General features: G+C 68.9%; 110 protein-coding genes, 1 other RNA gene, 2 pseudogenes and 1 riboswitch (2 of these 114 cut by a window edge). Of the genes and pseudogenes, 55 read left to right on the top strand and 58 right to left on the bottom strand.

All coding sequences use genetic code 11. The features are described from left to right. The 6 genes from AC07NS_RS08795 to AC07NS_RS08770 all read left to right on the top strand — a co-directional run. Nucleotides 1-240, top strand: the 3' portion of a protein-coding gene (locus AC07NS_RS08795; protein ID WP_494602751.1) for a YraN family protein. 165 nt of this gene lie to the left of the window's left edge; the window shows 240 of its 405 coding nt (coding positions 166-405); its start codon lies beyond the left edge, outside the window; it ends in the stop codon at nt 238-240. After that, nucleotides 237-1,052, top strand: a complete 816-nt coding sequence (locus AC07NS_RS08790; RefSeq protein WP_494602750.1) for a SirB1 family protein — start codon at nt 237-239, stop codon at nt 1,050-1,052. Before AC07NS_RS08795 ends, AC07NS_RS08790 begins: the two co-directional genes overlap by 4 nt. Nucleotides 1,053-1,316: 264 nt before the next feature. After that, on the top strand, nt 1,317-2,270 hold the full coding sequence (gene gshB / locus AC07NS_RS08785; RefSeq protein WP_494602749.1) for a glutathione synthase: 954 nt from the start codon (nt 1,317-1,319) through the stop codon (nt 2,268-2,270). A 121-nt stretch (nt 2,271-2,391) separates the two neighbouring features. After that, on the top strand, nt 2,392-3,927 hold the full coding sequence (locus AC07NS_RS08780) for a YifB family Mg chelatase-like AAA ATPase (protein ID WP_494602748.1): 1,536 nt from the start codon (nt 2,392-2,394) through the stop codon (nt 3,925-3,927). Nucleotides 3,928-4,948: 1,021 nt separating this feature from the next. Next, entirely contained in the window at nt 4,949-6,487 is a 1,539-nt protein-coding gene (locus tag AC07NS_RS08775) for a response regulator (protein ID WP_494602747.1), read from the top strand. Between the two features lie 35 nt (nt 6,488-6,522). Next, nucleotides 6,523-8,238: an AmpG family muropeptide MFS transporter gene (locus AC07NS_RS08770; RefSeq protein WP_494602746.1), complete on the top strand. Its 1,716-nt coding sequence runs from the start codon at nt 6,523-6,525 to the stop codon at nt 8,236-8,238. Nucleotides 8,239-8,249: 11 nt separating this feature from the next. On the opposite strand, the gene AC07NS_RS08765 is transcribed toward AC07NS_RS08770, so the two are convergent. Then, nucleotides 8,250-9,992, bottom strand: a complete 1,743-nt coding sequence (locus AC07NS_RS08765) for a flavin monoamine oxidase family protein (protein WP_494602745.1) — start codon at nt 9,990-9,992, stop codon at nt 8,250-8,252. 154 nt (nt 9,993-10,146) lie between these two features. Further along, nucleotides 10,147-12,048, bottom strand: a complete 1,902-nt coding sequence (locus AC07NS_RS08760; RefSeq protein WP_494602744.1) for a peptide MFS transporter — start codon at nt 12,046-12,048, stop codon at nt 10,147-10,149. A 200-nt stretch (nt 12,049-12,248) separates the two neighbouring features. On the opposite strand from AC07NS_RS08760, the gene AC07NS_RS08755 reads away from it, so the two are divergent. From AC07NS_RS08755 to AC07NS_RS08740, 4 genes are all read left to right on the top strand, one after another. Beyond that, entirely contained in the window at nt 12,249-12,815 is a 567-nt protein-coding gene (locus AC07NS_RS08755) for a DUF427 domain-containing protein (RefSeq protein WP_494602743.1), read from the top strand. A gap of 161 nt (nt 12,816-12,976) precedes the next feature. Further along, nucleotides 12,977-13,114: a hypothetical protein gene (locus AC07NS_RS08750; RefSeq protein ID WP_487292125.1), complete on the top strand. Its 138-nt coding sequence runs from the start codon at nt 12,977-12,979 to the stop codon at nt 13,112-13,114. Nucleotides 13,115-13,160: 46 nt separating this feature from the next. After that, the gene (locus AC07NS_RS08745; RefSeq protein ID WP_494602742.1) at nt 13,161-13,565 is read left to right on the top strand and encodes an SRPBCC family protein; all 405 of its coding nucleotides are present in this window, start codon (nt 13,161-13,163) and stop codon (nt 13,563-13,565) included. 92 nt (nt 13,566-13,657) lie between these two features. Beyond that, nucleotides 13,658-15,757 carry a catalase gene (locus AC07NS_RS08740; RefSeq protein ID WP_494602741.1) on the top strand — a complete coding sequence of 700 codons (2,100 nt, stop codon included), beginning with the start codon at nt 13,658-13,660 and terminating at the stop codon, nt 15,755-15,757. A 168-nt stretch (nt 15,758-15,925) separates the two neighbouring features. Here the strand turns inward: AC07NS_RS08740 and AC07NS_RS08735 are convergent, their stop codons facing one another. The 9 genes from AC07NS_RS08735 to trmD form a co-directional block, all read right to left on the bottom strand. Next, nucleotides 15,926-17,854: a methyl-accepting chemotaxis protein gene (locus AC07NS_RS08735; RefSeq protein WP_494602740.1), complete on the bottom strand. Its 1,929-nt coding sequence runs from the start codon at nt 17,852-17,854 to the stop codon at nt 15,926-15,928. A 101-nt stretch (nt 17,855-17,955) separates the two neighbouring features. Continuing rightward, nucleotides 17,956-19,008, bottom strand: a complete 1,053-nt coding sequence (leuB, locus tag AC07NS_RS08730) for a 3-isopropylmalate dehydrogenase (RefSeq protein ID WP_494602739.1) — start codon at nt 19,006-19,008, stop codon at nt 17,956-17,958. Between the two features lie 16 nt (nt 19,009-19,024). Next, nucleotides 19,025-19,327, bottom strand: coding sequence for a putative quinol monooxygenase (locus AC07NS_RS08725; RefSeq protein ID WP_494602738.1), 303 nt, complete (start codon nt 19,325-19,327; stop codon nt 19,025-19,027). 140 nt (nt 19,328-19,467) lie between these two features. After that, on the bottom strand, nt 19,468-20,073 hold the full coding sequence (gene leuD, locus AC07NS_RS08720) for a 3-isopropylmalate dehydratase small subunit (protein ID WP_494602737.1): 606 nt from the start codon (nt 20,071-20,073) through the stop codon (nt 19,468-19,470). Between the two features lie 12 nt (nt 20,074-20,085). Continuing rightward, nucleotides 20,086-20,262: a hypothetical protein gene (locus AC07NS_RS08715; RefSeq protein ID WP_494602736.1), complete on the bottom strand. Its 177-nt coding sequence runs from the start codon at nt 20,260-20,262 to the stop codon at nt 20,086-20,088. Further along, nucleotides 20,247-21,011, bottom strand: coding sequence for a hypothetical protein (locus AC07NS_RS08710; protein WP_494602735.1), 765 nt, complete (start codon nt 21,009-21,011; stop codon nt 20,247-20,249). The genes AC07NS_RS08715 and AC07NS_RS08710 overlap by 16 nt, the downstream gene beginning before the upstream one ends. Further along, the gene (gene leuC, locus AC07NS_RS08705) at nt 21,008-22,441 is read right to left on the bottom strand and encodes a 3-isopropylmalate dehydratase large subunit (protein WP_494602734.1); all 1,434 of its coding nucleotides are present in this window, start codon (nt 22,439-22,441) and stop codon (nt 21,008-21,010) included. Before leuC ends, AC07NS_RS08710 begins: the two co-directional genes overlap by 4 nt. Nucleotides 22,442-23,146: 705 nt before the next feature. Continuing rightward, entirely contained in the window at nt 23,147-23,530 is a 384-nt protein-coding gene (rplS, locus tag AC07NS_RS08700) for a 50S ribosomal protein L19 (RefSeq protein ID WP_487292134.1), read from the bottom strand. A gap of 3 nt (nt 23,531-23,533) precedes the next feature. Next, the gene (trmD, locus tag AC07NS_RS08695) at nt 23,534-24,271 is read right to left on the bottom strand and encodes a tRNA (guanosine(37)-N1)-methyltransferase TrmD (protein WP_494602733.1); all 738 of its coding nucleotides are present in this window, start codon (nt 24,269-24,271) and stop codon (nt 23,534-23,536) included. 303 nt (nt 24,272-24,574) lie between these two features. On the opposite strand from trmD, the gene rlmN reads away from it, so the two are divergent. The 4 genes from rlmN to AC07NS_RS08675 all read left to right on the top strand — a co-directional run bounded on the left by rlmN (nt 24,575) and on the right by AC07NS_RS08675 (nt 27,534). Further along, nucleotides 24,575-25,774: a dual-specificity RNA methyltransferase RlmN gene (gene rlmN, locus AC07NS_RS08690; RefSeq protein ID WP_494602732.1), complete on the top strand. Its 1,200-nt coding sequence runs from the start codon at nt 24,575-24,577 to the stop codon at nt 25,772-25,774. Then, nucleotides 25,771-26,145, top strand: a complete 375-nt coding sequence (locus tag AC07NS_RS08685) for a hypothetical protein (protein ID WP_494602731.1) — start codon at nt 25,771-25,773, stop codon at nt 26,143-26,145. Before rlmN ends, AC07NS_RS08685 begins: the two co-directional genes overlap by 4 nt. A 92-nt stretch (nt 26,146-26,237) precedes the next feature. Beyond that, nucleotides 26,238-26,663, top strand: coding sequence for a DUF350 domain-containing protein (locus AC07NS_RS08680; RefSeq protein WP_110120014.1), 426 nt, complete (start codon nt 26,238-26,240; stop codon nt 26,661-26,663). 28 nt (nt 26,664-26,691) lie between these two features. Further along, nucleotides 26,692-27,534, top strand: coding sequence for a S1 family peptidase (locus AC07NS_RS08675; protein ID WP_494602730.1), 843 nt, complete (start codon nt 26,692-26,694; stop codon nt 27,532-27,534). Between the two features lie 144 nt (nt 27,535-27,678). Here the strand turns inward: AC07NS_RS08675 and hemF are convergent, their stop codons facing one another. The 3 genes from hemF to AC07NS_RS08660 all read right to left on the bottom strand — a co-directional run bounded on the left by hemF (nt 27,679) and on the right by AC07NS_RS08660 (nt 30,542). Beyond that, the gene (gene hemF / locus AC07NS_RS08670) at nt 27,679-28,563 is read right to left on the bottom strand and encodes an oxygen-dependent coproporphyrinogen oxidase (RefSeq protein ID WP_494602729.1); all 885 of its coding nucleotides are present in this window, start codon (nt 28,561-28,563) and stop codon (nt 27,679-27,681) included. 291 nt (nt 28,564-28,854) lie between these two features. Beyond that, complete coding sequence (locus AC07NS_RS08665; protein WP_494602728.1) at nt 28,855-29,796, bottom strand: electron transfer flavoprotein subunit alpha/FixB family protein; 942 nt, start codon at nt 29,794-29,796, stop codon at nt 28,855-28,857. After that, nucleotides 29,796-30,542, bottom strand: a complete 747-nt coding sequence (locus tag AC07NS_RS08660; protein WP_487292142.1) for an electron transfer flavoprotein subunit beta/FixA family protein — start codon at nt 30,540-30,542, stop codon at nt 29,796-29,798. The genes AC07NS_RS08665 and AC07NS_RS08660 overlap by 1 nt, the downstream gene beginning before the upstream one ends. Before the next feature lie 229 nt (nt 30,543-30,771). Here AC07NS_RS08660 and AC07NS_RS08655 point away from each other — a divergent pair, with 229 nt between their 5' ends. After that, nucleotides 30,772-31,038, top strand: coding sequence for a hypothetical protein (locus AC07NS_RS08655; RefSeq protein WP_487292143.1), 267 nt, complete (start codon nt 30,772-30,774; stop codon nt 31,036-31,038). A 29-nt stretch (nt 31,039-31,067) separates the two neighbouring features. Here AC07NS_RS08655 and AC07NS_RS08650 read toward each other — a convergent pair whose 3' ends face one another. Genes AC07NS_RS08650 through AC07NS_RS08640 form a run of 3 tightly spaced genes read right to left on the bottom strand, consistent with a single transcriptional unit; the run spans nt 31,068 to nt 31,877 of the window. Next, nucleotides 31,068-31,217: a hypothetical protein gene (locus AC07NS_RS08650; protein ID WP_199228462.1), complete on the bottom strand. Its 150-nt coding sequence runs from the start codon at nt 31,215-31,217 to the stop codon at nt 31,068-31,070. A gap of 31 nt (nt 31,218-31,248) precedes the next feature. Next, complete coding sequence (locus AC07NS_RS08645; RefSeq protein ID WP_494602727.1) at nt 31,249-31,608, bottom strand: DUF6481 family protein; 360 nt, start codon at nt 31,606-31,608, stop codon at nt 31,249-31,251. 59 nt (nt 31,609-31,667) lie between these two features. Continuing rightward, nucleotides 31,668-31,877, bottom strand: coding sequence for a cold-shock protein (locus AC07NS_RS08640; protein ID WP_110120022.1), 210 nt, complete (start codon nt 31,875-31,877; stop codon nt 31,668-31,670). Nucleotides 31,878-32,192: 315 nt separating this feature from the next. Here AC07NS_RS08640 and AC07NS_RS08635 point away from each other — a divergent pair, with 315 nt between their 5' ends. After that, nucleotides 32,193-32,462, top strand: a complete 270-nt coding sequence (locus tag AC07NS_RS08635; protein ID WP_494602726.1) for a hypothetical protein — start codon at nt 32,193-32,195, stop codon at nt 32,460-32,462. A gap of 4 nt (nt 32,463-32,466) precedes the next feature. On the opposite strand, the gene AC07NS_RS08630 is transcribed toward AC07NS_RS08635, so the two are convergent. Next, the gene (locus AC07NS_RS08630; protein ID WP_494602725.1) at nt 32,467-34,251 is read right to left on the bottom strand and encodes an SLC13 family permease; all 1,785 of its coding nucleotides are present in this window, start codon (nt 34,249-34,251) and stop codon (nt 32,467-32,469) included. Between the two features lie 284 nt (nt 34,252-34,535). Here AC07NS_RS08630 and AC07NS_RS08625 point away from each other — a divergent pair, with 284 nt between their 5' ends. After that, the gene (locus tag AC07NS_RS08625) at nt 34,536-36,335 is read left to right on the top strand and encodes a galactose-binding domain-containing protein (protein ID WP_494602724.1); all 1,800 of its coding nucleotides are present in this window, start codon (nt 34,536-34,538) and stop codon (nt 36,333-36,335) included. Between the two features lie 187 nt (nt 36,336-36,522). On the opposite strand, the gene AC07NS_RS08620 is transcribed toward AC07NS_RS08625, so the two are convergent. The 4 genes from AC07NS_RS08620 to AC07NS_RS08605 all read right to left on the bottom strand — a co-directional run bounded on the left by AC07NS_RS08620 (nt 36,523) and on the right by AC07NS_RS08605 (nt 39,738). After that, on the bottom strand, nt 36,523-37,743 hold the full coding sequence (locus AC07NS_RS08620) for a CCA tRNA nucleotidyltransferase (RefSeq protein WP_494602843.1): 1,221 nt from the start codon (nt 37,741-37,743) through the stop codon (nt 36,523-36,525). A gap of 221 nt (nt 37,744-37,964) precedes the next feature. Next, on the bottom strand, nt 37,965-38,600 hold the full coding sequence (locus tag AC07NS_RS08615) for an NUDIX hydrolase (RefSeq protein WP_494602723.1): 636 nt from the start codon (nt 38,598-38,600) through the stop codon (nt 37,965-37,967). After that, nucleotides 38,597-39,160 (bottom strand): DUF1285 domain-containing protein, encoded by a 564-nt coding sequence (locus AC07NS_RS08610; RefSeq protein ID WP_494602842.1) that lies wholly within the window; start codon nt 39,158-39,160, stop codon nt 38,597-38,599. Before AC07NS_RS08610 ends, AC07NS_RS08615 begins: the two co-directional genes overlap by 4 nt. A 47-nt stretch (nt 39,161-39,207) precedes the next feature. Further along, nucleotides 39,208-39,738 (bottom strand): GNAT family N-acetyltransferase, encoded by a 531-nt coding sequence (locus AC07NS_RS08605; protein ID WP_494602722.1) that lies wholly within the window; start codon nt 39,736-39,738, stop codon nt 39,208-39,210. 261 nt (nt 39,739-39,999) lie between these two features. Here AC07NS_RS08605 and AC07NS_RS08600 point away from each other — a divergent pair, with 261 nt between their 5' ends. Then, nucleotides 40,000-41,268, top strand: coding sequence for an MFS transporter (locus AC07NS_RS08600; RefSeq protein WP_494602721.1), 1,269 nt, complete (start codon nt 40,000-40,002; stop codon nt 41,266-41,268). Nucleotides 41,269-41,271: 3 nt separating this feature from the next. Here the strand turns inward: AC07NS_RS08600 and AC07NS_RS08595 are convergent, their stop codons facing one another. After that, a complete protein-coding gene (locus tag AC07NS_RS08595) occupies nt 41,272-41,754 on the bottom strand; it encodes a hypothetical protein (protein WP_494602720.1) in 483 nt (160 codons plus the stop codon). Between the two features lie 128 nt (nt 41,755-41,882). Further along, nucleotides 41,883-42,371 (bottom strand): GNAT family N-acetyltransferase, encoded by a 489-nt coding sequence (locus AC07NS_RS08590; protein ID WP_494602719.1) that lies wholly within the window; start codon nt 42,369-42,371, stop codon nt 41,883-41,885. On the opposite strand from AC07NS_RS08590, the gene AC07NS_RS08585 reads away from it, so the two are divergent. Continuing rightward, entirely contained in the window at nt 42,370-42,696 is a 327-nt protein-coding gene (locus tag AC07NS_RS08585) for a TfoX/Sxy family protein (protein ID WP_494602718.1), read from the top strand. The two genes, AC07NS_RS08590 and AC07NS_RS08585, sit on opposite strands and share 2 nt — an antisense overlap. A 4-nt stretch (nt 42,697-42,700) precedes the next feature. Here the strand turns inward: AC07NS_RS08585 and AC07NS_RS08580 are convergent, their stop codons facing one another. Beyond that, complete coding sequence (locus tag AC07NS_RS08580; protein ID WP_494602717.1) at nt 42,701-43,792, bottom strand: Fic family protein; 1,092 nt, start codon at nt 43,790-43,792, stop codon at nt 42,701-42,703. 75 nt (nt 43,793-43,867) lie between these two features. Continuing rightward, a complete protein-coding gene (locus tag AC07NS_RS08575; RefSeq protein WP_494602716.1) occupies nt 43,868-44,725 on the bottom strand; it encodes an SDR family oxidoreductase in 858 nt (285 codons plus the stop codon). A gap of 134 nt (nt 44,726-44,859) precedes the next feature. Between AC07NS_RS08575 and AC07NS_RS08570 the strand changes: the two genes are divergently transcribed. After that, nucleotides 44,860-45,915, top strand: a complete 1,056-nt coding sequence (locus AC07NS_RS08570; RefSeq protein ID WP_494602715.1) for a DUF2855 family protein — start codon at nt 44,860-44,862, stop codon at nt 45,913-45,915. Between the two features lie 74 nt (nt 45,916-45,989). Here the strand turns inward: AC07NS_RS08570 and AC07NS_RS08565 are convergent, their stop codons facing one another. After that, nucleotides 45,990-48,467 (bottom strand): TonB-dependent receptor, encoded by a 2,478-nt coding sequence (locus AC07NS_RS08565; protein WP_494602714.1) that lies wholly within the window; start codon nt 48,465-48,467, stop codon nt 45,990-45,992. 196 nt (nt 48,468-48,663) lie between these two features. Then, on the bottom strand, nt 48,664-49,248 hold the full coding sequence (locus AC07NS_RS08560; RefSeq protein ID WP_494602713.1) for a dihydrofolate reductase family protein: 585 nt from the start codon (nt 49,246-49,248) through the stop codon (nt 48,664-48,666). Nucleotides 49,249-49,444: 196 nt separating this feature from the next. On the opposite strand from AC07NS_RS08560, the gene AC07NS_RS08555 reads away from it, so the two are divergent. From AC07NS_RS08555 to AC07NS_RS08510, 10 genes and pseudogenes are all read left to right on the top strand, one after another. Then, on the top strand, nt 49,445-50,527 hold the full coding sequence (locus AC07NS_RS08555; RefSeq protein WP_494602712.1) for a site-specific DNA-methyltransferase: 1,083 nt from the start codon (nt 49,445-49,447) through the stop codon (nt 50,525-50,527). 11 nt (nt 50,528-50,538) lie between these two features. Then, complete coding sequence (locus AC07NS_RS08550; RefSeq protein ID WP_494602711.1) at nt 50,539-50,943, top strand: hypothetical protein; 405 nt, start codon at nt 50,539-50,541, stop codon at nt 50,941-50,943. 185 nt (nt 50,944-51,128) lie between these two features. Next, nucleotides 51,129-51,995 (top strand): I78 family peptidase inhibitor, encoded by an 867-nt coding sequence (locus AC07NS_RS08545; RefSeq protein WP_494602710.1) that lies wholly within the window; start codon nt 51,129-51,131, stop codon nt 51,993-51,995. Between the two features lie 172 nt (nt 51,996-52,167). Continuing rightward, nucleotides 52,168-52,258, top strand: a riboswitch (glycine riboswitch). 174 nt (nt 52,259-52,432) lie between these two features. Then, complete coding sequence (gcvT, locus tag AC07NS_RS08540; RefSeq protein ID WP_494602709.1) at nt 52,433-53,545, top strand: glycine cleavage system aminomethyltransferase GcvT; 1,113 nt, start codon at nt 52,433-52,435, stop codon at nt 53,543-53,545. A gap of 18 nt (nt 53,546-53,563) precedes the next feature. Beyond that, nucleotides 53,564-53,929 carry a glycine cleavage system protein GcvH gene (gene gcvH / locus AC07NS_RS08535; protein ID WP_494602708.1) on the top strand — a complete coding sequence of 122 codons (366 nt, stop codon included), beginning with the start codon at nt 53,564-53,566 and terminating at the stop codon, nt 53,927-53,929. A 13-nt stretch (nt 53,930-53,942) separates the two neighbouring features. After that, nucleotides 53,943-54,040, top strand: a pseudogene (locus AC07NS_RS08530) (hypothetical protein); the annotation flags it as partial. An 18-nt stretch (nt 54,041-54,058) separates the two neighbouring features. Beyond that, a complete protein-coding gene (gcvPA, locus tag AC07NS_RS08525) occupies nt 54,059-55,402 on the top strand; it encodes an aminomethyl-transferring glycine dehydrogenase subunit GcvPA (protein WP_494602707.1) in 1,344 nt (447 codons plus the stop codon). Beyond that, nucleotides 55,399-56,970, top strand: a complete 1,572-nt coding sequence (gcvPB, locus tag AC07NS_RS08520) for an aminomethyl-transferring glycine dehydrogenase subunit GcvPB (RefSeq protein WP_494602706.1) — start codon at nt 55,399-55,401, stop codon at nt 56,968-56,970. Before gcvPA ends, gcvPB begins: the two co-directional genes overlap by 4 nt. A gap of 132 nt (nt 56,971-57,102) precedes the next feature. Beyond that, nucleotides 57,103-57,525, top strand: a complete 423-nt coding sequence (locus AC07NS_RS08515) for a hypothetical protein (protein ID WP_110120041.1) — start codon at nt 57,103-57,105, stop codon at nt 57,523-57,525. Next, the gene (locus AC07NS_RS08510) at nt 57,522-57,959 is read left to right on the top strand and encodes a hypothetical protein (RefSeq protein ID WP_494602705.1); all 438 of its coding nucleotides are present in this window, start codon (nt 57,522-57,524) and stop codon (nt 57,957-57,959) included. The genes AC07NS_RS08515 and AC07NS_RS08510 overlap by 4 nt, the downstream gene beginning before the upstream one ends. Nucleotides 57,960-58,217: 258 nt before the next feature. Here the strand turns inward: AC07NS_RS08510 and AC07NS_RS08505 are convergent, their stop codons facing one another. From AC07NS_RS08505 to AC07NS_RS08485, 5 genes are all read right to left on the bottom strand, one after another. Further along, nucleotides 58,218-58,724 carry a F0F1 ATP synthase subunit B gene (locus AC07NS_RS08505; RefSeq protein WP_110120042.1) on the bottom strand — a complete coding sequence of 169 codons (507 nt, stop codon included), beginning with the start codon at nt 58,722-58,724 and terminating at the stop codon, nt 58,218-58,220. Between the two features lie 13 nt (nt 58,725-58,737). Continuing rightward, nucleotides 58,738-59,271: a F0F1 ATP synthase subunit B family protein gene (locus AC07NS_RS08500; protein WP_110120043.1), complete on the bottom strand. Its 534-nt coding sequence runs from the start codon at nt 59,269-59,271 to the stop codon at nt 58,738-58,740. Between the two features lie 114 nt (nt 59,272-59,385). Beyond that, complete coding sequence (locus AC07NS_RS08495) at nt 59,386-59,610, bottom strand: F0F1 ATP synthase subunit C (protein WP_108505567.1); 225 nt, start codon at nt 59,608-59,610, stop codon at nt 59,386-59,388. Between the two features lie 48 nt (nt 59,611-59,658). Next, entirely contained in the window at nt 59,659-60,417 is a 759-nt protein-coding gene (locus AC07NS_RS08490; RefSeq protein ID WP_110120044.1) for a F0F1 ATP synthase subunit A, read from the bottom strand. A 5-nt stretch (nt 60,418-60,422) separates the two neighbouring features. Beyond that, nucleotides 60,423-60,794, bottom strand: coding sequence for an AtpZ/AtpI family protein (locus AC07NS_RS08485; RefSeq protein ID WP_494602704.1), 372 nt, complete (start codon nt 60,792-60,794; stop codon nt 60,423-60,425). A gap of 316 nt (nt 60,795-61,110) precedes the next feature. Here AC07NS_RS08485 and AC07NS_RS08480 point away from each other — a divergent pair, with 316 nt between their 5' ends. Next, nucleotides 61,111-61,494 (top strand): DUF6481 family protein, encoded by a 384-nt coding sequence (locus AC07NS_RS08480; RefSeq protein ID WP_494602703.1) that lies wholly within the window; start codon nt 61,111-61,113, stop codon nt 61,492-61,494. Nucleotides 61,495-61,598: 104 nt separating this feature from the next. Beyond that, nucleotides 61,599-62,378 (top strand): TSUP family transporter, encoded by a 780-nt coding sequence (locus AC07NS_RS08475; RefSeq protein WP_494602702.1) that lies wholly within the window; start codon nt 61,599-61,601, stop codon nt 62,376-62,378. A 119-nt stretch (nt 62,379-62,497) separates the two neighbouring features. On the opposite strand, the gene smc is transcribed toward AC07NS_RS08475, so the two are convergent. From smc to AC07NS_RS08455, 4 genes are all read right to left on the bottom strand, one after another. Beyond that, nucleotides 62,498-65,944 carry a chromosome segregation protein SMC gene (gene smc / locus AC07NS_RS08470; protein WP_494602701.1) on the bottom strand — a complete coding sequence of 1,149 codons (3,447 nt, stop codon included), beginning with the start codon at nt 65,942-65,944 and terminating at the stop codon, nt 62,498-62,500. 15 nt (nt 65,945-65,959) lie between these two features. Beyond that, nucleotides 65,960-66,568, bottom strand: a complete 609-nt coding sequence (locus AC07NS_RS08465; protein ID WP_494602700.1) for a thioredoxin domain-containing protein — start codon at nt 66,566-66,568, stop codon at nt 65,960-65,962. A gap of 2 nt (nt 66,569-66,570) precedes the next feature. Continuing rightward, the gene (locus AC07NS_RS08460) at nt 66,571-67,194 is read right to left on the bottom strand and encodes a DsbA family protein (protein ID WP_494602699.1); all 624 of its coding nucleotides are present in this window, start codon (nt 67,192-67,194) and stop codon (nt 66,571-66,573) included. Nucleotides 67,195-67,303: 109 nt separating this feature from the next. Next, the gene (locus AC07NS_RS08455; RefSeq protein ID WP_494602698.1) at nt 67,304-67,855 is read right to left on the bottom strand and encodes a DUF721 domain-containing protein; all 552 of its coding nucleotides are present in this window, start codon (nt 67,853-67,855) and stop codon (nt 67,304-67,306) included. A gap of 62 nt (nt 67,856-67,917) precedes the next feature. Between AC07NS_RS08455 and mutY the strand changes: the two genes are divergently transcribed. The 3 genes and pseudogenes from mutY to AC07NS_RS08440 all read left to right on the top strand — a co-directional run. Continuing rightward, nucleotides 67,918-68,970, top strand: coding sequence for an A/G-specific adenine glycosylase (mutY, locus tag AC07NS_RS08450; RefSeq protein WP_494602697.1), 1,053 nt, complete (start codon nt 67,918-67,920; stop codon nt 68,968-68,970). A 253-nt stretch (nt 68,971-69,223) separates the two neighbouring features. Next, entirely contained in the window at nt 69,224-70,630 is a 1,407-nt protein-coding gene (locus AC07NS_RS08445; RefSeq protein WP_494602696.1) for a glycoside hydrolase family 28 protein, read from the top strand. A 17-nt stretch (nt 70,631-70,647) separates the two neighbouring features. Beyond that, nucleotides 70,648-70,782, top strand: a pseudogene (locus AC07NS_RS08440) (hypothetical protein); the annotation flags it as partial. Here AC07NS_RS08440 and AC07NS_RS08435 read toward each other — a convergent pair. The 3 genes from AC07NS_RS08435 to AC07NS_RS08425 form a co-directional block, all read right to left on the bottom strand. Continuing rightward, the gene (locus AC07NS_RS08435; protein WP_494602695.1) at nt 70,776-71,480 is read right to left on the bottom strand and encodes a DUF899 family protein; all 705 of its coding nucleotides are present in this window, start codon (nt 71,478-71,480) and stop codon (nt 70,776-70,778) included. The pseudogene AC07NS_RS08440 and the gene AC07NS_RS08435 sit on opposite strands and share 7 nt — an antisense overlap. A 243-nt stretch (nt 71,481-71,723) precedes the next feature. Next, nucleotides 71,724-73,565, bottom strand: a complete 1,842-nt coding sequence (argS, locus tag AC07NS_RS08430; protein ID WP_494602694.1) for an arginine--tRNA ligase — start codon at nt 73,563-73,565, stop codon at nt 71,724-71,726. Next, nucleotides 73,562-74,284 carry a Tat pathway signal sequence domain protein gene (locus AC07NS_RS08425; protein WP_494602693.1) on the bottom strand — a complete coding sequence of 241 codons (723 nt, stop codon included), beginning with the start codon at nt 74,282-74,284 and terminating at the stop codon, nt 73,562-73,564. The genes argS and AC07NS_RS08425 overlap by 4 nt, the downstream gene beginning before the upstream one ends. 189 nt (nt 74,285-74,473) lie before the next feature. On the opposite strand from AC07NS_RS08425, the gene ispH reads away from it, so the two are divergent. From ispH to rnhA, 3 genes are all read left to right on the top strand, one after another. Further along, nucleotides 74,474-75,436 (top strand): 4-hydroxy-3-methylbut-2-enyl diphosphate reductase, encoded by a 963-nt coding sequence (gene ispH / locus AC07NS_RS08420; protein WP_494602692.1) that lies wholly within the window; start codon nt 74,474-74,476, stop codon nt 75,434-75,436. A 242-nt stretch (nt 75,437-75,678) separates the two neighbouring features. Next, nucleotides 75,679-76,641 carry a homoserine kinase gene (gene thrB, locus AC07NS_RS08415; protein WP_494602691.1) on the top strand — a complete coding sequence of 321 codons (963 nt, stop codon included), beginning with the start codon at nt 75,679-75,681 and terminating at the stop codon, nt 76,639-76,641. 10 nt (nt 76,642-76,651) lie between these two features. Next, nucleotides 76,652-77,098 carry a ribonuclease HI gene (rnhA, locus tag AC07NS_RS08410; protein WP_110120061.1) on the top strand — a complete coding sequence of 149 codons (447 nt, stop codon included), beginning with the start codon at nt 76,652-76,654 and terminating at the stop codon, nt 77,096-77,098. 10 nt (nt 77,099-77,108) lie between these two features. On the opposite strand, the gene AC07NS_RS08405 is transcribed toward rnhA, so the two are convergent. Continuing rightward, the gene (locus AC07NS_RS08405) at nt 77,109-77,489 is read right to left on the bottom strand and encodes a hypothetical protein (RefSeq protein WP_494602690.1); all 381 of its coding nucleotides are present in this window, start codon (nt 77,487-77,489) and stop codon (nt 77,109-77,111) included. Between the two features lie 138 nt (nt 77,490-77,627). On the opposite strand from AC07NS_RS08405, the gene AC07NS_RS08400 reads away from it, so the two are divergent. Beyond that, nucleotides 77,628-78,044: an MAPEG family protein gene (locus tag AC07NS_RS08400; RefSeq protein ID WP_494602689.1), complete on the top strand. Its 417-nt coding sequence runs from the start codon at nt 77,628-77,630 to the stop codon at nt 78,042-78,044. A gap of 345 nt (nt 78,045-78,389) precedes the next feature. On the opposite strand, the gene nudC is transcribed toward AC07NS_RS08400, so the two are convergent. Continuing rightward, nucleotides 78,390-79,334 carry an NAD(+) diphosphatase gene (gene nudC, locus AC07NS_RS08395; protein WP_110120064.1) on the bottom strand — a complete coding sequence of 315 codons (945 nt, stop codon included), beginning with the start codon at nt 79,332-79,334 and terminating at the stop codon, nt 78,390-78,392. Between the two features lie 163 nt (nt 79,335-79,497). Here nudC and ffs point away from each other — a divergent pair. The 4 genes from ffs (at nt 79,498) to recR (ending at nt 82,594) form a co-directional block, all read left to right on the top strand. Then, an RNA gene (ffs, locus tag AC07NS_RS08390) (signal recognition particle sRNA small type) lies at nt 79,498-79,590 on the top strand. 85 nt (nt 79,591-79,675) lie between these two features. Beyond that, nucleotides 79,676-81,508 (top strand): DNA polymerase III subunit gamma/tau, encoded by a 1,833-nt coding sequence (locus AC07NS_RS08385; RefSeq protein ID WP_494602688.1) that lies wholly within the window; start codon nt 79,676-79,678, stop codon nt 81,506-81,508. Nucleotides 81,509-81,655: 147 nt separating this feature from the next. Continuing rightward, nucleotides 81,656-81,985, top strand: a complete 330-nt coding sequence (locus AC07NS_RS08380) for a YbaB/EbfC family nucleoid-associated protein (RefSeq protein WP_494602687.1) — start codon at nt 81,656-81,658, stop codon at nt 81,983-81,985. A gap of 6 nt (nt 81,986-81,991) precedes the next feature. Then, nucleotides 81,992-82,594, top strand: coding sequence for a recombination mediator RecR (recR, locus tag AC07NS_RS08375; protein WP_110120067.1), 603 nt, complete (start codon nt 81,992-81,994; stop codon nt 82,592-82,594). Nucleotides 82,595-82,803: 209 nt separating this feature from the next. Here the strand turns inward: recR and AC07NS_RS08370 are convergent, their stop codons facing one another. From AC07NS_RS08370 to AC07NS_RS08350, 5 genes are all read right to left on the bottom strand, one after another. Further along, nucleotides 82,804-83,208: a hypothetical protein gene (locus AC07NS_RS08370; RefSeq protein WP_494602686.1), complete on the bottom strand. Its 405-nt coding sequence runs from the start codon at nt 83,206-83,208 to the stop codon at nt 82,804-82,806. Then, the gene (locus AC07NS_RS08365; RefSeq protein ID WP_494602685.1) at nt 83,205-84,182 is read right to left on the bottom strand and encodes an NADPH:quinone oxidoreductase family protein; all 978 of its coding nucleotides are present in this window, start codon (nt 84,180-84,182) and stop codon (nt 83,205-83,207) included. Before AC07NS_RS08365 ends, AC07NS_RS08370 begins: the two co-directional genes overlap by 4 nt. A gap of 142 nt (nt 84,183-84,324) precedes the next feature. Then, entirely contained in the window at nt 84,325-85,356 is a 1,032-nt protein-coding gene (locus AC07NS_RS08360) for an alpha/beta hydrolase (protein WP_494602684.1), read from the bottom strand. A gap of 44 nt (nt 85,357-85,400) precedes the next feature. After that, a complete protein-coding gene (locus tag AC07NS_RS08355; RefSeq protein WP_110120070.1) occupies nt 85,401-86,042 on the bottom strand; it encodes a TetR/AcrR family transcriptional regulator in 642 nt (213 codons plus the stop codon). Nucleotides 86,043-86,251: 209 nt separating this feature from the next. Next, nucleotides 86,252-86,470: a hypothetical protein gene (locus AC07NS_RS08350; RefSeq protein ID WP_494602683.1), complete on the bottom strand. Its 219-nt coding sequence runs from the start codon at nt 86,468-86,470 to the stop codon at nt 86,252-86,254. A 184-nt stretch (nt 86,471-86,654) separates the two neighbouring features. On the opposite strand from AC07NS_RS08350, the gene AC07NS_RS08345 reads away from it, so the two are divergent. Next, nucleotides 86,655-87,644, top strand: a complete 990-nt coding sequence (locus tag AC07NS_RS08345; protein ID WP_494602682.1) for an alpha/beta hydrolase — start codon at nt 86,655-86,657, stop codon at nt 87,642-87,644. Between the two features lie 165 nt (nt 87,645-87,809). Here AC07NS_RS08345 and proC read toward each other — a convergent pair whose 3' ends face one another. The 3 genes from proC to AC07NS_RS08330 form a co-directional block, all read right to left on the bottom strand. Beyond that, nucleotides 87,810-88,592: a pyrroline-5-carboxylate reductase gene (gene proC, locus AC07NS_RS08340; protein ID WP_494602681.1), complete on the bottom strand. Its 783-nt coding sequence runs from the start codon at nt 88,590-88,592 to the stop codon at nt 87,810-87,812. Between the two features lie 257 nt (nt 88,593-88,849). Continuing rightward, entirely contained in the window at nt 88,850-89,353 is a 504-nt protein-coding gene (locus AC07NS_RS08335) for a type III secretion system chaperone family protein (protein ID WP_110120074.1), read from the bottom strand. A gap of 131 nt (nt 89,354-89,484) precedes the next feature. After that, a complete protein-coding gene (locus tag AC07NS_RS08330; protein ID WP_494602680.1) occupies nt 89,485-89,790 on the bottom strand; it encodes an accessory factor UbiK family protein in 306 nt (101 codons plus the stop codon). A gap of 180 nt (nt 89,791-89,970) precedes the next feature. Here AC07NS_RS08330 and lgt point away from each other — a divergent pair, with 180 nt between their 5' ends. The 7 genes from lgt to pth all read left to right on the top strand — a co-directional run bounded on the left by lgt (nt 89,971) and on the right by pth (nt 96,959). Beyond that, the gene (gene lgt / locus AC07NS_RS08325) at nt 89,971-90,843 is read left to right on the top strand and encodes a prolipoprotein diacylglyceryl transferase (protein WP_494602679.1); all 873 of its coding nucleotides are present in this window, start codon (nt 89,971-89,973) and stop codon (nt 90,841-90,843) included. After that, nucleotides 90,843-92,018: a class I SAM-dependent methyltransferase gene (locus AC07NS_RS08320; protein ID WP_494602841.1), complete on the top strand. Its 1,176-nt coding sequence runs from the start codon at nt 90,843-90,845 to the stop codon at nt 92,016-92,018. The genes lgt and AC07NS_RS08320 overlap by 1 nt, the downstream gene beginning before the upstream one ends. Further along, nucleotides 92,015-92,800 carry a peptidoglycan editing factor PgeF gene (gene pgeF / locus AC07NS_RS08315; protein WP_494602678.1) on the top strand — a complete coding sequence of 262 codons (786 nt, stop codon included), beginning with the start codon at nt 92,015-92,017 and terminating at the stop codon, nt 92,798-92,800. Before AC07NS_RS08320 ends, pgeF begins: the two co-directional genes overlap by 4 nt. Nucleotides 92,801-93,091: 291 nt before the next feature. Then, on the top strand, nt 93,092-94,030 hold the full coding sequence (locus AC07NS_RS08310; protein WP_494602677.1) for a ribose-phosphate pyrophosphokinase: 939 nt from the start codon (nt 93,092-93,094) through the stop codon (nt 94,028-94,030). 329 nt (nt 94,031-94,359) lie between these two features. Continuing rightward, nucleotides 94,360-95,496: a hypothetical protein gene (locus AC07NS_RS08305; protein WP_494602676.1), complete on the top strand. Its 1,137-nt coding sequence runs from the start codon at nt 94,360-94,362 to the stop codon at nt 95,494-95,496. Nucleotides 95,497-95,657: 161 nt separating this feature from the next. Beyond that, a complete protein-coding gene (locus tag AC07NS_RS08300; RefSeq protein ID WP_494602675.1) occupies nt 95,658-96,257 on the top strand; it encodes a 50S ribosomal protein L25/general stress protein Ctc in 600 nt (199 codons plus the stop codon). A gap of 90 nt (nt 96,258-96,347) precedes the next feature. Beyond that, entirely contained in the window at nt 96,348-96,959 is a 612-nt protein-coding gene (pth, locus tag AC07NS_RS08295) for an aminoacyl-tRNA hydrolase (RefSeq protein ID WP_487292050.1), read from the top strand. 238 nt (nt 96,960-97,197) lie between these two features. Here the strand turns inward: pth and AC07NS_RS08290 are convergent, their stop codons facing one another. After that, a complete protein-coding gene (locus tag AC07NS_RS08290) occupies nt 97,198-100,104 on the bottom strand; it encodes a TonB-dependent receptor (RefSeq protein WP_494602674.1) in 2,907 nt (968 codons plus the stop codon). A 318-nt stretch (nt 100,105-100,422) separates the two neighbouring features. On the opposite strand from AC07NS_RS08290, the gene AC07NS_RS08285 reads away from it, so the two are divergent. Further along, nucleotides 100,423-101,160, top strand: a complete 738-nt coding sequence (locus tag AC07NS_RS08285) for a tetratricopeptide repeat protein (protein WP_494602673.1) — start codon at nt 100,423-100,425, stop codon at nt 101,158-101,160. A gap of 163 nt (nt 101,161-101,323) precedes the next feature. Here AC07NS_RS08285 and AC07NS_RS08280 read toward each other — a convergent pair whose 3' ends face one another. The 3 genes from AC07NS_RS08280 to rpsU all read right to left on the bottom strand — a co-directional run bounded on the left by AC07NS_RS08280 (nt 101,324) and on the right by rpsU (nt 102,723). Next, the gene (locus AC07NS_RS08280; protein WP_494602672.1) at nt 101,324-102,121 is read right to left on the bottom strand and encodes a DUF72 domain-containing protein; all 798 of its coding nucleotides are present in this window, start codon (nt 102,119-102,121) and stop codon (nt 101,324-101,326) included. Next, complete coding sequence (locus tag AC07NS_RS08275) at nt 102,118-102,315, bottom strand: hypothetical protein (RefSeq protein ID WP_494602671.1); 198 nt, start codon at nt 102,313-102,315, stop codon at nt 102,118-102,120. The genes AC07NS_RS08280 and AC07NS_RS08275 overlap by 4 nt, the downstream gene beginning before the upstream one ends. A gap of 174 nt (nt 102,316-102,489) precedes the next feature. Further along, nucleotides 102,490-102,723, bottom strand: coding sequence for a 30S ribosomal protein S21 (gene rpsU / locus AC07NS_RS08270; RefSeq protein ID WP_081612876.1), 234 nt, complete (start codon nt 102,721-102,723; stop codon nt 102,490-102,492). A 182-nt stretch (nt 102,724-102,905) separates the two neighbouring features. On the opposite strand from rpsU, the gene AC07NS_RS08265 reads away from it, so the two are divergent. Further along, a complete protein-coding gene (locus AC07NS_RS08265; RefSeq protein ID WP_494602670.1) occupies nt 102,906-103,565 on the top strand; it encodes a COQ9 family protein in 660 nt (219 codons plus the stop codon). A 165-nt stretch (nt 103,566-103,730) separates the two neighbouring features. Here AC07NS_RS08265 and AC07NS_RS08260 read toward each other — a convergent pair whose 3' ends face one another. The 3 genes from AC07NS_RS08260 to purE are packed head-to-tail and all read right to left on the bottom strand — an operon-like array spanning nt 103,731 to nt 106,027. Further along, entirely contained in the window at nt 103,731-104,435 is a 705-nt protein-coding gene (locus tag AC07NS_RS08260) for an aspartate/glutamate racemase family protein (protein ID WP_494602669.1), read from the bottom strand. A gap of 1 nt (nt 104,436) precedes the next feature. After that, nucleotides 104,437-105,531, bottom strand: a complete 1,095-nt coding sequence (locus AC07NS_RS08255; protein WP_494602668.1) for a 5-(carboxyamino)imidazole ribonucleotide synthase — start codon at nt 105,529-105,531, stop codon at nt 104,437-104,439. A 4-nt stretch (nt 105,532-105,535) separates the two neighbouring features. Beyond that, complete coding sequence (gene purE, locus AC07NS_RS08250) at nt 105,536-106,027, bottom strand: 5-(carboxyamino)imidazole ribonucleotide mutase (protein ID WP_110119417.1); 492 nt, start codon at nt 106,025-106,027, stop codon at nt 105,536-105,538. A gap of 261 nt (nt 106,028-106,288) precedes the next feature. Here purE and AC07NS_RS08245 point away from each other — a divergent pair, with 261 nt between their 5' ends. Beyond that, nucleotides 106,289-107,011: a GGDEF domain-containing protein gene (locus tag AC07NS_RS08245; RefSeq protein ID WP_494602667.1), complete on the top strand. Its 723-nt coding sequence runs from the start codon at nt 106,289-106,291 to the stop codon at nt 107,009-107,011. A gap of 154 nt (nt 107,012-107,165) precedes the next feature. After that, complete coding sequence (locus AC07NS_RS08240; RefSeq protein WP_199228406.1) at nt 107,166-107,621, top strand: chemotaxis protein CheW; 456 nt, start codon at nt 107,166-107,168, stop codon at nt 107,619-107,621. 152 nt (nt 107,622-107,773) lie between these two features. Here AC07NS_RS08240 and AC07NS_RS08235 read toward each other — a convergent pair whose 3' ends face one another. Further along, nucleotides 107,774-108,788 carry the 3' portion of a lytic murein transglycosylase gene (locus tag AC07NS_RS08235; RefSeq protein WP_492855831.1) on the bottom strand. Its footprint extends 284 nt past the window's final position, so the window shows 1,015 of its 1,299 coding nt (coding positions 285-1,299); the start codon falls outside the window, past its right edge; its stop codon occupies nt 107,774-107,776.

The raw sequence follows: 108,788 nt of genomic DNA, 5'->3' as shown, positions 1-108,788 counted from the left end.
CAACGCGGACGCGTCTTGATCGTTGTCGAGGTCAAGAGCCGGACGAGCCTGGAGGCGGCGCTGGAAGCGGTGAGCTTCGAACAACGGATGCGCCTGCGTCGCGCGGGCGCGCTGGCCGCGGCCTCGCGCGCCGGGCTGAAGGGCATGGCCGTGCGCCTGGACCTCTTGGCCATGTCGCCCGGCCGCCCGCCTCGCCACGTGCCCGACGCCTGGCCCGATGACGGGAGGGGCTGGGCATGACCCGCGACGAAGCCGAGGAAATCCTCACCCGCGCCGGCGAGCACGACGACGACGGCTTCCCGTTGTTCGAGGCGGCCACGGCCTGCGCCGTGCACGACGATCCCGACCGCGACGAGCAACCGGCCCTCGACCTGGCCCGCTCGGCCGTCGAGCGCCTGAAGAACCGCCTGCAGTTGGAATCGCCCGAAGAGGCCATCGCCGAGACCATGGCCGGCGACCTGCGCCTGACCGGCGACCTGCTGACCTACGACCATCCAGACAACGCCGACGTCATCGCCATCGCCGAGCGCCGCAAGGGCCTGCCCGTGGCCCTGGGTGTGTTCTACATCCACGCCGCGCGGGAGGCGGGGCTGGAGGTGTTCGGCGTCGATTTCCCCGGCCACTTCCTGCTGCGCATCGAGACCGACGAGGGCCCGCTGGCGCTGGATCCGTTCAGCGAAGGCCGGGTGGTGCTGCCGTCGGAGCTGTCGCGCCGGGCCCTGCGCACCGGCCTGATGCCCGACGTCGCCGCGCGCCTCGACCAGCTGATGGCCCCGATCTCCGACCGCGCCGTGCTGATCCGCCTGCAGAACAACATCTTCGCCCGCGCCCAGCAGGCCCGCGACTGGGCTCGCGCCGAGCGCTCGGCCCTGCGCCGCGCTCTGCTCGACCCCACCGACCACCACCCCTGGCTCGACGTCGCCGCCGCCCGCGAAGGCCAGGGCGCCCTGGCCGGGGCGCTGCAGGCCCTGTCGCGCGCGCAGACCCTGGACGGCGGCGCGACGATCGCCGCCCGGGCGGCGCGGGAGCGGGTGCGGCTGCGGCTCAACTGATCCCTCTCCCCTTGCGGGAGAGGGTGGCCTCCGAAGGAGGTCGGGTGAGGGGTCGAAAGCCCGATCCGCCGCGACAAGCAGATCGGCTGGGTGAAAACGGGTCGTTCTGAGAGACCCCTCATCCGACGGCTTCGCCGCCACCTTCTCCCGCAAGGGGAGAAGGATCTCACGAGACCCCTCGCAATCGCGCAGCTTCGACTTAACTAGACACCAGCGCCGCGGAACCGTGTACCTGTGCGGCGTCCAGAAAGCCCCGGAGTCGTCATGTCGCTGAGAGTCGCCGTCCAGATGGATCCCGTCCTGGGGATCAACATCGACACCGACACCACCTTCCTGATGATGATGGAGGCCAAGAACCGCGGTCATAAGCTGTGGTTCTACACGCCAGACAAGCTTTCCCTGGAGGACGGCCGCGTCTTCGCCCGCGCCCAGCCGCTGGAGGTGTTCGCCGACAAGGGCGCGCACGCCAAGCTCGGCGAGACCGTCGTGCTCGACATGAAGGACGACGTCGACGTGGTGCTGATGCGCCAGGATCCGCCGTTCGACATGGCCTACATCACCGCGACCTACTTCCTCGAGAAGGTCCACCCCCACACCTTGGTGGTGAACAATCCGGCCGAGGTGCGCAACGCGCCCGAGAAGCTGTTCGTCACCGACTTCCCGGGCGTGCAGCCGCCGACCCTGATCACCTCCGACCACGAGGCGATCTACGACTTCCGCGCCCGCCACGGCGATATCGTCCTGAAGCCCCTCTACGGCGGCGGCGGCTCGGGCGTGGCCCGTCTGCTGGCGGACGATCCCAATCTCGACGCCCTGCTCGAACTGCACGCCATGATCAGCCGCGAGCAGGTCATCGCCCAGAAATTCGTTCCGGCCGTCAGCAAGGGCGACAAGCGCGTGCTGCTGGTCGACGGCGAGCCGGTCGGCGCCATCAACCGCGTCCCGGCCGCCGGCCAGGTGCGCTCGAACCTGCGCGTCGGCGGCCGCGCCGAGGCCGTCGAACTGACCGCCCGCGACAAGGAACTGTGCGCCATCATCGGCCCGGAACTGAAGAAGCGCGGCCTGCTGTTCGTCGGCATCGACGTGATCGGCGACTACCTGACCGAGATCAACGTCACCTCGCCCACCGGCGCGCAGCAGTTGAAGCGGTTCAGCGGAATCGACGCCGCCGCGATCCTCTGGGATCGGATCGAAGCCATCCGATCAACCTCTGCTTGAACAAGTAGCGCTAGTATACTGAATCGTCACACTTTCTCAAAACGTTCGATTTTTGTTCTTGCTCCGAACCGGTCCCCATGCTGGACTTGTGGATAACTAGGACAAAAACCGGGGGATCGGGATGGCGGCCAAGGTCGTCACGGTGGCGTTCGAGGGCGTCGAGGCGCGTCGCGTCGACGTCGAGGTGCAGCTGACCGGCGGTCAGGTCGCCTTCGCCGTCGTCGGCCTGGCCGACAAGGCCGTGGCCGAAAGCCGCGAGCGCGTGCGGGGCGCCTTCGCCGGTCTCGGGCTGTCGATGCCGGGCAAGCGCATCGTCGCCAACCTGGCCCCCGCCGACCTGCCCAAGGAGGGCACGCACTACGACCTGCCGATCGCCCTGGCGGTGCTGGCGGTGATGGGCGTGGTCCCGGCCGACGCGCTGGATGGCTGGGCGGCGATGGGCGAGCTGTCGCTCGACGGCCGCATCGTCGCCTGCGCCGGCGCCCTGCCCGCGGCCATGGCGGCCGGCGCCATGGACCTGGGCCTCATCTGCCCCGAGGCCTGCGGGCCGGAAGCCGCCTGGGCGGGCGGCACGCGGATCCTGGCCCCGCGCTCGCTGGTGGCCCTGATCAACCACTTCCGGGGCAGCCAGATCCTTTCCGCCCCCGCGCCCGGTCCGGTGGTCGAGGGCGAGCGGGCGAAAGACCTGCGCGACGTGAAGGGCCAGGAGCAGGGCAAGCGGGCGCTGGAGATCGCTGCGGCCGGCGGCCACAACCTGCTGTTCGTCGGCCCGCCCGGCTCGGGCAAGTCGATGCTGGCCCAGCGCCTGCCAGGCCTGCTGCCGCCGCTGACCTCGGGCGAACTGCTGGAAACCTCGATGGTCCATTCGGTGGCCGGGCTGATCGCCAAGGGCACGCTCACCCGCGCCCGGCCCTTCCGCAGCCCCCACCACAGCGCCAGCATGGCCGCCCTCACCGGCGGCGGGCTGAAGGCCAAGCCGGGCGAGGTGTCGCTGGCCCACAACGGCGTGCTGTTCCTCGACGAACTGCCCGAATTCGGCGTCCAGGCGCTCGACAGCCTGCGCGCGCCGCTGGAGACCGGCGAGGTGATGGTCGCCCGCGCCAACGCCCACATCCGCTATCCGGCCCGGGTGCAGCTGGTGGCGGCGATGAACCCCTGCCGCTGCGGCCACGGCGGGGCCGGGCGCGGCGCTTGCGGAAAAGCCCCACGCTGCCAGCGCGACTACCAGGGCCGGGTGTCGGGTCCGCTGATGGACCGCATCGACCTGGCCGTCGACATGCCCGCCGTCACCGCCGCCGACCTGGCCCTGCCGGCCTCCAGCGAAGGCTCGGCCGAGGTCGCCGCCCGCGTGGCCGCCGCGCGCCGGCTGCAAGCCGAGCGCGCCGAAGACGTCATGCCCGGCACGCCGGAGGTTCTGAACGGCCGCGCCGAGGGCGAACTGCTGGAGCGGATCTGCGCCCTCGACGAGCCCGGCCGCACCCTCTTGACCCGCGCCGCCGAAGCCGGCCGCCTCTCCGCCCGCGGCTGGACCCGCACCCTGCGCCTGGCCCGCACCATCGCCGACCTGGAAGGCGCGGCCTCGGTCAAACGCGTCCACATCGCCGAAGCCCTCGCCCACCGGCGGACAAGCACGGTGGGAGAGATGGAAACGATCTGACCCTCCCCCTCTGGGGGAGGTGTCGCGGAGCGACGGAGGGGGGCCGTTTTCAGCTTCCGAACAGCTGGCCGCTCTCCTCCCGATCCCTCTCCCCTTGCGGGAGAGGGTGGCCTCCGAAGGAGGTCGGGTGAGGGGTCTCTCGGAACTCAAAGCCGCGTGGAGCGGCCAGGCTGGGCGGAGCGTCTCCCGTCTGAGAAACCCCTCATCCGTCGGCCTTCGGCCGCCACCTTCTCCCGCAAGGGGAGAAGGATCGGGCTCAACGCACATCACTCACACGGTGAACGCGGAAAAGAGTCCAACCAACTCAACGCCCTACAACTTTATAACCCCAACTTATCCCCACCTTCTCGAGCCGCCCCATAATCAAACCCATCCCAGCCATGGGGAGGGCTCTTGGTACCGGCCCGAGTTAGCGGCTGTGGATCGCATCGAGCGGGGCCGCTTGGGGCGTCATGGGAAGGGCGGGTTTGCAGGATCGCTCAGAAGGCGTGATTGGGCCGCCAAGCCGTTCCGTGACGAAACGAGCGGGTCGACAGGGCCGGGATCGCTAAACCGGCCTAACAGGATCAGCCGAGGCCGCCGCCGGATCACCGCGGGGCTGTTGGTCCTGCCCGTCCGGGGGAAAGGCTGGGCCTTGGGTTGAAACAACACCCGCGCCTCTGGCCCCTCCGAGCCAATGATGCGGCGGAGCGGTCAGACGAAGCCGAAACGCTAAAACACATCACGGTCTCCGGGCTCCGCCCAGCCGCTCCGCGCCTCCCCATCAGCTTTCGTGAGTTTTCACGGGAGATCGCCTCTCCGTGCCCTCTCCCCTTGCGGGAGAGGGTGGCCTCCGAAGGAGGTCGGGTGAGGGGTCTCTCAAAACTCAACACCGCGTGCAGCAGTCAGGCCGGGTGGAGGGGTCTCACATCTGAGAGACCCCTCATCCGACGGCTTCGCCGCCACCTTCTCCCGCAAGGGGAGAAGGATTCCGCGCTCGCCTCCACCGCCCCTTAACACCCGCCCCCTACACTCACGCGCCATGACCAAGACCCGCGACGCCGTCTCCGCCGAACAGCTGGCCACCTTGAGCCACGAGTTCCGCACGCCCCTGAACGGGGTTCTGGGCATGGCGCGTCTGCTGGAGAACACCAGGCTCACCGCCGAGCAGCGCTCCTATGTCGCCGCCCTGCGCGAGAGCGGCGACCATCTGCTTTCGCTGGTCAACGACGTGCTCGACTTCGCGCGCCTGGGCGCCACGGCGCTGGAGCTGCATCTGGCCCCCGTGCACATCGAGGACCTGCTGCGCCAGGTGGCCGAGCTGATGAGCCCGCGCGCCCACGAGAAGAAGATCGAGATCGGCTGGGCGGTCGAGCGCGGCCTGCCGCCGCTGCTGGCCGACGAGGGCCGCCTGCGCCAGGTGCTGCTGAACTTCGCCGGCAACGCCGTGAAGTTCACCGAAAAGGGCGGCGTGCTGATCACCGCCCGCGACGTCGGCGAAGGCCGCGTGCGCTTCTCGGTGGCCGACACCGGGCCGGGCGTCGCCCCCGAGCAGCGCGAAAGCATCTTCGAAGCCTTCGTCCAAACCGATCCCTCGCACCAGGCCCAGCTGGGCGGCGCGGGCCTGGGCCTGGCCATCGTCGCCCGCCTGGCCGCCGCCATGGACGGCGCCGCAGGCGTGGGCGAAGCCGCAGGCGGCGGCGCGGACTTCTGGTTCGAAGCCCCGTTCGAGCGCCAGGCTCCCGCCGACGCCGCTCCTCCCCTGGAAGGCCGGTTCGTCGCCGTGGTCTCGCCCAACCCGGTGGTCCGCGAGGCCGTCGGCGCTCAGGCCATCGCCTCGGGCGCCTGGGTGAAGAACCTTTCCAACCTGGCCCAGGTCGAGACCCTGCCACGCCAGGCCGTGCTGCTGATCGACGCCGCCCTGGCCGGTCCCGACCAGCCGCTGGCCGCGCCCGTCGGCCGCGCCGCCGTGGCCCTGCTGACCCCCGACCAGCGCGACCTGATCCCCAGCCTGTCGAAGGCCGGCTTCAGCGGCTACCTGATCAAGCCCCTGCGCCGCGCCTCGCTGGTCACGCAGGTGCTGGCCGCCAAGCCGATCGACGCCGCCCTGGAGGCCATCGTCGCCCCGGCCGAGGCCCAGGACGACCGCATCGCCCCGGCCGCCGCCCCCGGCGCCCGCGTGCTGCTGGCCGAGGACAATCCGATCAACGCCCTGCTGGCCCGCACCCTGCTGGAGCGCGAGGGCTGCACGGTCGATCGCATCGCCAGCGGCGACGAGGCCGTGGCCGCCCTGTCGCGCGGGACCTACGACCTAGTGTTCATGGACCTGCGCATGCCGGGCCTGAACGGCCTGGAGGCCACCCGCGCCGTTCGCGCCAAGGGCGTCGACACCCCGATCCTGGCCCTGACCGCCGACGCCTTCGACGAGGACCGTCGCCAGTGCCTGCTGGCCGGCATGGACGATTTCCTGGTCAAGCCGCTGACCCCGGCCGCCCTGCGCGAGGCCCTGTCGCGCTGGACCGGCCCCGACCGCCCGCGCCGCTGGACGAACGTCGCGACGCGCGCCAAGGTCGCCCGCTGACGGGACGCGCGCTTTCCCCGTCTTCGGGGAAGATCATGACCGAGCAGACCACGCCGACCGGCGCCCCGCCAAAGAAGAGCCTGCTCGGCGCCCTGTCCGTGTTCGGCGAGCGACGGGCCCTGGCTCTGCTGGGCCTCGGCTTCGCCTCCGGCCTGCCCTACATGCTGATCTTCGACACCCTATCGCTGTGGCTGCGGGACGCTGGCCTGTCGCTGTCGGTGATCGGCTTCTTCAGCCTGGCCACCCTGTCGTTCTCGCTGAAGTTCCTGTGGGCCCCGCTGATCGACCGGACGAAGATCCCGGTGCTCCACGGCCTGCTCGGCCATCGCCGCGCCTGGATGCTGGTCTGCCAGGCCGGGATCATGCTGGGCCTCTGGGCCATCTCGACCCTGAACCCCGCGACCAATCTGGGTCTGCTGGCCGCCCTGGCGGTGCTGACCGGCTTTCTCACCGCCAGCCAGGACATCGTCATCGACGCCTGGCGCATCGAGGTGGCCGACGCCGAGCGCCAGGGCCCGATGGCCGTGGCCGTGCAGTGGGGCTATCGCGGGGCCATGGTCATGGCCGGCGCCGTGCCGCTGCTCCTGGCCGAGCGCTTCGGCTGGAACTTCTCCTACGCCCTGATGGCCCTTGCCGTGCTGATCGGCCTCGGCGCCACCCTGTGGGCGCCGCGCGAGGCCGCCCACACCATCCGCCCGATCCACACCGACGACGTCGCCCAACCCCAGGTCCTGGTCGTCGCCGAATGGCTGCTGCGCCTGGCGATCATCGCCCTAGGGGCCCTGATCCTGGGCTCGGGCCTGGCTGGCGACGCCAGCCTGCTGTCGAAGCTGGTCGGGGGCGAGGCCCTGGCCGACGCCTGGACCGCCAAGCCCAACGGCGTCTGGCTGCAACTCTTCGGCGCCCTGGTCGGCCTGGGCGTCATCGTCATCGCCGCCTGGCCGATCCCGGGGCTGCGCACCAAGCCTGGCGTCTACATGTCCAAGGCCTTCGGCGAGCCGCTGAAGGAGTTCACGACCCGCTTCTCGGGCGTGGCCGGCCTGATCCTGGCGGCCATCTGCGTCTACCGGGTCTCGGACTTCGTGCTCAACATCATGAACCCGTTCTACCGCGACCTCGGTTTCTCGCTCACCGAGATCGCCGAGATCCGCAAGGTGTTCGGCATCATCGCCTCGATGATTGGCGTGTTCCTGGGCGGCGTCATCGTCGCCCGCTTCGGCCTGATGAAGGCCCTGATCATCGGGGCCTTCGCCCAGCCGATCAGCAATCTGGGCTTCGCCGTCCTGGCCGTCAGCGGCCACAGCGTGCCGATGCTGTTCACCAGCATCTGCCTGGACAACATCTGCGGCGGCATCGCCGGCACGGCGCTGATCGCCTACATGTCGAGCCTGACCAGCGCCGGCTTCACGGCCACGCAGTACGCCCTGTTCTCGTCGCTCTACGCCCTGCCGGGCAAGCTGGTGGCCTCGCAGTCGGGCCGCATCGTCGAGGCCTCGGCGGTCGCGGCCGAGCACGGCGGCCTGTTGGGCGCGCTGAAGGGCCTGTTCGTGCGCCTGCCGCCCGAGACCTTCGCCGCCGCCGGCGCCAAGCTGAAAGTCAGCGGCGCGGCCATGGGCGCGGGCTATGTCGCCTTCTTCGTCTACACCGCCCTGATCGGCGTCGTGGCTATCGCCCTGTCGTTCCTGGTGGCCGCCCGGCAACCCAAGGTCCAGGCGCTGAAGGACGCGGCGGCGGCCGAAGCCGCCGCCTAAGCCCCCGCCCCTCAGCAGGCGCAGATCAGCGGATAGTTGGTCGTGTCGGCGATGGTGGTCATGCCGTAGTACTGCACCAGCACCGACTCCGCCGTGCAGAACGCGCCCTCGACCCAGGCCTGGTCGTTGGAATAGGCCTCGCCGATGATGAACAGGTTGGCCGCCGCGGCGCCGGGCACGAGGCCCGTCGGCTGGCGGATGCGTTGCATCACGTCGCAGATGTCGTAGTGCGCGGCCCAGGCGTGATAGCCGGCCCCGAACGGATTGAGCGAGAAGTCGTCGAAGATCGACTCCACCGGCCAGGGGATCTGGTGGGCGGCGTTCGGATCGCCCCAGTGCACCTTGGCCAGCTCCAGCAGCACCATTCGGATCATGGTGTCGGTCGCCTTCCGGGGGCCGAACAGCACCTGGTAGTCCTGGTCGATCGGAACCTTGCGGCGCTCGCCCACGCCGATCTCCAGCTCCTGCCAGAACTGCACGTACTGCATGTCGTCATAGGAGGCGAGCACGCCGTACATGGGGTTGTCGGTCCCCTGGCTGTTGTTTCCGAAGTAGTAGACTTGGCGCAGCGGCAGGTCGGTGATGGTGGGGCCGAAGACGTTGTCCTTGCCCGACAGGTCCGGCGGATAGGGCACGTCGGCGTCGGTCCACCACGGACGGTCGAAGAACAGCATCACCCGCATCGACGGCTGGCGGATCACCCCGTCCATGTAGAGCTGCACGCCCTCGGCGTTGAGGATGTCGAGGGTCCCCGCCGGCATGTCGGCATAGCGCGTGGCCTCGGCCACCAGGTCCAGCGAGGCCGGCGGCATGGCCAGGAAGGCGTTCTGCGTGGTCTGGACGTCGCCGCCCTTGAAGGGGTTCTCCGCGCTGGCCAGGCGGTAGTTGACCACGTCGCCCTCCAGCCACACCGAGTGCAGGCGGGTGCGCTGGGTCAGCACGAGGTTCACCCCCGCTTTCTGCGCCGCCGCCAAGGCCTGCTGGTAGAGCTGGACGAAGACCTGGGAATAGCCGCCGTTGACCGTCTTGAACGCCCCGCCCGGCGCGAATTCGCCGTTATAGACGGCGGCGTTGGCGGCGTTCCAGTTGATGACGTTGGAAGTGTAGCCGCCGGCGTCGGCGGCGTACTCGTAGCCCTCGTTGCCGGCCTGGTCGTAGAAGACGTTCCAGTAGCCGATGTTGCCGGCGATCGAGCCCGGCGGATAGACGAACGAGTTGAAGGTCTCCGGCAGCCGGCCCGAGCCGTAGAAGGCGCACTGCTGGGTCCGGGTCGAGACCGGCGCATTGCCGGTGATCAGGGCCGAGATGTTCGAGAACAGGGTGGCGGCCGGCTGCTCGTTGTTGCCCGGCGTGTTGTAGGGCGCGGGGTGGGTCGCCAGGTCGTTCTGGTAGATATGCTCCTCGCGCAGGAACAGCAGCGGGTTGTCGGTGGTGTTGAAGTCGATGACCTTGTCCGACAGGCCCAGCGCCTGGATGGTCAGGGTGACCAGTTGGTGGCCCTGGGTTCCGTCCCACTCGATGAAGCGCATGCCGCCCGCCTCGATGTAGGACTGCTTGGGATCGTCGAAGCAGAAGTGGGTGACGATGCGCCCAGCCGGCAGGCGCGTGCCCGAGCCCGGCCCGTCGAAGGCGTAGTCGCCCCACTCGTAGAGCTCTATCGTGTCGCCGGAGACGGCCTTGCCGCCGGTGACCAGCCGCCAGGCCGTGTAGAGCCCGGCCGGCCCCGCGCCGAAGATCGTGTAGGTCGTTCCCATCGCCGCCTCCCCGTGGCCGCGCGAAGCGACCTAGAATTGTAGTTGACGAAGTACGCGCAAAGCGGTCGATGACGACTGTGCGAAACCAGACAGCGCGCAAAGAAAAAGGCCCCGGATCGCTCCGGGGCCTTCGTCTTCAGGACTGGCGTCCGCCTCAGTCGGCGGCCGTCGCGGTGTCGACCGGGGCGGCGTGATGCTCGTCCGAGCCGTGCGACCACTTCTTGAGGAAGGGTGACAGCAGCAGGAAGATCACGCCGATGCCGGCGGCGATCAGGCCGATGACGTTGAACACCTGCAGCGAGGTGCGCAGCGCCGCCTCGGGGTCCAGCACCTGGCCGCCGACGGTTTCCACCGTCGTCAGGCCGGCGATGAAGCCGCCGACGTACTGGGCGATGGCCACGGCCATGAACCACACGGCCATGACGAACGACACCATCGAGGCCGGCGACAGCTTGGTCATCTGCGACAGGCCGACGGGCGACATGCACAGCTCGCCGGTGGTGTGCAGCATGTACATCAGCACCAGGAAGAACAGCGGCATGCGGAAGGCGCCGTCGGCGAAGGTCGAGCCCCACTGCAGCACCAGGAAGCCGAGGCCCACCTGCAACAGCGCCAGGCCGAACTTGACGACCGGGTTGGGATCCTTGCCGCGACGGCCCAGGAACGTCCACAGGGCCGCGAACACCGGGGCGAAGATCAGGATCCAGCCGGCGTTCAGCGCCTGGGTCTGGGCGGCGTTGAAGCTGGAGTCGATCCAGAAGGTCGAGGCGGGGTCGAGACCCGCCGCCTTCAGCTGGCCAGGCGTGGCGATGGTCACCGCGCTTCCGAACAGGTGGATCGGCGCCGAGGTCAGGTTCAGGTTGACGTTGGTGGCCGCGAACAGGTTCAGCGACGAGCCTGCCTGCTCGAACAGGGTCCAGAACACCACCGCGCCGAAGATCAGGAACATGGCCAGGGCCAGGCGCTCGCGCTCGATCTTCTCGACCTTGGCGAACATGAACCAGACGATGTAGCCGATCGAGCCGATCATACCCAGGGTCAGGGTCACGCCGACGATGGCGCTGCGCTGGACCAGGAAGAACACCACGCCCACCGCCAGCAGCGACACCAGGTAGATCAGGTGCTCGCGGCTCAGCGGGCCGGCGACGTTCTGCTTCAGCGCCTTGGCGTCGGGCGCCTCACCCTTGCCCATCAGCAGCGGCTTGCCCAGCACGAAGACGACGAAGCCGGCCAGCATGCCGATCCCGGCCAGGCCGAAGCCGGCCCACCAGCCCACCTTGACGCCCAGATAGCCGCACAGCAGCGAGGCCCAGAACGAACCCAGGTTGATGCCGTAGTAGTAGAGGGTGAAGCCCGGATCCCGGCGCGGGTCGCCCTGCGGGTAGAGCTGGCCGACGATGGTCGAGATGTTGGGCTTCAGGAAGCCGACGCCGACGATGATCAGCGACAGGGCCAGCCAGAAGATGTTGAGATAGGTCGGGTCACGACCCTCGACGCCCAGCTTGTACTGGCCCTTGGGCAGCACGGCCGGCAGCGGCGCGTCGGCCGCCAGGTTCTTGATCTCGAAGTCGCCGGCCTTGTTGGCCGAGATGTCGTAGGGCTTGCCCGCCACGATCAGGCGCGCCACGCGGTCGTCGCCGCGGCCTTCGGCCTGGAATTCGTAGGTCTGGCCGGCGAAGGCCAGGGTCTGGGTCGCCGGCTTGCCCTCGACCGCCATGGTCAGGTGGCCGGCCACCAGCAGCAGGGCGCCGAAGGCCACGGCCTTGCGGGTGCCCAGCCACTTGTCGGCCAGGAAGCCGCCGATCAGCGGCAGCAGGTAGACGAGCGAGGTGTAGGACCCATAGTGGGCGTTGGCCACCTTCGGCTCGAACAGGAAATGTTGCGTAAGATAGAAGATCAGGATCGCCCGCATGCCGTAGTAGGAGAAGCGCTCCCACATCTCGGCGAAGAACAGGATGATCAGCCCCTTGGGGTGCTCTTTGATAAGCTGCAGGAATACCGGCAGACCCGTCAATAACGTGACGAGCACGCCAATAACAATGACAATGCTATTCATTCTCGACCTTGACTGTATTCAAGTCAGATAGGGCGACACCAACGGTCGTTTCGCCCTCCCCTCCCCAGTTCGCGGGGAGAAGATCACGCGGCTTTCCGTTTCACAAGCAAAGGCTTGCCGGAAGGGAGCGCTTGCCCCGCCCCGCGCGTTTCATTGGCGACAGGTTCCGCAACGACACCCGCAACGACTGGGGAACGCGCATGCAATCGTCAAATCCCGACCACCCGATCACCTGCGCCCGCGAGAGCGGCCGCGTGCGGGTGCTGTTCGAAGGCCACGAGATCGCCGACAGCGACGATGTCCTGGTGCTCCGCGAGGCCGACTATCCGCCGGTGCGCTACTTCCCGCGAAGCGACGTGGCCATGGCCTTCCTGCGCAAGTCCGACAAGACCACCCGCTGCCCCTACAAGGGCCAAGCGACCTACTACACGATCTATCGCGACCGGCAGATCATCGAGGACGCCGTCTGGTCCTACGAGTCTCCGTTGCAGGGTATGGAGCGCCTGGCCGGGCGGCTGGCCTTCTATCCGCAGCACGTCGACTTCCAGAACGACGCGCTCAGCCCGGCCGAGTCCGCCGCGATCCCCGGCGCGGCCCCGCGCAGCGCCCACGACATCGACGAGATCGTCCGCCACACCGACAGCGGCTCTGGCAGCAGTCAGGCCGAGCACTGGGAGACCAATGTCTCGATGCCCGACGACGAGGCCTGGGAGGGCGACGAAGACCAGGTGATCGGCCGTCCGTACCACGGAACGGGCTCGATCTAGGGGATCGGTCGGCCCGCCGACACAAGCCCATGTATGAAAACACACATTTTTGTCGCTCCACGGCGCCGTTCGCGCTTGCCAAGCGTTGCAACCCAGGAGATCGTCTCAAATGAAACCGTCCGCTCCCTCCCCCGGGGAGAATAGAGACGGAGGAGGAAGCCATGGCCTATATCAGCCTGGAGGCGCGCCACCAGACCGCGTCGCCCCGCCGCCGGATCCGTTGGGAGCGCGTCGCGATCGTCGGCGCCAGCCTCGGCCTCTGGGCCGGCATCATCGCCCTGGCCACAGCCCTCTCCTGACACCCGGCGCGGAAAGCTCGCGCGCCGCTTTGGCCGCGAGATTTCCATGTCCCTGAATCCCTGCCGCCCGATCTCCATCGGCGTCGCCCGAACGGCCGCCGATGTCTATGATTACGCGCGACGGCCCGAAACCATGCCCGAATGGGCCGCGGGTCTGGGCGGCGGCCTACGCGCTTCCGCCGAGCCCGATGTCTGGATCGTCGACACGCCCGGCGGCGAAGCCCGCGTGCGCTTCTCGCCCGAAAACCCCTTCGGCGTCCTCGACCACTGGGTGACCCTGGCCGACGGAACCGAGGTCTCCGTGCCGCTGCGCGTGGTGGCCAATGGCGACGGCGCCGAGGTCACCCTGACCCTCTTTCGCCTGCCCGGCATGGACGACGCCGCCTTCGAACGCGACGCCGAGGCGGTGACCCGAGATCTGGAGACCTTGAAGGCGCGGCTGGAGGGCTGAGACCGCAAGCGTCGCCGGAGGAACCGGCGCGCTCGCCCCAGGGTTTGCCCCTCGGCCCGCGCAACAGGGCCGGGACCAACGAGGGCAGGGCCATGGACGACGGCTTCATCACCAAGCGCGGAACGGGCGACGAAACCCACCAGCAGGTTCCCAAGGACGGCCCGCACAATGCCGAGGGCCACCTGACCACCAACCAGGGCGTCCGGGTCTCCGACAACCAGAACCAGCTGAAGTCGGGTCCGCGCGGCCCGGTGCTGCTGGAAGACTTCGTCCTGCGGGAAAAGATCTTCCACTTCGACCACGAGCGCATCCCCGAGCGCATCGTCCACGCCCGCGGTTCGGCCGCCCACGGGTTCTTCGAGCCCTATCCGGCGGCGGCCAAGCTCAGCAAGGCCGACCTTTTCCAGCGCCCCGGCGAGAAGACCCCGGTGTTCGTGCGCTTCTCCACCGTGGCCGGCGGCGCGGGCAGCGTCGACACGCCCCGCGACGTGCGCGGCTTCGCGGTGAAGTTCTACACCCAGGAAGGCAACTGGGACCTGGTGGGTAACAACATCCCCGTGTTCTTCATCCAGGACGCCATGAAGTTCCCCGACCTCGTCCACTCGGTGAAGATGGAGGCCGACCGCGGCTATCCCCAGGCCGCCAGCGCCCACGACACCTTCTGGGACTTCATCAGCCTGATGCCCGAGGCCACCCACATGATCATGTGGGCGATGAGCGACCGGACCATCCCGCGCAGCTTGCGCACGATCGAGGGCTTCGGCGTCCACACCTTCCGACTGATCGACGCCCGGGGGAAGTCGACCTTCGTCAAGTTCCATTGGAAGCCCAAGCAGGGCGTGGCCTCGACGATCTGGGACGAGGCGGTGAAGATCGCCGGCGCCGATCCCGACTTCCAGCGCCGCGACCTGTTCGAGGCCATCCAGCGCGGCGACTTCCCCGAATGGGAACTGGGCGTCCAGGCCTTCGACCAGGCCTTCGCCGACAGCTTCGAGTTCGACGTCCTCGATCCCACCAAGATCATTCCCGAAGAGGTGCTGCCGATCACCCCGATCGGCCGCATGGTGCTGGACCGCTGGCCCGACAACTTCTTCGCCGAGACCGAGCAGGCGGCCTACTGCCCGGGCAACATCGTGCCGGGCGTCGACTTCACCAACGACCCGCTGCTGCAGGGCCGATTGTTCTCCTATCTCGACACCCAGAAGAGCCGGCTGGGCACGGCCAACTTCCACCAGATCCCGGTCAACGCACCCAAGTGCCCGGTGATGAACTTCCAGCGCGACGGCATGATGCAGATGCTGCAGCCCAAGGGCCGCGCCAACTATGAGCCCAACAGCCTGGCCGAAACCACCGGCGAACCAGGCGGCCCCCGCGAATGCCCGGTCACCGGCTTCCACACCCACGAGGCGGCCGACGGCGACGACGAGCAGGGCGACAAGCTGCGCATCCGCCCCGAGAGCTTCGCCGACCACTACAGCCAGGCCCGACTCTTTTTCCGCTCGCTTGATCCGGCCGAGCAGGCGCACCTGGCCTCGGCCCTGGTGTTCGAGCTGTCGAAGGTGGGGATCGAGGCGGTGCGGACGCGGATGCTGTCCAACCTGGTCAATGTCGATCCGGATCTGGCGGCCCGGGTCGGCGACGGCCTGAACATGCCTGTGCCCAAGGCCTCGAAGACGGCGGTTCCGGTGCGCGACCTGCCGCCCTCGCCCGCCCTGCGGATCGTCAACGGCCCGCGCGCCCCGGCCGACCTGAAGGGCCACGTGATCGGGATTCTCGTTGCCGACGGCTCCGACGCCAAGGCGGTCGACAAGCTGAAAGCGGCGATCGCCAAGGCCGGCGCGACGCCCAAGGTGATCGCCCCGAAGATCGGCGGCGCCAAGGGCGCGGACGGAGCACTGATCCCGGCCGACGGCCAGCTGGCCGGGACGCCGTCGGTGACGGTGGACGCCGTGGCCCTGGCGCTGTCGGACGACGGCTGCGCGGCCCTGCTGAAGGAAGCCGCCGCCGTGCAGTTCGTCATGGACGCCTTCGGTCACCTGAAGGCCATCGGCGCCGACGCCGCCGCCAAGCCCCTGCTGGACAAGGCCGGGGTCGAGCCCGATGAAGGCGTCACCGGCCTGGGCGAGGATTTCCTCGCCGCCGCGGTCAAGCGGTTCTGGGACCGCGAGCCGAAGGTGCGGACCCTGGCCTAAAACCCCTCTGCCCTTGCGGGAGAGGGTGGCCCGCGAAGCGGATCGGGTGAGGGGTCGCACATACAGAAACGCCGCGACAGCGTTACGGCTGTCGCGGCGTCTTGCGTCTGGGAAGCCCCTCATCGGTCGGCTTCGCCGACACCTTCTCCCGCAAGGGGAGAAGGAAACTTAGAACTCTTCCCAGGCGTCGGCTTCCACCTTCAGTGCGGCCGAGCCTTCGCTGGCGAAGGCGGCGGCGCGGGCTTGCGCGGCGCGGGCCGGGCTGGCGGTCGGACGCGAGGCGGGAGAGGCCGCGCGCGGGGCCGAGGCGACCGCGGCGCCGCCGGTGACCTTAAAGCGGCCGACCTGCACGGCCAGTTCGCCGGCCTCGCCCTTCAGCGAGTGGGTGGCGGCGGTGGCCTCTTCCACCATGGCCGCGTTCTGCTGGACGACCTGGTCCATCTGGTTCACGGCGCTGTTGACCTGATGCAGACCGGTGGCCTGCTCCTGGGCGCTGGCGGCGATCTCGCCGACCAGGGCGTCGATGCTGGCCACCTGGCTGACGATGGCGCGCAGGGCCTCGCCGGTCTGGCCGACCAGGGACACGCCCGAACCGACCTGCTGGGTCGAGGTCGAGATCAGGCCCTTGATCTCCTTGGCGGCCTCGGCCGAGCGCTGGGCGAGAGCCCGCACTTCCTGGGCGACAACCGCGAAGCCCTTGCCGGCGTCGCCTGCGCGAGCGGCTTCGACGCCGGCGTTCAGGGCCAGCAGGTTGGTCTGGAACGCGATCTCGTCGATCACCCCGATGATGTTGCCGATCTGGCCCGAGGACTGCTCGATGCCGGCCATGGCGCTGACGGCCTGGTCGACGATCTGGCCCGAACGCTCGGCGCCGGCGCGGGCGTCGGCCACGAGGCCCGAGACCTCCTTGGCGCCGGTCGCGGTCTTGCGGACGGTGGCGGTGATCTGGTCGAGGGCCGCGGCGGTCTCTTCCAGGCTGGCGGCCTGCTGCTCGGTGCGACGCGACAGGTCGTCGGAGGCCTGGGCGATCTCTTCCGAACCGGCGCGGATGCCGCCGGCCGCGCCGTTGATGCCGCGCATGGCCTCTTCCAGGCGGGCGACGGCGGCGTTGAAGTCGGCCTTCAGCTGTTCGGTTTCCGGCGCGAAGCGGGCGGTGATGCGGAAGGTCAGGTCGCCGTTCGACAGGTGATCCAGGGCTTCGGCCAGGGCGGCCACGGCGACGGCGTCTTCCTCGGCCTTGGCGGCCTTCTCGGCCTCGACGCGGGCGCGCTCGCTCTCGGTCAGGCGACGCTGCTCGACCGCCTCGCCTTCCAGGCGCAGCTTGTGGATGGCGGCGTCCTTGAAGCTCAGCACGGCCTGGGCCATCTGGCCGACCTCGTCCTTGCGGCCGACGGCCGGGACTTCGATGCTGTTGTCGCCGCCGGCCAGGCGGCGCATGGCCGCCGTCATCGCCGCCACCGAAGCGCCGATGGTCGCCGACAGCATCCAGCCCATCACCCCGGCGATGGCCAGGGCGACGACGCCGCCGATCACCAGCGACAGGATGGCCGTGTCCATGGCCGACTTCATTTCCTTGGCCCGCAGCGCCACGCGGTCGGCGGCCGCGGCGGTCAGCTCCTGCTGCACGGCGCGGATCTGCGACAGGCTCTTGCGGCCCGTCAGTTCGCCGGCGGTGACGCGGCCCATCACCGGGTCGTTGGCCATGGCCGTCAGGACCGGATCGGCGATCGTCACGCGCCAGTCGGCCATCGCCGCGCGCAGGCGCTGGATGCGCGCCTTCTGCTCGGCGACGGTGGTCTTGGCCTCGAAGGCGTCCAGACCCTTGTCGAACTGGGCGGCGTTATCCTTGTAGGTCTGGGCGAAGTCGGTGTCGCCGAGCAGGGCGTAGGCCCGCAGGGCGTTCTGCTGTTCCAGCACCAGGTTCATGACCGACTGGGCGTCGGTGGCCAGCGACTGGCTGCGCTGGCTGGAGACGGCGGCGTCCTCGATGCGCTGCAGGCTGGTGAACACCACCGCCGACGAGGCGATGAAGGCGATGATCAGCGCGCTGAACGCCACGCCCAGCTTCGTCGAGATCTTCAAGTCGTTGAAACGCATTTCGCCCAGCCCTCAACCTATCATTCGATAAGGCGAGGAACTGGGCGATAAAACTTAAGCACAGATTGCAAAATGCAGGAATAACAACGCTATTCAGCGTTTTAGATGCGACACAATACCGCATCACCCATCTGAACAGTCGTAAGTTCACCTCCGAGATCACGGGTACGCGCACCCGAATCCAGAGCAGCCTTGACCGCCGCCAGAAGACGGTCAGCGGCTTCGACTTCTTTCAGCGACCAGCGCAGGGCCATCTCGAACGACAGGATGGCGGCCAGCGGATTGGCCAGGCCCTTGCCGGCGATGTCGGGGGCCGAGCCGTGGATCGGCTCGTAGAGACCCGGCTTGTTGGGATCGCCGATGGCGGCCGAGGGCAGCATGCCCAGCGAACCGGTCAGCATGGCCGCCGCGTCCGACAGGATGTCGCCGAACAGGTTGTCGGTGACGATGACGTCGAACTGCTTGGGGGCGCGCACCAGCTGCATGGCGCAGTTGTCGGCCAGGATGTGCTCCAGCTCGACGTCCGGATATTCGCGAGCGTGCAGCTCGGTGATCACCTGCTTCCACAGCAGGCCCGACTCCATGACGTTGGACTTCTCGGCCGAGTGGACCTTGTTCTTGCGGCCGCGGGCCAACTCGAAGGCCACGCGCCCGGCGCGTTCGATCTCGCTGGTCGTGTAGAGGGCGGTGTCGTAGCCCTTCTTCTGGCCGTCCGGCAGCACATCGATGCCGCGCGGCTCGCCGAAATAGACGCCGCCGACCAGTTCGCGCACGAACATGATGTCGAGGCCCGAGACCAACTCGGTCTTCAGGCTGGACGCGCCGGCCAGGGCCTCGAAGCAATAGGCCGGGCGCAGGTTGGCGTAGACGTTCATAGCCTTGCGCAGGTTCAGCAGGCCGGCTTCCGGGCGCAGGTGGCGCGGGGCGTCGGCCCACTTGGGACCACCGACCGCGCCCATCAGCACCGCGTCGCTGGCGAGCGCGCGATCACGCACCTCGTCGGTCAGGGGCGTGCCGTGGGCGTCATAGCTGGCGCCGCCGTAGATGGCTTCCTCGACCACCAGGTTCGGCGTGAGCGCGGCCGCGACGCGGCGCACCTCGGCGCAGACTTCCGGACCGATGCCGTCGCCAGGGAGCAGGAGGAGCGTAGCCATTTCAGATCTCGCGGCTTCAAATAGAACGGTGGGTGGAAACGTCAAAAGAAGACATGCGGCGCTCGTGGACGCCGAGCTCGGCGCAGGCCGCACGCCATGCGGCCATATGCGGCGAAGCGCGATGGAAGGCCAGAGCCGCTTCGTCGACGAAGTGCTCGAACACCCGGATCAGGCCGGGATCGAGCGGATCCTCGGAGAGGGCGTAGGCCAGGCATCCCGGCTCGCCGCGCGATCCGGCCACCTGGGCCGCCAGGTGCGGGCGCAGGGCTTCCAGGCGCTCGGGCGCGAAGCGGATGGAGCCGGCGAGGATCAGGGTCATTCGGAAAATCTCCCCCTTCCCCCTGGATGGGGGAAGGGTCGGGGATGGGAGTGGAAGCCTGTCAGGATGTAGCGCGAACCGAGCCGCCGCCGTCACCCCCACCCCAGCCCTCCCCCATCAAGGGGGAGGGAGCAAACGGGCTATTCCAGCCAGGGCTGGCCGATGGCGCGCTTGCTTTCGAAGACGTCGATGTCGGTCGCGTGCTGCAGGGTCTCGCCGATGGCGTCCAGGCCCTTGAGCATCTTCTGCTTGCGCACCGGATCGATCTGGAAGCTGAAGGTCTTGCCCGAGGGCGAGATCACCGTCTGGGCTTCCAGGTCGATGCTGACCATGTGGTTGCCGCCCTTGGCCTCGTCCATCAGGAGCGAGACCTCGTCGGGCGCCAGCACCACCGGCAGCAGGCCGTTGTTGAAGCAGTTGTTGTTGAAGATGTCGGCGAAGCTGGTGGAGATCACGCACAGGATGCCGAAATCCATCAGCGCCCACGGGGCGTGCTCGCGCGAGGAGCCGCAGCCGAAGTTGTCGCCGGCGATCAGCACGGACGAGCCCTTGTACTCCGGCCGGTTCAGCACGAAGTCGGCGATCTCGTTCCCCGCCGCGTCGAAGCGAAAATCGAAGAACAGGCCCTTGCCCAGACCTTCGCGCTCGACGGTCTTGAGGAACTGCTTGGGGATGATCTGGTCGGTGTCGATATTGGCCAGCGACAGGGGCGCCGCGCGGCCGTCGAGACGGGTGAAGGCTTGCATGTCGCGCCTCTCCTAGTTCTTCAGCGTCTGGGTGATGGCCCAGCGCTCGGTGCGGCCGTTCAGCTGGCCGCTGCTCGGATCGGTGAGAACGGTCTTGCTCTCGCAGTCGGCCTTGATCGGCAGGCCGATCTTCAGGTCGATCTCGTAGAGGCAACCGCTGGTGTTCTCGAACTTCATGTTGGCGAACATGGCCTTGACGTCGGGCTTCTGGCGTCGGGGCCCATTTGAGCGGCCATGGCCTCGATCATCTTGGCGATGATCGCCGTGGTCGACTCCGGATCCAGGCTCCGGCTCCAGCGCACCACGCCGACGCCGCGCGCCTCGTCGATCTTCTCGATCGAGACGACGCCCTTGGCCTTGATCACGCCGCCGCCGAACGGGCTGGCGATCTCGTCGTCGTAGGTCAGCGGCTTGCCGACCTCCAGCTCGACGTTCACCGGCACGGTCAGCAGGCTGTCTTCCTTGAGCATGACCGTGGCGGCCTGCTCGGGGCTCATCCTGGCGAACATGCTGGTCACCGCGCCGATGGCCTTGGCGGCGTCGGCGTCGTCGCCGGCCAGGGCGGTCAGCGCCTTGGTCACGTCGGCGACCGTGGCCGGCCAGTCCTCGATCGACACCGGCGAGAGGCTTTCGTCGGCGTCGTAGACATAGGTCCGCGCCAGCATGCCCTCGAGCGCGGCCTGCACCTTGGCCTGCTGCGCGGCCGTGCCGACCTTGGGCAGCTCCGTCGACACCGGCTTCAGCGTCACGCGGTAGCCGTCGCCCTGCGTCTCGATCGTCTTGGCGTAGACCGTCCTGCCGCCGATCGGCGCGCTGGCCTTGCCGTCACGGATGTCCTCGCGGCTCTTGACCACGACCATCTCGACCTGCGCCGTCTTGGGCAGGTCGAGCGGCGCGGCGAAGGTCGAGGCCGCCGCCAGGGCGAGCAACAGGCTCACGACAGCAGGGTCCGCACGTCGACCAGGTGGCCGGCGATCGCCGCCGCCGCCGCCATGGCGGGCGAGACGAGGTGGGTGCGGCCGCCGCGGCCCTGACGGCCTTCGAAGTTGCGGTTGCTGGTCGAGGCGCAGCGTTCGCCCGGCTCGAGACGGTCGGGGTTCATCCCCAGGCACATCGAGCAGCCCGGCTCGCGCCAGTCGAAGCCCGAGGCCTTGAAGATGGCGTCCAGGCCTTCGGCCTCGGCCTGTTCCTTAACGAGGCCCGAGCCCGGTACGACCATCGCCTTCACGTGCGGCGCCACGAGGCGGCCGTGCAGGAAGGCTTCCTGCACCACCGCGGCGGCGGCGCGCATGTCCTCGATCCGGCTGTTGGTGCACGAGCCGATGAAGACGCGGTCGATGCGGGCTTCCGAGATCGGCTGGCCGGCGGTCAGGCCCATATATTCGAGAGCCCGGTGGGCGGCGGCGCGCTTGTCGGCCGTGCCGAAGCTTTCCGGCTCGGGCACGTTGCCGGTCACCGGGATGACGTCCTCGGGGGACGTGCCCCAGGTGACCATCGGCACGAGGGCCGAGCCGTCGATGACGACGGTGCGGTCGAAGACGGCGCCTTCGTCGGAGAAGAAGGTCTTCCAGTGGGCCAGGGCCATCTCCCAGGCCGCGCCCTTGGGCGCGGCGGGCTTGCCCTTGACGTATTCGAAGGTGGTTTCGTCGGGCGCGACCAGGCCGGCCTTGGCGCCGCCCTCGATGGTCAGGTTGCAGAGGGTCATGCGGCCCTCCATCGTCAGGCCGCGCACGGCCTCGCCGGCGTATTCGATGACATAGCCGGTGCCGCCGGCCGTGCCGATCTCGCCGATCACGGCCAGGGCGATGTCCTTGGCCGTGACGCCGGGGCCCAGCTGGCCGTCGACCCGAACCAGCAGGTTCTTGGCCTTCTTCTGGCGCAGGGTCTGGGTGGCCAGCACGTGCTCGACTTCCGACGTGCCGATGCCATGGGCCAGGGCCCCGAAGGCGCCGTGGGTCGAGGTGTGGCTGTCGCCGCAGACGATGGTCATGCCCGGCTGGGTGCGGCCCTGCTCGGGACCCACCACGTGGACGATGCCGTTGCGGATGTCGCCCATCGGGAAATACTCGATCCCGTTGTCGGCGACGTTGCGGCCAAGCGTCTGGAGCTGGAGGCGCGCCTCTTCGTCCTGCACGGCGTCGACGCCGGCGGCCTGGTTCTCGGTCGGCACGTTGTGATCCGCCACGGCGAGCGTGCGGTCGGGCCGGCGCACGGGGCGATGCGCGGCGCGAAGGCCGGCGAAGGCCTGCGGCGTCGTCACCTCGTGGATGAGATGCAGGTCGATGTACAGGATGGCCTCGCCGTCGGCTTCGCTGACGACGTGGGCGTCCCAGATCTTGTCGTAGAGGGTCTTTGTTGCGCGGGTCATAGCGCCTCGCATCTAGGCCCGAAGCGGTGGCGCGTAAAGCGTGGATGCGCCGAAAATCCGCTGTGTGACCGCCGGGCGACGACTGATCTTGCCCCAGACACGCAAGGATCGCCGGACCGGACGCACATTTCTTGCCCGAACCCGCGACATAGCGCCGCCACGACGCCTCCCAGAACGACTAAGGGCGCGCCGGTCGTAGAGACCTGTCGGCGCGCCCTGACATCGTTTTCAACACTCCAGGGGCCGATGGCTCCACCTGAAGAGGGCCGTCCACTAGAAAGGAGACGGTCTGGAAGCCCGTCGACTGAGCGGCGGGGGTGAATTGATCATGCCACAGAACGACGGTCCGTCAAGGTGCGTGCGAACGCACAAAGCTTGACCTTGCGGGCGACGCGGCCGCGATCTTCGTCGCCCCCGGCCGCGAGCGGCAGATCGGCCCGGCGAAGACGTCGATTGAGGGCTGGGTCAAGGACGAGGCGGACGGCTGGGCCGCGCCGCCGGGAGCGATCGCCAGCAACGTCAAAAGACACCCAATCGTCCAGATCCGTCGCATGTCGCCCCCGCTTCATCGACTTAACCTGAGATTGCGCGCAATCTCGCGCTGTGCACAAGCGCACAAGCACAGGGCGCAGGCAAAGGGCGCACAAGCAAAAGGCCCCGGCGTTTCCACCGGGGCCTTCGATCTTCTCGCCGAAGCGGAAGGGCTTATTCGGCGTCGCGACGAACGTTGACGCGCTCGGCGATACGGGCCGACTTACCGCGACGGTCGCGCAGGTAGTACAGCTTGGCGCGACGGACGACGCCGCGGCGCTTGACTTCGATGCTTTCGATGCTCGGCGAGAGCAGCGGGAACAGACGTTCCACGCCTTCGCCGAACGAGATCTTGCGGACGGTGAAGCTCTCGTGGACGCCCGTGCCGGCGCGGGCGATGCAGACGCCCTCATAGGCCTGAACGCGCTCGCGCTCGCCTTCCTTGATCTTCACGTTGACGCGCAGGGTGTCGCCGGGACGGAAGTCCGGGATCGCGCGGACGGCCAGCAGACGGGCCGCTTCTTCTTGCTCGAGCTGAGCGACGATGTTGATCGCCATGGTCTATTCTCCTTTGGGCTTACCCGTTTTCGGGCCGCCTTTTGCCTGTTGATTGGCGAGATGCGCTTCCCAGAGATCTGGACGCCGCTCGCGGGTCGTTTCTTCACGCATACTGCGCCGCCACTGGTCGACCTTCTTGTGGTCGCCCGACAGCAGCACCTCGGGGATGTCGAGCCCTTCGAACGTCCGCGGTCGCGTGTACTGCGGATGTTCGAGGAGACCGTCCTCGAAGCTTTCTTCCAGCGTGCTCTCGATATTCCCCAGAACACCCGGGGCCAGTCGAACGCACGCCTCGATCACCACCATCGCCGCCGCCTCGCCACCGGCGAGAACCGCGTCTCCGACGGAGACCTCCTCGAACCCTCGGGCGTCTAGCACCCGCTGGTCCACCCCCTCGAAGCGGCCGCACAGCACCACGATGCCGGGCGCCTTGGACCACTCTCTTACGCGCGCCTGGGTCAGGGGCCTGCCCCGGGCGCTCATGTACAAAAGCGGCCGCCCATCAAGCTCCACGCTATCGAGCGCAGAGGCGATGACGTCCGCTTTGAGCACGGCTCCCGCGCCGCCACCCGCGGGAGTGTCGTCGAGGAAGCCGCGCTTATCCTTGGAAAAGGCGCGAATGTCCAGTGTTTCCAAACGCCACAGGTCGGCCTCCTTCCAGGCGGTCCCGATCATCGAGACGCCGAGCGGGCCGGGGAAGGCCTCGGGGAACATGGTCATGACGGTGGCGGTGAACGGCATGGGCGCGGTTTAGCGGTATGGCGGACAATTGTCGAAGGGGGCCGAAGTCGCACACCAGAACCCTCCCCCTCCTGGGGGAGGTGGCCCGGAGGGCCGGAGGGGGGACGTTTTCAGCCGCTGAGAAGCTGGCCGATTTTGCACCACTCCCCCTCTCCGTCGGCTTCGCCGACACCTCTCCCACAGGGAGAGGGTCCTTTTGAGCGGCCTCGCCCGCGCGACCAACCGCCCTTTTGGAAAACCGCCCCACATCTGCTATATCCCCGCCTCGACCCCGCACATTCCTCGAATTTCCCGGACCGCCCCTTGAGCGTCACCCTCGACCTGTCCCGCGTTGCGCCTGCTGCCGACGCGGCCAAGCCGCCCGTCAACCTGTCGGGCCTGACTCGCCCGCAGCTGATCGCCGCCCTGACGGAGAGCGGCGTGGTCGAGCACGGCAAGGCCAAGATGCGCGCCACCCAGGTGTTCCGCTGGATCCACCACCGCGGCGTCACCGACTTCGCCCAGATGAGCGACGTGGCCAAGGAAACCCGCGCGCGCCTGGCCGAGACCTTCACGATCGCCCGCCCCGAAGTGGTCGAGCGCCAGGTCTCCAAGGACGGCACCCGCAAGTGGCTGATCCGCATGGCCCCGGGCATCGAGGTCGAGACCGTCTACATTCCGTCGGTGGGCCGGGTCGGCGCGCTGTGCGTCTCCAGCCAGGTCGGCTGCACGCTGAACTGCAGCTTCTGCCACACCGGCACCCAGCCCCTGGTGCGCAACCTGACGGCGGCCGAGATCGTCGCCCAGGTGCAGATCGCCAAGGACGACCTCAATGAGTGGCCGTCCGACAAGGAAGACCGCCTGCTGTCGAACATCGTATTCATGGGCATGGGCGAGCCGCTCTACAATCTGGGCCAGGTTTCGGACGCCATCGAGATCATCAGCGACAACGAAGGCATCGGCATCTCGCGTCGCCGGATCACGGTGTCGACCTCGGGCGTCGTGCCGATGCTGGAAAAGCTGGGAAATACGACCCAAGCCATGCTGGCCATCAGCCTGCACGCCACCAACGACGAACTGCGCGACGTGCTCGTGCCGCTGAACAAGAAGTACCCGATCGCCGAGCTGATGGCCGGCATCCGCGCCTATCCGGGCCTGTCCAACGCTCGCCGGGTGACCTTCGAGTACGTGATGCTGAAGGGCGTCAACGACAGCCCCGACGAGGCCCGCGCGCTGGTCAAGCTGATCAAGGGCATTCCCGCCAAGATCAACCTGATCCCGTTCAACCCGTGGCCGGGCAGCCAGTACGAGTGCTCGGACTGGGGCGCGATCGAGACCTTCGCGGCGATCCTCAACAAGGCCGGCTACTCCTCGCCGATCCGCACCCCGCGCGGCCGCGACATTCTCGCGGCCTGTGGCCAGCTGAAGAGCGAGAGCGAGAAGGTCCGCGCCAGCGCCCTGCGCAAGCTGTCGATGGCGGCCATGGCCGGCATGCTGGAAGACGACGCAGACGACGCGGCGTGAGGCGCGCCCTCGCCGCCCTGTTCCTGACCCTTCTGGCCGCCGCGCCGGCCGGCGCGACCCTGCCGCGCGGCCGGCCCTACTGGACGCCGACCCCGGCCCAGGTGGCCAAGCTGGAATCCCAGACCTCGCGCAAGCCGGGCATGGCCCCGATCTGGCGCTACGGCCGCGACTACGCCGGGGTCACCATTGAAAACCGCAAACTGATCGTCGGCCGCTGGGTGCGCGACGACAGCGGCCGCACCATCGGCGTGCGCATCGGCCCGCTGTCGGCCATCCCCGACATCGCCGACGGCGGCTGCTCGGTGGTCTCGGTGATGTACGACGTCAAGACCGAGCACCTGGTCTCGATGACCTGCAACGGTAACGGCTGACCCGTCCGAACGCGCCTGAGGCGAGCCCCCTACGCAAGACTCGCCGACCCGTGTTAGAGCTTGCCCCTTCAGTCCCCGGGGGTCGCGTAACCATGCCTCAGATCCAGTCGCCCGAGATCCAGGCCTTCGCCAATGGCCTGCTGACGACCCTGACCCATGTGGGCGTGACCATGGTCATGCTGATCGCGGGCGCGGCCATCTACATCCTCCTGACGCCCCATCGCGAGATCAAGCTGATCCGCGAGGGCAATGCGGCGGCGGCCCTGTCGCTGGGCGGGGTGCTGACGGGCCTGGCCATTCCGCTGGCCGCCTCGCTGGCGGCCTCGACCTCGGTGATCGAGATCCTGCTGTGGGGCGTGGCCACCCTGGCGCTGCAGCTGCTGGTCTTCCGCCTGACCGACATGATGCTCAAGGGCCTGCCGGAGCGGATCAACGAGGGCGAGGTCTCGGCCGCCGCCCTGCTGGTCGGCGCCAAGCTGGCCACCGCCATCATCATCGCCGCCGGCGTGGCGGGCTGAGGCGGGGAGGCTCACCGGAGCGGGGCGCGTGCATTTCCCCAAGCTTCCAGACTGGCTGGTCTACGGCGCCGTGGTCGCCGCCCTGCTGGTGGTCGCCGTCGGCCGCCAGGAGCGCGCCGACGCGCCTCCGCCGCCGCCGCCGGTGCCTGGCGAGGAAGGCGTGCCCCTGGGGCCCGCCTCACCCTTCGACCCGTCGATCGTCGTCCAGGTGCCCGACAAGCAGGAGCCCGCATCGGGCACGGCCTTCTCGGTGGGGACGCAGGGGATCTGGCTGACCGCCCGCCACGTGGTCGACGGCTGCAAGTCGGCCGCCATCCTGGTCGCCGACGGACGCGGCGTGGCCGCCAAGGTCACCATCGACCCGCGCTTCGACGCGGCCATCCTGACCACCGAGGGCGGCGCCCCGGCCATGCCGATGAACACCGGCGACCCGCGCAAGGGCATGCGGGCCTTCCATCCCGGCTTCCCGCAGGGCCACGCCGGCGAGGTCGCCTCGCGCCTGATCGGCCGCGAGAACCTGGTGATCCACGGCCGCGGCGCTCGCACCGAGCCGGTGCTAGTCTGGGCCGAGGTCGGCCGCACCGACAATCTGAAAGGCACCCTGGCCGGCCTGTCCGGCGCCCCGGCCCTCGACAGCGCAGGCAGAGTGATCGGCGTGACGGTGGCCGAGTCCCCGCGTCGCGGCCGCATCTACACCACCGCCCCCGAAAGCCTGCGCGCCCTGATCTCCCGCTCGCCCCGCCGCGGCGGCGACACCGGCGTTCCCGAGTTCGCCCCGGGCGAGTCCATCACCACCGACAACTACGGCCGCATCGCCGACGGCCTGCGGCGGGATCTCCGCGTGGCGCAGGTGGTGTGTTTGGCGGTGTAAGAAAGATCCTCCCCCTCTGGGGGAGGTGGCGCGAAGCGCCGGAGGGGGGCCGTTTTCAGCCGCCGCAAAGCCTGCCGATTTCCAGCCACTCCCCTCTCCGTCGGCTTCGCCGACACCTCTCCCACAGGGAGAGGGCCTCTTATTTTACGGCCACTTCACCTCGGGCGGCATGGAGCTGAGGATCGACTCGACGTTGCCGCCGGTCTTCAGGCCGAACATGGTCCCCCGGTCGTAGAGCAGGTTGAACTCCACGTAGCGGCCGCGCTGGACCAGTTGCTGCTCGCGCTCTTCAGGCGTCCAGGCCTCGCCCATCCGACGACGCACCAGGGTCGGGTAGATCTCCAGGAAGGCCCGGCCGACATCCTGGGTGAAGGCGAAGTCGCGCCCCCAGTCGCCGCTGTCGTGGTGGTCGTAGAAGATGCCGCCGATGCCGCGCGGCTCGTTGCGGTGGGGCAGGAAGAAGTACTCGTCGCACCAGGCCTTGTACTTGGCGTACCAGTCAGGATCGTGCTTGTCGCAGGCGCGCTGGTAGGCGGCGTGGAAGTCGATCGCGTCCGGGAAGTCCTGCTGGCGCTGGTAGCCGAGCAGCGGCGTCAGGTCGCCGCCGCCGCCGAACCAGCCCTTGGTCGTGGCGATGAAGCGGGTGTTCATGTGCACGGCCGGCACGCGCGGATTGGTCATGTGCGCGATCAGGCTGATGCCGGTGGCGAAGAACCGAGGGTCCTCGGCCGCGCCGGGCATGGTCTTGGCCATTTCCGGCGGGAAGGTCCCGAACACCGTCGAGACGTGCACCCCGACCTTCTCGAACAGCCGGCCGTGCATCATGCCCATCACCCCGCCGCCGCCGGCCGGACGGTCCCACGGCTTCAGTTCGAAGCGGCCCGGCTTGTCGCCGTAGAGCGCGGCGGGCGCCTCGTCCTCCAGGGCCTCGAAGGCGGCGCAGATCTGGTCGCGCAGGCTCTCGAACCAGGCCTTCGCGCGGGCCTTCTGGGCGTCGAGATCGGAAAGGGTGTCGGCTTGTTGCGTCATGGGATCGGCTTAAGCCCAAGCCCGATCCCGCGCAAATCCGGGGGCGCGCATAAGGGGTTTTGCGGAGGATATGGATCAAAAAGACCAAGCTCCTCCCCCGTGAAACGGGGGAGGTGGCGCGGCGCCATCGGCGCCGTGACGGAGGGGGCGACCGCGCGCTCAGCGCCCAGTCTCGCCCCCTCCACCACTTCGTGGTCCCCCTCCCCCGCAAGCGGGAGAGGAGAAGGCGCTCCAAAAACAAAAGGCCCGGGATCGCTCCCGGGCCTTCCGATCCCGCCGAAGCGAGAAGCCTTACTTGCCGGCGGCGGTGAGCGCGCTCAGCAGTTCCGGCACGGCCGACTTGTAGTCGGCGACCAGGCCGTAGTCGGCGACCTGGAAGATCGGCGCGTCGGCGTCCTTGTTGATCGCGACGATCACCTTGGAGTCCTTCATGCCGGCCAGGTGCTGGATGGCGCCCGAGATGCCCACGGCGATGTAGAGCTGCGGGGCGACGACCTTGCCGGTCTGGCCGACCTGGTAGTCGTTCGGGGCGTAGCCGGCGTCCACGGCCGCACGCGAGGCGCCGACGGCGGCGCCCAGCTTGTCGGCCAGGGGCTCGATGACCGCCTGGAACTCTTCGGCCGAGCCCATGGCGCGGCCGCCCGAGACGACGATCTTGGCCGCGGCCAGTTCCGGACGGTCAGACTTGACCATCTCTTCGCTGACGAAGCGGGTCTTGGCCGCGTCGGCGCCCGAGACGCTTTCGACCGAGGCCGAGCCGCCTTCACCCGCCGCCGGGAAGGCGGTCGGACGGACGGTGATCACCTTCTTGGCGTCGGACGACTGGACGGTCTCCAGCGCGTTGCCGGCGTAGATCGGGCGCACGAAGGTGTCGGCCGACACCACCTCGACGATGTCGCTGATCGGGGCGACGTCGAGCTTGGCGGCGATGCGCGGGGCGAAGTTCTTGCCGCCGGCGGTGGCCGGGACCAGGATCGCGTCGTAGTTGCCCGCGATGGCCAGGGCGGCGTCGGCCTGGGCTTCGGCGATGCCGTGGCCGAGGGCGTCGCTCTCGGCGGTCAGCACCTTGCGGACGCCGGCGATCTTGGCGGCTTCGGCGGCGACAGCCGCGACGCCCGAGCCCAGGACCAGCACGTCCACGTCGCCCGACAGCTTCAGGGCGGCGGTGACGGTCTTGTGGGTGCCGTCGCGCAGGTGCGCGTTGTCGTTGTCGGCGATGACGAGAACGGCCATTACAGCACCCCCGCGGTCGTGAGCTTGGAAACGAGGTCGGCGGCGGACTCGACCTTGACGCCGGCCGAACGCTTGGCGGGCTCGGTGACCTTGACGACGGTCAGGCGCGGAGCGACGTCGACGCCGTAGTCGGCGACGGTCTTCTGCGCGATTTCCTTCTTCTTGGCCTTCATGATGTTGGGCAAGCTGGCGTAGCGCGGCTCATTGAGGCGCAGGTCGGCGGTGACCACGGCCGGCAGGTCGACGTCGAGCGTCTGCAGGCCGCCGTCGACTTCGCGGGTGACCTTGGCGGCCGAGCCCGAGATCTCGATCGCCGAGGCGTAGGTCGCCTGCGGCCAGTCGAGCAGGGCCGACAGCATCTGGCCCACGGCGTTGTTGTCGCCGTCGATGGCCTGCTTGCCCATCAGGACGAGGCCCGGCTGCTCTTCGGCCACGACGGCCTTCAGCAGCTTGGCCACGGCCAGCGGCTCGAGGTCGGCGTCGCTGGTGATCAGGATGCCGCGGTCGCCGCCCATGGCCAGCGCCGTACGGATGGTTTCCTGGGCTTGAGCCGGGCCGATCGAGACGATGACGACTTCCGTCGCCGCGCCCTTTTCCTTGAGGCGCACCGCCTCTTCGACCGCGATCTCGCAGAACGGGTTCATCGACATCTTGACGTTCGCCAGGTCGACGCCCGTCTGGTCGGCTTTCACCCGAGCCTTCACGTTGTAATCGATAACCCGTTTGACCGGGACCAGAACCTTCATCGGTCTACGCCGCCTCCTGGCTGCTCTTTCGAGGTTTCCCCTGCTTGGACAATCGACTTAGCGCGTCCGCACAGGTTTGCAAGTTTCCCCTAACGTAAGCGTAATGCTCTTTTTCAGGGATCATTCAAACAAATGTACGACACCTTCCGCGCGCCGTCAGCGCCGTCCGGCGCTCCGCCTCGCGAAATGGGGCTAGCCACATAGCGCGGCCGGTGCTTAAGACGCCGCCATGAACCGCACGATCAACCGCCTGAAGATCATCTTCATCGGCATCTTCCTCGCCAGCATCGTTGGCGTGTTCGGCTATCATTACCTGTGGGTGTGGCCGAAGGCGAAGTGCGAGGCGCGCGGCGGCGCCTGGGCCGGCAAGTGGCTCAAGTGCGGCACGATCTATCCGATCGAGCAGCTGACCGGCCGGCCGGCCAACCTGCCGCCGATCAACACCGACACCTCCAAGATGGAAGGCCCGTCGGTCCGGAACCCGGAAAAGAAGTAAGCGCCCGCCGACGGGTCAGGATCGGCGGGTCAGGCCGAGGGCTCGCCCTCGCCTTCGCCCGACTCGGCGCGCTTGGCCGCGCGTTCGGCGGCTTTCTCGGCGGCTTTTTCCGCGGCCTTGGCCGCCTTCAGGCGCTCGCGTTCCTGACGTTCGAAATTGTAGTTCGGCTTGCGGGCCATGGCGGCTCCCCTTGTAAGAAAGTCCGCGCAGTCAGGCGCGGGCCTTGCGCGCGGCGTAGCGTGCGTCACGCTTGGCCTTAGCTTCAGCGTTGGTGAGCGCCTTACGTTCCTTACGCGCTCCACGCTTGGCGGCAAGCGCTTCTTCGGCCAAAGCGGCCTGAGCCTGCTCTTGGGCCGCCTGCTGCTCGGCGGCTTGCGCCTTGATGAGCGCCCGCGCGGCGGACCGCTCCTTGCGAACCTCGGTCAGTTCGGCCGCGCGCAGGGCGGCGCGGTCTTCGAATTGGGGATCTGTGACAGCCGCCTTGGGCTTGAACTTGGCCAGCAGGGCCGCCTTGGCCTGCGCCGCGGCCTTGAGGCGATCGGCATGGCCGACGTTTTGGAATGAACTCATGAAACCCTTTCAAGCAAACGCCCGCGGGAGGATCCCGCGGGCGAATTGAGACGTCGAGATCAGGCGGCCTGGAGTTGGCCGGCCGACATCTTGCCGCTGCGCTGGTCGCGCTCGAGTTCGAAGGCGACCTTCTGGCCTTCGTTCAGCGAGCCCAGGGTCGAGCGCTCGACGGCCGAGATGTGGACGAACACGTCCGCGCCGCCGTCGTCGGGTTGGATGAAGCCGAAGCCCTTGGTGGAGTTGAACCACTTCACGGTGCCGGTAGCCATGGGGAAGTATCCTTAAAAACAAGCGCAGCCGCACGGCCGTAATGGTCCGCGCGATCAAATTTTCGGAGAGGTTTTGGGTAGACTCGGGCGCTCGATCCGAAGAACAAGCGTGGAGAGCGGCCGAACCATTTCGATATTCGATCGCCAAATCATGCGCGCCTGTGGATTATTTCACAAGCGATTTCGAATCTTTTTCAGATCCATAAACGGCGCCGGGACATTTTCATTTTTGGAAAATCTCGCGGCCACCGGCTCGACCGGCGCCTTATTTCGATCGACGGGGATCGAACAGCCAAGCTCGGCGTTATCAACGTCATGCGTAAAGTTCCTCCCACTCCCCGCACGGGCGCCGGCGCCCTGACCATTTCCCGCCAGCGGCAGGACATCGACTTCTCGCTGCTAATCACCGGCGGCACGGCCGGGCGACGGGCCGGCAAGGGCAGCCTGACGGGCGAGCCCGCCGCGATGCGCGAAGCCTTCCGGGCCGGCGGCGGCCGCCTGACCCTGGACGACGGCGTCGAACACGACATCGCCATCGTCGCCCACACCGAGGGCGACGGCACGGTCTACTTCGAACTCCGCTAGGTCGTCAGCCGCCCGCCAGCGGCCAGACCAGGGCGATCAGCCCCGGCGCGACCAGCAGGATCAGCACGGTCAGCGGCGCGCCCAGTCGGGCGTAGTCGCCGAACCTGTAACCGCCCGGTCCCAGCACCAGCGTATTGCACTGGTGACCGACGGGGGTGAGGAAGTCGCATCCCGCCCCCACCGCGACAGCCATCAGGAACGGATCGGGGCTCAAGCCGAGCCTTTCGGCCAGTCCAAGACCGATCGGCGCGACGATCAGCACCGTGGCGGCGTTGTTCAGGAAGGGCGTGGCCAGCATCGCCACGGCCATCATCGCCGTCAGGGTCAGCAGCGGCGGCAGGCCGTCGAAGGCGCCTGACAGCCAAGCGGCGATCAGGTCGGTGCCGCCGCTCTTCTGGATCGTGTCGCTGACCGGGATCATCGCGGCGACCAGCACCAGCACGGGCGCCTCCAGCGCCCCATAGGCCTCGCGCATCCGCAAGCCGCCCGTCGCCACCACCAGCACGGCGGCGGCGAAGAAACCCACCGCCACCGGCAGCACGCCAAACGCCACCAATGCCATGGCGCCCGCCAGAATGGCGGCCGGCAGAAGCGCATGGCGCACGCCGCCCAGTCGCACCTCGCGCTCGGCCAGCGGCAGGCAGCCCAGGGCCTGCAGGGCGCCGGGCAGCTGCTGCTCGCCACCCTGCAGCACCAGGATGTCGCCGGCCTTCAGGCGGATCGTCGCCAGCCGCCCGGCCAGCCGATAGCCAGCCCGGCTGACGCCCAGCAGGTTGACGCCGTAGGCTTGGTTCAGGTTCAGCGCCCGGGCGCTCTTGCCGATCAGGTCGGACTCCGCGCCGATCACCGCCTCGACCACCCGGACCTCGTCGGTCGGCTCGTCCATCACCACCGGCCGGTCGGCGTCGGACAGGCGAAGCCTGGCCTTCACGATCAGCTCGTTCAGCGCCTGCTGCTGTCCTTCCAGCAACAGCACGTCGCCGGGCAGGATCTTGCGGTTGGGATGGGGCGTGGCGATCCGGCGACGGCCGCGCAGCAGGGCCAGGACGCTCACCTCGTCGCCGCCGGCGCGCTTCAGGTCGCCCACCCGGTCGTGCTCGAAGGCCCAGCCTTCGGGAACCTCGACCTCGGTGACATAGGCGTTGGCCGCCAGGGCGGCGTCGATATCGACCGCCGCTTCGCGTCCCTTGGGCAGCAGGCGATAGGCAAAGGTCAGGTAGGCGATCGCCAGCACCGTCAGCACCGCCCCGACCGGCATGAAGTCGAACATGGCGAACGGCTTGCCCAGCGCCTCCTGCCGCACTTCGGAAACGATGATGTTGGGCGAGGTGCCGACCAGCACCGCCAGCCCGCCGACCAGCGAGCCGAACGACATCGGCATCAGCAGGCGCGAGGGCGGCACGCCGGTCGCCCGTCCCAGGCGCAGGGCCGACGGCATCATCAGGGCCAGGGCGCCGACGTTCTTGGTAGCCATCGACAGCACCGCGGTGATCGCCGACAGCACGGGGACCTGACTGCGCGCCTGCGTCAGGCGCGGCAGCAGCGGCGCCATCAGGGTGTCGACGATGCCCGAGCGCGACACCGCCGCGCTCAGCACCAGGGCGCTGGCGATGATGATGACGATGTCGTTGGAAAAACCCTCGAAGGCCGACTTCACGGGGATCAGGCCCGTGACCATGCCCACGGCCAGGGCCCCGACGGCGATCAGGTCGTAACGCCAGCGACCCCAGACGAAGAACAGCACGGTCGCGCCCACCAGGCCGAAGGACAGTCCCTGCTGCAACGTCACGCGCGCCCTCCCCCAGGCCCAAGCTTGGCCCTCGGTCAGACAACGGCCGGCCGGCGGATCCGTTCAGAGCGCCCGCGAGCTACGTCCGCGCCTGACGCATAACGAGAACAAAATAAGAACTGTCGAGAGTGTGGGCCAGGTCGAAGGATCAAGCCGCCGCGCTCGGCGCAACCGCCCGCCGGGAATTTTCCACCGGCGGGCTCCTAGACAAACCTATTGAACCAAAAGGCATTTCAGACATGCATAGCTTCCAGCCTCTACGCGGCCGGGCGTCCAAACGCGCGATGGCCGTAGCGGCCGCCTTGTGCCTGACGTCGTCCCTGACCCCGGCCGCGGCATTGGCCGCCAACGGCCCCGGCGCCACCGTCGGCGCCATCCGCTGGGACGCCTGGGTGGGCGACACCAGCACCAACGGCGTCATCGCCGGCTCGCACATCGGCCTCGAGGTCGAGGGCGCCCTCGGCCCCAACCAGTTCCACGACCGGATCCCGTTCTACGGGGTGGAGACCTCGACCAGCAGCGTCCAGGTGCGCCAGCTGACGCAAGGCCAGATGGACGCCGACATCGCCTACGCCAAGCGGGCGGGCATCAACTACTGGGCCTTCTGCTATTACGCCGACGGCAGCGGCATGGACATCGCCCGCAACCTCTACCAGGCCAGCACCCAGCGCGAGGGCCTGAACTTCACCCTGGTGCTCGGCCCGGGCTCGATCCCGACGCCGACCCTGGTGACCGAGATGGCCAAGCCGCACTTCCAGAAGGTGCTGAACGGCCGGCCGCTGCTCTATCTGTTCGGCTTCTCGGCCGACAGCTATGCGGCCAGCTACGTGGCCGAGGTGCGCGCGGCGGCGACCGGGGCGGGCCTGCCCAACCCGTACATCGTGGTGATGAACCCGACCTCGTCCACCGCCGCGAGCATCGCCTCGACGGTCGGGGCCGACGCGGTCAGCGCCTATGCCGACAGCCCGATCAACGGCGCGGCCTATTCGCAGGTGATCAGCCAGAACAGCGCCAACTGGAACAACCACAAGGCCACCGGCCACAAGGTGGTGCCCTGGGTCACCGCCGGCTGGGACAACCGTCCGCGCGCGCTCTATCCGCAGAGCTTCGTCAGCCCCACCCCGCCGACCAACGCCTGGGCCCAGCAGGCCACGGCGGCCGAGGTGGCGACCAACCTGCAGAACGCCCTGACCTGGAACCAGACCAACGCGACCACCGCCGACGCCAACACGGTGATCATGTACGCCTGGAACGAGTTCGACGAAGGCGGCTGGCTGACCCCGACGCTCTCGAAGGGGACCGACCGCGTCGACGCCCTGTCGAACGCGCTGAAATACGCCAGCTCGTCCAACTGGGACGCCGGCCAGACGGCGCGGGGAGCCTTCGACGGCGACCCGTACACCAACTGGCAGGCCGCCTCGGGCACGGCCTTCGCCGGCCAGTGGGTGGAGATCGACTTCGGCAAGGACTCCGCCTTCAGCCAGGCGACGATCAGCGAGTACGGCAATCGCACCACCGGCTACCGGATCGAGTACCTGAACGGCTCGACCTGGAAGACGGCCTATACCGGGAGCGGCATCGGCGCCTCCAGCACCGTGACCTTCCCGGCGGTGACCGGCCGCAAGGCCAGGCTCTACTTCACCTCGGGCATCGACACGCCGATCATCTACGAGGCCAGCCTGAACGCCACGCCGAACGTCTCGGCCAACCTGGCGCTGAACCGCTCCTATGCGGCTTCCTCGCAGTGGGACGCCACCCAGGGCGCGGCCAAGGCCTTCGACAACGATCCGAACACCAACTGGCAGGGCAGCGGCGCCAACATCGCCGGGACCTGGCTGGAGGTCGACTTCGGCGTCCGCAAGCCGTTCAACACGGCCACGATGTCGGAGTTCGGCGACCGCACGGGCGGCTACCGGATCGAGTACTGGACGGGCGGCGCGTGGGCCACGGCCTACACCGGCACGACCATCGGCGCCTCCAAGACGGTGACCTTCCCGACGGTCAACGCCAGCAAGGCCCGCATCTACTGGACCTCGGGGACCTACACCGCGATCATCTACGAGGCCTCGTTCGGCCTGAACTGACCTGAAATCCCTCTCCCCTTGCGGGAGAGGGTGCCCCCCGCGAAAGCGGGGGTCGGGTGAGGGGTCGCACGAACGCCGAACGCCAAACGCCGCGAAAGCCGATCAGCTCTCGCGGCGTTCGGAGCCTGAGAGACCCCTCATCCGTCAGCTTCGCTGACACCTTCTCCCGCAAGGGGAGAAGGACGGATCAAACCGCCATGCCCTGGACCACCGCCTTCAGGCGCTCGATCACCGACAGCTTGTCCTCGATGAAGTCCTGGTCGATCCACCAGATCTCGACCTCACGCATCACCTCGCCGACCAGCGGGCCCTTGCCGACGCCGGCGCGCATCACTTCCTCGCCGGTCAGCGGGAAGGACGGCGGATCCCAGGTCTCGGCCAGGGCCAGCAGGGCGCGCCACTGCGGGGTGGTGGCCGGCCGCGTCGAGGCGGACCAGGCCAGCTTCACCCGGTCGGTGAAGGTGCGCAGGCCCAGGGCGTAGACGGCGCGGCGGGCCTCGCGCGGGCTCATCCACGAGACGATGCGCGGCGAGGTCCCGACCGCCTCGATCAAGCGCTCCTTCAGGGCGTTGGACAGGCGCAGGCGCTCGGCCAGCTCGCGGGCCAGGGCGACGTCGTCGGGGATCAGGGCCGCCAGCCGCAGTTCGACGTCGTTCTCGAACAGCTGCTCGGTCTCGATGGCCACCAGGCCGTCGAGCCGGGCCAGCGACTTCACGAACGGCAGGATGGCGCCCAGCACCCCGGTCGCCGCCATCAGCCGCAGGGACGGACGCGGATCGTCGGCCGCCAGCAGCTTCAGGAGTTCCTTCTGGGTGCGCTCGGCCGCCCGGCCCGAGACCAGGCCCTTCAGCGCCTTGCAGGCGGCCAGGGCCTTGGCGTCCGGCTCGCCCTTGCCGTACCAGGCCTGGAAGCGGAAGAAGCGCAGGATGCGCAGATAGTCCTCGCGGATGCGGGTCATCGGCTCGCCGACGAACACCACCTTGCCGTCCTTGGCGTCCTGCACCCCGTGGCCGGTCGGGTCGTAGAGCCGACCCTCGCCGTCGACATAGAGGGCGTTGAAGCGGAAGTCGCGGCGCTGGGCGTCCTCCTCCCAGGCATGGGTGAAGGCCACCACCGCCCGGCGGCCATCGGTCGAGACGTCGCGGCGCAGGGTGGTGATCTCGAACGGGATCTTCTTGGCCACCGCCGTCACCGTGCCGTGGTCGACGCCGGTGGGGATGGCCTTCAGGCCCGCCTCGCCCAGGGCCTCGATCACCTGGTCGGGCGTCAGGGTGGTGGCGATGTCGATGTCGTCGACCGGCTTGCCCATCAGGGTGTTGCGCACGCAGCCGCCCACGAAGCGGGCGCAGCCCGGCCGGCCCTTGGCCTCGAGCGCGGCGATCACCGCCTTGGTCTCGGGCCATTCCATCCACGGCGCCTTGCCGATGGTCTGGGTCTGCACGCGAAGTCCCCCTTTACGCAACGGCAGGCCGTCTCCCGTTGGCGCGGGCGGTACGTCCTGCTTTCAAACGACTATTTCAGGGAATGGCTCGACCCGCCAAGAGGGGAAACGCCATCGTCCCCAACTGTCGGGACATCCCTTGGCGCGTGGCGAACGCCGAAACCGCCCGCACTTTCGGCTGCCACGCTCTACGGATAAAGGCGCTCGTACAGCGCCCGCAACATTCCCGCCGTCGCGCCCCAGATGAACCGCTCGTTCCACGGCATGGCGTAGAAGTAGCGCGGCCCGGTCGGGGTGTCGCGGTGCTGGCGCTGGTGGTTGGCCGGATCCATCAGGAAGTCGAAAGGCGTCTCGAAGACGTCGGCCACCTCGTCGGGATTGGCGACCATCTCGGCGGCCGGATCGACGAAGCCGACCACCGGCGTCACATAGAACCCCGTCACCGTGGCGTAGCCGTGCAGCAGGCCGGCCACCTCGACGAAGCGCGGATCCAGTCCGACCTCCTCGTCGGCCTCGCGCAGGGCCGTGCCCCACGGCGTCTCGCCCGGATCGCAGCGCCCGCCGGGAAAGGCGATCTGGCCGGTGTGGCTGCGCAGGGCGTCCGAGCGGCGGGTGAGGATGACGTTCAGCGTGTCGCCGCGCTCGACCAGGCCGATCAGCACCGCGGCCGGCCGCAGGGCGTGCGGATTGTCCATCTTCAGGCCCGGATTGAGGTCGTAGTCCGAGCGCCAGACGTTCTCCACGGTGGGATCATAGGCCTCGATCGGATCCAGGCGCTCGCGGATCCAGGCCCGCCGCGCCGCCACGTCCGTATACGGGATCATGCGGCGGGTCCGATCGGAAACCAGGCGCCGTTGGACGAGACACCCAGGCGAGGGCCGTCCGGCGTGTCGCCCTCGGCGGCCATCTCGACCAGCTCGTAGAACACCGGGCGGGCGATCAACGCCTCCAGCCCCCGGCGCACGTGCAGATAGGGCCGGGGCTCGCCGGTGGCGGGATCCTCCTCGACGCGGATGGCGTTGTCGGGTCCCGCCTCGACCTCGTCGCCGACATTGGTCAGGAAGCGCAGGCTCTCGCCGACCCGGTCGACGCGCACGGCGATGAACGGCGCGTCCTCGACCACGATCCTCATCTTCTCGACCGGGGTCACCAGGTGGAAGCCGTCGGGATCGCGCCGCAGGATGGTCGAGAACAGGCGCACCAGGGCCTCGCGGCCGATCGGCGTGCCCTCGTGAAACCAGACCCCGTCCTTGCGGATGCGGATGTCGATGTCGCCGCAGTGGACGGGGTTCCACAGGTGCACCGGCGGCAGACCACGCTCCCCAGCGGCCTTGGCGGCGTCGGCGACGCCTTGAAGTCCGGTGCGGGCTGTGTCGGAGGGCATGGCCCTCAGGTAGGCCATGCGCGCTCCGGGCTCAAGCGATGCTGGCCCTAAGCCACCGCGACGCGGCCTTCGAAGCCTTCGTCGCCGCCGGGAACCAGGGCCTTCAGCAGCACCCGGCGCTGGTCGGCCGGACCCGGCATGACGACCTTGGCGGCCGGCGCGGCCGAAAAGCCGATGCGGGCGAAATAGGGCGCGTCGCCGACCAGCAGCACGGCGCTCCAGCCGGCCTTGGCGGCGGCGGCGCAGGCGGCCTCGACCAGGGCCTGGCCCAGGCCGGCGCTGCGCTGGGTCGCATCCACCGCCAGCGGGCCAAGGAAGGCGACGGGCTTGCCGCCGATGGTCACCGGCCATAGGCGCACGCTGCCGATCACCAGGTCGCCGCGCAAGGCCACGAACGAGCAGTCGTCCAGCTTGCGATTGCTCTCGCGCAGCCGCTCGGACGACTTGGCGAACCGGCCCGGCCCGAAGGCCCGGTCGACCAGCGCCTCGACGGCGGCGGCGTGGCGCGGGGCCTCGACCTCGATGGCGGGGGCGTCTTGCGGAATGGCGGCGACGAAAGAAGCAGAAGAAGCGGTCATGGGGCGACGAAAGATCCGGGTACGTACAGGGGCTTTATCCCCGGTGCGTGACGCGGCCGCGACGGCCGCCTTTCCGGGGCGTTCAGGCGCGGACCGAAGTCGGCGCGGCGCAGGTTCGTCGCAGGCGTCGCATGGGCGGCGCTCCCGGTGGCAGAGGCGGGCGGCATAGGGCCGTATGACCCCCACGTCAACGAAATCGACGGCCTTATGAGACAAACGCGATTGCGACGCTTCGCCTCAAGGGGCAGGGTCCGCGCCGAAATGTCAGACCCCGCCTCCCCCGCTTCGCCGCCCGAACCCGACACCTCGACCCGCGCCCTGCTGCGCGAGCGGGACTATCTCTGCTTCTGGGGGGCGCGCTTCGTCGGCACGCTGGGGGTGCAGATCCAGGCCGTGGCCCTGGGCTGGCAGGTCTACGCCATCGCCCGCCAGACCATGTCGGTCGGCGAGTCGGCCTTCATGGTCAGCATGATCGGCCTGGCGCAGTTCGTGCCGCTGTTCCTGCTGACCCTGCTGGCCGGCGAGACGGCCGACCGTCGCACCCGCAAGCACATCGCCATGATCACCCTGGGGATCGACATCATCAGTGTGCTGATCCTGTTCTTCCTGGCGATCAAAGGCGTCCACGCCCTGTGGCCGATCTTCGTCGTCGCCGTGTTCTTCGGGGCCAGCCGCGCGTTCATGGCCCCGGCCACCGGCGCCATGGGGCCGATGCTGGTGCCGCGGCCGCTTCTGCCCCGGGCGATCGCCTGGAACGCCCTGGCCTGGCAGGCCGGCTCGATCGTCGGCCCGGCCCTGGGCGGCCTCCTGCTGGTGCATTCGGCGGGCCTGGCATTCGGCGGCGCGGCGGCTCTCTATGTCGTCGGCCTGCTGCTGCTGTCGGCCATCCGCCGCCCGACCAAGCCCGAGGCCCAGCCCGGCTCGCGGCTGGAGCTGATCAAGGAGGGGCTGGCCTATGTCTGGAACAACAAGATCGTCTTCGGCTCGATCTCGCTGGACCTGTTCGCGGTGATCCTGGGCGGGGCCACGGCCCTGCTGCCGGTGTTCGCCCGCGACGTGCTGCACATCGGCCCCGGGGGTTTTGGCCTGCTGCGCGCCTCGCCGGCCATCGGCGCGACCCTGGTCGGCCTCTATCTCGCCAGCCAGCCGATCCGCCGCCATGCCGGCCGCATCATGTTCGCCGGGGTGTTCGTGTTCGGCGCGGCCACCGTGGTCTTCGGCCTGTCCAAGCTGGTCTGGTTGTCGGTCGCCTCGCTGGCGGTGCTGGGCGGGGCCGACATGCTGTCGGTCTATGTCCGCCAGACCCTGGTGCAGATCGTCACCCCCGACGCCATGCGCGGCCGTGTCTCGGCCGTCTCGGGCGTGTTCATCAGCGCCTCCAACGAACTGGGCGAGGTCGAGAGCGGCGCGGTCGCCTGGCTGCTCGGCCCGGTCGGCGCGGCGGTGTTCGGGGGCCTGGGCGCGATGGTGGTCACCGGAACCTGGGCCTGGCTGTTCCCGGCCCTGCGCAAGGCCGACCGGCTGGAGTAGGGCTCAGACCAGCGCGTCCAGGATCAGGTCGACGATCTCCTCGGCGATCTCGTCCTGGATCTCCAGCTGTTCGCGAGTGATCAGCTGCTCGGCGCAGACGCCGTCGTCGTCGGTGAAGTCGGCGTTGTTGAAGGTCTGGATCGCCAAGCCGTAACCCAGGATCGACGACAAAAGACCCTTGCCGATCTGTATCGCGGCCGACCCGTTGGCGGGCGTCTCACAGCCGGCGAAAGGCGTCAGGCCGTTGGCCAGCAGGTAGGGCGTCGCGTCGCCAGCGAACAGGACGCCGGCCGCCCACCAGTCGCCTTCCTCGCTCAACTGCGCGGCGGACGAGACCGGCGTGGTGGCGCCGTCAGCCAGGTTGTCGGCCTCGAGCACCTTTACGAACGTGCCCGGCAGCCCGACGCCAGGGGCGTGGTACAGCACCAGCTTGGTGATCGTCTGGCCGGAGCCGTTGGTGACCTTGCATTGGCAGGCTTCACCCATCGGACGCCCTTTCCGTTCCTCGGAACGGGCGGACCATTCCGCCGCGCTCGCGGGCGATAACGCCGGGCCGGCAGGATGGATCTAGCTTGAGTTGAATTATTATTCACAACTCAACCATTGGAAATCAGTCAGTCTGGGCCGGAAGCCGCCAGTCGCTCCAAAGCCTCGCCGGTCATCCGCCGCACGATCCACTCGTCCATCGCCGCCGCACCGAGGCTGTCATAGAAGGCGATCGACGGGGCGTTCCAGTCGAGCACGGCCCATTCCAGCCGCCCCAGGTTCTCGGCCACGCAGCGACGGGCCAGGTTGGCCAGCAGCGCCTTGCCCGCGCCCGCCCCCCGCGCGGCCGGCCGCACGAACAGGTCCTCCAGATAGATCCCGTGCCGGCCGACGAAGGTCGAGAAGTTGTAGAACCACAAGGCGAAACCCACCGGCTCGCCGTCGATCTGCGCAATGTCGCAGAAGGCCTTGGGATGCTCCCCGAACAGCGCCGCCTCGATGTGGGCTTGCGTGGCCTCCACCGCGTGCAGCAGCTTCTCGTACTCCGCCAGGTCGCGGACGAACGACAGGATCAGAGCGGCGTCTTCTGGCGCGGCGGGACGGATGGTGACGGGCATGGCGGTTTCGGATGACTTCCTGGAGTTCGTGCTGGAGCAACTGGCCCCGCTGGGAGCGCTGAAGCCCAAGCGGATGTTCGGCGGCGTCGGTCTTTACGCCAACGGCCTGTTCTTCGCGATCCTCGACGACGACACCCTCTACCTCAAGGGCGACGAGACCCTCAAACCCGAGTTCGAAGCCGCCGGCGGCCACGCCTTCGATCCCTTCGGCGAAGGCAAGCCGATGGCGTACTGGAGCGCCCCGGCCGAGGCGATGGACGATGCGGATTTGCTGGTGAAGTGGGCGCACAAGGCGCTCGCCGTGGCGGGGCGGAAGAAGCGGTGAGGCGTCAGCCGCCGGCCCCCCGTAGCAGCAAATCCACCAGCGGCCGGTTGACGTAATAGTTGCTGCGTCCCTGGCTGTGCTTTTCGATCAGCCCTCCGGCCGCCAGTTCGTCCAGATACTTGGCCGCCGTCTGGCGCACGACGCCCAGTTCGTTCTGCACGAACTCGATCCGCGTATAGGGGTGGCGGAACAGGTTGTTGAGCAGATCCTGCGAGTAGATCTTGGTATGCCCTGTCCGCAGGCGCGCCTTGTAGTCCGCCATCAACGCGGCGACGCCCTGCACCAGAGCCAGCGTCTGGATCGAAGTCTCGGCGACCGCGCGCAGCATGTAGAGCAGCCAGGCCTCCCAGGCGCCGTCGTCGCGGACCTGCTGCAGCAGGCGATAATACTCGGCCTTGTTGGTGATCACGTAGCGGCTGAGATAGAGGATAGGGATCTCCAGTAACCCGGCCTTGGTCAGGTACAGCACGTTGAGGATCCGCCCCAGGCGACCGTTGCCGTCCGGGAACGGGTGGATGCTCTCGAACTGATGGTGGATCAGCGCCATCTTGATGAGCGGATCCAGATCGCTGACCGCATCGTCGTTCACGAAACGCTCCAGCGCCGTCATGTGGGCGACGATCGCGTCGCGATCCTGCGGCGGCACGTAGACGATCTGGCCGGTGACGTCGTTGTAGAGCGCCGTTCCTGGCGTCGAACGGAAGTCGCCGCCGGTGCGCTTGAGCACCTGAAACATCTCGACGAGCATGTTGTTGGTCAGCAGCCCGTCACTCTCGCGCAACCGGTCAAAGCCGCGCTTCAGAGCATCTCTGTAGAGCGCGACCTCCTTGGCCGGACCGGCCTGCCCAGACTCCAACAGGAGAGTCGCCTGAAACATCTCGTCCTGGGTGGTGACGATGTTCTCGATTTCCGAACTGGCGCGCGCTTCCTGCAGTGAGAGGGTGTCGATCAAGATGCCCTGGTTGGGGATCGTGCCGGCGCGCCCCTTGAGCTCGGCCAGATAGCGATGCGCTCGCGCCGCCTCGCGCAGCACCGCCGTCGTCTCCAATTCCATTGCCGGCGGCAACGGCGGAATGACATAGGTCGGCTTCAACACGCCACACCCATCATGTTAAAGAAATCACATTTCGATAACACGTTGAGCGCGACATGTAAAAGAAACCCGCGCCGTCTAACCGATCACCACCCCCGGCGGCGGGACGCTGTCTTCCGGCACGAAGAAGTCCGGCATCAGGGTGGCGGTGGGGTCGACGCGGTACTTGTCGAACTCCCGCACGCCCTCGCCATAGAGGAAGGTGTCGTCGATCAGGAACTGGCCGGTGAACTCGCGCGAGGGCTTCTCGAAGATCGCGTGGGCGGCGTCGGCCATGATCTCCGGGGTGCGGCAGTGGCGCAGGCCCTCCTCGCCGGTCAGGGCGAACTGGATGGCGGCGGTGGCGATGCCGGTGCGCGGCCACAGGGCGTTGAAGGCGATCCCATCGCCCCGGAATTCCTCGGCCATGCCCAGCACGCACATCGACATGCCGAACTTGGCCATGGTGTAGGCCACGTGGCCGCCGAACCAGCGCGGGCTCATGTCGAGCGGCGGCGACAGCATCAGCACGTGCGGATTGGCCGACTTCTTCAGGTGCGGGATACAGGCCTTCGACGTCAGGAACGTGCCGCGCGTATTGACCTGATGCATCAGGTCGTAGCGCTTCATGTCGGTCGACAACGTGCCGGTCAGCGAGATGGCCGAGGCGTTGTTGACCAGGATATCGATGCCGCCGAACCGTTCGACGGCCTGGTCGACGGCCGACTGCACGCTGGCCTCGTCGCGCACGTCGACCACCAGAGGCAGGGCCACGCCGCCGGCCGCGGCGATCTCGTCGGCGGCGGTGTAGATGGTGCCGGGCAGCTTGGGGTGCGGATCGGCGGTCTTGGCGGCGACCACGATATTGGCCCCGTCGCGCGCGGCCCGCAGGGCGATGGCCAGGCCGATGCCCCGGCTGGCCCCGGTGATGAACAGCGTCTTGCCCGCGAGACTCATGGCCGCTTCCTCCTGGCGTTCTGATTGGCGGCGACCATGCGCCCGTGACGCAGCGGACGGCAAGAATTCAAACAATCGTTTGACTTGTATTCCGGCCTGCCGCCTACTTCCCGCGCTCAACCGGGAGGCTCGCCATGGCCTGGGATTTTCTGGTCGCCAAGTCCGACCTGCGCCGCACCGAATTTCGCGAGACCGAGCCGCCGCCACTGCAGGACGGTCAGGTGCGACTGGCGATCGAGAGCTTCGCCCTGACGGCCAACAACATCACCTACGCCGTGTTCGGCGAGGCCATGCGCTACTGGGACTTCTTCCCCGCGCCGGAGGGTTTCGGCCGCGTGCCGGTCTGGGGCCACGCCCATGTCGAGGCCTCGGCCCATCCGGATATCGCGGTCGGCCAGCGGTTCTACGGCTACTGGCCGATGTCGACGCACCTGACGGTGCAGGCCAGGCCGGGGCGCACCGGCTTCACCGACGTCTCGCCCCACCGCGCCCACCTGGCGGCGGTCTACAACCAGTACCAGGCCGTGGGCGAAGACGACGGGCTGGAGGCGCACAAGTCGCTGCTGCAGCCCCTCTTCATCACCTCGTTCCTGATCGAGGACTTTCTCGACGAGAGCGCCCTGTTCGGGGCGAAGTCGGTGATCCTTTCCAGCGCCTCGGCCAAGACGGCGATCGGCCTGGCCCACCTGCTCAAGCGCCGGGGCGCCGCCAAGGTCGTGGGCCTGACCTCGCCGCGTAATGTCGGCTTCGTCGAAGCCTTAAGCGTCTACGACCAGGTCGTGACCTATGCCGACCTGCCGACGGCGCCGATCGAGCGCCCGGCCGTGTTCGTCGATTTCGCCGGCGACGCGGCCGTACTGCGGTCCGTGCACGAGACCTTCGGCCAGGACCTGGCCTTCTCGCTGCTGGTCGGCGGCACGCATTGGGAGACAGAACGCGGCGGCGGAAGCCTGCCCGGCCCCAAGCCGGTGTTCTTCTTCGCCCCCGACCGCATCGCCAAGCGCCGCCAGGACTGGGCGCCCGGCGAGTTCGAGACCCGCTACGGCGCCGCCTGGGGGCCGTTCGTCGCCGACGCCCCGCGCTGGCTGACGGTGAAGCCCGGCGCCGGCAGCGAGGCGATGCAGGCGGCGTTCCTGGCCCAGGTCGACGGCGGAACCTCGCCGAGCGTCGGGGTCGTGCTGGCGCCCTGAGAGCCACAACAAAGGAAAAGGCCCGGCGGTGTTGCCGCCGGGCCTCTCTCTGTTCGCAGTCGTTGGCCTGAAGGCTAGAAGTCCGCCGACAGGGTCACGAAGCCCATGCGCGGGGCCTGGGCGTAGGCGGTGTAGCCGCCCGAGTTGCTGGTCACGCCAGCCGTCGAAACGCCCTTCTTGTCGAAGAGATTGGTGATGTTGGCCGAGACCCGCAGGCCCTTCACCAGGCCGTCGGCCGGCATGTCGAAGGTGTAGCCGGCCTGCAGGTCGACCAGCATGATCCCCTTGACCGACAGGTCGTTGAGGTAGGTCACGTAGCGCTTGCCGACATAGTCGCCGCTGATCTGCGCGTCGAACCGGCCCTGGTTGAAGCGCAGCACGGTCTTGTTCATCCACTTGGGCGTCAGCGGCACGGTCTTGCCGCCGGTCGCCACGGTGACGGGGGTGCTCACGCCGCCCACGACGGTCGTGCCGCTCTGGTAGTCGGAGTCGTACTTGGCCTCGTTGTAGGACAGGGCGTTGTAGAGTTGGACGCTCGTGCCGAACTTCAGCGTGCCGGCCACGTCGACGCCCTTGGAGGTGACGCCGCCGACATTGGCCAGGATGGCCGGGCCGGGGTTGATGAAGCTGTAGGGCGCGATGTTCAGCAGGCGGTTGCTGAACTTGACGTCATAGGCGTTGATCTGGCCCTCGACGCCGGTGATCGGACCCCAGGCCACGTCGTGGCGGCTGCGCAGGCCGATCTCGTAGGTCCATGACGTCTCGGGCTTCACCGTCTGCTTGAACAGGTCGAAGGCCGCCTGAGTGCCCAGGCTCCACGGCGAGAAGCCGTAGAAGTTGCTGCCCGCGCCGTACGGAATGAACTGGCGCATGTTCTGCTGGACGTTGACGAACACCTGCTCGCTGTCGGTGGCCTCCCAAAGCAGGCCGGCCTGCGGCAGGAACCACTTGTTCGACTTGATGCTGCCGGTCGGATAGTGGACCGGCACCGCCACGGTCGGCAGGTTCTGCTGATTGATCGGGAACTTGCCGGTGGCGTCCTGCAGGCTCGACTTGAAGCCCGCCTGCAGCAGCAGCTTCGGCGTCACGCGCCACTGGTCCTGCAGGTGTAGCTGGACGTCGTTGACATAGAACTCGGCGGCGTACTGGGTCAGCACCTTCTTGCCGCGCGGCACGTCGTAGGGCGACAGGTCGTTGTTGTCGGCGCTCATCGGATACCAGGCGCGCTGCTGGGCCGATTCATTGTGCTCGAACCAGACGCCGCCCTTGATCTGGTGGTCGCCCAGGGTCCACTCGGCCGTCGAGGTCAGGCCCGAGCGGTTGATGCGGTACTCGGTGGTGCGCACCGCGTTCCCCGAACCGCCGAACAGGGCGACGATGTTGGCCAGGGTGGCGGCGCTGGTCGAGGAACCGACCACCAGGCTCGGATAATAGGTGGCGAACAGCGCCGGCAGGCCGGCGGTGTTGATCGGCCCGGCCACGATCCCGCGGCCGTAGTTGTAGTGATAGTAGGCCTGGTTGGTCCAGGTGAAGTCCTCGGTCGGCTTCCAGGCGTACTTGACGTAGCTGAGGATGTCCTCGCGCTGGGCGGCGCTGAAGCAGTTGGAGAAGTTGTTGCCCTGGGCCGTCGGCGGGGTGCCCGGCCCGCCCGTCAGGGTGCTCGAGCAGGCCGCCAGGTTCGGGTAGAGGAACGGGCGGGTATAGGGCGTGTAGCCGGCCGCCGCCGTGGTCTGCTGGTTGCCGAAGGCGGTGGCGTCCTCGTTGGGTTCGACCTTCATCTGCCAGTCGGCGTAGAAGGTCAGCACGCCGTGCTCGGCCTCGCGATCGACCTTCAGGTTCACCTGGTGACCGCGCTGGTGGCCGTCGAAGTCCCAGGCCTTGGCGTCCTGGCGGAGGTACGAAATGTAACCCTTGAAGCCGCCGGCGATCTCGCCCGTGTCCAGGCGCAGGAAGGTGCGGCTGGTCTCGTTGCTGCCGACGGTCTGGCGGACGTTGAAGCCGCGCTCGGCCGACGGGTCGCGGCTGAAGGTTTCGATGGCGCCGCCCAGGTTGCTGGTCGAGGCCACGCCCAGCGAGCCGGCGCCCGACGACAGGGTCACGCGGGAAACGTTCTCGCTGGTGATGGCCCGCGACACCGACAGGCCGTTGTAGTTGCCGTACTGCTGGTCGCCCAGCGGCACGCCGTCCAGGGTGAAGCCCAGCTGCTGGGTCGAGAAGCCGTGGACGAACAGCGACAGGTTCTGCTCGTTGTTGCCCCACGGATCGGCGGTCCGGTAGACGACGCCGGGCAGGAACTGGATGGCCTTCAGCGGGCTGGCGCCGGGGAGGACGCGCTGGATCTGCTGGGCTTGCATGGCCACGGCCGAGCGGGTCTCGCTCTGGCTGGTGACGATGACCTGTTCGACGGCGGTCGAGTCCGGATTGTCGGCGGCCGCCGGAACGGGGGCCGCAGAGGCGGCGTCGGCCGCCTGGGCGCTCGTCGCCAGCAGGGCCACCAGGGCCGCGCCGCAGAACATCAGGGCCGACCGGCCCCTCGGCGTATTGAGCTTCATGACTATCCCCACGTGCGCTTGCGATGCGCGTCGCGCTGCGTGGCGGATATGTCGGGGGCGAGACACTGTTACGTCGGTCGCGCGAAGGTTAGGTGACGCCCGCCAGGCGGGTGTCACGGCAGGGACCAGGCGTCCGGGTCGACTATCGGAATGGTCCGTACGCGGCGCCCCTTTCCCCGCGCCGCCCGCCGCGCTCTCAAGCCTCCGCCACGCCCTGCGGCCCCGTCGCCCGGCCCCTGCCCCGTCCCGGCCGGACCGGCGGCAGTTCGTAGTCCAGCCGCACCACGCCCATGGCCAGGGCGGCCGTCCCGCGCAGCACCAGCCCCCGCGGCGCGCCGGTGCGTTCAGGAAAGAGGCGCAGGCCCTCACCCAGCAGCACCGGCGCGATCAGCAGCAACAGGCGGTCCAGCGCGCCTTCCTCGGCGAAGGCGGCCAGCAGGCCCGCGCCGCCCACCACCCAGGCGTCGCCGTCGTCGAGGTCGCGCAGGCGCTCGATCAGGTCCGGCACCCCCTCGCGCCAGAACTTCACCCCGCGCTGCACCGGATCGCCCCGCCGCGAGGTGACGACGAAGCTGCGCTTGCCGGCATAGGGCCAGCCCGTGCCGAGGCTCGGGATCAGGTCGTAGGTGCGCCGGCCCATGACCACGGTGCCGACATCGTCGATGAAGGCGCCATAGCCGGGATCCACCTTGCGAAACGGCGCCAGCCACTGCACCCCGCCGTCCGCGTCAGCCACGCAACCGTCGAGGCTGGCGGCGATGAAACCGCGGATCAGCGCCATGCCCCTTCCCCTCGCCCCCGGTCCCTTCACGCCTCTTCGCGTCTCGGTCGAGTCCACAATACGGAACATTACAGGAACATCAAGCGTCGTTAACCGATTTCGGATTCGCGATTAACCGTCGGCTAACCATGACCGTTCATTCCCGGGTAACCACGGGACTCCATGATTCCCTTGGGTGTTTTTCAGGGAAGCGGACATGTCCTTCGGGCCGGAAACCATCATCCAGGGCGACTGCATCGAGGCGATGAACGCCCTGCCCGAAAAGTCGGTCGACCTGATCTTCGCCGATCCGCCCTACAACCTTCAACTCGGCGGCGACCTGCTGCGTCCGGACAATTCCAAGGTCGACGCGGTCGACGACCACTGGGACCAGTTCGAAAGCTTCGCCGCCTACGACAAGTTCACCCGCGAGTGGCTGAAGGCCGCCCGCCGCGTCCTGAAGGACGACGGCGCGATCTGGGTGATCGGCAGCTACCACAACATCTTCCGCGTCGGCGTGGCGGTGCAGGACCTGGGCTTCTGGATCCTCAACGACGTCATCTGGCGCAAGACCAACCCGATGCCCAACTTCAAGGGCACCCGCTTCGCCAACGCCCACGAGACCCTGATCTGGGCCTCCAAGAGCCAGAACGCCAAGCGCTACACCTTCAACTACGACGCCCTGAAGATGGCCAATGACGAGGTGCAGATGCGCTCGGACTGGACCATCCCGCTGTGCACCGGCGAGGAGCGCATCAAGGGCGCCGACGGGAACAAGGCCCACCCGACCCAGAAGCCCGAAGCCCTGCTCTACCGGGTGATCCTGTCGACCACCAAGCCGGGCGACGTGATCCTGGATCCGTTCTTCGGCGTCGGCACCACCGGCGCGGCCGCCAAGCGCCTGGGCCGCAAGTTCATCGGCATCGAGCGCGAGGCCGAATATGTCGGCCACGCCAAGGAGCGGATCGCCAAGGTGATCCCGATCGCTCCGCAGGACCTGGAAGTGATGGGCAGCAAGCGCGCCGAGCCGCGCGTGCCCTTCGGCACGATCGTCGAGGCCGGCCTGCTGCATCCGGGCGACACCCTCTATTGCTCCAAGGGCGCCCACGTCGCCAAGGTCCGCCCGGACGGCTCGATCGCGGTCGGCGAACTGACCGGTTCGATCCACAAGATCGGCGCCATGGTGCAGTCGGCCCCGGCTTGCAACGGCTGGACCTACTGGCACTTCAAGACCGACGCGGGCCTGGCGCCCATCGACGTCCTGCGCGCCCAGGTGCGCGCCAGCATGCCCCACGCCTGACCGGCTCTGGCATGAAAGAAGGCCCCATCGGCGTCCGCCGCTACTGGACGATCGGCTGCCTGGCCATCGTGCTGACCATGCTTTGTACTTCGGCGGTCCCGGACAAGGCCTCCCCGCCGCTCAACCTGCTGAGCCCGCTCATCGAGGCGGTCGGCTGCGCCATCCTGCTGATCATCGCCCGCCGTCGCCTGGGCGCGCGGGCCAATCTGGCGTTCATCGGCCCCGTCGTCGGCGCGATCCTGGCCTGGGCGTTCTTCGCCTGGGCGCTGAGCACCGGCCCCGACGCGCTCGTACAGTCGGTCATGGGCCCAAGCCTCTATGTCAGCATCACCCTGCTGGGCGTAGCCATGGGCGCGGTGCTGCAATTCCTGGTCGTCGGCTTCATCGGCCAGGGCGGCCGCGCGAAGCAAGGCTGAGGCCTCCATCGCGGGACCAAACATGCCCGCCGTCGCGCATGTGGAAAGTCGTTGCGCCATGCATCGGCGCGAGCACGCTCGGCGCCCATCCTCGAGCGGCGGACCATTTGCGCCACTTCAGATAACAACGTTCTGGACTCCACGCTCGCTTTGAAGTTGAGTTGCATTTCAGGGGGAATGCAACCATGACAAACATCGTCTACACGACCACCTTCACCAAGCCGGCCGCGCCGGTCGCGTTGGCCAACGGTTTGGCTGAACTGACGGTCTTCATACCGATCGCCCAAGTGCTCGATCAGACGATCATCGAGACGGGCGGGCCCCTCAAGGAGGATGAAGGCCGAACGCTCTGCTATCGCCTCACCGACGAGGGCATGGATTTGTTCCGCAACGGCTTGCCGGGACACCCAGGCTTCAAGGAATGGCCTCCGGGCTTCGAAGATCCCGTGGGTTGGGGAACCTATCCCCTCCATGACACCGGACGCCGCAGGCGGTCTTTCTGGGTCTTCACGCCCGCAGCCGCGGCGGACGGGACGGATGTAGACCGGGATAAGGCCGAAGCGCGCCTCGTCGAGGTTCTGGGGCGAGACAATGTTCTCGAGTTCGCCAAGCACTTCATGCCGATACCCCCGGCGACAGGACGCAGCCAGTGGGGCTATTTCTGGCGTCTTTCATCAAAAGGGGAGTTCCTGTTCACGCACGGCTTCGTGGGCCTTCCGGACTTCCACTTTCAGGTAGACCCACCCTGGGCGCGGAATGACGACAGGTTCCTCAGGGGTGGTGATCGTCCGGTTCCGATCCCGTTTGGGCGGATCATCGAAGAGGCCGGAGACGTCGAAGACATCGCGATCGGCGCCATCTACGACGCCAAACTGCCGGCGGCGTTGATCACGCTCCTGGCCACGCCCAAACCTACGCTGATCTCGGAACTCCCCGGGCACACGCTACGCGTGATCGCTCCAGGAGACTCCTACACGATGGATTACCGCCCAGATCGCTTCAACGTCATCCTCGGGCAGGACGGCGCCATCGTACGCACCGGATTCTTCTGACTGGCCGCGGACGGCGTTGTCCCCCCGGCGGGAAGATCGCCGTCCGCCCTTCTGGGACTTTCCCACGCCTCAGCGCCTGCGCGGATGGGTGCGTTTCGAGACAACCGTTCGGGATGCCGGCCGTCTCGCAAGCCACGCTTGACTCCCCGCCGGCCCTCGCTCATTGACCGCCTTGACCCTCGCGGGAGACGTCGGGATTCGTTCCCGAGGCCGAAGGCGCAACCGCCCCGGAAACGCTCAGGCAAAAGGACCGCGCGGGTTTAGGAACGCTGGAAAGAAGCCTCCCGAAAGGGCGGCTCGCCGAAGGAGCAAGGCTTCCCCCGTCCTTTCTCAAGGGAAGGCAGAGGCCGGAATCTCTCAGGCCTAAGGGACAGCGGGGGCGCTATCGCCAGGCGAAAGCCGGGCTTGCAGCGCCGTCCCCGTTTGGAGCCCTCCGCGTGTCCACCGAAGACCTCAAGAAGACCCCGCTCTACGACGCGCACGTCGCCGCCGGCGCCCGCATGGTTCCGTTCGCGGGCTACCACATGCCGGTGCAGTACAAGGACGGCGTGCTCAAGGAGCACCTGTGGACCCGCGAGCATGCGGGCCTGTTCGACGTTTCCCACATGGGCCAGGCCCGGCTGCGCGGCGAAAACCCCGCCAAGAGCTTCGAGAAGGTGGTCTCGGCCGACTACCAGGGCCTGAAGGCCGGCAAGCAGCGCTACGGCGTGCTGCTGAACGCCGAAGGCGGGATCATCGACGACCTGATGACCGCCCGTCCCGACGACGATGGCCTGTTCGTCGTGGTCAACGGCGCCTGCAAGGACAACGACTACGCGATCATCGCCCGCGAACTGGCCGGCGAAGCCACCGTCACCCGCCTGGAAGACCGCGCCCTGCTGGCCCTACAAGGCCCCGAGGCCGCCGCCGTGCTGGCCGCCCACGTGCCGGAAGCCGCCACGATGGTGTTCATGGACGCCCGCGCCCTGACCGCCTTCGGCGTCGACGCCATCATCTCCCGCTCGGGCTACACCGGCGAGGACGGCTATGAGATCTCGGTCCCGGCCGACGCCGCAGAGCGCATCTGGAACACCCTGCTGGCCGACGAGCGCGTCAAGCCGATCGGCCTGGGCGCTCGCGACAGCCTGCGCCTGGAAGCGGGCCTGCCGCTCTACGGCCACGACCTGGACGAGACCGTCTCGCCGATCGAGGCCGGCCTGAACTTCGCCGTCGGCAAGAGCCGCCGCGAGGCCGGCGACTTCCTGGGCGCCGAACGCATCACCAAGGAACTGGTCGGCGAGCTGTCGCGCGTGCGCGTCAATCTGAAGGTGCTGGAAGGCGCCCCGGCCCGCGAAGGCGCCGACATCGCCGACGCCGACGGAAACGTCATCGGCAAGGTCACCAGCGGCGGCTTCGGCCCCAGCTTCGGCGGCGCCATCGCCATCGGTTTCGTGCCCCCGGCCTACGCCGTGCTCGGGTCGCAGTTGAAAGTGATCGTCCGGGGCAAGCCGGCGGCCGCGCAGGTCGTCGCCTCCCCGTTCGTTCCCACCCGTTACGTCCGCAAACTCTAATCCACCAAGGGCCAGACCATGCGCTTCACCAAGGACCATGAATGGGTCGCCGTCGAAGGCGACATCGCCACCGTCGGCATCACCGCCTACGCCGCCGAGCAACTGGGCGACGTGGTGTTCGTCGAGGTGCCGGAAGTCGGCAAGGTCGTCGCCCAGGGCGAAGGCCTGGCCGTCGTCGAGAGCGTCAAGGCCGCCTCGGATGTCTACGCCCCGGTTTCGGGCGAGGTCGTGGAAGCCAACGCCGAACTGGGCGACGCGCCGGAAACCGTCAACGCCGTGCCGGAAGCCGGCGGCTGGTTCGCCAAGCTGAAGCTCTCCAACCCGGCCGAGGTCGACGCCCTGATGGACCGCGACGCCTACGAGGCGTTCCTCAGCACCCTCTGATCTTTTTCCACGTCATCCCGGACGCGCCTTGGCGCGATCCGGGACCCAGGGGCGACCGCACTGCGCCGGCCCCTGGGTCCCGGCTCTCCGCTTCGCTCCGGCCGGGATGACGACCGAGGTTTTCTCCCCATGCGCTACCTCCCCCTGACCCCCGAAGACCGCGCCGACATGCTCGGCGTGATCGGCGCGGGCTCGATCGACGAGCTGTTCGTCGACGTGCCGGCCGTCGCCCGCCGCAGCGAGCCTGTGGACCTGCCCCACCACGCCGGCGAACTGGAAGTCGAGCGCGAGATGCTGCGCCTGTCGCGCCGCAACCGCTCGGCCGCCGAGGGGCCGTTCTTCGTCGGGGCCGGGGCCTATCGCCACCATGTGCCGGCCACGGTCGACCACATCATCCAACGGTCGGAATTCCTGACCAGCTACACGCCCTACCAGCCGGAAATCGCCCAGGGCACGCTGCAAGTGCTGTTCGAGTTCCAGAGCCAGGTCGCCGCCCTGACCGGCATGGAAGTGGCCAACGCCTCGCTCTATGACGGCTCCACCGCCACGGCCGAGGCCGTGATGATGGCCCAGCGCGTCACCCGCAAGACCAAGGCCGTGCTGTCGGGCGGCGTCCACCCTCACTATGTCGGCGCTGTCGAGACCCTGGCCCACGCCGCCGGCGTGACCACCCTGCGCCTGCCGGCCGCCATGGACGCCGAGGACGCGGTGATCGCCGCCATCGACGCCGACACCGCCTGCGTCGTCGTCCAGACCCCCAACGTGTTCGGCACGGCCACCGACGTCAGCAAGATCGCCGAGGCCGCCCACGCGGCCGGCGCCCTGCTGATCGTGGTCACCACCGAGGCCGTCTCGTACGGCCTGCTGAAGTCGCCGGGCGCCATGGGCGCCGACATCGCCGTGGCCGAGGGCCAGTCGATCGGCAACGGCCTGAACTTCGGCGGCCCCTATGTCGGCCTCTTCGCCTGCAAGGAAAAGTTCGTCCGCCAGGCCCCCGGCCGTCTTTGCGGCGAGACGGTGGACGCCGACGGCAAGCGCGGCTTCGTGCTGACCCTGTCGACCCGCGAGCAGCACATCCGCCGCGACAAGGCCACGTCCAACATCTGCACCAACAGCGGCCTGTGCGCCCTGGCCTTCTCGATCCACATGAGCCTGCTGGGCGAGCAGGGCCTGCGCCAACTGGCCTCGCTGAACCACCAGAAGGCGCTGGCCACGGCCAAGGCCCTGGCGGCCATCCCGGGCGTCGAGATCCTGACGCCGCGGTTCTTCAACGAGTTCGCCGTGCGCCTGCCCAAGGACGCCGCCGAGGTCGTCGAGACCCTGGCCGCCCACGGCGTCATCGCCGGCGTGCCCTATTCTCGCCTGGAGCCGGGCTCGGGCCTGGACGACGTGCTGCTGGTCGCCACGACCGAGACCACGCTCGACACCGACATCACCTTCTTCGCCAAGCTGCTGGCCGGAGCCGTCCAATGAGCATGAACAATGTCGGACGTCCCACCCGTCCCGAAGCTTCCAATGACGACGCCGGTTTCGCCTCCCTGTCGGGCGGCCGCGGCCTGCTGCAGGACGAGCCGCTGATCTTCGAACTGGGCGGCTGGACCAAGACCGGCGTCGACCTGCCGGACGCCGTCGCCGCCGACAGCGCCCTGGCCGGCCTGACCCGCGACGACGCCATCGGCCTGCCGGGCCTGTCGGAGCCGGAAGCGGTGCGCCACTACGTGCGCCTGTCCCACAAGAACCACGCCATCGACCTGGCGCTCTATCCGCTGGGCTCGTGCACGATGAAGCACAACCCGCGCCTCAACGAGAAGATGGCGCGCCTGCCGGGCCTGTCGGACATCCACCCGCTGCAGCCGCAGTCGACGGTGCAGGGCGCCATCGAGCTGATGGACAACCTGGCCCACTGGCTGAAGACCCTGACCGGCATGCCGGCGGTCGCGCTCAGCCCCAAGGCCGGCGCCCACGGCGAGCTGTGCGGCCTCCTGGCCATCCGCGCCGCCCACGAGGCGGCCGGCAACGGCCACCGCAAGACCGTGCTGGCCCCGACCAGCGCCCACGGCACCAACCCGGCCACGGCGGCCTTCTGCGGCTATACGGTCGTGGAAATCGCCCAGACCGACGACGGCCGCGTCGACCTCGCCGACCTGGAAGCCAAGCTCGGCGACCACGTGGCGGCGATCATGGTCACCAACCCCAACACCTGCGGCCTGTTCGAGCGCGACGTCGTCGAGATCGCCCGCCTGACCCACGCGGCGGGCGCGTACTTCTACTGCGACGGCGCCAATTTCAACGCCATCGTCGGCCGGGTGCGCCCGGGCGACCTGGGCGTCGACGCCATGCACATCAACCTGCACAAGACCTTCTCGACGCCCCACGGCGGCGGCGGTCCGGGCGCGGGTCCGGTGGTGCTGAGCGAGGCCCTGGCCCCGTTCGCCCCCACCCCGTGGGTGGTGCATGACGACGGCGGCTACAAGCTGGTCGAGGAAGCCGAGGGCGTCGCCGCCCAGGCCTTCGGCCGGATGAGCGCCTTCCACGGCCAGATGGGCATGTACGTGCGCGCCTACGCCTACATGCTCAGCCACGGCGCCGACGGCCTGCGCCAGGTAGCCGAGGACGCCGTGCTGAACGCCAACTACATCAAGGCCCGCCTCAAGGACCTGATGAGCCCGGCCTTCCCCGAAGGTCCGTGCATGCACGAGGCGCTGTTCGACGACGCCTGGCTGGAAGGCACGGGCGTCACCACGCTCGATTTCGCCAAGGCGATGATCGACGAGGGCTTCCACCCGATGACCATGTACTTCCCGCTGGTGGTGCATGGCGCGATGCTGATCGAGCCGACCGAGACCGAATCTAAGGCCGAGCTCGACCGCTTCATCGAGGCCCTCCGTCTGCTCGCGGAATCGGCCAAGGCCGGCGAGGTCGCGCGGTTCAAGAACGCCCCGCACCTGGCGCCGCTGAAGCGCCTGGACGAGACCCTGGCGGCGCGAAAGCCGAAGTTGAAGTGGAAACCTGTTGCCCCCGCGCCACTCGCAGCGGAATAGGCGCAACACAGGCACGAAAGCGGAACGGGGCGCCTTTACGGAAGGGCGCCCCGTTTCCATATGCACCGTGTGGGAAGAGGGGGCCGGCGCTTTGTCGGAAACCGGCGGACCACATACCCCGTTCAGCCCCCCATGAACTTCGCCATCGCCATGACGCCCGTGCGCCTCTCCGCCGCCGACGAACTCGCCCGCGAGCTTCTCGGCCGGATCATTCGCGGCTTGCTGGTGGCCCTGGGCCTGGTGTTCATCGCCGCGGGCTTCCTGATCGCGCCCCTGCCCGGCCCCATGGGCGTGCCGCTGACGGTCATCGGCCTGATGCTGGTGCTGCGGAACTCCTTCAAGGCCCGCAAGCAGTTCGTGCGCTTCCAGCACGCCCACCCCAAGCTGGTCTTCCCGCTGCGCCGCCTGCTGCGCCGCGAGCCGGAAGTGGTGCTGGTGGCCTGGCAGCAGGTGCTGCGCATCGAGAAGCTGGTCGTGCCGCGCCGCTGGCGGGTGGCCAAGCGCTGGCGCAAGTCCTTCAAGCGCCGGGGCCAGGTCAACCCGCGCGGCCAGTGACCGCCCGCGACCCCAGGGTCGTCCGCCGCCTGTCGAGCCTGCGCCGCCGCCGGCTGGCCTTCGTCCTTCGCGAGACCCTGGCCCGCGTCGCGCGGCTCCTGCTGATCGCCCTGGGCTGCCTGATCCTGCTGGCCGGCGCGATCCTCACGCCCCTGCCCGGCCACGTCGGCCTGCCGCTGCTGGTCATCGGGCTGATGGTGGTGCTGCGCAACTCGTTCCAGGCCCGCCGCCGCTTCATCCGCTGGCAGAAGCGCCACCCCAAGCTGATCTTTCCCATCCGCCGCCTGATGCGCCGCGAACCGGAGATCCTGCTGGTCGCCTGGCAGCAGCTGCTGCGGAGCGAGAAGGTGTTCCTGCGCCGGCCGGCCTGGCGGGTGCTGAAGCGGGGCCGGAAGGCTGTGCGGAAGTGGCTGCGCAGGAAAGCGGCCGCCTAGAAACCCTCTCTCTTTGAGAGAGGGAGGGGCCCGCCGCGCAGCGGTGGGAGGGTGAGAGGTTTCGCCGCTCACAGGCAAACCCCAAGCCCTATTCAAACCGCAGCTCTGACCACCGCGCCTCATCCGGAAAGAGTGTAACCTCTCACCCTCCCACGCTCCGCGTGGGCCCCTCCCTCTCTCAAAGAGAGAGGGGTCAAGAACGAAAAAGGCGCGGCCCTTGCGAGCCGCGCCTTTCGATCTTTCAGCCGTCCTGAAGGACTACTGCAGCTTGCTGCCGATCTGGCCGATGGCCGCGTCGAGCAGGGGGTCGGCGCCGGTTCCGACGCGGGCCAGGAGCACCGCCTCGGCCGCCTGGGCGGCGAGGTCGACGGCCGCGGCCTTGACGTCCGCGGCGGCCTGGGCTTCGGCCTGGGCGATCTTGCGCTCGGCCATTTGGGCGCGGCGCGTGATCTGCTCCTCGAGCTTTTCCTTGGCCTCGGCCGCCAGACGGACCGCATCCGCCTTGGCCGCCTCGAGCATGGCCGAAGCCTGGCGCTCGGCTTCCTCGCGCTGGGCCTTGACCTCGGCGAGCAGGGCTTGCGCCTCCTCGCGGAGCTTCTGGGCTTCGTCGAGTTCGGCCTGGATCTTGGCGGCGTAGCCGTCAAGCGCGCCGAACAGGGCGCCCGGCAGGACCTTCAGAACGACCAGAAGGCCGAAGAAGATCACCAGGGCGACCAGAACCCAGAACTCCGGGTTGGAGAAGCTGAACAGGGATTCGTGTTCCATGGTCGGCTACTCCTTAGGCCAGAGCCGTCTTGAGCTCGGCGGCCGAAGCCGCCTTGCCCGTCAGCTTCTCGACGATCGCGCCGGCCGTCTCCTCGGCCACCGTGCGGACGTGGCTCATGGCCTCGTCGCGGGCGGCCTGGATCGAGGCTTCCGCCGCGGCCAGCTTTTCGGCCAGCACGGCTTCTTCCTTGGCCTGACGCTCGGCGGCTTGCGCCGAAGCCTGGGCCTTGGCGTCCGCCGCGGTCTTCTGGGCCTTGGCGCGAGCCTCGGCCACCTCGGCGGCGGCCGCGCGGGCCTGCACCTCGGCTTCGTCCTTCAGACGACGGGCGTCGGCGATGTCGCCGGCGATCTTGGCGCCGCGCTCGTCGATCGCGCCGCTGACGCGGGGCAGCAGCCCCTTCGACAGCACGATGTAGAGAACGGCGAAGATGAGCAGCAGCCAGACGATCTGACCGCCCCAGTGCTGGAACTGGAGCTGCGGAAGACCGCCGCTTTCGTGTCCGGGGGCTTCAGTCGTCGCGACCGTGCCGTGATTTTCCGTCGCCATGGGCGAGGGCGCCTCTCAGCTAGCGCCTGCGGCCCGAAACGGGCGAGCAGGCTCGGTTCTTAAAGATCAAAGCGCGGCGAAGGCCGGGAACCGACCGCCGCCGCGCTCAGAGGATTACGAGAAGAGGATCAGGAAGGCGATGACCAGGGCGAAGATGCCCAGGGCTTCCGTCAGCGCCATGCCGAGGAACAGCATCGGACGCTCTTGAGCGGCGGCGGTCGGGTTACGCAGCGCGCCTTGGAAATAGTTGCCGAACATGACGCCCAGGCCGATGCCCGCGCCGATCATGCCGAGCATGGCCAGGCCAGCGCCGATGTACTTAGCGGCTTCCGCTTCCATTGTGAGGCTCCTTGAGAATTCAGAGATAGGTTGAAGAGAAAAGGGTGATCAGTGGCTGTCGAGGTGCACGACGTCGTTGATATAGACGCAGGCAAGCACCGCGAACACGAAGGCCTGCAGGAAGGCCACCATGAACTCGAGGGCCGTCAGGGCGACGACGGAGGAGAGGGCCAGCAGCGAACCGGCCCAGCCGATCGCGCCGAGACCGCCAAGGGCGATCACGAAACCGGCGAAGATCTTCAGCACCACGTGGCCGCCCAGCATGTTGCCGAAAAGACGAAGACCCAGGGTGATCGGACGGATCAGGAACGACAGGATCTCGATCGGCACCAGCAGGAAGTACAGCGGCCACGGCACGCCCGACGGGGCGAACAGCTTGAAGAACTTCAGGCCGTTCTTGGCGAAGCCGACGGCGACCACGGTCAGGATGACCATCAGGCCCAGGGTCAGGGTCACGGCCAGCTGCGAGGTGGCGGTGAACACCAGGAACATGCCCTGCAGGTTCATGAACAGCACGAATGCGAACAGGGTGAAGATGAAGGGCAGGAACTTCTTACCATCGTGGCCGATGATCGACTCGGCCAAGCCGTCGACCAGTCCATAAAGCATCTCGCCCACGGTCTGCAGGCGACCCGGCACCACGGCGCGGCGGGCGGCGACGGCGTAGAACGCCACGACCAGGGTCGCGGCCAGCAGCATCGCGGCCACCGAATTGGTGATCGACAGATCGATCGGAAGACCGAAGACGTTCACGGTGGGCAGTTCCACGACCTTCTGGATCTGGAACTGGTGCATCGGATCGGCCATCGGCCCTAGTCTCTCTTCTGCTTGGGGGCGGTGGACCCGCCTCCCGTGTGTACATCCTCGGCCGGGGCCTTGGACGCCTGCGCGCTCAGTTTCGTCGCCTTGCGGACGACGGAGAATATCGCGAGACCGGTTCCGATCAGCAGACCGCCGACCATTCCCCAGGGCCCCGTACCGACGTAGTGGTCGAGCAGCCAGCCGAAGCCCAGCCCCACCAGAACGCCCCCGATCAAATCCGCCAGGAGGCGATAGCCGTCCTGGGAAGCCTTCTCGTCCGCCGCCTTGGCGGGCTTTTCCGCCGCCTTCCGCGCCTCGAAAGCGTCGAGCCGAGCGTCCAGGCTCTTGAAAGCCTCGTCGTTCGGTTCGTCGGCCTTGGGCATGGGAAGCGGTCAGGTCCGAAAGCGCCCGCAGACGCGCCTGAAGAAGGCGCTTTTTCGGCCGGCTTGATCGCGGCGGAACCTATAGGGCGCGCTGCGGTGCGTCAAGATTGTGGAGAAACTGCACAAGGCACTGTTTTGACGAGGGAATTTCCGCAGGGTCAGCCAATCCGCGGAATCTGGGTCTCCGGGACGGCCCCGCCGCTGGCGATACCCCCGGCGCGCGACGATCCGTCCGGCGAAGAGCATGGCGGCTCCAATTGCTTTTTTCGTCGTTTTGGGGTTTAGGAGGCGCGCCTCTCCAACAGCACGAAGATTCATGTCCTACCTGAAGAACACCGGATTCGCCGATCGCATCACCGCCCAGCAGGAAGCCAAGAAGGCTATGCTGGCCAAGTTCAAGCCGAAGGCCGCCGTTCAGGATCCTGATTTCGACAAGCGCGATGAACAACGCGCCGCCGAGCTGGAAGCCGTTCGCGTCGCCCGCGCCGAAGCCAAGGAAGTCGCCCGCCTCGAAGCCCTGGCCCGCCAGGAAGAGATCGCGGCCGTCAAGCGCGCCGAGCGCAAGGAACGCAAGGCCGTCGAAGCCGCCGAACAACGCGTCCGCAAGGAAGAAAAGGCCGCGGCCCGCGAAGAGCTGAAGGCCCTGGGCCGCAACAGCAAGGCCTCGCGCGCCCACCAGTGGGCCCACCTGATCGGCTGATCCGAACGATGGGGAGACGTGCTGTCGGCCGCCTCCCCTTCCTTCACCCGCCGCCTGCCGCCGCCCGGCTCCCGGGCGGCTTTTCGCGTTTGTAGGGACCGCCAATGGACCATCTGAGCCTTCAGCTGCTCGTCATCCTGTTCGGTGTGGCCTTCGTGGCCGGAGCCCTGGACGCCATCGCCGGCGGCGGCGGCCTGATCACCCTGCCGGCCCTGCTGCTTTCGGGCCTGCCGCCGGTCGCGGCCCTGGGCACCAACAAGCTGCAGAGCACCTTCGGCTCGGTCTCGGCCACCCGGGCCTTCGCCAAGCGCGGCCTGATCGACTGGAAGACCGCCTGGCCGATCGCCCTGGCGGCGGGCCTGGCGGGACTGGCCGGCGCGCTGTGCGCCAGCCTTCTTTCGCCGCGCGTCCTGGCGGCGCTGGTGCCGGTGCTGCTGATCGTCATCGCCGTCTATTTCGGCCTGTCCAAGGCCCTGAAGGCCGAGGACGGCCCGGCGCGCCTGGCCCTGCCGGTGTTCGCCGGCTTCGTCGCGCCGATCGTCGGCTTCTATGACGGCATCTTCGGCCCGGGCGCGGGGGCCTTCTACATGGTCGCCATCGTCACCCTGCTCGGCTACGGCGTTCTGAAAGCCACGGCCCACACCAAGCTGGCCAACGCCGCCAGCAATGTCGGAGCGCTGGCGCTGTTCATCCTCAAGGGCGCGGTGATCTGGCCCATCGGCCTGGCCATGGCCGTCGGCGCGTTCCTGGGCGCGCAGCTGGGCTCGCGCCTGGCGGTGCGCTTCGGGGCGCGGCTGATCCGGCCGCTGCTGGTGACGATCTCCTGCGCCATGGCGATCAAGCTGCTGGCCGATCCGAGCAACCCGCTGCGGCATCTCTTCTGATCCTCCCCCTGAAGGGGGAGGTGGCCCAAAGGGCCGGAGGGGGAAGCGGCTGCTGGCCCGCCGCTTGAACTTCCCCCTCAGTCGCTCCGCGACAGCTCCCCCTTCAGGGGGAGCATCTTTCATTGCGCCGCCACCAGCTCCTCGGCGGTGCTCAGGTCCACGCTGACCAGCTGGCTGACGCCGCGCTCGGACATGGTCACGCCGAACAGACGGTCCATCCGGCTCATGGTCACCGGGTTGTGGGTGATGGCGATGAAGCGCGTCAGGGTGCGGCGGCGCATCTCGTCGAGCATGTTGCAGTAGCGGTCGACATTGGCGTCGTCGAGCGGCGCGTCGACTTCGTCCAGCACGCAGATCGGGGCTGGGTTTGCCAGGAAGACGCCGAAGATCAGGGCGCTGGCGGTCAAGGCCTGCTCGCCGCCGCTCATCAGGCTCATGCTGGCCAGGCGCTTGCCGGGGGGACAGGCGAAGATCTCCAGGCCGGCTTCCAGCGGATCGTCGCTCTCGATCAGCCGCAGCTCGGCCTGGCCGCCGCCGAACAGGGCCTGGAAGAGGGTCTGGAAGTGGCCGTTGATCACGTCGAAGGCGGCGAGAAGACGTTCCCGCCCCTCGGCGTTCAGCTCCTCGATGCCGTCGCGCAGCTTGGCCACCGCGCCCGACAGGTCGGCCCTCTCGATGCGCATGGTCTCCAGCCGCCCGGCATATTCCTGAGCCTCTTCCTCGGCCCGCAGGTTCACCGCGCCGATGGAATCGCGCTCGCGCTCCAGGGCGAACAGGTGGGCCTCGACGCCGGCGGCGTCCTTCGGCACGGCCACGGCCTCGCCGGCCAGGTGCCGGCCCAGGGCTTCGGGCTCCATGCGGGCGCTCTCGCGGATGTTCGAGGCGATCTCGGCGAAGCGCTCGCGGGCCCCGTCCAGGCGGGCGACCAGGGCGGCGCGGCGCTCGCGGGCCTCGCCGGCGGCCTGGTCGGCGGCGCGGGCGGCGCGGTCGGCGGCGATGCGGGCGGTCTCGGCGGCTTCCAGGGCGTCGCTGGCCTTGGCCCGGCGCTGCTCGGCGGCGTCGAACTGATCGACCAGCACAAGCAGCTTGGCCTCCAGCTCGGCCGGGGCGGCGCGGGCGGCCTCCAGGGCGGCGGCGGCCTTGGCGCGATCGCCCTCCAGGCCCTCGGCGCGCTTGGCGGCGGCGTCGCGGCGGCGGGTCCAGTCGCCGAGGTCACGCTCCAGGCTGTCGACGCGGCGCTGGCGGCCCGAACGTTCGCGGTTCTCCAGATCGAGCGCCGAACGGGCGGCGGCGGCGGCTTCGCGGGCGGAGGTCGCGGCCTGGCGGGCGGCCAGCAGCTGCGGTGCCAGGTCGCCGACACTCTCGGCGGCCGCGTGCTCGGCACGGACGGCGGCGAGCGCCTCGTCGGCCTCGGCGCGTTCGGCCTCGAAGCGGGCGATGGTGTCGTCCAGCGACTGGGCGCGGGCCTCGCGCTGGGCGGCCTCGCGCTCGTAGCGGGCCACGGTCTCGCGGGCCTGGTTCAGCAGGCGTTCGGCGTCGGGCGGCCCCCGGCGCTTGTCGCGCAGGGCGTCTTCGGCGGCGCGCAGGCGGTCGGCGGCGGTCTTCAGGGCGGCGGCCCCGGCCTCGGCGCGCGGCGCGACCAGGTCGATCTCGGCCTCGACCTCGGCCAGGCGGGTCCGCTGCTCCAGCCGCACGGCGGCGGGCTTGGGCGCGTCGGCCTTGGCGACGAAGCCGTCCCAGCGCCAGAGGTCGCCTTCCTTCGAGACGAGCCGCGCCCCGACCGGCAGACCCTTGGCCAGCCGCTCGCCGTCGGCGCGCTCCACCAGGCCGACCATGGCCAGGCGCGCGGCCAGCTCCGCCGGCGCCTTGACCAGCGGGGCCAGCGGCTGGACGCCGTCGGGCCAGGCGGTGGCGGGCGCTTCAGCGCCGGCCCAGTGCGAGGGCGCGCGGGCGTCGAGGGCGGCTTCCAGGTCGTCGCCGAGGGCGGCGGCGAGGGCCGCGCCATAGCCCTTGTCGGGCGTCACCGCATCGAGGGCGGGCGAGAACCCGCTCTTGGCGCGTGGGGCGGTCAGCTGGGCCAGGCCCCGGGCTTCCGTGCGCAGGCGGCCCAACTGGTCCTCGGCCTTGCGGGCGAGATCCCGAGCCGCGCCCTCGGCTTGAGCAGCCGTTGTGCGCTCGGCCTCGGCCGCCTCCAGGGCGGCGCGGGCGGCGGCGAGCGCGGCCTCGGCGTTGGCGAAGCGCTGACGGGCCTCGGCGGCGGCGGGATCGACGGCCGGGCCGACGGCGGCGCGTTCGGCCTTGGCCTGGTCCAGGGCGCGGACGGTCCGGGCCAGGCGGCTCTCGGCCTCAGCCAGGCGCTGGGCGGCGGCGCGGGCCCGGGCCTCCTCGGCGGCGGTCTGGGCGGCCAGGCGCTCGACGGCGGAATCCGCTTCCGCACGCGCGGCCTCGGCGGCCTTGGCGGCGGCCTCCAGTTCGGGACCGCGTTCGGGCGCGGCGGCGATCAGGGCGCGCACCTCGGCCAGTTCCGGCTCGATGCGGGCAAGGCTGCGGCCGGCGTCCTCGGCGGCCTGCTCCTCGCGTGCCCTGTCCTCGTCGATGCGGGCCAGATCGGCCGACAGGCGCTGGAACTCGGCGGCGGCCGCTTGGGCGTCCCGCTCGGCCCGGTCCTTCTGGATCGCCAGCTGGCCCAGCACCGCCTGGGCGATCGTCGCCTCCTCGCGCAGCGGCGGCATGGCGGTTTCGGCCTCGACGATCGCACCCTGGCCGGCGGCGGCCGCGCGGGCGGTCTCCTCGACATCGCGGGCCGACTGGGTGGCCTCGGACTGGGTGCGCTCCAGGGTGTCGCGAGCCTCGGTCCAACGGGCGAACAGCACCGCCCCCTGCACGGCGCGGATCTCGGCCGACAGGCGCTTGTACTTCTCGGCTTGGCGCGCCTCGCGCTTGAGGCGGTTCAGCGCCGTCTCGAGCTCCCGCGCCACGTCCTCCAGGCGCGAGAGATTGGTCTCGGCCGCCCGCAGACGCAGCTCGGCCTCGTGGCGACGGGTGTGGAGCCCCGACACCCCGGCCGCCTCTTCCAGGATGCGGCGGCGGTTCTGCGGCTTGGCGCCGATCAGCTCGCTGATCTGGCCCTGGCGCACCAGGGCCGGCGAGTTGGCGCCGGTCGAGGCGTCGGCGAACAGCAGCTGGACGTCGCGCGCGCGGACTTCACGGCCGTTGATGCGGTAGGTCGAGCCGGCCCCGCGGTCGATGCGGCGCACCACCTCCAGCACCGGATCGTCGTTGAACGCGGCCGGGGCGGTGCGGTCGGCGTTGTCGATGGTCAGGGTGACGTCGGCGTGATTGCGCGGCGGACGGTTGCCCGAGCCGGCGAAGATGACGTCGTCCATGCCGCCGGCCCGCATGGCCTTGGCCGAGTTGGCGCCCATCACCCAGCGCAGGGCTTCCAGCAGGTTGGACTTGCCGCAGCCGTTGGGCCCGACGATGCCGGTCAGGCCAGGCTCGATCCTGAACTCCGTCGGCTCGACGAAGGACTTGAAGCCGGAAAGGCGCAGACGCTGGAACTGCACGGCCGCGCCCGCCCGCTAGCCCTTCAGGGCCTTGTCGACGGCCTTGGCCAGGTCTTCCACCGTCAGTTCGCCGACGAATTCCTCGCCGTTGATATAGAAGGTGGGCGTGGAGTTGATGCCGCGCTTGGCGGCCGCCTCGACGCGGGCGTTCAGCGCGGCGAGCGCGGCCTTGTCGTTGAGGGTCGCCTCCAGCTGCGCCTCGGTCAGGCCGAACCGCTTGGCCACGCCCAGCAGCCCGCCCCAGTAGTCGCCGGTCTGGAACATGTCGTGCTGGGCCGCGAAGATCGCCTCCACCGCCTCGAAATAGCGGGCCGGCGGCACGCGATTGGCCAGCAGGAAGCCCGCGCCGGCCAGGTCGGCGGGCGGGGTCAGGAACTCGCGGAACACCAGCTTGGCCTTGCCCGTGTCGATGTAGCGCTTCTTGATGGCCGGCATGATCTCGAGCGCGGTGTGGGCGCAGTGGCTGCAGCTCATCGAGGCGTACTCGACGATCTGCACCTTGGCCTTGACCAAGCCCATGACATGGTCGCCGGGCAGGGGCGGCATCTGGGCGGCGCGCGCCAGGCCGGGCATGGTCGCGACGGCCATGCCTGAAACGATCAGCGCGCGCCGGTCCAGGGTCATGCTTACTTGCTCGCCGCGGCGATGGCGGCGTCCAGCTGGGCCAGCGGGGCCTCGCCGCCCTCGTCGTTCAGCTTCTTGCCGTTGATGACGAAGGTCGGGGTGCCCTTGATGTCGGTTTCCTTGGAGTAGCGCTCGATGCGGTCGTTGAGCGCCTTCAGGGCCTTCTCGTCGCTGACGCAGGCGTCGAACTTGGCTTCGTCCAGGCCGGCCGACTGGGCGATGCGCAGCAGCACGTCGCGGTACTGACCGGTGGTGAACATCTCTTCCTGCGAGCGGTAGACCGAGTCCAGGACCGAGAAGTACTTGTCCTTGCCGGCGCAGCGGGCCAGCAGGAACGAGGCGGCGGCCACCTGCGGCGGGGCGGTCAGGAACTCGCGGTAGACGTAGTTCACCTTGCCGGTGTCGATGTACTTCTGCTTGAAGGCCGGGAAGACCTCCTCGTTCCAGCGGGCGCAGTGCACGCAGGAAGCCGAGGCGTACTCGATGACGGTGACCTTGGCGTTCGGGTTGCCCAGGCTCATGTCGTCGGCCGTGACGGCGCCGCCCGACTTGTTGCAGGCGGAAAGGCCGGCGACGCCGGCGACGAGGGCTGCGGCCAGCAGGATCCGGCGAAGGGGCGAGCGCATGGTCGGGTCTTCCTCGAACGTGAATAGTAGAGTTAAGCGCGATTCTTTATCGGCATGAAAATGGCGCGCTTGAGGCTTGGAGCGCATCAGCGTGAACGCGCGCAGGTTGTCAACTTTCGTTGCGCAGCACGCCTCGACCAAGCTTCAGCAGCGCCTCTTTCAGCAGCCCCTCGGGCTGGTCGGCCAGGCTGGAGGCCAGGTCGCGTTCCTGGGCGGCGTCGAGCGGCGGCTTGCGGCGCGGACGCGGCGGGGCTCCGGCTCCCCCCTGGGCCGCGACGCGCACCGGTCCCTGCACGATCCGCAGGCGGGTGACCGCGCCCTTGCCCAGCAGCAGGTCCAGGCGCTGGGTGATCTGCGGCGCCTGGTGCTGGATCAGCGAGGCCACGGGGCCGTCGACGCGCAGTTCCAGCGTGCCGCCCTCGCCGGTGCGGCTCTTGATGATGCGGACCGGCTCGGTGCGGCGGGCCAGGGTGTCGCCGACGATTTCCTTCCAGCGGGCCTGCAGCGCGCCCGGGCCCTGGCCGTACTTCTTGTCCAGTTCACGGATCAGCGGGGCCAGGCTCTTGCCGGCCGGCGGCGGCACGCGCATCGGCGGCCGGGTGCGGCGGCGCGACAGGATCTTCAGCGCTTCGTCGGCCGTGGGCAGCGTGCGGCGGTACATGCGCGAAAGCCTAGCACGCCCCCTCTCCCCTCGCGCGCGCGGATTTGCGATAGGAGGCGACAATGACCGACGTCGCCGCGATCCGCTCCGCACTTCTGGCCTGGTACGACCGCGAGGCCCGCGTCCTGCCCTGGCGAACCGGCCCCGCCGCCGGGCGCGTGGGGCTGCGCAGCGATCCTTACCGCGTCTGGCTGTCGGAGGTGATGCTGCAGCAGACCACCGTGCCGCACGCCACCCCCTACTTCCTGGCCTTCACCCAGCGCTGGCCCACGGTCGAGGCCCTGGCGGCCGAAGAGGACGGGCAACTGATGGGGGCCTGGGCGGGCCTTGGCTACTACGCCCGCGCCCGCAACCTGCTGGCTTGCGCCCGCGCGGTCGCCCATGACCACGGCGGCGTCTTTCCCGACACCGAAGAGGGCCTGCTGGCCCTGCCGGGGGTGGGCGCCTACACCGCCGCGGCCGTGGCCGCCATCGCCTTCGACCGCGAGGCCAATGTCGTCGACGGCAATGTCGAGCGGGTGATGGCCCGCCTCTTCGCGGTCGAGGCCCCCGTGCCCGACGCCAAACCGGAACTGAAGCGGCTGGCCGGCCTGCTGGTCACCGACGAGCGCCCCGGCGACTGGGCCCAGGCGCTGATGGATCTGGGCGCCACGATCTGCAAGCCCAAGGCCCCGCTGTGCGACCGCTGCCCGGTCGAGACCTTCTGCGAGGCTCGGTCCAAGGGCGCGCCCGAGACCTATCCCCGCAAGACCAAGAAGGCCGACCGACCGCGCCGTCACGGCGTGGCCTATGTGGTCAGCCGCCGAGGCGAAACGGCCCTGGTGCGGCGTCCGGACAAGGGCCTGCTGGGCGGCATGCTGGGCCTGCCGACCTCCGACTGGCGAGATCGTCCGTGGTCGGACGATGAGGCGATCCGCGTCGCGCCGATCCTGGCGCCGTGGCGAGATCTGGGCGCCGTCGAGCACGTCTTCACCCACTTCTCCCTGACCCTGCGCGTGCTGGTCACCGAGGCCGACGTCGCCGGCGACTTCGTCTGGACCCCGCACGAGGGGCTGTCGGCGCTGCCGAGCGTGTTCCTGAAGGCGGCCCGGGCCGGGCTGGAGCGTCTGGTCTAGATCCCTCTCCCCTTGCGGGAGAGGGTGGCCCGCGAAGCGGGTCGGGTGAGGGGTCGAAAGCCCTGTCCGCTTCGAAAGCGGAACGACCGGACGCGGCGTCTTGCTTTTGAGAGACCCCTCATCCGTCGGCCTTCGGCCGCCACCTTCTCCCGCAAGGGGAGAAGGATAAGTTCTCAAATATTGACTTCACATCCCATCATGCGAGCAATGCGTTGAACGGGTGCGTGCGACGCCCGGCTCTGGGAGACGCGGCATGGGCATCCACCTTCCGACCCGACGGACGGCGCTGGCGGCCGGATTCGCCGCGCCGCTGATCCCGGGCCTCGCCCTCGCCAGGCCCTTCCCCCACAAGCTGACCCGCCCGACCGCGCCGTTCGACATGCCCAGCATCGGCGTGCCCGACTTCTCCAGCGCCCGGCGTTTCCCGATCACCGACTTCGGCGCCGACCAGGGCGACCAGGGCAAGACCAGCGCCGCCATCGCCGCGGCGATCACGGCCGCCAACGCCGCCGGCGCGGGCGTGGTGGTGATCCCGGACGGAATCTGGCCGACCGGCAAGGTGCACCTGAAGAGCAACGTCGCCCTGCACCTGGCCAAGGGCGCGACCCTGCTGTTCTCGGAAAAGCCCGCCGACTACCTGCCGCCGGTCCAGACGACGTGGGAGGGCCTGGAGTGCTGGAACTACTCGCCGCTGGTCTACGCCTTCGACTGCGAGAATGTGGCGATCACCGGCCCCGGCAAGCTCAAGGCCAAACTGAACGTCTGGAAGGTCTGGTACGCGCGGCCCAAGCCGCACATGGACGCCCTGGTCGCGCTCTATCACAAGGCCGCCAAGGGCGAGCCGGTGAGCGGGCGCCAGATGGCGGCCGGCGAGGCCAACCTTCGCCCGCAGTTCGTCCAGTTCAACCGCTGCCGCCACGTGCTGATCGAGGACGTCAGCATCGAGGACAGCCCCTTCTGGGTGGTCCACCCGTTCCTCTGCACCGACGTCGTCATCCGCCGGGTGAAGATCCGCGCCCACGGCCACAACAACGACGGCGTCGATCCGGAGATGAGCCAGAACGTGCTGATCGAGGACTGCGTCTTCGACCAGGGCGACGACGCGGTGTCGGTGAAGTCGGGCCGCGACCAGGACGCCTGGCGCCTGGGCGTTCCCACCCGCAACGTCGTCATGCGCGACTGCCGGATCAAGAACGGCCACCAGTTGCTGGCGGTCGGCAGCGAGCTTTCGGCCGGGATCGAGAACGTCTTCGTCGACAACTGCCACTTCACCGGCGACGGGAAGGGCGAGGACGGCTGGGCCGTGCCGATCGCCAACCTGATGTTCGTCAAGACCAACGAGCGACGCGGCGGCTTCGTCCGCAACATCCACATGACCAATGTCAGCGCCACGAAGATCGCCGGCAGCGTGCTCGCGGTGGACACCGACGTCCTCTACCAGTGGCGCACCCTGGTCCCGACCTACGAGCGGCGGCTGACGGCGATCGAAGGGCTGCGGGTTTCGAACGTGCGGGTCGAGGAAGCCGGATCGCTCTGCCGCATCAAGGGCGAGAAAGACCTGCCGGTCCGCGACGTGCGCCTGCGCAAGGCAGCGGTGGGCAGGACCCGGGAGGAGCCGGTGAAGACCGAGAACGTCGAAGGGTTCGACTACCGGGCCTGAGCCGCCCTCTCCATCGTCATCCCGGCCGCAGCGAAGCGGAGAGCCGGGACCCAGGAGCCGGCGCAGTGCGGTCGCCCCTGGGTCCCGGGTCTACGGCGCTACGCGCCTACGCCCGGGATGACGGACCGGGTGTCGGCCTAGGCCTTCAGTAATCCAGCTTCGGATACCACTCCGGCGGCCGGCCCTCGGGCGTGCTGTCGAGCACCATCCACAGCGGAGCGGGATCGGGGGCGCCGCGCGGATCCTGGCCCGGATCGGCGGTCTCGCCGGCCATCTCGCCCGACCAGAAGTGGCGGATCGTCCCGTCGCGGCGGGAGAAGACGTTGAAGGCCGGGATCTCCGAGCCGTCGGGCAGCACGCCGAAATAGTCGCGCGAATAGTCGCCGGTCAGGTCGGTGTAGAGCCGCAGGTTCCTCCAGCCGCGCTCGCGCTTCCAGGCCAGCAGCTTGTCGAGCGGCGATCGGGCCACGACCGCCAGCGACAGCTGCTGGTCGATATCGGCGGCGTTGCCCTCCCACGCGCCCAAAAGGTTGGTGCACATCGGGCAGGGCCGCTCGCGCTGTGGGCCGAACATGTAGGAGTAGACGGCCAAGGTCGGCTTGTCGCGGAACAGGCCGGCGAAGTCGACCTCGCCTTCCTCGCCCTGGAACCGGTAGTCGCCGGTCACCGGCCCGCCCGGCGGCAGCGCCCGGCGCTGGGCGGCGACCCGCTCGATATGGCGGCGCAGCTCGATCTCTTCGGCCAGCAAGGCCGTGCGGGCGGCGCGATACTCGGCGCTCTCGTTGGGGATCCGCACCGGATTGGCGCGGGCGAGCAGGGCGGCGGAGGTCAGGGTCGCGGCGTCATCCATGGCGGTCCTCCCGGTGGCGCGGGCAGAGGACGCCGGAGAACGGTGGTTTGCAAGCGGCGCCGCGACTTCCTTCTCCCCTTGCGGGAGAAGGTGGCGGCCGAAGGCCGACGGATGAGGGGTCGCACAAACGAAAAACGCCGCGACGGCCGATCGGCTGTCGCGGCGTCTGATTTTTGCGAGACCCCTCACCCGACCCCGCTCCGCGGGGCCACCCTCTCCCGCAAGGGGAGAGGGGCGCGGTCATCACATCCGTTCCGGCGCGTCGATGCCCAGCAGGTCGAGCGCCAGCTCCAGCTGCTTCAGAGCCGTCTGAGCCAGGGTCAGGCGCGAGGCGCGCACGGCCGGATCGTCGGCGCCCAGGATCGGGCAGGCGGCGTAGAACTTCGAGAAGCCCTGGGCCAGCTTGTAGGCGTGCTCGGCCACGAAGTTGGGGGCCTTCTTGTCGTAGGCCTCCGACAGCGCGCCCTCGAAGGCGTCCAGCAGCAGGGTGAGATCCCGTTCGGCCGGTTCGGCCACGATCACCGGCCCCGCCTTGGCGGCCTGATCGGCGGCCTTGCGCAGGATGCTCTTGATACGGACGGCCTGGAACAGCAGGTACGCACCGGTCTTGCCCTCGAAGCTGGTGAAGCGATCGAGGTCGAAGACGTAGGAGGTGCCCCGGAAGTTCTGCAGGTCGGCGAACTTCAGGGCCGCGATACCGATCTTGTGGGCGATGTCCTCGAAGGCTTCCGGCGACAGCTCAGATCCGAGGCCGGCTTCGCGCAGGCGCTCGCGGGCCTTTTCACGGGCCATCTCGATCAGGTCGTGCAGTTTCAGCACGCCGCCGGCGCGGGTCTTGAACGGCTTGCCGTCGGCGCCGTTCATGGTGCCGAAGCCGATGTGCTCCAGGCCGCCCGGCTGGGCGTAGCCGGCCAGGTAGGCGGCGCGGAACACCTGCTCGAAGTGGTCGGCCTGACGCTGGTCCACACAGTAGAGGATCAGATGCGGGTCGAACGACTGGCGGCGATCCAGGATCGTGGCCAGGTCGGTCGTGCCGTACATGGCCGAGCCTTCCGAAGAGACCACCAGCAGCGGATCGGGGCTTTCGACCTCGATCACCGAGCCGTCGGGCAGCTTCTTCTTCTTGGTCTCGCCGGGACGGGCCACGCGGACGATGCGGGCGCCCTGGTCCTCGACCAGCAGGCCCTTGTCCTCCAGCTGGCGCACCATCGGCGCGATCAGCGGATCGGCGTCGCTCTCGCCCTTCCACAGGTCGAAGTCGACGCCCAGGGCATGGAACTCGCGTTCCAGGGCCACGCGGCTGACCTCGACGAAGTGCTTCCACAGCAGGCGGTAGCCGAAGCGGCCGTTCTGCAGGTCGGCCGTCGCCTTGCGGGCGCGGTCACGATAGTCGGTGTCTTCCTTGGCGCGCGCGGCGGCGGCCGGATACAGGCGGTCGAGGTCGGCCAGGGTCACCCGGCCGGCGAACTCGGCGCGCACCTTGGCCTCGTCGGCGGCGGTGAAGTCGCGCGGGGCATCCGGCAGCTTCTCCATCAGGGCGGCGATGAAGGCGTCCTCGTCCGCCACCGCGGTGATGAGCAGGCCCATCTGGAAGCCCCAGTCGCCGAAGTGGGCGTCGCCCACCACCTGGTCGCCGCGGAAGCGGTACAGGCGCTTGATCGACTCGCCGATGATCGAGGCCCGCAGGTGGCCCACGTGCATCGGCTTGGCCACGTTGGGGCCGGCGTAGTCGACCAGCACCCGGCGCGGATCGGCCAGCAGGCTGGCGCCGGCGCGCGGGTCGGCGGCGATCTGGTCGGCGCGCTCGGCCAGGGCCGAGGGGCTGACGCGCATGTTGATGAAGCCGACGCCGGCGATCTCGACCGAGGCCAGGCGCGGATCGGCCTTCAGCTGGTCGACCACCTGGACGGCGATCTCGCGGGGGTTACGCTTGGCGCTCTTGGCCGCCGCGAGGGCGCCGTTGCACTGGAAGTCGGCAAGGTCGGGCCGGTCGGACGCCGTGACGCGCCCGAAGTCGGGAGACAGTCCGGCGGCCTGGAAAGCGGCCGCGGCCGCCTCGCTCAAGGACCGCTTCAAATCGTTCATTGCTTAGGAGGAGTCCCTGCTTGCTGGGCCTGGGCGGTCTGGCCGGCGTTGACCCGGAAGCGCTTGCCGTCGCGGTTGAAGGCGGCCATTTCCGGGGTGACGTCGAAGCCGATCAGGACCTCGAAATTGCTGCCGCTCGTCTTGATGTCGGCGCGCGGGATGGTGATGGTCTGCAGATTTTCGGTGGCGTAGACGCGGTCGCCGCCGGCCGGGAAGGTGACGGGCAGGTCGAAATATTCCTTGGCCAGCACGTCCTTGTTGCGCTCGGTCACGGCCACCCAATAGCGGTAGGTCTTGCGCGGCTCGGTCGCTTCGGGGCCACGGCCCAGGGCGAACAGCACCTCGACCTGCATGCGGATCGGCTCGTCGTTCTTGTAGGCGCAACCCGAGGACACGCCCTGGATCTCGCCGGTGTAGCCGGCGGCGGCGCTGCTTTCCTTGCCGCCCTTGAACTCGACATAGCGGCTGGCGTCGTACAGCACCTTCACGAAGGGGCACGGGCCGGCGTTGCGCAGCTGGGCCAGCGGAGCCTTGGGCTGGTTCCACTCCTCGTCGCGCTTCTTCTTCTTGCCGCCGTCGTCGTCGCCGCCCTGACCACCGCCGCCGGGGCCGCCCTGGCCGCCCATGCCTCCGCCCATCTGGGCGTGAGCGCTCATGGCGGTCATGGCGAACGACAGGGCCATCGTGGCGCTGAGGGCGACGGAAAGCGTGCGGCGCATGAAACGTCCGGTTCGAGAAGGATTGCCAGTTCGGGAGGTGCCCCAGCCGGCGTCATGCAGCCTGATAAAGGCATATGCGTGACCTCGCAACGTGCTCGCGTTTCACGCCTGACGTCAAACGTCCGCGTCGGGCATGCTCGCGTCACGGATCTCTGGCGCCGAAGGCCTCGAACGCTTAGGTTCCGCGCCATGAGCACCGCCGCGCCGACCCGTCCCAAGCTTCGCCTTTTCCTGGCCAGCCCGCGCGGTTTCTGCGCGGGGGTGGACCGCGCCATCCAGATCGTCGAGCGGGCGATCGAGAAGTTCGGCGCGCCGGTCTATGTGCGCCACGAGATCGTCCACAACCGCCACGTGGTCGACCGCCTGAAGGCCCTGGGCGCGATCTTCATCGAGGAACTGGACGAGGCGCCCGACGACCGCCCGGTGGTGTTCTCGGCCCACGGCGTGCCGAAATCCGTGCCGGCCGAGGCCAAGTCGCGCCAGATGATCTATCTCGACGCCACCTGCCCGCTGGTCTCCAAGGTCCATGTCGAGGCCCAGAAGCACTTCGACAACGGCCGCGAGATCGTGCTGATCGGCCACGCCGGCCACCCCGAGGTGGTGGGCACCATGGGCCAGCTGCCCGAGGGCACGGTGACCCTGATCGAGGACATCGACGACGCCCGGGCCTGGCAGCCGCAGGACGCCTCGAACGTGGCCTTCCTGACCCAGACCACCCTGTCGGTCGACGACACCGCCGACATCGTCGCCATGCTCAAGCAGCGCTTCCCGACCATCGCCGCCCCGCACAAGGAAGACATCTGCTACGCCACCACCAACCGCCAGGACGCGGTGAAGATGCTGGCCGAGGCCTCGGACCTGATCCTGGTGGTCGGCTCGCGCAACTCGTCCAACTCGGTGCGCCTGAAGGAAGTGGGCCTGAAGGCCGGCGCCAAGGCCGCCTATCTGATCGACGACGCCTCGGGCCTGGAGTGGAGCTGGTTCGAGGGCGTGGAAAGCATCGGCCTGACGGCCGGCGCCTCGGCCCCGGAAGACCTGGTGCAGGGCGTCATCGACGCCATCAGCGGCCATTTCGACCTGGAGATCGAGGAACTGGTCGAAGCCCGCGAGACGGTGACCTTCAAGCTGCCCAGACTGCTGACGACGGCGTAAAAACGCCCTCTCTCTGAGAGAGAGGGAGGGACCCGCCGCGAAGCGGTGGGAGGGTGAGAGGTTTCACCCTTGGCAGGCATATCCTCAATCAAAGCGCTGGCCGAGCCGCCGCGCTTTGTCAGGCGAGTTTGTTACCTCTCACCCTCCCACGCCTTCGGCGCGGGCCCCGCCCTCTCTCAAAGAGAGAGGGATTCTAAGAGCCCCCGCTTGACCGCCAGCGCGCGGCGCCGCATCCCGCCGCCATGGCCGTCTATACCGACATCACCGACCAAGAGCTCGAAGCCTTCCTGGCCGAGTACGACCTGGGCGCCCCGCTGGCGTTCAAGGGCATCGCCGAGGGCGTGGAGAACTCCAACTTCCTGCTGGAAACGGAGACCGGCCGCTACATCCTGACGGTCTACGAGCGCCGCGCGCGGCCCGAGGACCTGCCCTATTTCCTCGACCTGCTGGGCTGGCTGGCCGACCGCGGCTATCCTTCCGCGCGTCCGGTGGCCGACAAGGCGGGCCGTAACCTCAAGACCCTGCGCGGCAAGCCGGCCGCCATCGTCGACTTCCTGCCGGGCCTGTCGGTGCGCAAGCCCACTCCGGCCCATTGCCGCGAAGCCGGCGAGGGCCTGGCCTGGCTGCACCTGGCCGGCGAAGGCTATGCCGGCCGTCGCGCCAACGACCTTGGCCAGCCGCACTGGGCCCCGCTGTTCGCCAAGCACCGCCAGGCCGCCGAGGACCTGAAGCCGGGCCTGTCAGCCGTGATCGACAAGGACCTGGCCGAGCTGGCCCTGGCCTGGCCGCGTAACCTGCCGACCGGCACGATCCACGCCGACTATTTCCCCGACAACGTCTTCTTCAGGACCGACGGCAAGTTCGCGGCGACCATCGACTTCTACTTCGCCTGCGACGACGCCTACGCCTACGACATCGCCGTGACCCTGAACGCCTGGTGCTTCGAGGCCGACGGCAGCTTCAACGTCACCGCCGCCCGGGCCCTGATCGCCGGCTACGAGCGCCGCCGTCCGCTGAGCCCGGCCGAGCGCGACGCCCTGCCGATCCTGGCGCGCGGCGCGGCCGTCCGCTTCTTCCTGACGCGCCTGGCCGACTGGAACGCCACGCCCGCCGGCGCCCTGGTGCGCCCGAAGGACCCGCTGGAATACGAGCGCAAACTGGCCGTCCACCGCGAGGGTCTGTCGCTGTTCGGGTCGGCCCAGTGAGGATTGGTCTGTGACCCCAAAGCTGATCATCTATACCGACGGCGCCTGCCGCGGGAATCCGGGCCCCGGCGGCTGGGGCGCGGTGCTGATGTACGGCGACAAGCGCAAGGAAATCTGCGGCGGCGACCTGGCCACGACCAACAACCGCATGGAGCTGATGGGCGCGATCATGGCGCTCGAGGCCCTCAATCGCCCGACCAAGGCCGAGCTGCACACCGACAGCCAGTACGTGATGAAGGGCGTCACCCAGTGGATCCATGGCTGGAAGGCCAAGGGCTGGAAGACCGCCGACAAGAGCCCGGTCAAGAACGTCGACCTGTGGCAGCGCCTCGACGCCGCCCGCCTGCGCCACGAGATTGACTGGCGCTGGGTCAAGGGCCACGCCGGCCACGAGCACAACGAACGCGCCGACGAACTGGCCCGCCGGGGCATGGAAGAGACGCTGAAGAAGCGCTGACCGGCCGGCGCTACCTGTTGCGCTTGTCCCATTCGTCGCGGGCGAACTTGTAGATGCAGCTCTCGGCCATCGCGTTCCGGAGCTCGGGCGGGGCGGTCTCGAAGGCCCGGCGTGTCTGAGCCGCCAGGTCGTCCTGTTCACCCCTGGACTTGCCTTCGCTCGCCGCCGTCTCTTCGGCCGAGCGGGCCGCCTCGGCGCCGACCCGCTTCCAGAGGACGCCGGCGCTTTCGAGTTCGGCCAATTGGGCCGGATCGTTCCGGGCCGCGCGTTTGAGCGTCTTCATGTCCTTGGCCGCCTGCTGGGCGAGACCCACGCAGGCGATCGACCCGGCGAAGTCAGGCGGCTCGGCCTGCCCGCCCAGGAGCGCGACGAAAAGCAGTCCGATCAGCATCGGCTTCCTCCACCAGAAGCTGTGAGCCTAGCCTCGCAACCATCATCGCGCCAATACGCCGTCCGTAAGGTCACGCTTCAAATACCGCCGGTCCGCCAATAGCCTGTTTCCATGACAATCGCCTGGGGAGGCAACGCCATGAATACGATGATCGCGCCGGTGCTGGCGCTGGTGAGCTGGTCGCTGCTGATGTGGCTGTGGATGTACGCCCAGCGCCTGCCGGCCATGACCAAGGCCGGGATCAAGCCGCAGGACGCGCGGTTTCCAGGCTCGCTCACGGGCCTGCCCGACGCCGCCCGGCAGGCGGCCGACAACTACAACCACCTGATGGAGCAGCCGACGATCTTCTACGCGGCGGCCTTGGCGATCGCCGTGGCGGGCCATGCGGACGGGGCGTCGGTGGGGCTGGCCTGGGCCTATGTAGGCCTGCGGGTGCTGCACAGCCTGATCCAGGCCAGCATCAACATCGTGCTGGCGCGGTTCGCGGTGTTTTCGCTGAGCACGATCGTGCTGGGGGCGATGGTCGTGCGGGAGTGGGTGCGGTTGCTGGGCTGAGCCGCGCCAAGACCACCGGAACGCAATTTTCTTATCCCGTCATTCCCGCCCTTGTGGCGGGAACCCCTGGTTCCGCTTGCACGTGAAGTTCAAGCGACGTGCTCAGCACGTCGCCTCAATCGCACCTGCGGCTGACAGAGGGGTTCCCGCCACAAGGGCGGGAATGACGGGAGAAAAGTGGGGGCCGTGCGTTGACCAAGCACGCCATCGGCTATCGATCAGGAGGCGGCCCCCATAGGAGCCGCCATGATCGTCGAAGACCTTCAACAGATCTATTGGACCATCCTCATCGGCCACGCGTTCTGGCGCTTCGTTTCGGACTTCAGATCGAAGCGCTAGAAGCCCTCAGTCCTCGCTCTCGCACCACGTCTTGATCAGCTGATGAGCGATCGCCAGCGTCGGCGGGGCGAAGGCGTCTTCGATCTCTCCGCGGATCAAGGCCTTGGCCTCGTCCTTGTCGAACCAGCGGACAGCTTCCAGCTCGGTCTGGTCGGGGGCGGCCTGGTCGCTGTCGACCTCGGCGATCAGCCCCATCATCAGCGAGGCGGGGAACGGCCAGGGCTGGCTGGAGTGGTAGCGGACCTTGGTGGCGACGAGGCCCGCCTCTTCCTTCAGCTCGCGGGCGCAGGCCTCCTCGATGGTCTCGCCGGGCTCGATGAAGCCGGCCAGGGCCGAGAACATGCCTTGCGGCCAGGCCGCCTGACGGCCCAGCAGGCACTTGCCGCCGTGCACGGCCAGCATGATCGCCACCGGGTCGGTGCGCGGAAAGTGCTCGGCGTGGCAGGCCGGGCAGATGCGCTTCCAGCCGCCGTCGGCGATGTCGCTCTTCTGGCCGCAGTTGGCGCAGAACGGATGCTTGCGCCGCCACTCGAACATCGACTTGGCGGTGCCCAGGATACCGGCGTCGGGCGCGGGCAAGGTGGCGGCCGCGCCGCGCAGTTCCTCGAACCGGCCCAGGCCCTGCAGGGCGCCCTCCGCCGGATCGGCCGCGCCCTCCAGGTCGACGGCGAAGACCGCGATGTCCTTCCACAGGCCCATGAACAGCAGGCGCTCGTCGGTGCCGGCCAGTTCCTTGGCCATGTCGGCGCGCAGATAGGCGATCTGGACGCCGCCCGGCTCATCATCAGCCCCCGGCGCGTCCTCGACCAGGACCTTGCCGTTCCAGACGGCCACGGCCAGCGACTGGGCGTCGTCGAGCTTCTCGGCGATCCAGCTAGCGTCGCCTCGACGCTCGCTGGCGCGGTCCAGCGGATTCCCGGCGAAGATGTTGACGATCTCGGATAGCGGCATGGGCGAATCTGTAGCCCAGCGACGCGGAGTCGTCACCGCCTGCCGTTAAGGCTTTTCGCCCACCGGAAACCGCCGCCTTCATAGCCCGTGACGCACATCTCTGCGGCATGCGACGCTCTGGGCGCTTGCATATCGGTCGATGAGTCGCGATATACCCCCTCGGAGATCGGCGACGGACGATGGCCTCGCCAACCTGGTCAGGGCCGAGAGGCAGCAGCCACAACGAGATCACCCTCGGGTCGTCTGCCGGTCTCCACCTTATTCCCCGAAATCGTCAGCATCCACGCCAGCGAGCGCGCGCGAGCCTTTTGCGCACGGCGCCGACGCTCTAGACTGCGCCCATGGCCGACCACGACCTCACGCCCGAATCCGCCCCGCCCTGGGACGAGCCCGCCTTCGAACGCGAAGAGGCGCCCGAGCGCGACGAGAACACGGCCGACATCTTCGGTGAAGCGCCCGCGCCGGTCGCCAAAGAAAAGCCCCTGCCCGAGCCCGAACCGGAAGAGCCCGGCGCGGCCTACACCGTGCTGGCCCGAAAGTACCGCCCGCGCACCTTCGAGGACCTGATCGGCCAAGAGGCTATGGTCCGCACCCTGGCCAATGCGTTCTCGACCGGCCGCATCGCCCACGCCTTCATGCTCACCGGCGTCCGCGGGGTCGGCAAGACCACGACCGCCCGCCTGCTGGCGCGCGCGCTGAACTACGAGAGCGACACCGTCCACGGCCCCAGCGTCGACCTGACCACCGAGGGCCGGCACTGCCGCGCCATCATCGAGGGCCGGCACATGGACGTGCTGGAGCTCGACGCCGCCAGCCGCACCAAGGTCGATGAGATGCGCGAGCTGCTGGACGGGGTGCGCTACGCCCCGGTCGAGGCGCGCTACAAGGTCTACATCATCGACGAAGTGCACATGCTGTCGACGGCGGCCTTCAACGCCCTGCTGAAGACGCTGGAAGAGCCGCCGCCGCACGCCAAGTTCATCTTCGCCACCACCGAGATCCGAAAAGTTCCGGTGACGATCCTGTCGCGCACCCAGCGCTTCGACCTGCGTCGGATCGAGCCGGACGTGCTGGCCAAGCACTTCGACCGCATCTCGCAGAAGGAAGGGGCGCGGATCGATCCCGACGCTCTCGCCTTGATCGCCCGCGCCGCCGAGGGCTCGGCCCGCGACGGCCTTTCCCTCCTGGACCAGGCCATCGTCCAGACCGAGCGCGGCCAGACGGTCACCGCCGCCGTCGTGCGCGACATGCTGGGCCTGGCCGACCGCAGCCAGACCATCGCTCTCTTCGAACAGGTGATGAGCGGCAAGCCGGGCGAGGCCCTGACCACCTTCCGCCAGCTGTGGGGCTTCGGCGCCGATCCGGTGGTGGTGATGCTCGACCTGCTCGACCACTGCCACGCCTCTTCGGTCGCCAAGGCCCTGGGGCCGGACGCCCTGTCGATGCCCAAGGAGCAGGCCGCGCGCCTGACCTCGGTCGGCGCCCAGACCAGCGCCGGAACCATGGCCCGCCTGTGGCAGATGCTGCTCAAGGCCCATGACGAGGTGCGCCGCGCGCCCGACGCCATGGCCGCCGCCGAGATGGCCATCATCCGCCTGTGCTACGCCGCCGACCTGCCGGGTCCGGAGGATGCGCTGAAGGCCCTGCGCGACGGCGGCAATCCGGGCGGTCCGGGCGGCGGCGTCGCCGTGGGCGGTGGAGCCGCGCCTGGCGGCGCGGTCTCGGCCGCGCCGCGGGCCATGGCCGCCGTCGGCGCGGCGCCGGCCGCGCCCGTGCTGGCCTCGTTCGACGACGTGCTGAAGCTGATCGCCGAGAAGCGCGACATCGGGCTTCGGCTCGACGTCGAGCAGTATGTCCGGCCGATCAGCTTCCGCCCCGGCGCCATCACCTTCGAGGCCGCCCCCGGCGCCCCCGGCAACCTGGCCGGCCGCCTGGTGCGCGCCCTGAAGGAATGGACCGGCCAGCCCTGGCTGATCGCCGCCGAGGGCGGCGGCGGGGCCGAGAGCCTGATGGAGCGCCAGAAGCGCGAGGAGCGCGAGGCCCTGGCGGCCATCCGGGCCGATCCGTTCGTGGCCTCGGTGCTCAGCGCCTTCCCGGGCACGGAGATCGTCGAGATCCGCAAGGTCTTCGCCCCCGAACCCGCGCCGATCGAGCCGGACGAAGTCGAGGACTGATTTTCTCCCTTCCCCCTGGAGGGGGGAAGGGTCGGGGATGGGGGTGGAAACGCTTCCGGATGCGGCTCGGCCGCCCCGCCAAGGACGCCACCCCACCCCTGCCCCTCTCCCCTCCAGGGGGAGGGAACTCAAAGCGAGGAGCAGACCATGAAAGACCTCAGCGGCCTGATGAAGCAGGCCCAGGCCATGCAGCAGAAACTGGCCGAAGCCCAGGCCCGCGTCGCCGAGATCAGCGTCGAGGGCACTTCGGGCGGCGGCATGGTCACCGTCACCCTGGCCGGCTCGGGCGAGTTGACCAAGGTCGTGCTCGACGAGAGCCTGATCGAGCCGGGCGAAGGCGAAGTCATCGCCGACCTTATCGTCGCCGCCCACGCCGACGCCAAGAAGAAGCTCGACGCCAAGCAGGCCCAGCTGATGCAGGAGGCCGCCGGCCCGATGGCCGGCATGATGGGCGGCTTTCCGGGCATGAAGTTCTAAAGGCTGATGGCCGCCTCCGCCGGACCCGAGATCGAGCGCCTGATCGCCCTGCTGTCGAAGCTGCCGGGCCTTGGACCGCGCTCGGGCCGGCGGGCGGCGCTGGCCCTGCTGAAGAAGCGCGACACCCTGCTGGCGCCGCTGGCGGCCGCCATGGCCGAGGCGCAGGCGAAGGTGAAGACCTGCTCGACCTGCGGCTCGCTGGACACCACCAATCCCTGCGCCGTGTGCTCGGACGGAACCCGCGACGTGCGCCTGCTGTGCGTGGTCGAGGAGGTGGGCTCGGTGTGGGCGATGGAACGCGGCGGCTCGTTCAAGGGCCGCTACCACGTGCTGGGCGGCCTGCTGTCGGCGCTGGACGGCGTCGGTCCGGAAACCCTGCGGGTGGGTGAACTGCTGGCCCGCGTCTCCAGCGGCGAGGTCGCCGAGGTGATCCTGGCCCTGCCCGCCACGGTCGACGGCCAGACCACCGCCCACTACCTCGCCGATCGGCTCGCTCAGACAAATGTGCCGGTGACCATGCTGGCGCGGGGCGTGCCGGTGGGCGGAGATTTGGATTGGCTGGACGATGGGACCATCGCCCAGGCGCTGCGGGCGAGAAGGCCGGCCTGAATGTACCTTCTCCCATAGGGAGAAGGAGGGGTCCGCGCCGAAGGCGTGGGAGGATGAGGGGTTACACCCTCAAAGAATATCCCTGAAAAGCTGCGCAAACAGGTCAGCGGGTAGACGGCCGACGCCTTACCCCACCACCCTCCCACGCCTACGGCGCGGGCCCCTCCCTCTCCCCATGGGAGAGGTGTTTCAGGGCATGGCAGAGGCGTTCACGACGAAACGACCACCTCAACCCGGCGCAGCACCACCCGCTCGCCCGGCGCGAGATCCGGGACGTCCGGATAGTCTGCGTGGAACAGCGACCGCTCGACCAGCCGCCCTGCGGCTTCGTGGTCGCGGATCAGCACACGACCTTCCGCCAGCCCCGACAGCAGCTCCGCCGCCGTCATGGAGACGCTGTAGCCCCGGGCATCAGCGAACATGACGTCGCCGTGCGTGTGCCATTCGCCGCCGGCGAAACCGATCAGGCCGCCGTCCTCGTCGGTCTCGAAGCAGAGAACCACACCGGCGCCGAGATCGACTTCCAGGCGCGCCGCCTCCGGGCGTTTGGTCGGAAAGCCCAGGTCGGCGACCAGGCCGGCCAGGGCGTCGAGATCATAGGTCGGCGTGGTCATGGAACGATCACCGCCTTGCCCACCACCCGCCGCTCCGCCAGCAGGTCGAACGCCTCGCGCCAGCGGTCCAGCGGAACCTCGGCGTGCACGTGGGGGCGGATCGTTCCGGCGTCGGCCATGGCCCAGACGGCGGCCTGGTCTTCCGCCCCGCGCTCGGGGAACTGGCGACCGTATTCGCCGGCCCGCACGCCCATCACCGAGATTCCCTTGATCAGCGGAATATTAGCCGAGACGGTCGGGATCCGCCCCGAGGTGAAGCCGATCACCAAGAGGCGCCCATCGAAGGCCAGGCAGCGCAGGCTCTCGTCGAAGACGTCGCCGCCCACGGGATCGTAGACCACGTCCACCCCGCGCCCGCCGGTGATCGCCTTGACCTGATCACGGAAGCCGCCAGTGACGTTGACGGTCGCGTCAGGTGCGTAGAGGCGGGCGACCTGCGCCAGCTTGTCGTCCGAGGCCGATGCCGCGATCACCCGCGCGCCCATGGCTTTCGCCAGATCCACCGCCGCCAGCCCCACGCCGCCGGCCGCGCCGTGCACCAGCACCCATTCGCCGGGCTGCAGGTTCGCCCGCCGCACCAGCGCCACCTGGGCCGTCAGATAGGCCGCGCCGTAGGACGCCGCCTCGCCGAACGACAGCCGCGCGGGCTTGGGCTTCAGGGCCTTGGCCGGAACGGCGATGTATTCGGCGAAGGCTCCCGTGCGCGCGCCGCCGACCATCGCCGCGCCGATCTCCAGGCCTGAAACGCCCTCGCCCAGTCCAGCGACCTCGCCGGCGAAGTCGAGGCCGGGCGTGAACGGCAGGGGCGGCTTCAGCTGGTACTCGCCGCGGGTCATCAGCAGATCGGGGAAGTTGACACTGGCGGCCTTGATCCGGACCAGCGCCTCGCCGGGTCCGGGCGCAGGGGTCGGAACCTCGCGGACAGCGCAGCCGGCGAAGTTCTCGGCCAGCGCGTCAACGACGAGCGCCTTCACTCTCCCTTCCCCCTCGATGGGGGAAGGGCCGGGGATGGGGGTGACCACGGCGGTTCAGCCCCACTGTGCGTAGAGACGACGGCGCAACGGACAGGCCGCTCCACCCCCATCCCACCCCTTCCCCCATCAAGGGGGAAGGGTTTCACCGGGAAATCTCCGCCCGCACCAGCGCCGCGATCTCGCGGCAGGCCGCGTCCGCCGCCGGCACCGCGCCCGTGAAGGCCGTGAACCCGTGCGCCAGGCTGTCGTAGCAGCGGTAGACGGTCGGCACGCCGGCGGCGATCAGGCGCTTGGCGTAGGCCTCGCCCTGGTCGACCAGGGGGTCGAAGCCGGCGGTGACGATGATGGCCGGCGCCAAGCCCGACAGGTCCTGCGTCTTGTCCGGCGACAGCCGCGGGTCGGCCGGGTCGGCTTCCGGGCCCATGTAGTGGGCCATGAACCACTCCATGATCGGCCGGCTCAAGGGATAGGTGTCGGCGTAGAGGCTCATCGACGGCGTCTCGCTGGCCACGTCGACGGCGGGATAGATCAGCAGCTGGAAAGCCGGCTGGGCCTCGCCCGTACGCTTCATCTCCTGAGCCAGCACGGCCGAGAAATTACCGCCCATGCTGTCGCCGCCGATCGCCGCGACGCCCGGGGCCGCGCCGAAGCGGGCGGCGTTGTCGCGGCCCCAGCGATAGGCGGCCAGCACGTCGTCCAGACCGGCCGGGAAGCGATGGTCCGGGGCCAGGCGATAGTCGACCGACAGCACGGCGGTCTTGGCGATGCGCGCCAGGATCCCGCAGAAGGCGTGGCAGGTCTCCAGGTCCCCGATCACCCCGCCGCCGAAGTGGGCGAAGACGATCAGCGGCGCGGCGCTGTCCTGTTCGGCGGGACGATAGGCCCGCAGGGGGATCTGGCCGCCGGGACCGTCGATGCTGAGGCTCTCGGTGCGCACGCCCGGCTCGGGCGGCCCCGACACCGCCGCCAGACCCTTGGCGCTGGCGGCGCGGGCTTCTTCCGGGGCCAGGGTGGTCATCGACGGCAGGCCCTGGGCCGCATGGGCGAAGAACTGGAAGCGCGGGTCGAGCGTCCGCCCGCCGCGATAGACCACGCCCCCGCCGCTCAGCGCCCGCAGGATCGGGGTCGGCAGCGACAGGATCGTCTTGAGGACCAGCTTCTGGACGTCGGCCATTCGGGGGCTCTTTTCTTCTGGAGGTCGGGAGAAAGGGTCGGCCGCTAGGGCCTGGGCAGGGCCGGCAGGCCGCCGAGGATCAGGCCGACCGCGAAGGCCGTGGCCCCCTGCGTGTCCATCGGTCGGCGCTCCAGCATCTTGTCGCCGACCTCGCGGGCCACGGCGATGCAGGCGGCGGTCAGGTAGTCGAGGTCGACGGGCGGGGCGTGCTCGCGCTCCAGCACCCGCTCGAAGGCCTCGCGCACCTCGGCGAACACGGCGGTGACCTCGGGCGTCGAGCGCACCTGCGGATGGGTCTCGCCGGCCGGGCGGTTGACCCGCCAGGTCTCGTGCTCGGCGGCCAGGAAGTCGAAATAGGCCCGCATGGCCCCGCGCAGGAACGAGGCGAAGTCGGTCGCCTTCTCGAACTCCACGCGCAGCAGCGGCCGAAAGCGTCGCGCCCCGTCGTCGGCGAGGGCGTCGAACACCTCCTCCTTGGACTTGTAGTAGTTGTAGAAGGTGCCCGAGGCCAAACCGGTCAGGCGGATGATGTCGCGCACCGTGGCCCCGTCATAGCCCAACTCGCCGAACACCTGACGGGCCGCGTCGAGAATGGCCTGGCGGTTGGCGGTCTTGGTGCGCTCGCGCTTGCCCGGGCGATTGTCCTCGCGCGGCGGCATGGCGGGGAAATAAGCGATGTTCGACATCGATGAGCGCGACTCCCAGCGGCGTCGATGACGCCCCGTCAGGATTTGATCCCCGTTCCGGGCGCGGAGCAAGAGGCGATGAAAGATCCTCCCCCGAAGGGGGTGGTGGCCCGGAGGGCCGGAGGGGGAAGTCGGTGCGGGCTAGAAAGCCCCCTTCCCTCTCCGTCGCCTTCGGCGACACCTCTCCCTTCAGGGAGAGGGTCCCATTTCTAGTTCCCCGTCGGCCGGACGAAGCTGGCCGCGCAGCGCACGTTGCAGCGCGACCACTCGCTGGGGCAGCTGTCGTCGTCGGCGTTGGCGCGGCAGAAATAGTAGGTCTTGGCGCAGGCGGCCTTGCAGGCAGGCACGTCGCGCTCGGGCGGCTTGGGCGAAAACAGCGGCGGAAGCGGCGCGGGCGTGGCCGTTTCGGCCGCGGGTGCGGTTGTCACAGAAGCAGGCGATTTCGCGCTCGTCTGCGCCCCGGCCGAAGAGGCCAGGGCGGCGACCAGAAGCAAGGCTGAGAGAGCGCGACGCATGCCGGCGAGTCTAGGGATTGATCCGCCCGAAGGAAACCGCGCCGAGAAGCCGCACCAGCCCCTCGACGAACGCCGCCGCGCCCCTACATTGAGAGCCATGCTCAAGCACGCCGGACGCGCCCTTGCCGCCTTCACCCTGCTCTATGTTTCCTTCGTCGCGGCAGGCGGCGTGATGGCCGGGGTAGGCTCCAAGCCGCCGCGCGGCGCCCAGGTCGACATCGGCGAGGGCCGCACCCTGCGCCTGGTCTGCGAGGGCGAAGCCCGGGCCGACCGTCCGACCGTCTGGCTCGAGGCCGGGGCCTTCGGCTTCGCCGCCGACTGGGGCGCCACCCAGGACGCCCTGGCGGCCGCCGGCTGGCGCGCCTGCGCCTACGACCGCGCCGGCATGGGCTATTCCCCGCCCGGCCCCGCCCCCCGCGACGGCCTGGCCATCGTCACCGACTTCGAGAAGCTGGTCGCCGCCTCCGGCGAGAAGGGTCCGTTCATCCTGGTCGGCCACTCGATGGCCGGCCTGCGCCTGCGCGAATACGCCGGCCGCAATCCCAGCCAGGTGGCCGGTCTCGTCCTGGTCGACGCCGCCACGCCCGAGGCCGCGCAGCTCCGACGGGCCAAGAGCTTCATCAACTCGTTCGTCTTCGTCTCGAAGGCGGCGGCGCTGGGGGCCTCGGCGGGGCTCTACAAGCCGCTGGTCTATACCCCCCTGGGCGACAAGATCGGCCTGCCGCCCGACGCCAAGGCCGAGAAACGCTGGGGCTTCGCCAACGGCCGCCACAACCGCACCTCGGCCGCCGAGGTCGAGCTGTGGGCCGAGTCCTCTGCCCAGGCCGCCGCCGAACCGCCCTTCGCGCCCGAATGGCCGGTGGCAGTGGTCACCGCCGGACCGCGCGCCGGCGATCGCGTGCAATGGAAGGACATGCAGGCCGCCCCGGCCAAGGCCTCGCAGCACGGCTATGTCGACCACGTGGCCGGCGCCAGCCACACCCGCCTGCTGGGCGGCGAGTTCGCCGACCACATCGTGCGGGCCGTGGAGTTCGTGGCGGCGGAACGGGGCAAGCCGGCCGCGGCGCTGGTGGACGTGACAAAATAACCCTTCTCCCCTTGCGGGAGAAGGTGGCGGCGAAGCCGACGGATGAGGGATCTCTCAGACATGAGACGCCCCGCCCAGCTTAGTCGGCGCATGAGGCTTTGAGGTCTGAGAGACCCCTCACCCGACCTCCTTCGGAGGCCACCCTCTCCCGCAAGGGGAGAGGGATCAGGAGCCCAGCTCTTCCGAGCGCTTCACCGCCGCGTCCAGCGCGCGCGGCAGCAGATCCCCGAAACCGCCCTCGCCCATCAGCACCGACAGCGCCGCGGCCGTGGTGCCGCCGGGCGAGGTGACCTGTTTACGCAGTTCGGCCGGCTCTTCGCCGCCCTGGGCCAGCAGGGCCGAAGCGCCGGCGATGGTGGCGCGGGCGAGGCGGGCGCTGTCCTCCGGCGTCAGGCCCTGACCGGCGCCGGCCGCTTCCAGGGCCTCGATGAAGGCGTAGAGATAGGCCGGGGCCGAGCCGGAGACGGCGGTCGCCGCGTGCATCAGCTGCTCGTCGGCCAGCTCGACCGTCGCCGCGACGGGGGCGAACAGGGCCTTGGCGGCTTCGAGCGCTTCGGGCGTGTCGGCGTAGAGGCTGGCCGCGCCCTGGCCGATGGCCACGGCCGTGGTCGGCATCACCCGCGCCACCCGCCTGCCGCCGAAGACCTCGGCGATGTCGGCCGCGCGCACGCCGGCGGCGATCGAGACGATGATGGCGTCGGGCGCCAAGTGGGCGACCACGTCCTTGACCGCCTCGCGCCAGATCTGCGGCTTGACCGCCAGCAGCACGACCTTGGCGGCGGAGAGCGCTTCGAGCGGTGGGTTCACCAGCGCGCCGGGGAAGCCCTCGGCGGTCGCCGCCGGGTCGCGGACGATCAGGTCGGCCGCCCCGAAGGCCCCGGTCTTGCGCCAGCCCTCGATCAGGGCGCCGCCCATGCGGCCCGCGCCGAGCAGAAGGATGGGGGTCATGGGCGAAGCTCCCGCGTCACAGTGTGCGCTGGGCGCTTAGCGCGGCTGGGCGGCGGCGTCACCTTTTTGGTGAGGCGGTCACGTGTTTGGTGAAGGTCGTAGCGGTCGGCTCACTCCTCCCTCGCGAAGCGGGGGAGGTGGCGCGGCGCTATCAGCGCCGTGACGGAGGGGGCGAGGGACGAAGCGCCGAGCGCGCGGCCGCCCCCTCCACCACTTCGTGGTCCCCCTCCCCCGTTTCACGAGGGAGGAGAAGGGGATCAGGCCTGACCCACGGTCTCGAACATGCAGGCGGCCATGGCCTGGTCGGGGGTCTTGGCGCCGTGCAGCAGGAAGTCGAAGGCCGGATAGAAGCGGTCGGCGGCTTCGACCGCCGCGTCGATCATCGAGGCGGCCTGGGCCATGGTCGGGCGCTCGCCCGAGGGCAGGGCCAGGGCGTGGCGGAAGACCACCTCGCCGTCATCGGTCCAGACCTCGAAGTGGCCCAGCCAGACACGCTGGTTGATCATCGACAGCAGCTCGTAGGCCGCCGGGCGTTTGGTCTTGGAGGCGCGCAGGTCCAGCGACAGGCAGAGCTGCAGGCAGTCGGCCTCGGGCCGCCAGGCGAACCACAGTTCGTAATCCTTCCAGTCGCCGGTCAGGGCGAAGGCGAGATCGCCATCCTCCGTCCGGTCGAAGGTCAGGTTTTCCGCCGCCAGCACGTGCTCGACCACCTCGAGGGGATCCAGCGCCAGCAGGACGTCGTCGTCGGGTTGGGTGTCCATCAGAACCTTTGGCCCCCAGGGGCGATGACGGGCGTGGGACCCGCCGGGTGTCGCCCACGAGAATGGAGTCTAAGCTGCTTCGCGCGTTTCGCCACAACAGCGTTCACGCTCCAAGCGAGCAAAAAGCGTGCTTATTCGCCCTTCCCGGAAGTTCCGTCCGCCTTCGGAGCGGTCTTCTTCGCAGCCTTGGGGGCGGCTTTCGGAGCTTCGGCGGCGGTTTTTTCGGCCTTCAGGGCGGCCACTTCGGCTTGCAGGGCCACGACCTGGGCCTTCAGGGCCTCGAGGTCGTCGCGACGCACGAGATCCAGTTCGGCCGCCCAGCGGTCAGCCTGCGAGCGGAAGGCGGTCTTGGCTTCGTCGCCCGCGGTCTGGGCGATGCCCATGGCGGCCTGGGTGAACTTGGCGAACTCGTCGAGGAAAGGGTTCTGGCTGTGCATCGTCGTTCCGGGAGGGCGCAAATCGCCCGACGTCCTTTATATGGTGAGCGGGGGATGAAAGCGAACTGGTAACCCGCTATCGCATTTCTCCTGGTCGCGCGTCGGCCGGCGAAACCGCTTACACTTTCGCCTGCCGCGCTCTATCCCTGCGACCAACTGTCCCGATCGGAGCCGCGCGGCGTGATCTTTCCGGAATTCGACCCCGTCCTGATCCACCTCGGCCCGCTGGCGATCCGCTGGTACGCCCTGGCCTATGTGGCCGGCATCCTGCTGGGCTGGCAGTACGCCGTACGCCTGGTGAAAACCTCGCGCCTGTGGGGCGGCCGCACGCCCACCGCCACGCCCGAACAGATCGACGACCTGGTGCTGTGGATCACGCTCGGCATCATCCTCGGCGGACGCCTGGGCTATGTCTTGTTCTACAGCCCGTCGCTGTTCTGGACCAAGCCGCTGGAGATCCTGCAGGTCTGGAACGGCGGCATGAGCTTCCATGGCGGGTTCCTGGGCGTCTGCGCGGCGGTGATCCTGTTCGCCCGCCGCAACAAGATCGACCTGCTGAAGCTGGGCGACCTGGTGGCGCCGGTCGCGCCGCTGGGCCTGCTGTTCGGCCGCCTGGCCAACTTCGTGAACGGCGAGCTGTGGGGCCGGGTCACCGACGTTCCGTGGGGCGTGGTGTTTTGCAACGCCCGCATCCGCGCCCTCGAAGGCGGCGCCTGCGTGGCCGGCGACCTGCCGCGCCACCCCAGCCAGCTCTACGAGGCGGCGCTGGAAGGGGTGCTTCTGTTCGTGATCCTGCGCCTGGCCACCCACCGCTTCGCCTTCCTGCAACGCCGCGGCGGGCTCGTGGGCCTGTTCATGCTCTGCTACGGCCTGTTCCGCGCCAGCCTCGAGAACGTGCGTCAGCCCGACGCCTTCATGCCCAACTTCCCGTTGGGCCTGACCATGGGCATGCTGCTGTCGACCCCGATGCTGCTGATCGGCGCCTGGCTGGTCTGGCGGGCCCTGAAGGAGCCCGTCGCTCCCGTCATTTCCGAGGAGCCGGCCGCGTCTTGATCCCCGAACGACCCGCGCTGCTCGACCGCCTGAAGGCCCAGATCGCCCAGGACGGGCCGATCAGTGTTCCCGAATACTTCACCCGCTGCCTGCACGACCCCCGCGACGGCTACTACGCCAACCGCCCGGCCCTGGGGGCTGGCGGCGACTTCATCACCGCCCCCGGCGTCAGCCAGATGTTCGGCGAGCTGGTCGGGCTATGGCTGATGGAGACCTGGGACCGCCTGGGCCGCCCCGCCCCGTTCCGACTGGTCGAGATGGGCCCCGGCGACGGGACGCTGATGAGCGACATCCTGCGCGCCGCGCACCTGCTGCCCGTCTTCCTGGAAGCCGCCGACCTGTGGCTGGTCGAGGTCTCGCCGGTGCTGCGCGCGGCTCAGGAGGCGAAGCTGGCCGGCGCCTCGGTGCGCTGGGCCGGACGGCTGGAGGAGGTTCCCGCCGACGCGCCGCTGCTGCTGGTCGCCAATGAGCTTCTGGACTGCCTGCCGGCGAGACAGTTCGTGAAGACCGCCGAGGGCTGGGCCGAGCGGGTCGTGGGCCTGGGCGAGGACGGGGAACTGGCGTTCGGGTTGCGCAAACTAAATCCTCCTCCCCTGGGGGAGGTGGCCCGAAGGGCCGGAGGGGGGGCGTTTTCAGCCGCCGCCGAGCCTAGGGTTATTCCCCCTCCGTCGACTTCGTCGACACCTCCCCCAGAGGGGGAGGATCTTGCCGTCGGAGCCATCCTCGAATCCTCGCCCGCCCAGGCCGCCCTGGGCGCCGAGATCGGCCACCGCCTGACCCGCGACGGCGGCGCGGCGCTGCTGATCGACTACGGCCGCGCGACGAGCGAGCCCGGCGACACCCTGCAGGCCCTGCGCGCCCACAAGAAGGAAGGCCCGCTGGACAATCCCGGCCAGGCCGACCTGACCGTCTGGGCCGATTTCCCCTCGGTGCTGGACGCCGCTCGTGAAGCCGGAGCGAACGCGCCGCCGGTGATCACCCAGGGCGCGTTCCTGCGCGCTCTCGGCATCGAAGCCCGCGCCCAGGCGCTGGCCGCCGCGCGGCCCGATCGCGCCGACACCATCGCAAGACAGCTTGATCGCCTGACCGGAGCGGCGCAGATGGGCGATCTCTTCAAGGTCGCGTGCCTGAGCGCGCCGGGGCTCATCCCCCCGCTCTTCGAGGACGAGGCATGACGCAAGCCCAGATCCCCACCGTCCAGTCGTCGCTGCTGGCCAGCGTGCCCGGCCTGCGCCACGCCTTCTTTACCCGCAACGGCGGCGTCTCGCAGGGTCTCTATGACAGCCTCAACGTCGGCCGCGGCAGCCAGGACGAACCGGCCGACGTGATCGAGAACCGCGCCCGCGCCGCCGGCTGGTTCGGCGTCGACCGCGAAGACCTCAACACCTGCTTCCAGATCCACTCGACCATCGCCATCGTCGCCGACGGCTCGTGGGGCGACGCCCGACCGCAGGGCGACGCCGTGGTCAGCAAGACGCCGGGCGTGGTCTGCGGGGCCCTGCACGCCGACTGCGCCCCGGTGCTGATCGTCGATCCCGAGGCCCGGGTCGTGGCCGCCGCCCACGCCGGCTGGCGCGGGGCGCTGGACGGGGTGGTGCAGGCCGCCGTCGATTCCATGGTCGAGCTGGGCGCCCGTCCCGAGCGCATGGTCGCCGCCGTCGGCCCCTGCATCGGCCCGGATTCGTATGAAGTGGGCCTGGAGTTCCTGCACCGTTTCGAGGCCGACTGCCCCGGCTCCAAGCGGTTCTTCAAGCCGGGCAAGGCCGACGACAAGCGGATGTTCGACCTGCCGTCCTTCGTGCTCGACCGCATCGAGACCGCCGGCATCGAACAGCGCGAATGGATCGGCCGCGACACCTGCGCCGAAGGCGATCACTTCTTCTCCAACCGCCGCGCGGTGCTGAACGGCCAGAAGGATTACGGCCGGCTGCTGTCGGCGATCATGCTGGAGGGGTGACCCCTCTCCCCTTGCGGGAGAGGGTGGCCCGCGCAGCGGGTCGGGTGAGGGGTCGAAAGCCCTGTCCGCCACGAAAATGGATCGACCGGACGCGGCGTCCGAATTCCGAGAGACCCCTCATCCGTCGCCCTTCGGACGACACCTTCTCCCGCAAGGGGAGAAGGACGGGGCTGTGCGGCCTGAACGACACGAAATGGTCATGAAGCACAACCTGCGACCTTAAGCGGGTTGCCCCGGGGCGGATCGCTGCTAGAAGGCCCGGCAACGGCGACCCCCCACCGAGAATCCAAAATGAAGCTGCTGTCCGGCAACTCCAACCGTCCGCTGGCCCAGGCCATCGCGGAGTATCTCGACATGCCGCTGACCCGCGCCCAGGTGCGCCGGTTCGCCGACCTCGAGGTGTTCGTCACGATCGACGAGAACGTCCGCGGCGAGGACGTCTTCGTGATCCAGTCGACCAGCTACCCGGCCAACGACAACCTGATGGAACTGCTGATCTGCATCGACGCCCTGAAGCGGGCTTCGGGCAAGCGGATCACCGCGGTGCTGCCCTACTTCGGCTACGCCCGCCAGGACCGCAAGACCGGCGGCCGCACCCCGATCTCGGCCAAGCTGGTCGCCAACCTGATCACCCGCTCGGGCGCCGACCGCGTGCTGACGATGGATCTGCACGCCGGCCAGATCCAGGGCTTCTTCGACATCCCGACCGACAACCTGCTGCCCTCGCGCCTGCTGGCCGACGACATCATCAAGAACTACCCGCTGGGCGACGACCTGATGGTCGTCTCGCCGGACGTCGGCGGCGTGGTGCGCGCCCGCGCCCTGGCCAAGCGCCTGGACGACGCCGACCTGGCCATCGTCGACAAGCGCCGCTCGGGTCCGGGCCAGTCGGAAGTGATGAACATCATCGGCGACGTCCAAGGCCGCCGCTGCATCCTGTTCGACGACATCGCCGACTCGGCCGGCACCCTGTGCAACGCCGCCCAGGCCCTGATCAACCACGGCGCCGTCTCGGTCAGCGCCTATGTCACCCACGGCGTGCTGTCGGGCGCGGCCGCCGATCGCGTGGCCAATTCGGTCCTGACCGAACTGGTGGTCACCGACTCCATCGAGGCCTCGGACACCGCCAAGGCCTGCCCGAAGATCCGCTACGTCTCGTGCGCCCCGCTGATCGGCGAGGCCATCCGCCGGATCGCCAACGAAGAGTCGGTGTCGAAGCTGTTCGACTGATCGGCTTTCCGGTTCTCTCAAGCCGTAAAACCCCCGCGAAAGCGGGGGCCCAGGCTTTTCTGAAACCCACGGCGCTCGACGATAGAACGCCTGGGTCCCCGCTTTCGCGGGGATCTTACGGGGGTGAAACGGTCCGGGCCGTTAACCCCCAACCTCCTCCGCCACATCGGCGCCACATTTTCCGTCGGGAAAATATCCAACGGAATCCGCGCTCTCGCGGAAATCGCGACACAGCCCCGCTTGTCAAAGTCTGGTTAACGGACTGACTGTCACAATGTCGCCCGCCGGCGATGTTATGCCGGCTCCATCTACACGGGGATGTCGTCAGCATGCTTTCCAACCTGCGTCCGCGCGCCGCTCTGACGGCGGTCGCAATCGCCGCGGCCACCGTTCTGGCCAGCTGCAGCACGCCGCCGCCTCCCCCGCCGCCGCCCGTCGTCCAGGCTCCGCCGGCCCCGCCGCCGATCACCCTGTCCAGCAAGGTAGTCGAGCGCGCCAGCGCCTTCCGCGGCTACATGCAGCGCGCCGGCTCCATCACGCCCGACTTCCAGAACGGCGACCAGATCCAGGCCTCGCTGAAGATCGGCGTCGGCTACGAGCAGAAGCACTTCCTCAGCGGCGCCATGTCGTACGGCGCGGTGCTGGCCCTGCAGGACCCGACCTTCGTGGCTTCGGTGCGCACCTTCGCCGCCGATCCGGCCCAGCGCCAGCAGGTGATCAACCAGCTGATCGCCGACCCGGCCTACGCCGTCGGCTTCAAGGGCAGCGACACCGCCGCCGCCCGCATCATAGACACCCTCGGCGCCGACGGCCTCAAGGTCTACGAGGCCGGCAAGAAGGTGAAGCAGGCCGCCTACGACGTGCAGCGCGCGACCTGGTCGAAGGCCGCCGTGACCGACCGCGACGGCCGCCTGGCCTACGCCAAGACCGCCTCGGCCACCCCGGCCCTGGCCGACACCGCCGACGTGGCCCAGCTGCAGCAGGCCTCGATGGTGACGGTCAACGCCCCGCCCGCGCCGCCGCCCGCCGCCGCCCCGGCCGCCAGCCCAGCCTCCAGCATCGACGCCGCCCTGGCCTCGACCGCGCCGGCCGGCCCGCGCTCGGCTCCGCCGCCGTATCGCCCGCTGGTCATCCGCAGCCTGGCGGTCGCCGCCCTGGCGGCCCTCGGCGCCGCCGGCGACGAGAACCTGTCGACCATCGAGGCCATCATGGCCGAGCCCAGCGCCGGTTCGTGCCTGAACATGGCCAAGCTGAACCTCTATCAGTGCCTGGCCGTGTCCAAGCCGCACTACGAGGACATCTTCTGCCTGGGCCAGCACATCATGATCGACACCGGCGCCTGCGTGATCAAGGCCTCGGGCGCGCCGATGCCGGTCGAGCCGCTGCCGCCCCCGCCGCCGGAAAAGCCGACCGCCAAGAAGAAGCCCGCCGCCAAGCCCGCGGCCGCCAAGAAGAAGAAGGCCTGATCCTTCAGACCTTTCCAGCCGAACAAGCGGGCCGCCGGATTGCACCGGCGGCCCGCTTCGTGTATTGGGCGCCCTCCTGAAAACGTCGACCGAGCGGGGCAATACGGTCCTGTGCGGCGATTTCGCATTTCGAGGGCATTGGCCCTCAAGAGAGAACTGACATGGCCGAGATCATCCTGAACGTTGAAATCCGTGAGCGCGCCGGCACCGGCGGCGCCCGCGAAACCCGCCGCGCCGGCCTGGTCCCGGGCGTCCTGTACGGCGGCGACAAGGATCCCGTGAACGTCGCGGTGAAGGTCAACGAATTCCGCAAGGCCCTCTTCACCGGCAAGCTGCTCGGCCACCTGGTCACGCTGCAGCACGGCGAAGACAAGCAATCGGTCATCGCCAAGGCCGTGCAATTCCACCCGGTCACCGACGAGCCGGTCCACTTCGACCTGTACCGCGTCAGCGAGCACCAGCTGATCAAGATCGAAGTGCCGGTGCACTTCAAGAACCACGAAACCTCGGTCGGCCTGAAGAAGGGCGGCTCGCTGGAAGTCATCCGTCACACCGTCGAGCTGGCCTGCCCGGCCGACCAGATCCCCGAAGAGCTGGTCATCGACCTGGCCTCGCACGACATCGGCGACACCATCCGCATCTCGGAAGTGAAGCTGCCGGAAGGCGTGAAGCCGGCCGTGGACCGCGACTTCGTGATCGCGACCCTGAAGGCCTCGGCCTCGGCCCAGTCGGGCGCCGGCGACACCACCGTCGAAGGCTGATCCCGGCTCGGTTTCGCGACCGAACTGATCTAGGAAGCGGGCGGACCTTCGGGTCCGCCCGTTTTCGTATGAATACGTGAGCACCGCGCGATGCTGATCCTCGCCGGCCTCGGCAATCCCGAGCCCAAGTACGAGAAGAACCGCCACAACGTCGGCTTCATGGCCGTCGACGCCCTGGCCCGGAAGTGGGGCACGGCGCCCTGGCGCGCGCGCTTCCAGGGGCTGGCCTGCGAGGGCCAGGTCGACACCCCGAACGGGCCGGTCAAGCTGCTGCTGCTCAAGCCTAAGACCTATTACAACGAGAGCGGCCGCGCCGTGGGCGAGGCCATGAAGTTCTTCAAGCTGAAGCCGGCCGACGTCATCGCCTTCCACGACGAGATCGACATGGCCCCGGGCCGCTTCCGGATGAAGGCCGGCGGCGGGGCGGCCGGCAACAACGGCATCCGCTCGATCACCAGCCAGATCGGCGACGCCTTCCGCCGCGGCCGCATCGGCGTGGGCCATCCCGGCGACAAGGACATGGTCATGCACTACGTGCTGGGCGACTTCCACAAGGTCGAGCACCAGTGGCTGGACCCGCTGCTGGACGCCCTCTGCGACGCCCTGCCCTTCGCCGCCGCCGGCGACGACGAACGCTACCAGGCCGAGGTGCTGCGCCTGGCCCCCTCGCCCAAGGCCGACCCGAAGAAGCCGCGCCCATAAAACCCTCTCTCATGGAGAGAGGGAGGGGCCCGCGCCGCAAGGCGTGGGAGGGTGAGTGGGTAGGCGAAGCCCCTGGACCGTCTTGGCGCTGTTGTGGACGACGTGCCGGCACGCCGGCTGAAGGTGTAACCACTCACCCTCCCATCGCTACGCGATGGGCCCCTCCCTCTCTCTAAGAGAGAGGGTTTCTACGTATGCCAAGTTCGGGGGCGAGCGGCTTGGCCCGCCCCCTCGCGGCCTAGAACCGGTACTGCAGCCCCAGATTAAACTGCCGCCCCGTGTGGGTGTAGACGAAGGTGCTGTCGCGATCGGAGTCGATGTACTGCCGATTGAAGCGGTCGAAGATGTTCAGCCCTTCCAGCGACAGCTTGAACTTGTCGTTGATCTGGTAGGACGCGGCCATGTCGAAGGTCAGGTTGGCGTCATAGCCCTCGACGTCCTGGTAGGGGTTGTTGGCCGGCAGGGCGACGATCGACTTGTCGCGGTACGAGGCCGACAGGCGGGCGCTGAACTTGTCGTCCTCGTAGTAGATCGTGGCGTTGTAGGCGTTCTTCGACAGCCCGACGAGGTCGTTGGTGGTGACGCTGCCGTCGGCCAGGAAGTAGTCGATGGTCGAGTCGACATAGGTGTAGTTCACCAGCGCGCCGGTGTGGCGCAACAGGCCCGGCAGGAAGGTGAAGGCCTGCTGGTAGTTGATCTCGAAGCCCTTCAGCGGACCGCCGGGCGTGTTCACCGGACGGGTGACCGTGAACAGGGTGTTGTCCGGATCCAGCTGCGAGGTGCCCAGCAGGCTGAGCGGCAGGCCCGTCTGGCGGAAGCTCATCTGCTGCGACTGGTTCTGCACGTAGGTGGCGATGTCCTTGTAGAACAGGCCCACGCTCAGCACCGACCCTTGCGAGAAATACCACTCGCCGCCCAGGTCGAAGGTCGTCGCGCGGATCGGATCGAGGTCCGGGTTGCCCGAGGTGATCGACGGCGTGCCGGTCAGGTTCAAGCTGCCGCCGGGCGACAGGAAGGTCAGGTCGGGCCGCGACACGACCTTGGCGGCCGAGAAGCGCAGCACCAGGTCGTCACGCAGGTCGAAGGCCACGTTCAGGGCCGGCAGCACGTCGAGATAATCGTTCTCGGCGGTCACCCGGGTCGAGCCGATCTGGTAGCCCCGCGCCCACAGCTCGGTCTTGGCGATGCGGAAGCCGATGTCGCCGCGCACCGGCAGGCCGTTGATCTCGGTCTTCAGGTCGGCCTGCAGATAGCCGGAGCTGACCTTCTCCTCCACGCGCCGGATGCCGCCGGTGTTGGGGATCAGGGCGTACATGCCGGTCTTGCTGTAGAGGTTCTGGTCGGCGACGAACTTGTCGTAGTCGATGGTCGCCCAGCTGCTGGGGAACACGCCGCTCTTGATGCCGTGGCCGCCGAAGCCCTCGACCACCTTGGTCACGGCCTGCAACTGGGCCGTGGTCAGGTTGGGCACCAGGAAGTTGTTCGACCGCTGGAAGGCCGAGGTGTCGAACGAGAACTCGTGGAAGTGGCCGCCGAACTTGATGGTCAGGTCGTCATCGACCCGCCAGGCGAGGTTGGCCTCGGCGGTCTTGTAGATGTTGGTGGTGAAGATCTGCGACATCCGCACCTCGGCGTTGCCGGCGCCGAAGGTGTAGAGGCTGGCGTCGGCGACGTTGAAGCCGTGGGTGATGGTCGGCTGGTCGCGATCCTCGCGGAAGTCGACGGTCATGCTCGTGTTCGGACGCTGGAACATGATCGTCGTGGTGATCGGCTGGTCGTAGTCCGACTTCGAATAGCCGATCAGGCCCGACAGGGTGACGCTGTCGGTCAGCTCGTGCTTGCCGGTGAAGGTGTACTGCTGGAAGACGTTCTGGAACTCGTCGTGCTGGGTGTCGGAGCGCACGTCGACGCCGTCGAAGCGGCCGTAGGCCACGTCATAGACCGTCTTGCCGTAGTTGATCCCGGCGGTGCTGCTGGTCCCGGCGTTGCGCAGGATCAGCTCGCGGATGGCCGTCTGCGGCTTGCCGTTCTGGCTGATGGCGCGGGCGAAGGAGAAGCCTTCCAGCCAGTTCTCCTCGCGCACCACGTCATACTTCGAATAGAGGGCGTTGAAGCCGAACGAGGTGCGGTCGTTGGGCTTCCATTGCAGGGCCAGGGTCGCGCCGGTGCGCTCCTGGTCGTGGTGGAAACGGCCGTAGCGCGGCAGGCGCGGAAAGAAGACGGTGCTCTGGTTGCCCAGGTCGTAGAGGGTGTCGTTGGCCGCCGGACGCGCCACCCCGGTGGCGCAGTTCAGGGCGTCGGCGCCGGTGGCCGTGTCGGTGGCCGGGTTCTGCGGCGTGCGGCCCACGGGCGTGCAGAAGCCGCCATCGATCGTCGCCGGGTTCCAGCCGCCCGAGCCCCACTGGTCCTCGAGGAACTTGCGCTTGCTGAAGGCCAGAGAGGCCTGGGCGCCGAACTCGCCCCAGGCGGTGTCCCAGCGATCGCCGGCCACGGCGGTGAACTTCTTGTCCATCTTCTCGGACAGGTCGTTGTAGCCGAGCGAACCACCCAGCACGAGGGTGCGGCCCTTCTGGTCCAGCGGCTTGGCGATATCGAGATCGACCGTGGCCCCCAGCGAGCCCTCGATCACCTCGGCCTGGGCCGACTTGCGCACCGTGATGCCGCTGAACAGCTCCGAGGCGAAGGTGTTGAAGTCGAAGCCGCGACCCAGGTTCGCGCCGCGATCGCTGGTGGTGGCGCCGCTGGTCGACTGGGCTTCCATGCCGTTGATGCGCACGCGGGTGAAGCTGGGCGGCAGGCCGCGCACGGTGATCGTGCGGCCCTCGCCGGCCACGCGGGTGATCGACACGCCGGGCACCCGCTGGATCGACTCGGCGAGGTTGGCGTCGGGGAAGTCGGCGATGTCCTCGGCCTTGATGGCGTCGACCACGCCCGAGGACTGGCGCTTGACGCTCAGGGCGCTGCGCAGGCTTTCGCGGAAGCCGGTGACGACGATGGCGTCGACGGTGTTTTCGGTGGTCTCGCCGGCGGGCGGAGGCGTCGCCGGCGCGGTCTGAGCGCTGGCGGCTCCCGCGCCCATGGCCGCGACGGTCAGGACCGCGATCGAGACGCCCGCACGCAGGGCTCGCAAGGATGACGACGACATAGGTCCCTCCTGACGGCGGCGCCGCTCGGCGGCCCGCTCATTTTCCGTTTCCAACCCGAAGCGCCGGTTTTCCCGGTCTGCTTGTTTCCTTGGCGAAATCGTCCCGTATTTTGGGATCCACTCTCGCAATATAAATACAATACTCGTACAATATCGAAGCACAAGGCCCGGACGCAGGCGCCCGCACAGATCGCCCTGCACGTGTCCGGTCATCGATGGGCTGGGAGGCCTTGAGTGATTGACGGCCAGGCTTGCGCGCCACACATAGCCTTACCCCTTGGGCCTTGATCCAAGGGGAGACGCCTGGAGACCCGTTCGATGATCCCGCTTTTCGGCCTGTCGCTGATCTTCTCGATCGCGCTGTGCGTGCACGTGGTGCGCTCGGGCCAGGCCATGTACTGGCTGTTCATCATCCTGATGTTCCAGCCGCTGGGCGGGATCGTCTATCTGCTGGCCATCGTCGCGCCGGAGTTCATGGGCGGCAGCAAGGCCCAGCAGATGAAGGCCGCCGCTCGCCAGGCGCTGGACCCGCAGCGCGAATATCGCGAGGCCAGCCGCGACGCCGAGGACGCGCCGACCGTGACCAATCTTTCGCGCCTGGCCGCGGCCGCCACGAGCCTTGGCAAGCACGAGGAAGCCGAGCGGATCTACGCCCAGGCCCTGCAGGGCCACTATGCCGACGATCCGGCCCTGATGCTGGCCCGCGCCAACAGCCTGATCGAGCTGGGCCGCGCCGCCGAGGCCCTGCCGCTGCTGGAGGCCCTGGGCGAACAGGGCGTCAAGAGCCGCACCCCGCAGACCGCCCTGGCGCTCGGCCGCGCCCAGGCGGCGCTGGGCCGCACCGAGGAGGCCGACGTCTCCCTGCGCTGGGCCGCCGCCCACCTGCCGGGCTTCGAGGGCATGGCCCGCTACGCCGTGTTCCTGGGCGAGACCGGCCGCAAGGCCGAGGCCCGCGAAGCCCTGGCCGAACTCGACAAGCGCCTTTCCAAGACCCATCCGAGGTTCCGCAAGGAGGCCAAGGGCTGGCGCGAGATGGCGGCGGCGGCCTCTGCCTGATCCCTCTCCCCTTGCGGGAGAGGGTGGCCTCCGAAGGAGGTCGGGTGAGGGGTCGCACGAACAGAAACGCCGCGACGGCCGATCAGCCGTCGCGGCGTTTTGCGCCTGAGAGACCCCTCATCCGTCAGCTTCGCTGACACCTTCTCCCGCAAGGGGAGAAGGATCAGCGGACCTTCTCAATCAGCGCCTTGGCCCCGTTGGGCGCGTTGACCTTGCCCTCGTGGATGATGAAGGCGAAGACGTCGCGGCTCTTGGCGGCGGGCGCCGACGCCTTGTCGATGCGCGGCAGGTCGCCGGGGCGCTCGCCACGCGCCCAGGTCTTCAGCCGATCCGCCCAGGCGTCGAGCTCGGGCTCGGGATAGGCCGTGGCCACCTCGTCCGATCCCGTCTGCAGGCGGGCATAGACGAAGTCGGCCGTCTCGTCGGCGAACTCCGGATAGTCGAAATGCTTGGCGTAGACGCCGGCCACGCCGTGCTCACGCAGCAGCGCCGGGAAGGCCGGGGTCATGAAGGTGTCGTTGCGCACCTCCACGGCGTGGCGCAGGCGCACCCCGTCCTTCTCCTTGGGCAGCAGGGCGAGGAACGCGCCGAAGTCGGCCTCGTCGAACTTCTTGGTCGGCATGAACTGCCAGAGGATCGGCCCCAGCTTGTCGCCAAGCTCGGTCAGGCCCTGGTCGAGGAATTTTCCGACCGACTCGCCCCCCTCGGCCAGCACCTTGCGGTTGGTGGTGAAACGCGAGGCCTTCACGGCGAACACGAAGTCGTCGGGCGTCTCGTCGCGCCACTTGCGCCAGCTGTCGGGCTTGAAGCTGGAATAGTAGGTGCCGTTGATCTCGATCGCCGTCAGCTGGCGGCTGGCATAGGCCAGCTCGTCCTTCTGCTTCAGGTCGGACGGATAGAAGTGGCCGCGCCAGGGCTCGAAGGTCCAGCCGCCGATGCCGATACGAATGTCGCCGCTCATGGGGTCTCAGCCTTTCGCTTCCTGTAGGCGTCGATTTCGGACTGATCGTGGGAGCAGCGGCCCTGGTCGTGGATGTATGCGCCGCTGCCGTCCAGGCAGGCGTCGACATCGAGCCAGCGGTCGACCTTCGGCCAAGCGACGGCGCTGGCCACGCCGATCGCGCAAATTCCTCCCAGCAGCCAGGCTCGCCGCACGCGCGTTCCCCTCTTGTTCCGAACGCGAAACCTAGGCGAGGTCCAAGCGCCCGTCGAGAGGACTTTCCATGCAGCGGACAAAACAAAACCCGCGCCGGTCGCCCGGCGCGGGTTTCGTCTGTTTTCGGGTGCGTGGAACGCGGAGGCGCGAAGATCCGCGCCTCGACGGCGCTCTTAACGCGAAGCCTTCTTCGGCATCGGCAGCAGGCCTTCGCGCTGAGCGCGCTTGCGGGCCAGCTTGCGAGCGCGACGGACAGCTTCGGCCTTTTGACGGGCGCGCTTTTCCGAGGGCTTTTCATAATGCACGTGACGCTTCATCTCGCGGAACGAGCCTTCGCGTTGCATCTTCTTCTTCAGGGCCTTGAGGGCCTGATCGACGTTGTTGTCGCGGACGAAAATCTGGACCAGGGGTGACTCTCCATTCGACGGCCCGACCAATTTCCCAAGTCCCTCTTGAGGGGCCGGGCGGGCGAATAAAAACCTTACGCCCTGGAAGGGGTGCTTCCGGGCGACGAGGGGCGGCAGATAGCAGAGGCGAGGGCGCGTGTCCATGCGCGACGAGCGCTAAACACCGGTGTAGACTCGGATTCATGAGCGACGCCGCGACCAAAGCCACGCAGGACTGGGCCGACAAGGCCGAACAGAAGGTGCTGGACGAGGCCTTGCGCCTGTCTCTGCGCCTTGGCTGGAACGCGGCGCTGGCACGCGCGGCCGCCGCGGCGGCCGGCTTGTCGCCCGGCGAGACCGATCTCCTGCTGCCCCAGGGCCCGCGCGATCTGGCCGCCCTGCTGGCCCGCCGGCACGACGCCCAGGCCATGGCGACGCTCGGAAAACTCGACCCTGCGGCGCTGAAGATTCGGCAGAAGATTCGCGAGGGCGTCATCGCCCGCATCGACGCGGCCGCCCACGACAGCGAGGCCGTCCGCCGCTGGGCCGCCTTCCTGGCCTTCCCGACCAACCTACCGCTGGCGCTCACCCTGTTGTGGGAAAGCGCCGACCAGCTGTGGCGCTGGGCCGGCGACGTGGCCACCGACGAGAACCACTATTCCAAGCGCGCCATCCTGTCGGGGATCCTGGTCTCGACCCTGGCGGTCGACCTGGCCTCGGGCCGCGACTCGGCGCTCAAGCACCTGGACGCCCGCATCGACGGCGTGATGGCCTTCGAGAAGTGGAAGGCGGGCGTGAAGGTCCCGAACCTGGCGGCCGAGTTCCTGACGGCGCTGGCGAAGATGCGGTACGCGCGAAGCTGACCCCCTCCCCTTGCGGGAGAGGGTGGCCCGCGAAGCGGGTCGGGTGAGGGGTCGATAGCCCTGTCCGCCGCGACAGCGGAACGACCGGGTGTGGCGTCAAAATTCTGAGAGACCCCTCATCCGTCGGCCTTCGGCCGCCACCTTCTCCCGCAAGGGGAGAAGGATCTAGCCGCCCAGCGCCCGCTCCACCGCCGCCAGGGCGTGCAGGGTCGTGGTGTCGAACACCGGGACCGGGCTGTCGCCCTCCCCGACCAGCAGCATGATCTCGGTGCAGCCCAGGATGATCCCCTCGGCGCCGGCTTCGACCAGCCGGGCGATCACGTCGCGATAGGCCTGGCGGGACTCCTCGCGCACCACGCCGGCCACCAGCTCCTCGTAGATCACCCGATGCACCAGGGCGCGGTCCTGCGCCTCGGGGACCAGCACCTCCAGCCCGAAGCGCTCCTCGAGCCGCCCCCTATAGAAGGCGTGCTCCATGGTGAAGGCCGTGCCCAGCAGGCCGACCTTGCGCAGACCCGCCGCCTGGATGGCCGCGCCGGTCGGGTCGGCGATGTGCAGCAGCGGCAGGTCGACGGCGGCCTGAAGCTCGCCAGCCAGGCGATGCATGGTGTTGGTGCACAGCACGAGGAAGTCGGCCCCGCCCCGCTCCAGCGCCTTGCCGGCCTCGACCAGGCGCTCGGCCAGCTCGCTCCAGCGGCCGGCGTGCTGCAGGGCCTCGATTTCCGAGAAATCGAACGACCACAGCAGGCATTGGGCGGACGCCGTCGGCCCGCGCCGCGCCCGCACCGCCTCGTTGATCAGTCGATAGTAATGCGCCGAGCTTTCCCAGCTCATGCCGCCGATCAGGCCGATGGTGACCTGACCGCCCATCTCAGCCCTCCAGAGGCCGCAGGCGGTTCACATGGCCCATCTTGCGGCCGGGGCGGGCCTCGCCCTTGCCGTAGAGGTGGATGCGGGTCTCGGGCTCGGCGGCCAGCTTCTTCCAGGCGTCGACCTCGGGACCGAGCAGGTTGGTCATCTCCACCCGGGCCAGGGGCGCGGTGGGGCCCAGGGGCCAGCCGGCGACGGCGCGGATGTGCTGCTCGAACTGGTCGACCTCGCAGCCGTCCTGGGTCCAGTGGCCGGTGTTGTGCACCCGGGGGGCGAACTCGTTGACCAGCAGCTTGCCGCTGGACAGTTCGAACAGCTCCACCCCGATCACGCCCACATAGTCGAGCGCGGTGAGGATCTTGGCGGCGATGGCCTCGGCCTGGTCGCGCTCGGCCGGGGTGACCTTGGCCGGGGCGATCGTGCGGCGCAGGACGCCGCCCTCGTGGTGGTTGTCCGACAGCGGGTAGCAGACGATCTCGCCGTTGCGCCCGCGCGCGGCGATCACCGACAGTTCGCGGCCGAAGTCGGCCGGAGCCTCGAGGATGGCCGGCTGGCGGCCGATCTTCTCGAAGGCGGCGACGGCGTCGCCCGGACGCTGGATCCAGGCCTGGCCCTTGCCGTCATAGCCCTCGCGGCGGGTCTTCAGGAGGCTGGGCGCGCCGATCTTGGCCACGGCGGCCAGCAGGCTTTCCTCGTCGTCGACGGCGGCGAAGGCCACGGTCGGCACGCCGATCTCGGCCAGGAAAGTCTTTTCGACCACGCGATCCTGGGCGGCGGCCAGGGCGGCGGCGCCCGGGGCGACTTCGCAGCCCAGGGCCGTCAGCTCGGCGACCGTCTCGGCCGGCACGTTCTCGAACTCGTAGGTCACGACCTGGCAGGCCTCGGCCAGACGCTTGAGCGCCCAGCGGTCGTCATAGGCGCCGACGATCTGGCGGGCGGCGACGCGGCCGGCCGGGCTGTTCTCCTCGGGATCGACGATCACGACGTCGAAGCCGAGCCGCGAGGCGGCCTGGGCCAGCATCCGGCCCAGTTGCCCGCCGCCGAGGATTCCGAGGGTGGAGCCGGGGGGCAGGGGAAGAGCCGGAGAGGCGGTCATGGTCTTAGTCCTCGACGCTTTCGGCGACGCTGTCGGTCTGGGCCGCGCGCTGGGCGTCCAGGCGGGCGGCGAGCGCCGGATCGGCCAGCGACAGGATCTGGGCCGCCAGCAGGCCGGCGTTCTTGGCGCCCGCCTCGCCGATGGCCAGGGTCGCCACGGGGATGCCTCCCGGCATCTGCACAATAGAGAGCAGGGAATCGAGGCCGCTGAGAGCCTTGGACTGCACCGGCACGCCCAGCACCGGCAGCGGCGTCATCGACGCGACCATGCCCGGCAGGTGCGCCGCGCCGCCGGCCCCGGCGATGATCACCTGGTAGCCGGCCGCCTTGGCGCCGGTGGCGAATTCGACGAGGCGCTGGGGCGTGCGGTGGGCCGAAACGACCTTGGCCTCGTAGGCGACGCCCAGTTCGTCGAGGGCGTCGGCCGCCTTCTTCATCGTCGGCCAGTCGGAGCGGCTGCCCATGACGATGGCGACAGGCGGCGCGGACGTGGTCATCGGCGTCTTCCTAGAACGACGAAGGCGCCAGGGCGGCCCCTTGAATCGCGCGCCTTATAGCGGGTCGCATCCCCAGGCCAAAGCCCGTTCTCGGACGTTTTTCATGTCGCTTCCGCAGGTTGCGCGGGCTTTGGCGCACCCGGATCGCCCCGCCCCTCGCCTGCGGCGTATTGGCGCCGGCCCTGGCCCGCCATTGTCATGGTTAACGAGAAAACGCAGATTTCCATTCAGCTTGACCGAAAGTGATTCGCTGCACCTCCGATGAAGATCTCAGGCGCCCGCACCGAAACCTTCTCCGCGATCCGCCGCCGGGCGCTCGCCGACGCCGCCGGCGTGTCTTCGGCGCCGCGCGGCAGCGTGGCCGTCGACAAGGCCGGCTTTCTCGGTCTGGAGCCCGCGGACCTGACGCCCCAGGTGCAGGCCGCCCTGCAGACCCTGATGACCGAGATCGACGATCTTCGCTCGGAAGTCTCGCGCCTGAAGTATCGCCTGACCGAGGCCGAGACCCTGGCCGACATGGACGTGCTGGCCCCGGTGCTGAACCGCCGCGCCTTCCTGCGCGAGGTTCGCCGCGTCTCGTCCTTCGCCCAGCGCTACGGCTCGCCGGCCAGCCTGGTGTTCTTCGACCTCGACAACTTCAAGGCCGTCAACGACCGCTTCGGCCACGCCGCCGGCGACTCGGCGCTGAAGGCCGTGGCCGAGCGCCTGCTGGCCAATGTGCGCGAAAGCGACATCGTCGGTCGCATGGGCGGCGACGAGTTCGCCGTGCTGCTGGTCCAGGCCGACAAGGCCACCGCCGAGATGAAGGGCGAAAGCCTGGCCGGCGCGATCCGCAACACGCCCGTCCAGTTCGGCGAATGGAGCGCCCCGCTGCACGTCTCGTTCGGCGTGCGCGAGATCGAGGTCAACGCCGAGCCGGAGACGGCTCTCGCCGAAGCCGACGCGGCCATGTTCCTCAAGAAGCGCCTGCGCGCGGCGAGCTGACGCCCGTTCCTTGAGCACAGGAGGGGCGCGACAATCCGCCTCGCCCCGAAAACCACCGGAAAACTTCAGCATTAACCGTTGTTAAACGGCGCCCGGGCTCTTGTGGCAGGCGAGCGGAGACGTCCGCGCAAGCCTTCCAATTCCCGGGGATTTCCTGATGACCGACCAAGCCGAACCGGCCCTGGAGCTGATCTCCTTCTGCATCGGCGAGCAGGAGTTCTGCATCGACGTCAAGACCGTCCGCGAGATCCGCGGCTGGACCCCGGCGACCCCGATCCCGCATGCGCCGGGCTTCCTGAAGGGCGTCATCAACCTGCGCGGCGCGATCATGCCGGTCATCGACCTGCGCAACCGCCTGGGCCTGGGCGTCACGGTTCCGGAAACCCGCCACGTCATCGTCGTCGTCGAGTGCCACGACCGCCTGGCCGGCATCCTGGTCGACGCCGTGTCGGAAACCTTCACCATCACCCGCGACCACCTGCAGCCGGCCCCGGACATGGGCGCCGACGAACTGCGCTTCGTGCAGGCCATCCTGTCGGTCGACACCCGCCTGATCACCTACCTGCGCATGGACGACGTGTTCCCGCCGCAGGTCAGCCAGGCTGCGTAATCTAAAACCCTCTCCCTGAAGGGGGAGGTGTCGGCGAAGCCGACGGAGGGGGATGTGACATCCCACGCCGTCGGCTTTTGCATTTTCAGCGGGGACTTCCCCCTCCGGCCCTCCGGGCCACCTCCCCCTTCAGGGGGAGGGTCTTTCGCGTCTCACGAAATCGCCGCCTGGGCCTTGAGCTTCACCACCATGTCCGAGGACAGGTAGCCGTCGGCCGGCAGCTGACGGCTCTGCTGCCAGGCGCGCAGGGCCTTGCGGGTGCCCGCGCCGATCACACCGTCGGCCGGACCGGGATCGAAGCCCAGGCGCGCCAGGGCGATCTGGGCGGCCATGCGGTCGGCCAGCGACAGCGGCTGCTCCACCGGCCAGGGCGCGACCAGCGGCCCGCCGCCGCCGAAGCGGTCGGCCAGCAGGCCGATGCCCAGGGCGTAGGAGGTGGAGTTGTTGTACTTGCGGATCGCGAAGTGGTTGGGCAGGGCCAGGAAGGCCGGACCGGCCGCGCCGGCGGGCAGGATCAGCCCGGCGGGCGATGCGGCGTCGGCGGCCGTCCAGGGCAGGCCGTCGGCCCTTTTGACGCCCTTGGCTTCCCACCACGACGGAACCTCGCGCGGACCCTCGGCCAGGCTATAGTCGAAGCCGGCCGGCAGGATCACCTCCTTGGCCCAGCCCACACCCGGCTTCCAGCCGCCCTTGGCCAGCAGGTTGGCGGCCGAGGCCAGGCTGTCGGCGTCGCTGCCCCAGATGTCGCGGCGGCCGTCGCCGTCGAAGTCGACGGCGGTGGAGAGGTAGCTGGACGGCAGGAACTGGGTCTGGCCCATCGCCCCCGCCCAGGAGCCCTTCAGCTGGTCGCGGCGGTCCTCGCCCGAGGCGATGATCTTCAGCACCGCGATCAACTCGCCCTCGGCCCAGGCGCGGCGGCGGCCGTCGGCGGCGAGGCTGGCCATCGAGCGGACGACGTCGAAGTCGCCCTGGATCTTGCCGAAGGCCGATTCCATCGCCCAGACGGCCAGCAGGATGTCGCGCGGCACGCCGTAGCGGCTCTCGACGGTCGGCAGGAACGGAAGGGCGTCGCGCTTGGCGCGGCCCACGGCCACGCGATCGTCGCTGATCACGCCCTTGATGTAGTCGCCGACCGGCTTGGAGAACTCCGGCTGGCGGCCGTCCAGC

This window comes from Caulobacter sp. GW821-FHT10A10 (assembly GCF_059415745.1).
This window is presented reverse-complemented; position numbering and strand designations above follow the sequence as displayed.

Excerpts from the sequence above, each read along its gene's own strand:
- proC (WP_494602681.1), bottom strand. The coding sequence starts at position 88,592 with ATGACCCCCATCCTTCTGCTCGGCGCGGGCCGCATGGGCGGCGCCCTG.
- AC07NS_RS08615 (WP_494602723.1), bottom strand. The coding sequence starts at position 38,600 with ATGATCCCGTATACGGACGTGGCGGCGCGGCGGGCCTGGATCCGCGAG.
- AC07NS_RS08465 (WP_494602700.1), bottom strand. The coding sequence starts at position 66,568 with ATGACCCTGGACCGGCGCGCGCTGATCGTTTCAGGCATGGCCGTCGCG.
- AC07NS_RS08255 (WP_494602668.1), bottom strand. The coding sequence starts at position 105,531 with ATGACCGCCTCTCCGGCTCTTCCCCTGCCCCCCGGCTCCACCCTCGGA.
- AC07NS_RS08405 (WP_494602690.1), bottom strand. The coding sequence starts at position 77,489 with ATGCTGATCGGACTGCTTTTCGTCGCGCTCCTGGGCGGGCAGGCCGAG.
- AC07NS_RS08400 (WP_494602689.1), top strand. The coding sequence starts at position 77,628 with ATGAATACGATGATCGCGCCGGTGCTGGCGCTGGTGAGCTGGTCGCTG.
- pgeF (WP_494602678.1), top strand. The coding sequence starts at position 92,015 with ATGACGCAAGCCCAGATCCCCACCGTCCAGTCGTCGCTGCTGGCCAGC.
- AC07NS_RS08575 (WP_494602716.1), bottom strand. The coding sequence starts at position 44,725 with ATGAGTCTCGCGGGCAAGACGCTGTTCATCACCGGGGCCAGCCGGGGC.
- AC07NS_RS08285 (WP_494602673.1), top strand. The coding sequence starts at position 100,423 with ATGATCCCGCTTTTCGGCCTGTCGCTGATCTTCTCGATCGCGCTGTGC.
- AC07NS_RS08570 (WP_494602715.1), top strand. The coding sequence starts at position 44,860 with ATGGCCTGGGATTTTCTGGTCGCCAAGTCCGACCTGCGCCGCACCGAA.
- AC07NS_RS08750 (WP_487292125.1), top strand. The coding sequence starts at position 12,977 with ATGGCCTATATCAGCCTGGAGGCGCGCCACCAGACCGCGTCGCCCCGC.
- nudC (WP_110120064.1), bottom strand. The coding sequence starts at position 79,334 with ATGCCGCTATCCGAGATCGTCAACATCTTCGCCGGGAATCCGCTGGAC.
- AC07NS_RS08715 (WP_494602736.1), bottom strand. The coding sequence starts at position 20,262 with ATGTTCGCCAACATGAAGTTCGAGAACACCAGCGGTTGCCTCTACGAG.
- AC07NS_RS08740 (WP_494602741.1), top strand. The coding sequence starts at position 13,658 with ATGGACGACGGCTTCATCACCAAGCGCGGAACGGGCGACGAAACCCAC.
- AC07NS_RS08620 (WP_494602843.1), bottom strand. The coding sequence starts at position 37,743 with ATGGAATGGCCCGAGACCAAGGCGGTGATCGCCGCGCTCGAGGCCAAG.
- AC07NS_RS08585 (WP_494602718.1), top strand. The coding sequence starts at position 42,370 with ATGGCGGTTTCGGATGACTTCCTGGAGTTCGTGCTGGAGCAACTGGCC.
- AC07NS_RS08500 (WP_110120043.1), bottom strand. The coding sequence starts at position 59,271 with ATGGCGACGGAAAATCACGGCACGGTCGCGACGACTGAAGCCCCCGGA.
- AC07NS_RS08455 (WP_494602698.1), bottom strand. The coding sequence starts at position 67,855 with ATGTACCGCCGCACGCTGCCCACGGCCGACGAAGCGCTGAAGATCCTG.
- AC07NS_RS08560 (WP_494602713.1), bottom strand. The coding sequence starts at position 49,248 with ATGGCGCTGATCCGCGGTTTCATCGCCGCCAGCCTCGACGGTTGCGTG.
- argS (WP_494602694.1), bottom strand. The coding sequence starts at position 73,565 with ATGAACGATTTGAAGCGGTCCTTGAGCGAGGCGGCCGCGGCCGCTTTC.
- AC07NS_RS08755 (WP_494602743.1), top strand. The coding sequence starts at position 12,249 with ATGCAATCGTCAAATCCCGACCACCCGATCACCTGCGCCCGCGAGAGC.
- AC07NS_RS08680 (WP_110120014.1), top strand. The coding sequence starts at position 26,238 with ATGCCTCAGATCCAGTCGCCCGAGATCCAGGCCTTCGCCAATGGCCTG.
- AC07NS_RS08290 (WP_494602674.1), bottom strand. The coding sequence starts at position 100,104 with ATGTCGTCGTCATCCTTGCGAGCCCTGCGTGCGGGCGTCTCGATCGCG.
- AC07NS_RS08385 (WP_494602688.1), top strand. The coding sequence starts at position 79,676 with ATGGCCGACCACGACCTCACGCCCGAATCCGCCCCGCCCTGGGACGAG.
- AC07NS_RS08565 (WP_494602714.1), bottom strand. The coding sequence starts at position 48,467 with ATGAAGCTCAATACGCCGAGGGGCCGGTCGGCCCTGATGTTCTGCGGC.
- AC07NS_RS08775 (WP_494602747.1), top strand. The coding sequence starts at position 4,949 with ATGACCAAGACCCGCGACGCCGTCTCCGCCGAACAGCTGGCCACCTTG.
- AC07NS_RS08480 (WP_494602703.1), top strand. The coding sequence starts at position 61,111 with ATGTCCTACCTGAAGAACACCGGATTCGCCGATCGCATCACCGCCCAG.
- leuD (WP_494602737.1), bottom strand. The coding sequence starts at position 20,073 with ATGCAAGCCTTCACCCGTCTCGACGGCCGCGCGGCGCCCCTGTCGCTG.
- AC07NS_RS08495 (WP_108505567.1), bottom strand. The coding sequence starts at position 59,610 with ATGGAAGCGGAAGCCGCTAAGTACATCGGCGCTGGCCTGGCCATGCTC.
- AC07NS_RS08545 (WP_494602710.1), top strand. The coding sequence starts at position 51,129 with ATGACAAACATCGTCTACACGACCACCTTCACCAAGCCGGCCGCGCCG.
- AC07NS_RS08515 (WP_110120041.1), top strand. The coding sequence starts at position 57,103 with ATGAACTTCGCCATCGCCATGACGCCCGTGCGCCTCTCCGCCGCCGAC.
- AC07NS_RS08760 (WP_494602744.1), bottom strand. The coding sequence starts at position 12,048 with ATGAATAGCATTGTCATTGTTATTGGCGTGCTCGTCACGTTATTGACG.
- AC07NS_RS08505 (WP_110120042.1), bottom strand. The coding sequence starts at position 58,724 with ATGGAACACGAATCCCTGTTCAGCTTCTCCAACCCGGAGTTCTGGGTT.
- AC07NS_RS08355 (WP_110120070.1), bottom strand. The coding sequence starts at position 86,042 with ATGTCGAACATCGCTTATTTCCCCGCCATGCCGCCGCGCGAGGACAAT.
- AC07NS_RS08610 (WP_494602842.1), bottom strand. The coding sequence starts at position 39,160 with ATGCCCTCCGACACAGCCCGCACCGGACTTCAAGGCGTCGCCGACGCC.
- AC07NS_RS08280 (WP_494602672.1), bottom strand. The coding sequence starts at position 102,121 with ATGAGCGGCGACATTCGTATCGGCATCGGCGGCTGGACCTTCGAGCCC.
- mutY (WP_494602697.1), top strand. The coding sequence starts at position 67,918 with ATGACCGACGTCGCCGCGATCCGCTCCGCACTTCTGGCCTGGTACGAC.
- purE (WP_110119417.1), bottom strand. The coding sequence starts at position 106,027 with ATGACCACGTCCGCGCCGCCTGTCGCCATCGTCATGGGCAGCCGCTCC.
- AC07NS_RS08725 (WP_494602738.1), bottom strand. The coding sequence starts at position 19,327 with ATGACCCTGATCCTCGCCGGCTCCATCCGCTTCGCGCCCGAGCGCCTG.
- AC07NS_RS08650 (WP_199228462.1), bottom strand. The coding sequence starts at position 31,217 with ATGGCCCGCAAGCCGAACTACAATTTCGAACGTCAGGAACGCGAGCGC.
- AC07NS_RS08425 (WP_494602693.1), bottom strand. The coding sequence starts at position 74,284 with ATGCGCCGCACGCTTTCCGTCGCCCTCAGCGCCACGATGGCCCTGTCG.
- trmD (WP_494602733.1), bottom strand. The coding sequence starts at position 24,271 with ATGCCGTTCACCGCCACCGTCATGACCATGTTCCCCGAGGCCTTCCCC.
- leuB (WP_494602739.1), bottom strand. The coding sequence starts at position 19,008 with ATGGCTACGCTCCTCCTGCTCCCTGGCGACGGCATCGGTCCGGAAGTC.
- AC07NS_RS08625 (WP_494602724.1), top strand. The coding sequence starts at position 34,536 with ATGGCCGTAGCGGCCGCCTTGTGCCTGACGTCGTCCCTGACCCCGGCC.
- AC07NS_RS08745 (WP_494602742.1), top strand. The coding sequence starts at position 13,161 with ATGTCCCTGAATCCCTGCCGCCCGATCTCCATCGGCGTCGCCCGAACG.
- AC07NS_RS08660 (WP_487292142.1), bottom strand. The coding sequence starts at position 30,542 with ATGAAGGTTCTGGTCCCGGTCAAACGGGTTATCGATTACAACGTGAAG.
- AC07NS_RS08265 (WP_494602670.1), top strand. The coding sequence starts at position 102,906 with ATGAGCGACGCCGCGACCAAAGCCACGCAGGACTGGGCCGACAAGGCC.
- AC07NS_RS08645 (WP_494602727.1), bottom strand. The coding sequence starts at position 31,608 with ATGAGTTCATTCCAAAACGTCGGCCATGCCGATCGCCTCAAGGCCGCG.
- AC07NS_RS08780 (WP_494602748.1), top strand. The coding sequence starts at position 2,392 with ATGGCGGCCAAGGTCGTCACGGTGGCGTTCGAGGGCGTCGAGGCGCGT.
- AC07NS_RS08245 (WP_494602667.1), top strand. The coding sequence starts at position 106,289 with ATGAAGATCTCAGGCGCCCGCACCGAAACCTTCTCCGCGATCCGCCGC.
- AC07NS_RS08590 (WP_494602719.1), bottom strand. The coding sequence starts at position 42,371 with ATGCCCGTCACCATCCGTCCCGCCGCGCCAGAAGACGCCGCTCTGATC.
- pth (WP_487292050.1), top strand. The coding sequence starts at position 96,348 with ATGCTGATCCTCGCCGGCCTCGGCAATCCCGAGCCCAAGTACGAGAAG.
- rplS (WP_487292134.1), bottom strand. The coding sequence starts at position 23,530 with ATGGCGATCAACATCGTCGCTCAGCTCGAGCAAGAAGAAGCGGCCCGT.
- AC07NS_RS08790 (WP_494602750.1), top strand. The coding sequence starts at position 237 with ATGACCCGCGACGAAGCCGAGGAAATCCTCACCCGCGCCGGCGAGCAC.
- ispH (WP_494602692.1), top strand. The coding sequence starts at position 74,474 with ATGAGCACCGCCGCGCCGACCCGTCCCAAGCTTCGCCTTTTCCTGGCC.
- AC07NS_RS08555 (WP_494602712.1), top strand. The coding sequence starts at position 49,445 with ATGTCCTTCGGGCCGGAAACCATCATCCAGGGCGACTGCATCGAGGCG.
- gcvH (WP_494602708.1), top strand. The coding sequence starts at position 53,564 with ATGCGCTTCACCAAGGACCATGAATGGGTCGCCGTCGAAGGCGACATC.
- AC07NS_RS08655 (WP_487292143.1), top strand. The coding sequence starts at position 30,772 with ATGAACCGCACGATCAACCGCCTGAAGATCATCTTCATCGGCATCTTC.
- AC07NS_RS08435 (WP_494602695.1), bottom strand. The coding sequence starts at position 71,480 with ATGGATGACGCCGCGACCCTGACCTCCGCCGCCCTGCTCGCCCGCGCC.
- gcvPB (WP_494602706.1), top strand. The coding sequence starts at position 55,399 with ATGAGCATGAACAATGTCGGACGTCCCACCCGTCCCGAAGCTTCCAAT.
- AC07NS_RS08310 (WP_494602677.1), top strand. The coding sequence starts at position 93,092 with ATGAAGCTGCTGTCCGGCAACTCCAACCGTCCGCTGGCCCAGGCCATC.
- AC07NS_RS08640 (WP_110120022.1), bottom strand. The coding sequence starts at position 31,877 with ATGGCTACCGGCACCGTGAAGTGGTTCAACTCCACCAAGGGCTTCGGC.
- AC07NS_RS08485 (WP_494602704.1), bottom strand. The coding sequence starts at position 60,794 with ATGCCCAAGGCCGACGAACCGAACGACGAGGCTTTCAAGAGCCTGGAC.
- AC07NS_RS08330 (WP_494602680.1), bottom strand. The coding sequence starts at position 89,790 with ATGCACAGCCAGAACCCTTTCCTCGACGAGTTCGCCAAGTTCACCCAG.
- AC07NS_RS08595 (WP_494602720.1), bottom strand. The coding sequence starts at position 41,754 with ATGGGTGAAGCCTGCCAATGCAAGGTCACCAACGGCTCCGGCCAGACG.
- AC07NS_RS08380 (WP_494602687.1), top strand. The coding sequence starts at position 81,656 with ATGAAAGACCTCAGCGGCCTGATGAAGCAGGCCCAGGCCATGCAGCAG.
- AC07NS_RS08360 (WP_494602684.1), bottom strand. The coding sequence starts at position 85,356 with ATGGCCGACGTCCAGAAGCTGGTCCTCAAGACGATCCTGTCGCTGCCG.
- recR (WP_110120067.1), top strand. The coding sequence starts at position 81,992 with ATGGCCGCCTCCGCCGGACCCGAGATCGAGCGCCTGATCGCCCTGCTG.
- AC07NS_RS08475 (WP_494602702.1), top strand. The coding sequence starts at position 61,599 with ATGGACCATCTGAGCCTTCAGCTGCTCGTCATCCTGTTCGGTGTGGCC.
- AC07NS_RS08260 (WP_494602669.1), bottom strand. The coding sequence starts at position 104,435 with ATGGGCGGTCAGGTCACCATCGGCCTGATCGGCGGCATGAGCTGGGAA.
- thrB (WP_494602691.1), top strand. The coding sequence starts at position 75,679 with ATGGCCGTCTATACCGACATCACCGACCAAGAGCTCGAAGCCTTCCTG.
- AC07NS_RS08735 (WP_494602740.1), bottom strand. The coding sequence starts at position 17,854 with ATGCGTTTCAACGACTTGAAGATCTCGACGAAGCTGGGCGTGGCGTTC.
- AC07NS_RS08305 (WP_494602676.1), top strand. The coding sequence starts at position 94,360 with ATGCTTTCCAACCTGCGTCCGCGCGCCGCTCTGACGGCGGTCGCAATC.
- AC07NS_RS08635 (WP_494602726.1), top strand. The coding sequence starts at position 32,193 with ATGCGTAAAGTTCCTCCCACTCCCCGCACGGGCGCCGGCGCCCTGACC.
- AC07NS_RS08490 (WP_110120044.1), bottom strand. The coding sequence starts at position 60,417 with ATGGCCGATCCGATGCACCAGTTCCAGATCCAGAAGGTCGTGGAACTG.
- AC07NS_RS08605 (WP_494602722.1), bottom strand. The coding sequence starts at position 39,738 with ATGACCGCTTCTTCTGCTTCTTTCGTCGCCGCCATTCCGCAAGACGCC.
- AC07NS_RS08665 (WP_494602728.1), bottom strand. The coding sequence starts at position 29,796 with ATGGCCGTTCTCGTCATCGCCGACAACGACAACGCGCACCTGCGCGAC.
- AC07NS_RS08345 (WP_494602682.1), top strand. The coding sequence starts at position 86,655 with ATGCTCAAGCACGCCGGACGCGCCCTTGCCGCCTTCACCCTGCTCTAT.
- AC07NS_RS08370 (WP_494602686.1), bottom strand. The coding sequence starts at position 83,208 with ATGACCACGCCGACCTATGATCTCGACGCCCTGGCCGGCCTGGTCGCC.
- leuC (WP_494602734.1), bottom strand. The coding sequence starts at position 22,441 with ATGACCCGCGCAACAAAGACCCTCTACGACAAGATCTGGGACGCCCAC.
- gshB (WP_494602749.1), top strand. The coding sequence starts at position 1,317 with ATGTCGCTGAGAGTCGCCGTCCAGATGGATCCCGTCCTGGGGATCAAC.
- AC07NS_RS08770 (WP_494602746.1), top strand. The coding sequence starts at position 6,523 with ATGACCGAGCAGACCACGCCGACCGGCGCCCCGCCAAAGAAGAGCCTG.
- AC07NS_RS08550 (WP_494602711.1), top strand. The coding sequence starts at position 50,539 with ATGAAAGAAGGCCCCATCGGCGTCCGCCGCTACTGGACGATCGGCTGC.
- AC07NS_RS08460 (WP_494602699.1), bottom strand. The coding sequence starts at position 67,194 with ATGCGCTCGCCCCTTCGCCGGATCCTGCTGGCCGCAGCCCTCGTCGCC.
- AC07NS_RS08300 (WP_494602675.1), top strand. The coding sequence starts at position 95,658 with ATGGCCGAGATCATCCTGAACGTTGAAATCCGTGAGCGCGCCGGCACC.
- AC07NS_RS08335 (WP_110120074.1), bottom strand. The coding sequence starts at position 89,353 with ATGGACACCCAACCCGACGACGACGTCCTGCTGGCGCTGGATCCCCTC.
- AC07NS_RS08445 (WP_494602696.1), top strand. The coding sequence starts at position 69,224 with ATGGGCATCCACCTTCCGACCCGACGGACGGCGCTGGCGGCCGGATTC.
- AC07NS_RS08765 (WP_494602745.1), bottom strand. The coding sequence starts at position 9,992 with ATGGGAACGACCTACACGATCTTCGGCGCGGGGCCGGCCGGGCTCTAC.
- AC07NS_RS08600 (WP_494602721.1), top strand. The coding sequence starts at position 40,000 with ATGTCAGACCCCGCCTCCCCCGCTTCGCCGCCCGAACCCGACACCTCG.
- hemF (WP_494602729.1), bottom strand. The coding sequence starts at position 28,563 with ATGACGCAACAAGCCGACACCCTTTCCGATCTCGACGCCCAGAAGGCC.
- gcvPA (WP_494602707.1), top strand. The coding sequence starts at position 54,059 with ATGCGCTACCTCCCCCTGACCCCCGAAGACCGCGCCGACATGCTCGGC.